The following is a 115,343-nucleotide window of genomic DNA, read 5'->3' on the forward strand; positions in this document are numbered from 1 at the left end:
ACAGGCTGCTCGCCAAGTCGGGTAAGACGGGGAGAAGCGCTGCTCACAACTGGCGTCACAAAAATTGGCTGACCTTTGCGGATCCGGCTTGCAGGCCGTTCAGAAACGGGCGTCATTTCATAGCCAAGCCAGCTAATGAAATTGCCTGTCGCGGCATGCAGCTGCGCGGCACTGCTTTTATCTTTTTCTGCAATGCGTTGCAGTTGCAGCGGCAGATCCAGCCGGTAGCTGGTAACGATCAGCACATCCGCAATCTGCTGTAATACCTCTGCGTCCAGGCCCAGACGGGCAGCCGCCGCGTCGTTGCGACTCCACTGACGAAGATGGTTAACCCACACGTTATGGGCCAGCCGCGCCTTGTCTTTGGTCTGCAACGCGCCTGGATTTTCCTGCGTCTCTTCCGCAAACAGATCGATAACATCGTTAAACAGGCCGTTGACCTGTTCCTCACGAGGCTGGTGAACGGTCAGCAGCGTCTCAAACGCGTTTAACGGCGGCAGAAGTCCCTCAAGCAGTTCACCATGACGAGCGGCACTGCCTTGCAGCGTTCGGACCATTTTTTCGGCCTGTGCCCGCCCTGCGCCTGGCTCCTGAGTGAGAGGCGCGACATATGGGCGAATCAGCGTCGACAGCGACTCTTGTAACAGCCTTTTCAGCGCGCGGAGACGCTTCTGGCGCTGTGCCGGCAGGGTAGCCTGCGACAGCCACTCAATCACCCGCTGCATGCTGTGGGTATCGAGCGCCTGGAGCGTGCCCCAGCGCAGACCCGGCTGGCCCAGCAATTGCTGCACCGCTTCGTCCAGATTCTGCTTTGTGGTAAACCGCGCATCATGAGGGGTAATGGCCCAGACCAGCCCCGGCAATGCGGATTCTTCAACCGGCTGCGTCTCTTTGACCCAGTTTTGCAGGAGCCTTGCCGTTTTCGCGGTCTGCTGGTGGTGCGCCGTCGCATTGCAGATAACCAGGACATCCGGCTGAATGTGCTGACGATAATGCTCCAGCAACCACAGGCATTTTGCCTGCATCATCAGCGGCGTGTTTTCCTCAGAAATGGCAGGGATATCAATGACGTCAACGTTATCCAGCACGCAGTTCTCAACGGGCAGCTCCACTTCGCGGGTCAGAGATGCCAGTACATCGACGGGCAGGCTAATGGCGTTAAGCAGCTCGCCGTTTTTTACCGGATGAAGCAGTGTTTCCTGTGCTTCCGGCAGGGTAAACGCCCCGTGCGTAAGGAAGCCTTCGCAGGGCAGACCAAAGCTGTCCACCAGCAGACTCAACGGCGCCGCAAGCGCGCTGGCATGGCTGGTTTGATGCAGCACCTGGGCGAATTTAAGCCACTGCTGGGTTAACTCCTGTTGCTCACCCCACAGCAGAGACCAGACGCTGGCGCGGGTGCTGAGATCAAGCGACGGAACCAGCTGGGCAAACTGGTGCCACAGGGCATCATCAATATGCTGCTTAGCGCCGGGTACTACGCTTTGCCAGAACCGGGCAATGGTCGCGACTTCCCGCGCCGTCATTCCCGGCACGCTCTGCGGTTGACGCAGTGCCCGCCACTTCTCAAGCCGGGCTTCAATCACCAATTTATCCACCGCGCGGATCTGCGGATCCAGCGTGGTGCGCGCGATAAACAGCTGCACCAGCTCGGCCTCCGTTACCAGGCGCAGGCGTAAGGGAAACGCGTCGTCTGCGACCTCGCGGGACGCTCTGCTGAAACGCACGGCCATGTTGGTCGGTGCATGCCCGGGGTTAATATGCGAGAAGTAATCAAACGTGCGTTGACCCGGCGTAACGTTCAGCCGTTCGTCCCCGCTGCCGCAAAGTGCAGCCAGCAGGTGCGCTTTCGCGGCCTGCGAGTGGCCGTATAAGCCGATACTGCCCTGGCTGACAAGGGCGCGACCGAGCGCCTCTTCACGCGCGCTTACTGCGTTAAGGCGGGCAAGCAGGGCGTCGGCTTCGTTATCCAGCATCGGGGCGTGCTGTCGCGTCTCGTTGATCCACCCGATTAAGGCCTGAGTGGTGGCAGTCGTCGCAGTCATTTGAGGTATACGCTCCCGCTGTCGATCCAGTAGTGGCTGCCGCTGTGTCGGCGATCGGCCAGAGTATTCAGTTTAAAGGTCAGGGCATCCGGCGGCACTGGCGTGCCGTCCTGTAGCCAGGCATCACTCAGCTCGAAAGATTCCGGGCCTTCCTGCTTAGTGCCGCCACGCAGCTTCAGGCGCACGTTCAGTACGCCGTCGCCCGCAATGGCTTTCGCCAGCTCGGCTGAGTTGATGCTCAGGGTATAGAGCGGCGTAGCGGGCCAGCGGGCATTGGCCAACTGCCGGAAGCCGAGCGTAACGTTGCCGCGCAGCGGGAAGTGCAGACGGGCGTCCAGTTTCGCGCCGGGTTTATCGAGGTCGATATCGTGATACCAGACGTTCTCGTCCCGCAGGGTATTGATCGCGTTATCCAGCACGCCCAGATAGCGCACCGTAGAATACGCGCCGATATCCGCTGCTTTAAAGTTAAAGCGCGGCAGACGAAGATCCAGCGCCAGGCTACAGAGCATCGCTCCCACCGCAGCGGTGGATTTCGGGTTGCCGATCCGTCCCTGCTGGCTGAACGGATACCATTCATGAACCTGGTATTTATCCAGCCAGACGATGCGGTTGACGGGCACCGGTTGCAGGTGGCGAATCAAGGCCTGAACGCCCGGCAGACAGCCCGGCCGTCCCGTGATAAGCAGGATATCGCAGCTGTAATGAGAGATCGCCTCACATACCGCATGAAGCGGGGCGGCAAGCGTGAACTGACCCGCCAGCATGGCGTCCCGCATCTCCCGGAAGCTGACGTGCAGCGGTACGCTGAACAGATCAAAGTGTTCTGAGCCGGCAGGCAACGCATGGTCGATCGCCTGCTGGAGATAATTCATCACGTTGCGCGTCGGTTTTTGCGCAAGCAGATCGCCAAAGGTGGCATGCAGCCCGGCCAGCGGATCGTCAACATCGCTCGATTCCCACGCCGCCAGGATCGCGTGACCGATCGGCATAAAGAGCTGAAGCGCCGTCTGCTGGCGCAGGATCGCCTGGGTATCGATCCGCCCGGAGTCACCGAACAGGGATGCCATCAGCTGGGAGGCATCGGCTATGCCGGATTTCTGAAGCTGGGTTTGCAGGGCGGGCAGAACGTAGCGCTGGATCACGTCCAGCAGCGTGTCGTCGCCAGCGACCTTGAACCCTTCGCGGAACAGCAGCTGCGGGGTGATTTTGACGTTATTCCCGGAACCATCATCTAACTGATAGTGCGTGATGGCCATATCCGTCGTGCCGCCGCCGATATCAATCGAGGCCACGCGCAGCGCACGCCCCGGCTGGACGCCAGGCTCAGGCGCGCGATCCGGACGGGCGAGGGAGGCGAAAAAGGCCTCGGTCTGGCCACCAAAATGGGAAATGGCTTCGTTATACAGCCACACCAGCTGGCCGCAGCTGGCCTCGTCCCATTCCATCTGGATCTCAGGGACCGGCACCACGCTTTTTTCCTGCTGCTTGCGGCTGGCAAAATCTTCATCCTGCGGGTGCCAGCCCATCGCTTTCCAGACGATGGCGATGGCTTCGAACATGCGGCGACGGAAAATCTCGCGCTCCTGTTTCGGCATTGCCGACGGCAGGGTGAGGATCAGCGTCCGCAGCTGGCGCGGAGAGGCCGGGAAGCCGAGCCGCAGGCGGGTGGCCACGCTGTTTATCTGGCCAAGCGCCTGAGCCAGCAGCTCGCAGAGCATGTGCGTCATCAGGGTGCTGCGGCTGTACTGCGGAGAGAACACCGGCAGGCGCTCATCCTGCGGCAGCGTAAAGAGCGGTTCCCCGTCGTCGTTCATCAGGTTCATCAGCGGAAACGCAGTTGCCAGCGGTTCGCGCTGGGTTTTGCTGTTCATCTGGCTAAAGCGCCAGTCCTGCACCACCGGCGTCTCGTCCCACAGATAGCGACGCGGGCTGGAGATGCCGCTGTTGCCTTCCGTGCCCAGACGCTGCATCGCCAGCTTACGCGCTTCATCACCCACGCGGACAATCGACGGCCAGACGAACGCATCCTCCCGGCCGCTTTCCACGGAGAAGTGCTGTTTGCCAAAACGCGCTTCAGAAAACTCAAGTCGGCTGGTAAACAGCGGCTCATTCAGGAACTGCGGCTCACTCAGAGATCGTACCTGAAGTTCAGCCGTCTGGCGCAGGCCGTCGTTGGCATCACCATGATCTTCAATAATCACGCCGCAGGTATGGGTGTTGCCTACGTCAAGGATCAAATCGACAGGAATAGCAGGGGTGCTCAGGGTGTGGGTGACAAACTTCACTTCCGGCACGGTGAGTTGTTCACCGAGCATGGAGAGCAGGTTGAGCCAGTGCGCCTGATATTCAAAGCTGCGCATGGCCTGATGCAGCTCGCGCTCGGAGCGTTTTTCAACCCCGTCGGCAAACTGCGTGAAGGCTTCGCGCAGCCAGCCGTCAATCCAGGTCTGGTCGAGGAAACTCTCAACCTCACTGTCGCGCCAGGCGAGCGCGAAACGCGTGCCGTTCAGGATATCGTTTTCAACCGGCGACAGGGCAGACGTCGCATGCTCTGCAATCTGGCTGTCGAGCGCGACGGTGACCCGGTGCGTATTGCCAGCTGCGTCGGGCGTGGAAAGCTTTCGTACCTGGACGCGCGCCCAGTTATCCGGGCCTTCAACAAACGTCCGCGGCGGGTTAAAGCGCAGGAAAGGGATCGGCAGCCAGACGCCGTCCAGCACGGTCAGGGAGTCATGCAGTGGAATGGTGCTTTCAGGCTTGACCACTTCCGGCTGCCCGCCATCGGTGGCAGGGAGCGTGTACCGGCCGTTAACCAGGTCAAAATCCAGACGCAGCAGCGGGCCATTTGCCGTTTTACGCACGAAACGCCCGTTGCTGGCGGTGTCCTGCGGAGTCAGGCCAAAATCGAGAAACTGCACGCCGCTGTTAGCAATCAGCGTCACGCTCTGTTTATAGTCGCAAAGATTAACCAGCATAGGATCAAACACCTGCTTTCTTGAACGTCAAAGGAACGACGGTGTTGGCATCGTAACGTGCGGTGCATTCCGCCACATCGCTGGCACCTGCCTTACAGGTCACTTCCGGCATCGGATAGCGTGAACCGTCGGTGCAACGCGCGTTTCCGCGCGTTTTGATCAACAGCTCGCCGTTGCTGTGTAATCCGGAAAAGACGTCTACCCGGCAGACAATGTTGTCGCCATGCACGACCCGGGCGAAACCTTTATTGTTCTGGATCTGGTAGCGCAGCGACGGCGGTTTGCCGGTGAGCGGATCCTGCACATCGAGAAACGCGCGCCAGGTGCCGTTCAGGAAGCGCGTTAACCCCGCTTTGACCTGGTTTGCCTCCATCACCATCGCATCTTTCGGTATCGCGGTAATGACCACCGGTTCGGCTGCCGGGGCAGGCGTTTTCACCTTCGGCTCTACCACTTCGGCCTGGTGCAGCGGGAGTTTCAGTTCAAGCGGCTCAACCGTCTTTATGGGGGCCGGAGCAATGGCGACGGGTACTGGCGCTGGTGTGGCAACAGGCGCTGCGATCGGGGCCTGTTTTGGCCAGAGCAGCGGGGTGGCGATGGCTGCAATAATGACGGCGGCAACCGGCAGCAACCACAGGGGGGAGCGACGTTTTTTCTGTATGGCCGCCGGTGCGGGCTCTGGCGGCGCGGCGTTCATGCGCACCGGCTCTGGCGTATACAGTTCATCGTCGGTGATACGGACTGTAGTCACAGGCGTGATAAGCGGCGCGTCGGCCTGCTCAAAGGTCACCACCGGGGCCGGTTCTGGCTCGTTAATCACCACTGGCTCAGGTTCAGGGACCAACGATTCGCGCAGGCAGTCCAGCACGTCGTCGCGCGCGTTTTCGTTAAGGTTGACGAAACCCCAGAAGCAGATCACCGGTTTGCCATCCACCAGGAAAACAAAGTTTTCACCGGGAAACTGAAAGGCTTTTGAGAGCAGAGAGCCAAACAGTTGCTGCGCCGTTTTCGGTGACTGAAGGCATTTTTTACTCAGCGACTCCACGCTGGCGAGCGTGTTTTCCAGATAGCGCAGGGCGCGATAACGATCATCTTCATCCGCCGCCTTCCAGCTGGAGACGGTTCCCTCAACCGGGGAGTACCAGTCAACGCGATCGCCGCCGTCGTTGACCTGGGGGATGGCCAGGCAATCAACGATAGCCTGTTGTTTGCGCAACCGAAGCGCTTCGCGGATTTGCAGCGCTGATTCAAAAACGGCCTGTCCGCCGCCGCCAACGGCCTGAAAATCATCCAGATTACCGCTGCGTAAAAGTGTTTTTGCCACGATTTGGTCCTGTAGACTTTTTCACGCCATTACTTTAGCGAATCAGGTAAGCAAGCAAACGGCTGAGGAGACGGCAAAAGGGACGATTTCTTGCGGCATTGATCGTAACGGTTGTGCTTGACGAATAATGGACCTTAAGGCAAATCGGTTTCTGCGGGCTGATGCTAAAACCAGCGAAATGTACGGCTTTAGAATAACCTGATAGTGATTCGTTATTTGTCAGGTCAAAACGTCTGTGCTGTTATTACTGTTCACTATAATAAAACCGAAAGGGTAATAACCATGTCTACAGGGAAAACTGTGCTGGCCCTCGCGCTGAGCGCGCTGCTACCGGCAAGCGCCGCATGGGCGGCAAACAAAGACACCATTATCTACTGCTCCGAGGCGTCGCCGGAGTCGTTTAACCCGCAGATCGCCAGCTCTGGGCCCTCGTTTGTCGCCAGCTCGCAAACGCTGTATAACCGTCTGATTAACTTCGACCCGGTAAAAAACACGCCGGTGCCTTCTCTGGCCGAGTCGTGGACCATTTCGCCAGACGGCAAAACATACACGTTTACCCTGCGTAAAGGGGTAAAGTTCAACAGCAATAAATACTTCAAACCGACCCGTGATTTTAACGCTGATGACGTTATTTTCTCCGTTATGCGTCAGAAAGACCCTAAGCATCCCTATCACAATGTTTCCCAGGGTAATTACGAATACTTTAATGACGTGGGCCTCGACAAGCTCATTCAGGATGTGAAAAAGATCGACGATTATCACGTTCAGTTCACGCTGAGTGAACCCAACGCGGCGTTCCTGGCCGACTGGGGAATGGACTTCGCCTCGATCCTCTCTGCCGAGTACGCGGACGCGATGCTGAAAAAGGGTACGCCTGAAAATGTGGATACCTGGCCAATCGGCACCGGCCCGTATGTGCTTCAGCAGCACAAGGTGGATTCGCTGATCCGCTACGTCGCCAATCCGAACTACTGGGAGGGAGAGGTGCCGACCAAACACCTGATCTTCTCCATCACGCCAAACGTTGAGACGCGTCTGGCTAAGCTGCAAACGAACGAGTGTCAGATCATTCCTGCGCCGTCGCCGGTGCAGTTTGAAGCGATCAAGAAAAACAAAGACCTGACCCTGCACTCGGTGGATGCGCTGAACGTGGGGTACCTGGCGTTCAACACGGAGAAAAAACCGTTTGATAACGTGCTGGTGCGCCAGGCTCTGAATTACGCAACGGACAAAAAGGCCATTGTTAACGCGGTCTTTATGGGGTCTGGTACGGTCGCTAAATCGCCGATCCCGCCGAACATGCTCGGCTTTAACAAAGACCTGAAGGATTACGGCTACGATCCGGAAAAAGCTAAAGCGCTGCTGAAGCAGGCGGGTCTGGATAAGGGCGCGGAAGTGACCCTCTGGTCCATGCCGGTTCAGCGTCCTTACAACCCGAACTCGCGACGCATTGCGGAGATGATCCAGGCTGACTGGGCGAAAGTGGGCGTGAAGGCGAAAATCGTCTCATACGAGTGGGGGGAATATCTCTCCGGCATGCGTAAAGGCGAGCATGATTCCGCGCTGTTCGGCTGGATGTCTGATAACGGCGATCCGGACAACTTCGCCGATGTGCTGCTGGGTTGTAACAGCATCAAAACCGGATCTAACGCCGCGCGCTGGTGTGATAAGGGGTATGATGAGCTGGTGCAAAAGGCCAAACTGACCAGCAACCCGGACGAACGTGCGAAGCTGTATGGCCAGGCACAGGAGATTTTCTACCAGCAGGCACCGTGGATTGCGTTAGCTAACGGCAAAACGTTCTACGCGACCCGCAGCAACGTGACCGGGTACAGCGTGAGTCTGATGGGCAGTGACTTCTCGAAAGCGAAGCTGAACTGATCGTATTCTTGCCGGGTGGCGGCTATGCCTTTCCCGGCCTACAGTTACCACCCGTAGGCCCGGTAAGCGTAGCGCCACCGGGCACGTGAAAAGGAGTGACAATGTCACATTTAAACGATGTTATCGCCCGCGTCGATGCCGCCATCGAAGAGAGCATAATTACCCACATGAACGAACTGCTGATCGAATTAAGCGACGATGCAGAGCTCAGCCGTGAAGATCGCTATACCCAGCAGCAGCGCCTGCGTACCGCGATTGCGCATCATGGTAAGCAGCATAAAGAAGAGGCGGAGGCGCGCCATGCCCACCTCACGCAGGGTGGGACTATTCTGTAAGGGTTAAAACTGGCGCCGTGCCACCAGCCAGGCGCCGACCACCAGCATCGCTGCGCCGCAGACCGGGCCAACCAGCGCGCGCAGGGGAACGCCGTTGCTCTTGAGGATGTCCATCACCAGGCCGCCAATCAGCTGGCTTGCCACCAGCACGGCAATGGTCGTTGCCGCGCCCACATTCTGATACCCGCTAATACTGGCAAAGACAAAAAATGACCCCAGCAGGCCGGGGATCAACGTCCACCAGCACACCGTCGACGCCAGTTCGCTAAACCCCGCCAGGCCATTTTTCACCAGCAAAATGCTGACAAACAGCACAATCCCCACCAGCGAGTTCAGCAGCATGGCGATAAGAATAGTGGAAGAGGATTGCGTAATGCGCACCATCAGGGTGTTTTGTACCACCAGCCCAATCCCGGCGGCCACCAGAAACGCTAACGTCAACGATTGATTCATGGCAGAGCATCCGGATCGCTGCGCTCATCGAGCTGGAGTTGCATAAAGGTTAAATCCAGCCAGCGACCGAATTTGGTTCCCACCTGCGGCATATTACCGGTGGTAACAAAGCCCAGGGTTTCGTGCAGATGAATCGACGCCTGGTTCTGCGCCTCGATACCGGCAACCATCACATGTTTACCAATCTGGCGGGCTTCCTTGATTAATTCCGTCATCAGCAGCCGACCGATGCCTTTGCCCTGATGATCGGGATGAACGTAAACCGAGTGCTCCACCGTATGGCGAAAACCGTCGAACGCTCGCCAGTCGCCAAATGAGGCGTATCCCGTCACAACACCTTCTTCTTCACTGACCAGCACCGGATAACCCAACTGCGTGCGCGCCTCAAACCATGCAATACGGTTATCGGTGTCGACAGTTGTATCGTTCCAGATGGCGGCGGTGTGCAGCACCGCATGGTTATAAATTTCACCGATAGCGGCACAATCTTCTTTGCAGGCATGACGAACGATCATGGTTAACCTCTGGCTGTGTTGTTTACTATAGTAGTACGATTCACTCACAATATTACACATTTCTTGTGTTGCATCGCTACGACAAAATCCCTATTTTTTTGTCACCAAACTGCCCCGAAAAACCATCCGTACACTATAGTATGACGTCATGAACACAATGACAGACAATATGAATCAACGCATTAGCGCCCGCATACGCCTTGAACGCGAGTCGCGGGGCTGGTCATTAAGCGAACTGGCCGAACGGGCAGGTATTTCACGCGCCATGATCCATAAGATTGAACGGGGGGACAGTAGCCCAACGGCGACGCTGCTTGCCCGGTTATCCGGTGCCTTCGGTATTAGCATGTCTACGCTCATTGCGCGCGCGGAAATGCAGGAGGGCAAACTGTTACGTCTGGCGAACCAGCCCGTCTGGCGCGATCCGCAAACCCACTATTTACGTCGTCATGTGTCGCCGCGCAGCGATATGCCTATTGACCTCGTCCAGGTGGAGCTGCCCGCGGGCAGCGATGTGCCGATGCCCGCCTCCTCTTATGCGCTGGCGCGACAGCTGATTTGGTTGCAGGCAGGTGAACTGGTCTTTCTGGAGGGGGACACCCGCCATGAAATGAAGGCCGGAGATTGTCTGGAACTCGGGCCGCCGAACGACTGCCGGTTTATTAACGAAACGGATGAATCGTGCCTTTATCTGGTCGTGCGGCTTAATCAGTCCGGCTCATAATGCAAAGGCGATCCGCAGGATAACGTGCCAGACTTGAATGACATTTTCAGCTGTAAGGAGCGATGAATGAGTCAATCAACTACGCAAAACCGACGCTGGGTACTGGCTTCCCGTCCACACGGCGCACCGGTTGCCGAAAATTTCCGCCTGGAAGAGCAGCCGATCCCCACGCCCGCAGAGGGGCAGGTGTTATTACGCACCGTATGGCTCTCGCTTGATCCGTACATGCGTGGCCGTATGAGCGATGCCCCATCCTATTCACCTCCTGTCGAGATTGGCGCGGTGATGGTGGGCGGCACGGTAAGCCGCGTCGAGACCTCCCGCCATCCGGATTATAAAGAGGGCGAGTGGGTTCTGGGCTACAGCGGCTGGCAGGAGTATGAACTTTCCGACGGGAAAGGGCTGGTCAGGCTGGGCGAAAACCCGTCGCACCCTTCATGGGCACTCGGCGTGCTGGGAATGCCGGGCTTCACCGCGTATATGGGGCTGCTTGATATCGGCCAGCCTCAGGCGGGGGAAACGCTTGTCGTGGCGGCAGCCACGGGGCCGGTCGGCGCAACGGTGGGGCAGATCGGTAAAATCAAGGGGTGCCGGGTTATCGGCGTGGCCGGCGGGGAGGAGAAATGCCGCCATGCGGTCGACGTGCTCGGTTTCGACGCCTGTCTGGATCACCATGCGGATGATTTTTCCGAACAGCTGGCGAAAGCCTGCCCGCAGGGCATTGACGTGTATTATGAAAACGTCGGCGGTAAAGTCTTTGACGCCGTACTGCCGCTCCTGAATACCTCCGCGCGCGTACCTGTTTGCGGACTGGTCAGCGGCTACAACGCGACCAACCTGCCGGATGGTCCGGATCGCTTGCCGCTGCTGATGGGGACCATCCTCAAAAAACGCATCCGCATGCAGGGCTTTATCATCGCTCAGGACTATGGTCATCGTATCGACGAGTTCCAGCAGGAAATGGGACGTTGGGTGAAGGAAGGCAAAATTCACTATCGCGAGCAGGTCACCGAAGGGCTGGACGCGGCGCCGGAGGCGCTGATTGGGCTGCTGGAAGGGAAAAACTTCGGCAAGGTCGTGATCCGCGTGGCGGCGGACTAAACAGAGCATCGGTTATGGCGGGCAAAGTCCGCCATAATTATTTGTGAAGATACGATATATTGTCTTTAATTAATCCATAAGCATTGCGCGCCATCGGCCCAGCTGAGCCAGAAGTGGTAAACGTAATATTAATTGAACAATTTTTATTTTAACGCGCGCCCTTCATACCAGGCATGACGATACAGGATATATCAAACCGGCGATGTTTTTTTAAACAGTCGCTGAAAATGGCATTTTGTTTTGGCTACGGGAATTAAACATGCTTGATTTGGAAAATCTGGAAAAAGCACAAAGAATCAGTCTGACGATGCAAGTTGAGAACAGTTTAAAGGGAGCGTTAATTACGGGCTCATTAAAACCTGGGGCTCGACTCATCACGAAAGAGATTGCGGATAAATTAGGCACCAGCATCACACCGGTGCGCGAAGCCCTGCTGCGCCTGGTGTCGGCAGGCGCATTACAGGCCACGCCTGCTCAGGCTTTTTTGGTGCCAGAGGTTACGCTGGAGCGTTATAACGAAATTAACGCCATTCGAAAACAGCTTGAGCCGATGGCCGTTGCGGCGGCGTGTCAGAATATGACCGAGACCAAACTGGATGCATTACGCGCGCTGTCAGATAACTTCAGCACCGCCATGCATCAGGGCGACGTGCAGAAGGCGATCCATGCCAACCGCGTGTTCCGGTTTACGCTTTATCAGTATGCCGAAATGCCGACCCTGAACTCGCTGATTGAGCAGCTCTGGGTACGGATTGGTCCGTGTATCAACTACCTGCACGAAGAGATGAAAGATATCCCTGCAACGACTTACCATTATGCCGATCTGCTTTCTGCGCTTGAGCAAAGTGACGTGACGGCCAGTCGGGAAGCGATCGACCGAGCCATTGATGAAGCTAATATCCTCCTGCAACGGCAATACTACAGTTAAGGATCGCACTGGCGCACTTATTTTTTTATTCGTTTTAAACTTCCCTGAGTATATTCCCGGCGCTTAAGGCTACCGGGAATGATGTTATTTTTTACCGGCAACGTGCGCTGCCGGAAAATGTTTTACTCAAAGCGATAAGAGACCGACAGGCCCACGCCATAGTTACGGCCAGGGGCGGGTTCGTAATAGCGATTGTAGCCGGCGTTTACAATCTCTGAACCGACGTACTCTTTATCAAACAGGTTATCGACGCGACCAAAGATGTCCATTCCCCATTTGCCGTAATTGAGTTTATACCCGGTATTCAGACCGACCACGGTATAAGAGGGCGCTTTGGCGGTATTGGTGTCGTTTGCCATCACGTCGCTCATGTAGCGGGCATCTGCCCCCGCGTACCAGCCTTCCTCAGGCTCCCAGCCAAACGACGCATACCCCATGTTACGGGCAATCCCCGGCATCCGGTTGCCGCTACAGTCTGCATTGCTACAGACGTTGGTACGGTAGGTCGCATCAAGATAGGTCCACGCCATTTTCAGCTTCCAGTTTTCGGCAAACTGCTGGTCGAGCGCAATTTCCACACCCTGACGGCGCGTTTTCCCCGCATTTTTGTAGGTAGTGCGACCATCTTTGTTTTCGTCCACCACGATCTCGTTGTCGGTATCCGTGCGGAACAGCGCCGCCGTCAGGATGCCATTGCCGATGCGGGTTTTGCTGCCAATCTCATAGGTGTTGTTGGTTGACGGTTGCAGATTAATATTGAGGCCGCCTTTGCCATCAGAACGGTAGGAGAGTTCGTTGATGGTCGGGGTCTCAAATCCACGTCCCGCCGCGGCATAAAGGTTCCAGGCGTCGGTCACGGCGTATTTCACCGCACCAGCCGGGAGCCATTTATGGTAGCTGGCGTCACCGCTGTCATCGCCGTTTTGCGGGGTAATGTAATGATCGTTTGAGTCAAACCAGACGGAGCTGTAACGCACGCCCGCCTCAACGGACAGCTTTTGCGTGAGCTGCCACTGGGTTTGCAGGTAGGGATCAAGGTTCCACATCAGGTTACGTTCGTCACGGCGTTTGTTACCCTTCACGCCAAAATCCGGCACGCCGTTGTTCATCACGAAGTTTTCATACCCGCGGCGATTTTCACTCATATTTTCGTAGTTAAGGCCGGTGGTAAACGTTAACGGCACCAGCAGCTCGCCGCGGTGGGTCCAGCGGGTATCAATACCCTGATAGTGGCGCTGCATATCAATTACGCCGCCCGAATGCGCTGGATTTTCAGTCTGCGTGGTATCCGGAATGGACTGGTACTGGGTCATTTCACGCTCACCGGCGTACATCATCACGCTGAGGTCGTCCTGTTCGCTCAGCTGACGGTCGTAGCGGATCCCAGCCTGGGTCTGCTTAATGGTTTTACGCGTATTGTACTGATCGCCACGGGGTGACTGGCGCGGGTTGTTCTGCCACTCCTGATAACTCAGTCCGCCCGGATCGTTGGCTTTCATGTCCACGCTGTTAAAAATCAGCGTTAGCTTGCTGACATCATCAATGCGCACGCCCAGTTTCGCGTTGGCGAGGTTTTTCCGTGCGCCGCTGTGGTCACGATAGCCATGTGTGGTGAAACGGGTGGTGGATACCGCATAGTCCACATCCCCCGCCTGGGTCCCGTCGCCTACCGCACCGGTGGCCTTCATGCCGTAACGCCAGGTGCCGTAGCTGCCGTAATAGCTGCTGGCTTCAATTGTGGCTGGCTGTTGTCCGGTCTGGGTGTTGATGTTGATCACGCCGCCGGAGGCATTGCCGTACAGGGCAGAGAAGGGGCCGCGCAGCACGTCGACGCTCTCAATGCTGTTGAGGTCAATGTTTGACGTCTGCCCCTGGCCGTCGGGCATGGTTGCCGGAATGCCGTCCACGTACATGCGGATACCGCGTACGCCGAAGGTCGAACGCGCGCCGAATCCGCGAACGGAAAGTTGCAGATCCTGAGCATAGTTCTGGCGGTTCTGGATTTGCAGGCCTGGTACGCTCCCAAGGGATTCAGAAAGGTTGATGCGCGGTGTGGCATGTCGCATATCCTCGCCGCTCACCACGCTGACTGCGGCCGGGGTGTCCAGTTCGGAGACGGTTTGCGGCGTGGCGCTGACGATCAGGGTCTGTTCATCCGCGGCCATCGCACTCAGCGGGCCAAAAATGACGGGAACGAAGAGCAGTGGTAGTGATGCCTTACGGGCAGTAATAATTTTCATGGAGTAAACCGGTTAAGAAAAATTCGAACCAAATCAACTGGAACCTGTGTATATATGTTAAATCCTTTGTAAATGTTATGAAAACTATAACCGCACATTTCGTGAATGTAAGGTTTTGAAGGAAAGAAATACTCCACATTCAACTCATTAATGATTACTATTCTCATTAAAATGACGGCAAAGCGATGACTTTGCCCACCGGAAGTGATGTCAGCGGTAAATCTCCTCATTTAAAAAGGAATTGTTATGTCTTTACGTCATCTGTGCTCGCCGCGCCTGCGTGGGTCTCTGCTGTTGGGCTCTTTACTGTTTGCCGGTACGTTCCAGGTTCATGCCGCTGAAGAGATGCTGCGCAAAGCGGTCGGCAAGGGCGCGTATGAAATGGCCGTCAGCCAGCAGGAAAACGCGCTGTGGGTTGCGACGTCACAAAGCCGCAAAACCGATAAGGGCGGCGTGGTCTATCGTCTGGATCCGGTCACGCTGGAAGTGACGCAGGCGATTCATAACGATCTCAAGCCGTTTGGCGCCACGATCGATAACGCCACCCAGACGCTGTGGTTCGGTAACACCGTCAACAGCACCGTGACGGCGATTGACGCCAAAACGAGCGAGGTGAAAGGGCGCCTGGTGCTGGACGATCGCAAGCGTAGCGACACGGTGAAGCCGCTTCAGCCGCGCCAGCTGGTGGCCGATGACACGACCAATACGGTGTACATTACCGGTATCGGCAAGGAGAGCGTGATCTGGGTTGTTGATGGCGCAACGCTGAAGCTGAAGGACACCATCACCAACACCGGCACGTTCAGCACCGGTCTGGCCCTGGATGCGAAGGCAAAACGCCTGTATACCACCAATGCGGACGGCGAGCTGGTGACCATTGATACGGCAACCAACAAAATCCTCAGTCGTAAAAAAGTGCAGGATGACGGAAAAGAGCACTTCTACCTGAACCTGAGCCTGGACACTGCCGGCCAGCGTGCGTTTGTGACGGATTCAAAACAGCCAGAAGTGCTGGTGGTGAATCTGAAAGATGGCAGCGTGATGCAGAAAATCGCCGCGCCAGCATCGCTGGCCGTACTGTTTAACCCGGCGCGTAACGAAGCCTATGTGACGCACCGCGAGGCGGGCAAGGTGAGCGTGATTGACGCCAAAACCTACAAAGTGACCAGGACCTACGATACCCCGGTTTACCCGAACAGCCTGGCGCTGTCTGCGGACGGTAAAACGCTGTACGTAACGGTGAAACAGAAATCAACCCGTCAGCAGGAAGCGACCCAGCCTGACGATGTGATTCGTATCGCGCTGTGATGGTGGAATTGCCCGGTGGCGCTGCGCTTACCGGGCCTACAAAACCATGAGATGTAGGCCGGGTAAGGCGAAGCCGCCACCCGGCTTTTTTATTAACGCGAGGTTTCTTCTACCAGCGGTGCGTCGTGCTTTTCATCGTCGTGATGAAGCGGCGCGGTGCTGTGGATCTCGTGAACGCGCTTACGCACGCCGAACCAGCCAGCAATCAGCAGAACCGCCAGCAGTGGGATCGTCGCGATGGTGTAAGTACCGTTCGGGTAGTCAAACGCCATCAGTACCAGCACGCTGAACAGGAACAGCAGGGTGAGCCAGGAGGTCACCGGTGCGCCCGGCATCTTGAAGCACACATCAGCCGCTTTGCCTTCTTTGATCGCTTTGCGCAGACGCATCTGGCAGACCACAATAAAGGCCCAGGAGGCGATAATCCCCAGTGCAGCCACGTTCAGAACGATCTCAAATACGCGGGACGGCACCAGATAGTTCAGGAACACGCCAAAGACGTAAACCACCAGCGTGGCCAGAATCCCCGCATAAGGAACCTGCTGCCTGCTCATCTTCGACATAAACTTCGGCGCAGAGCCTCCCATCGACATGGAGCGCAGGATACGGCCCGTCGAATAGAGCCCGGAGTTCAGGCTGGAGAGCGCGGCGGTCAGTACCACGATGTTCATGATGCTGCCCACGTACGGCACGCCCAGCTTAGAGAAGAAGGTTACAAACGGGCTTTGCCCCGCCTGGTATGCATTCCACGGCAGCAGCAGCACCAGCAGCACCACGGAACCCACATAGAACAGACCGATACGCCAGATCACGCTGTTGATGGCTTTTGGCACCATCGTCTGCGGATCTTTACATTCGCCTGCCGCCGTACCGACCAGTTCGATGGAAGCAAAGGCGAACACCACCCCCTGCACCAGCACCAGCGCAGGCAGCAGGCCGTGCGGGAAGAAACCACCGTTATCGGTAATCAGGTGGAAGCCGGTTGCGTTACCGTCCAGTGGTTTACCGGTACCGAGGAATACGGTTCCGACCACCAGGAAGATCACAATGGCCAGCACCTTCACCAGTGCGAACCAGAACTCCATCTCGGCGAACCATTTCACGCCGATCATGTTCATGGTCCCGACAATTGCCAGCGCCCCAAGGGCGAACACCCACTGCGGCACATCGCCAAACGCGCCCCAGTAGTGCATGTACAGCGCAACGGCGGTGATATCGACGATACCGGTCATCGCCCAGTTAACGAAGTACATCCAGCCCGCGACATACGCGGCTTTTTCACCAAGAAACTCGCGGGCGTAAGAGACAAAGCTGCCGCTGGAAGGGCGGTGGAGTACCAGTTCGCCGAGGGCGCGAAGGATGAAGAAAGAGAAGATCCCGCACACCAGATAGACTAGGGCGAGAGCGGGGCCAGCCATTTGCAGACGTGCGCCTGCACCTAAAAACAGACCTGTACCGATAGCGCCGCCGATGGCGATCATCTGCACCTGACGGTTGCCCATCGCCTTGTGATAGCCCTCTTCATGAGAGTTCAACCAGCGACGTTTCGCAGCATGATGATCGGCTGCGCTTTTATTGCTTGTTTTCATTGAGTTACCTGTTTGCCTGTCTGAACCATTAACGTGATAGTCCTGCCTGGCAGAAGCCGAAACAAACGATTGCTTCTGCGCAGACACATGCCGCCTTTCCAGTCATTCTGTGTATGGATAAGGCAAAACATGGCGAGGCATCCTACCCGCAATTGTTAAGTGACGCAAAATATAACCGTGTCGAAAGTGATGCTCGTCGAAGGAAATCGTGTGGTCAGAGCAGACGGCGATCACAACGCGCTGAATCGTGACGTTTTTTTAGGCAAAAAGGTCTGTGAATGCTGATTTAATCATCAGGTTTACTTAATAGTTACTTATAGGTAGAGCTTATGAATGCCGCAGGGCTGCAATAAGTAATGCAAACGCGGTAGTGTGCTGGCGGCGGCTCGGATAGTACAGATGGTATCCCGTAAAAGCCGGGCACCAGGCTTCAAGCACACGCACTAACCGGCTCTCAGCAAGGGCGTCCTGAACCGCATCTTCCGGGACGTACGCCAGCCCCAGACCGTTTTCGGCGGCATCGATGCGTTGCGGCAGGCTGTTGAGGATCAGCTGGCCGTCAACCCGCACGCGCAGCTCACGTCCGTCCCGTTCAAATTCCCAGGCATATAATCCGCCGCGTGTGGGCAGGCGCATATTAATGCAGCGGTGCTGATCAAGCTGCTCCGGCGTTTCCGGTACGCCGAAACGTTGCAAATACTCTGCCGACCCGACGACCGCCATGCGCATGTCCGGCGCAATACGAACGGCAATCATATCTTTCGCCACCTGCTCACCCAGACGCACCCCCGCGTCAAAGCGGCCATCGACAATATCAGTCAGCCCATTGTCCACCGTGACTTCAACGTTGATATCAGGATACTGCGCCATAAAGGGTTTAAGCACAGGCCACAGCACCGCAGACATGGCGTGCTCCCCGGCGGTAAGGCGAATATTCCCGGCAGGTCTGTCGCGGGTATCACGCAGCGCGGTGAGTTCCTGCTCGATCTCCAGCAGATGGGGGCTTAAGCGCATGAAGAGTTGCTCGCCGGCCTCGGTAGGGGCCACGCTACGGGTGGTGCGGGTTAACAGACGGACTTCCAGCCTCGTTTCCAGATTGCGCATTGCGTGGCTGAGCGCCGACTGAGATACCCCAAGCTGCGCCGCGGCGCGGGTAAAGCTGCGCTCCCGGGCGACGACCATAAAGGAAAGCAGATCGTTGAAGTTGTCTTTTAACATGGTGGTTTACTCGATTTATGAAATAAATTCATGGTTCCTTTCTGATTATGCACTCTAATGCTCCCCATGGCTTTACGCTACTGTTAACGCAACAGCAAACGAGGAGTTAATCATGAAAATTATCCGTAGCGGTTCGTTACCTTCCGTTCAGGGGCCAGAGGCCTGGTTTACCGGCTGCGTGCGCATTGACGCGCCTTTCCAGGCGACTGAACCGGCAAAAGTCGGCGGCGCGACCGTCACCTTTGAACCCGGCGCACGTACCGCCTGGCATACGCATCCTCTTGGACAAACGCTGATCGTGACGCAGGGGCGCGGCTGGTTACAGGAGTGGGGGAAAGAGGCGGAACCGCTGAATCAGGGTGATATCGCCTGGATCCCACCCGGCGTGAAGCACTGGCACGGCGCAAGCGCGCAGACGGCCATGACCCATATCGCCATCGCAGAAGCTGTCGACGGGAGCCCGGTGGCATGGCTGGAGAAGGTCACCGACGAGCAGTATCCGAACGAGTAGTCTGGCGTTTCGTAAACAAATTATTAACGTTATGATTCGATCCGTTTTCTTCAGCATGTGCAGGCGGAACGGTGAAAATCAATATCATAGGCACCAGCGGAAGTGGGAAAAGCACGTTTGGCAGGCGAATCGCGGAGGCGCTGGCTATCCCTTACATTGAGATGGACAGGCTTTACTGGCGAGCGAACTGGCAGGGAACACCGGATGATGAGTTTCTTGCAACCCTGGAAAAAGCGCTCGCCGCCTCGCCTGACTGGGTCCTGGACGGGAATTACAACCGCACACGCGACGTTAAGTGGCGCGACGTCGATCTGGTGGTGTGGATAGATCGTGGGTTTATCCGCACGCTCTGGCAGGCGGTGACGCGGGCCTCCAGACGCGCCTGGCACAAACAGGAGCTCTGGCCCGGCACGGGGAACCGCGAAAGCTTTCGTCGGTCGTTCCTTAGCAAGGACTCTATTATCATCTGGACGATCAAAACCTGGCGCAGCAACCGCAAACGATATGAGGCGGATATGCAAAACCCGCAGTACGCACACATTCGCTTTCTCCGCATTACCCGACGGCAGGATGCGGAAAGACTCATTACATCGCTCAAATCACGCCGATGACAGACTCTCTATTGCCGTTTTCCGGCAATCCAAATGTAAATTAATTGTTTCTCAGAGGTGAAATCCACCTTTAATAATGACGACATGTTAAGTCAAACGAGAACGCAACATGTCATGGCGAATCAGCATTCTGGATAAAAGCCCCGTCGCAGAACACGAAACAGCCGCCGATGCGCTGGCGCGAACCTTAGCACTGGCGCAACAGGCAGAAACGCTGGGTTATCACCGCTTCTGGATTGCCGAACACCACAATACCCCGCAGCTTGCCAGCCCCTCGCCGGAGCTGCTGATTGCCTGGATCCTCGGGCAAACAAAACGTATTCGCGTGGGCTCAGGCGGCGTCATGCTGCAACATTACAGCCCCTATAAAGTCGCCGAAAATTTTAACGTACTGGCCGCCATTGCGCCGGGCCGGGTTGATCTGGGCGTTGGCAAAGCGCCCGGCGGTCTGCCGCTCTCTACCCGCGCCTTGCAGCACGGCCTTAATCCGCAGGAAAAAGGCAGCTTTGCTGAACAACTGACGCAGCTCGATCGCTGGATCCGCCCTGAAAATCAGTCGGCGGAGGAGGACGTTCGCGCCACGCCGCTGCCGCCGGTGCCTGCCCGGGGGTTTCTGCTGGGCGCCAGCACAGAAAGCGCGCTGCTGGCGGCCTCCCTCGACTGGCATTTTGTCTTTGCCGCCCATCTGAACGGTGATCCTGAGCTGCTGCGCGAGGTCGTCACAGCCTGGCGTCAACACAGCGTCCGGGAGGTGATTGTGGCCGTGCAGGCCATTGTTGCCCCAACCCAGGCTGAGGCCGATGCGCTGGCGCAGAAGGTTGAAGTGTGGGGCGTGGAGCTGGCAAACGGACAGCGCGTCACCGTCGCCAGCGAAGAACAGGCCTACGCCTTTGCGCGGCAGGCGGGGAGTGAACCGGTGCGCATCGCGCGTCGGGCGCAGTCTCTGCTGGCCGGAACGGCGGCGTCGGTGCTTGAACAGCTCAACGCGTTGCATCAGCAGTGGGGGATTGACGAATTTATCATCGACACGCCGGTCGCTGATGGCGCAACGCGCGTACAGTCCCTGCGACTGCTGGCCGAGGCGCGTCTTAACAGGGAGGTTACCGTATGAGCTTTAGCGAACAACTGATTGCCTGGCGCCGTGAGCTGCACCAGAACCCTGAACTCTCTGGTCAGGAGGTCGAAACAACGGCGCGCCTGCGCGAGTGGCTGACGGCAGCCGGGATTGCCCCGCTGCCTTACGATCTCCAGACCGGGCTGGTTGCGGAGATCGGCACGGGCAACGCACTGGTTGCGCTGCGCGCCGATATCGACGCGTTACCCATCGACGAGCGCAGCGGGGTGCCGTTTAGCTCCCGGCGCGCCGGGGTGATGCATGCCTGCGGACACGACATTCACACCAGCGTGATCCTCGGCGCCGCGCTAAAGCTGAAAGAGCGGGAAGCCTCGCTCAACGGTCGCGTGCGGATCCTGTTCCAGCCAGCGGAAGAGAATTTCGGCGGAGCGAAAAGCATGGTGCGGGCCGGGGCGTTACGCGACGTACGCGCGATTTTCGGGATGCATAACGAGCCGTCACTGCCGGTCGGCGAGTTTGCCACGCGCGGCGGCCCGTTCTATGCCAACGTTGATCGCTTCGTTATTCACGTGACCGGCAAAGGCGCGCATGCCGCACGTCCCCATGAAGGCAACGACGCCATCGTGCTGGCAAGCCAGCTGGTAACCGCGCTGCAAAGCGTAGCCAGCCGTAACGTCAACACGCTGGATTCGGTTGTTCTGAGCGTGACGCGCATCGCCGGGGGGAATACCTGGAACGTGCTGCCGGAAAGCGTTGAGCTGGAGGGCACGCTGCGCACGCACCGCACGGAAGTGCAGCAGAACGTGAAAGCGCGCGTCGGTGAAATCGCCGCCGGATTTGCCAGCGCCTTTAGCGCGCAAATCAACATCACCTGGTACGCCGGGCCCACCGCGCTGGTGAACGATGAGCACTGGGCCGGGTTTGCCACCTCGGTCGCGCGCGAAGCGGGATATGAAACCCGGCATGCGGAACTGCACATGGGCGGGGAGGATTTCGCGGTCTATCTGCAAAACATACCCGGCGCGTTTGTCAGCATTGGCAGCAACAGTCCGTTTGGGTTACATCACCCGGCATTTAACCCGGACGAAGCATTAATCGAACCCGCTGCCCGCTATTTTGCTCAGCTCGCGGAAAAAGCCCTGCAACACGTTTAATTAATTTGAGGTGAATATGTCTGCACATCGTCAATTGCGGCTGGGGACCATTTTGCATGGTGCATCCGGAAATATGTCTGCCTGGCGCCACCCGGCGGCGGTCGCGGATGCCAGCATTAATTTTGATTTCGTTAAAGAAACGGCTTTAAAAGCAGAAGAGGGCAAGCTCGACTTTATATTTGTGGCCGACGGCCTTTATATTAACGAGAAATCCATTCCGCATTTTTTAAACCGCTTTGAGCCGCTGACGGTGTTGTCCGCGCTGGCGAGTATCACCTCGCGCCTGGGGCTGGTCGGCACGTTATCCACCTCCTACAGCGAGCCTTTCACCGTTGCACGGCAGTTCGCCAGCCTCGATCACCTGAGCAACGGACGCGCGGGCTGGAACGTGGTGACGTCACCGCTGGAAGGGTCAGCCAGGAACTTCTCCCGCGAAAAACACCCGGAGCATGCGCTGCGCTACCGCATTGCCGATGAGTATCTCGACGTGGTGAAGGGGCTGTGGGATTCCTGGGAAGGGGATGCCTTTATCCGCAATAAAGAGAGCGGACAGTTCTTTGATGCGTCGAAACTGCATACTCTTGATCACCACGGTGATTTCTTCCAGGTTTCCGGCCCGCTGAATATTGGCCGCACGCCGCAGGGACGTCCGATTGTCTTTCAGGCTGGCGCGTCCGACGACGGTAAAAAGCTGGCGGCAAAACACGCTGACGCCATCTTTACCCACCATGACACGCGGGAAGAAGCCCAGGCTTTTTACCGCGATGTTAAACAGCAGCTGGAAAGTCACGGCCGCCGCGCAGAGGATTTACATATATTCCAGGGCGTCAGCGTGATTGTTGGAAACGACGCCGATGACGTAGAAAACCAGTATCAAACTACGGCGGCACTGGTCTCCATTAATGATGCGCTGAATTACCTCGGACGTTATTTCGAGCATCACGACTTCAGCCAATATCCCCTCGACGCGCCGTTCCCGGATATTGGCGATTTGGGCAAAAACAGCTTCCGCAGCACCACCGATGAAATCAAGCGTAACGCCCGTGAGCGCAACTTAACTCTGCGTCAGGTCGCGCTGGAAGCCGCATCGCCGCGCCCGCGTTTTTCCGGCACACCGGAGCAGGTGGCCGATGGTTTACAGGCCTGGTTCGAAGAGAAGGCGGCGGATGGCTTCATCATTCAGGGCGGCACGCCGGACACCTTCCCGCGCTTTGTTGACCAGGTGGTGCCCGTTTTACAGGCGCGCGGCCTGTTCCGCACCGACTATCCCGGCACCACGCTGCGCGAAAGTCTGGGCTTAGACGAGCCCAAAAATCAGTTCACACAACAATAAAAGAGAAAAATGCTATGCAGAAATTATCGCTTATTCTGGCGCTTGCGCTGGCCTTTACCCCTGCCGTCTGGGCAGAGAACGTCAATATTAACGGCACCGGCGTGAGCATTGAGGCCAATAAAACGCCGATCAATACCGCCAAAAACAGCGATGCGATCGCGCAACTGCCGAAAGACTATCGTTTTGCCGTGCCGGGGAAATTTACCGTGGCGGTGGCGGGACTGAATCAACCGCCACTGACGGTCTTTTCCGACGACAACAAAACTCTGCTGGGAAGTGAGGTCGACATCGCGCGTCTGGTGGCGGACAGCCTCGGACTGGAGCTGAACGTGGTGCCCACCTCCTGGGAGGATTGGCCGCTGGGGGTTGCCTCCGGGAAATACGACGCGGCTATCAGCAACATCACCGTCACTAAAGCACGCAAAGAGAAGTTCGACTTCGCCACCTACCGCAAGGATTCACTTGGCTTCTACGTGAAATCCACCAGTCCGATTAACTCGCTTGTGAAGGCAGAGGATATCGCCGGGCTGCGCATCATCGTGGGTTCCGGCACCAACCAGGAGGCCATCCTTCTGGCATGGAACGAAGAGAACCTCAAAAAAGGGCTTAAACCCTTTACGCCGATCTACACCAAAGACGACGCGGCCCAAACGCTGGCGCTTCAGTCCGGACGCGCGGACGCCTACTTTGGCCCGAACGTGATCGGTGCCTGGAAAGCGGCGCTTAACGGTAAAACCAAACTGGTCGGCAGCGTCGACGGCGGCTGGCCGAAGGCGGCGCATATCGCGGTGACGCTGAAAAAAGGCAGCGGCCTGGTCGAGCCGGTTCAAACCGCGCTGAACGGCGCGATCAAGAACGGAGATTACGACAAAGTGCTGAACCGCTGGGGGGAAGGCGTGGAGCGTATCCCCAGTTCCGAAGTTAACCCGGCGGGTCTGGGCGATTAAGGAGACGCTATGCGCGAACAATTTCGTGACGTTTCGCCGGAAGATGCCGATCTTCAGCCCATTATCGAGGGGCTTTTCGGTGAGTACGCCGCTCGTTACGGCGACTACTTTTCAAAGGATGCGGAAGTCGAGCTGACAGAGTGGTACCTGGCGCCGCAGGGGCTGTTTATCGTCCTGGAGCGCGATGGCGAGATCATCGCCACCGGTGCGTACAAGCCCTTCGACGAACATACCGCAGAGATCAAACGCATCTGGACGAATAAAACGCTGCGCCAGCAGGGGCTGGCCGCGCGCGTGGTACAGGAGCTGGAGCGCCGGGCGGTGCTGGCGGGCTACAGCCGCATCTACCTGACCACGGGGTTTCGCCAGCCGGAGGCGGTGCGGCTCTATCTCAGTCAGGGGTATCAGCCGCAGTTCGATCTTAACCGCGATCCGGAAGAGTATAGCCAGCCGCCGTTCGACGGTCGGCTGCGTTTCACCAAGACGCTGATCCGCGAAGCGCTCAGCAAAACCGCATAAGGAGCGACGATGAGCAACGTTGAAACCATAAAAGTGGTCCCGGCACGTTATCCGCTGCGCGCTGCTGGCGCCGTGGTGGCGCTGTTTGTGCTGGCGGTCGTGATCCAGTCCGTGGCCTTTAATCCGCGCTGGGAATGGGCGGTATTTGCCCGCTGGTTCTTCGACCCGGTGATCCTCGAAGGCGTCGGCCAGACGCTGCTGCTGACGTTGATAAGCACCGTACTGAGCGTGGTGATTGGCGGCATGCTGGCGCTGGCGCGGCTCTCGTCATCATGGCTGTTGAGCAGCCTGGCGTGGGGGTACATCTGGCTGTTCCGTTCCCTGCCGCTGATCGTGGTGCTGATTATCCTCTATAACTTCTCCTATCTCTACGACACGCTCTCTCTCGGCGTGCCTTTTACCGGCATTACCTGGGGCAGCTTTGAAACCATCAATGTTCTCGGGCAGTTTTCTACCGCCATCGTGGGGCTGACGCTGGTGCAGAGCGCCTATACTGCGGAGATCATTCGCGGGGGTTTCCTTGGGGTCGACCACGGTCAGTATGAGGCGGCCGCTGCGCTGGGGCTGCCGGCGTGGCGTCGCACGGTGCGCATAATTCTCCCCCAGGCGCTGCGCACCATCCTGCCGTCCGGGTTTAACGAAATCATCAGCCTCGCCAAAGGGACGGCAATGGTGTACGTGCTGGCGATGCCGGAACTGTTCTACACGATCCAGATGATCTACAACCGCACCCAGGAGGTGATCCCGCTGTTGATGGTGGGGGCCGTCTGGTATCTGGTGATCACCACCGTACTGTCTGCCATCCAGCATGTTATTGAGCGTGGACTCGCCCGCAGCGAGCGCCGCTCCGCCGTAAACCAGAACCGGGCGGCCAGTCGCGCGCGCTCCGTCACCACTTCGCCAGCACAGGAGCCTGTTCATGCAAGCCTCTCCTGAAGGACATATTTCCATTACCGGCGTCAGTAAGTTTTTTGGCCGACATAAAGCGCTCGATAACGTCACGCTTGAGATCCCGCCGGGCTCCGTGACGGTGATCCTCGGCCCCTCTGGATCGGGAAAATCGACGCTGCTGCGCACCATTAACCATCTTGAGCGCGTAGACGAAGGCTTTATTCAGATTGACGGGGATTACATCGGCTATCGCCGTCAGGGTGACAAACTCTACGAGCTCAAAGAGAAAGAGATCCTTAAACAGCGCGTCAACGTTGGGTACGTGTTTCAGAACTTCAATCTTTTTCCGCATCTCACGGTGCTGGAAAACCTGATTGAAGCACCCATCGCGCATAAAAAGTTCAGTAAAAAAGAGGCTGTTGAAAACGCCTACAGCCTTCTGGATGTGGTAGGTCTGCGCGATAAAGCCGATGCCTGGTCGCGTCACCTCTCCGGCGGCCAACAGCAGCGTATCGCCATTGCCCGCGCGCTGGCGCTGCGCCCGCGCGTGATGCTGTTTGATGAACCCACCTCGGCGCTGGATCCGGAACTGGTTGGCGAAGTGCTGGACGTGATTAAAAAGCTCGCCCGTTCCGGCACTACGCTGGTGGTGGTCACCCATGAGATCGGCTTTGCCCGGGAAGTGGCGGACCAGGTGGTATTTATGGTCGACGGTAAAATTGTGGAGCAGGGCAGCAGCGACGACGTGTTAAACCGACCGTCGCATCCGCGAACGCGCCAGTTCCTCTCAAAAGTGCTGTAAGGAGCGCAGATGAAATATGGACTCCTGGCGGGGCTGGTCTTCACGACGGCGAGCTACGCCAGCATTGATTTAAAGGCCAACGAACAGCCGCTGCCGGTGACGGTTGATCAACAGGCAGTGGCGAAAATCCCGGCGAACTATAAATTTGTTGAGCCGGGTACCCTCACGGTGGCGATTTCAGCCCTGAATTCTCCGCCGCTGGCGCTGCTGGCCAGTGATAACCGCACCCGTATTGGCAGCGACCCGGATATCGCCCGGTTGCTGGCGGGCAGTCTGGGGCTGAAGCTGAAGCTGGTGCCAACGGCGTGGGAAGACTGGCCGCTGGGGATCACTTCCGGGCGTTATGACGTGGCGTTGGTGAATATCGCCGTCACCGAGCAACGTAAGGCGAAGTTCGATTTTGCGACCTATCGCGTCGATTCCCTCGCCTTCTCGGTGAAATCCACCAGCAACGTACAGTCGATCACCCGTGCGAAAGATCTGGCCGGTAAAAAGGTGATTGTCGGGTCAGGCACCAATCAGGAACGTATTCTGCTGGGCTGGAACGAAGAGAATAAAAAGGCCGGGCGCGAGCCTGCGTTGCCGGTTTATCTGACCGACGACGCCTCAGGCAATCTTTATATTCAGTCCGGCAGGGCGGATGTTTTCTTTGGACCGCAGTCCGTTTCGGCCTACAAAGCCGCGTTAACCGGCAAAACCCGCGTCGTGGGATTAGGGCCGAAGAAAGCCTATGTCGCCACCACAACCAAAAAAGGTAATGGGCTGGTGTATGCGTTGCAGGCTGCGCTGGACGGTGCGATTAAGCGCGGGGAGTATCAAAAGGTGCTGGCGCGCTGGGGGGAGGCGGGCGAAGCGGTGACGTCTTCTGACGTTAACCCGCCCGGGATAACCTACTAATGGTGCTCTACACTTAGGGTTTTCATCCCTGAGGGGGCAACATGATCAAACTCTATGGCGTACCCGGCTGGGGATCGGCAATCAGTGAAGTGATGCTGACTCTGGCAGACATCCCGTATCAGTTCGTCAACGTGGACGGGTTTGACCAGCCCGGCCCGCAGCGCGAATTGCTGTTGAAACTGAACCCGCTGTGCCAGGTGCCGACGCTGGAGCTGGAAAATGGGGCGATCGTGACGGAAACCGCAGCGATCGCCCTGATGGTGCTCGACAGACGTCCCGACCTCGCGCCGCCCGTAGGGCAGGCCGAGCGCCAGCAGTTTCAGCGCCTGCTCATCTGGTTTGTGGCGAACGTCTATCCCACCTTTACGTATGCAGATTACCCGGAACGCTGGGTGCCTGATGCCCCGGAACAGCTGAAGAAAAATTGCATTGAGTACCGAAAATCGCTCTATCTGTGGTTCGACAGCCAGCTCAGCGCCTCGCCGTTTGCGTTTGGCAAACAGCTGACGCTGCTTGACGTCTATATTGCCGTTGCGCGTACCTGGGGGCCACGTCATGAGTGGTTTGCCACTAACACGCCTAATATTACCGCCGTCGCGGATGCCGTCTGCGCGCTGCCGGAACTGCACAAGGTGCTAAAAGCTAACGATATAATCTGATAACGTGGAACGCTCACCTATAAAAGGAGCCCTGCCCATGCCACACGTTGATATCAAATGTTTTCCACGCGATCTGACTGACGAACAAAAAACGGCCCTGGCGGCGGATATCGCCGAAGCGATCGCCCGTCATCTGAACAGCAAAGATCGCTCAATCTCCGTGGCGCTTCAGGAGGTTCAGGAAGCTGACTGGAAGGCGCAGGTCTGGGATACCGAGATCGGCCCGAAACTGGATGAACTGATCAAGAAGCCCGGTTATTCGATGTAACTTGCCTGCCGGGTGGTGCAATATCACCCGGCGCTCCTCGCTTTTATTCCCTTTCGCAAAAATCGATAATAAAAACCATAACGATTCCGCTACAATTCATCCTTCCGAACAATATTCGTTAAAGCAGCAGGTAAGCACTGCAACTGCACCAGATTAAGTACAAATTAGTAAAAGGATAATTTTTCCATGACAAAATTACCTCAGTTTTCACTCGCCTTTATTCATCCTCGTTACTGGCTCAGCTGGGCAGGCATTGCCGCGCTCTGGTGCACGGTTCAGCTTCCGTACCCGCTGCTGTTGAAAACAGGTCACGGGCTTGGGCGTCTGGCTATGCGCCTGCTTCCACGCCGCGTGGAGATCGCCAGACGAAATCTTGAGCTTTGCTTCCCTGATATGAAAGAGGACGAGCGCGAGCGTTTACTTGAGCGTAATTTTGAATCGGTTGGAATGGGCGTCATCGAAACGGGGATAGCGTGGTTCTGGCCAGACTGGCGCGTACGGAAACACTTCAGCGTAACCGGCTATGAACATATGGAACAGGCGCGGGCGCAAGGAAGGGGCGTGGTGCTCATTGGCATGCATTTTCTCACGCTGGAATTAGGCGCACGCATCTTTGGCATGCTTAACGCGGGTATTGGTGTGTATCGTCCCAACAATAATGCGTTGCTCGACTGGCTGCAAACGCGCGGTCGTCTGCGTTCCAATAAAACCATGCTTGACCGCTATGACCTGAAGGGCATGATCCGCGCGCTGAAGCAAAACGAGATCCTGTGGTATGCCCCGGACCACGACTATGGCAAAACGAATAGCGTGTTTGTGCCGTTTTTTGCCGTCCCGGACGCCGCGACAACTGCCGGGAGCTACATGCTGGTGAAAAGTGCCAGACCGGCCGTGATCCCGTTTGTACCGCGCAGAAAAGCAGACGGCACAGGGTATGAGCTGATTATTCTGGAAGATATTAGCGATACCTTGCAGGGAGGCGACAAAGCGTCGGTGGCCACGCAAATGAACAGAGCGATTGAGCGCGCCGTGATGATGGCGCCTGAGCAATATATGTGGCTGCATCGCCGGTTCAAAACCCGCCCTGAAGGCCAGCCGGACCGGTATAAACGCAAAAAACAGATCCCATCTTCTGCAAGAACCTTATCTGCCAGCGATATTTCGGACCGGTCGAGTATCCAGCAGTAGCCCGGCAGGGCGGATGCCGGTGCGCTCCGCCCTTTATAAATCCTGCCGCGCTGGATAGAATTACCGCATCCATATTGACGGGATGCCCCACATGACCGGAAGAGTCGATTATCATCTAGAAAAATACCTCCTCACCGAAGCCGGCGAGCCGGAACGTCTGACGCGCCAGTGGGCCGAGGTGATGCGCGAATGTCATGACCAGAAATCCGGGGCAGAAGAGCGGCTGCGTCTCGCGCTGCTGAACGTGGATTATGTGACCAGCTTTGAGCTTCCCTTCCGGTTACTTCTTACCCGTGCACCGCAGCTGATTGATAGCATCAGAAATGAGTTTCAGCTCAGTCAAAAAAATGTCCTGTTCAACGGGAAGCGGTTTGGCTGCGTCTACAGCCTTAAACGGGATTTGAACGGCATTCCCGATGAATTTACCTACCACCTGAAGACCCGTATTCAGCGGATCGATGCGTCCGGCGGTTCGGAAGTGCCTTACCGGCAAATCGCTCAGCAGGTGAAAGCCCCCCGCGAGCGCCTCCAGCTGGCGCTGGAACAGGGGCTTGCGGTCACCGCGCTTGACGGGCTTTTCTGGTTTGGCCTCCAGCGCATAGCCGCCGAGGTGCAGCGGTTAAGGAAGACCGGGATGAGAATAGTGACGTCCGATACGGAGGTGTTCGACACCCTTACCGGAACAACACGGCGCATTCCGGTTTATCGTCTTGAGGACGCTGCCGCTACTTAGCCTGGAGCAGGATCGCCAGCAGCCCAGGAAAGCGGGCGTCCAGATCCTCTCTTCTCAGTGAGATCATATTCTCGCGCCCCTGCGGGCGCTGCCAGATCACGCCGCTGTCGCGCAGCACGCGCCAGTGGTGAGTCATAGTAGATTTCACCACCTCTTCCGGGCGCAGCGCGTTACAGCTCAGTTCGCTGCCGTCGGCCAGCCTGCGGATAATCGCTAATCGCAGCGGGTTGCCGAGGGCGAACAGCACATTTTCCAACACTATTTGTTCAGGTTCCGGGTGGTTTGGGATCATCGTTTTCCTGCGTCTCGCGTGAGATTGAGCTATATCAACAATAGGTCAACCGTTAAAAAATAGTTCGATAATACTCGTACAATAGGACTATTATAACAAACGAACGAACACGCGACCATCCCGGTCGTCACAAACCAGTCATGAAGACTTAAGGAAATAACATGCCCCGACCCATTCCACTCGAACGTTATCGCAACATCGGTATCTCCGCGCATATCGATGCCGGCAAAACAACCACCACTGAGCGGATCCTGTTTTACACCGGGATGAGCCACAAGCTGGGTGAAGTACACGATGGCGCGGCAACCACCGACTGGATGGCGCAGGAGCAGGAGCGCGGGATCACCATTACGTCGGCGGCGGTAAGCTGTTTCTGGCCCGGTATGGACAGAGGCTTTGAACCGCACCGCATCAATATTATCGACACCCCCGGGCACGTGGATTTCACCATTGAGGTGGAACGTTCCATGCGTGTGCTCGACGGTGCGGTGATGGTCTATGACTCCGTCGGTGGCGTGCAGCCGCAGTCGGAGACCGTCTGGCGTCAGGCGAATAAATATCACGTTCCGCGTCTGGCGTTCGTCAATAAAATGGACCGCCCGGGTGCGGATTTCTTCCGCGTGGTGCGGATGATGCAGGAGCGGCTGAAAGCCAATCCGGTCCCGATTGTGATCCCCGTGGGGGCAGAAGAACACTTCACCGGCGTGGTGGATCTCATCAGGATGCGCACTATTCTTTGGGATGATGCGACGCAGGGCATGGCGTTTAGCTATGCGCCAGTGCCTGACGATCTGCTGAGCACCGCCCAGGCGTGGCGAGAAAAAATGGTTTCGGCTGCGGCAGAAGCCAGCGATGAGCTTATGGATAAGTACCTTGAGACGGGCGAACTGGATGAAGCAGAAATCATCCAGGGGCTGCGCGTCCGGACCATCTCCGGTGAAATACAGCCCATGCTGTGCGGCAGCGCTTTCAAGAACAAGGGTGTGCAGCGCATGCTCGACGCGGTGATTGAATTGATGCCGTCTCCACTGGACGTGCCCGCTATTGATGGGGTAGACGAAGACGGACAGCACGCCGAGCGCCACCCAAGCGATGATGAACCGTTCTCGGCGCTGGCCTTCAAGCTGATGAGCGATCCGTACGTCGGCCAGCTGACCTTTATCCGCGTCTATTCTGGCATACTGCGCAAAGGCGACGCGGTGTACAACCCGGTGAAGGGCAAGAAAGAGCGTATCGGGCGCATCGTGCTGATGCATGCCAACGATCGCCATGAGGTGGACGAGCTGCGTGCAGGGGATATCGCAGCCTGTGTCGGGCTGAAAGACGTTACCACCGGTGACACGCTGACCGACCCGAATGCGGTGATCACCCTTGAACGGATGGAGTTCCCGGACCCGGTTATTTCGCTGGCGATTGAGCCGAAAACCAAGGCCGATCAGGAGAAAATGGGGATCGCCCTACAGCGCCTGGCGGCGGAGGATCCGTCGTTTCGCCTGCACACGGACGAAGAGTCCGGACAGACCATTATCTCTGGGATGGGCGAGCTGCATCTGGAGATCATCGTCGACCGCATGAAGCGCGAGTTTGGCGTTGAGGCGAACATTGGTCGTCCGCAGGTCACCTACCGTGAAACCCTGCGTAAAGCGGTGAAGGATATTGAAGGTAAATTTGTCCGACAGTCCGGCGGGAAAGGGCAGTACGGTCATGTGGTCCTGAGCCTTGAGCCTTTAGCCGCCGGGAGTGGTTTTGTCTTTGAAGATGCCACCAAAGGCGGGGTGGTGCCGCGGGAGTACATCCCGTCGGTGGAAAAAGGCTTGCGAGAAGCCATGAATACGGGAGTGCTGGCGGGCTATCCGGTGGTGGATGTGAAAGCGACCCTGACGTTTGGTTCCTACCATGACGTTGACTCCTCGGAGATGGCCTTCCGCATGGCGGCGATCCTCGGCTTCAAAGAGGGCGCACGGCGGGCGGATCCGGTTATTCTTGAGCCGGTCATGCACGTTGAGGTGGAAACGCCGGAAGAGTACGCCGGGAACATTATGGGCGATCTCTCCTCCCGTCGCGGCCTGGTGCAGGGGATGGCAGAGCAGTACGGCAGCCAGATTATTCGCGCTGACGTCCCGCTGGCTGAGATGTTTGGCTACGCCACCACGCTGCGGTCGATGTCCCAGGGGCGCGCGACGTATACGATGGAATTCCATCATTTTGCGGAAGCTCCGCGGAATGTGGCGGATGAGATTATTGCGAAGCGTGTGAAGAGTTAATTAATTGCACATGGTAGTCATTTGGCTACCATGTGCCTTTATTATTACGACAGGGAGTTTATGCCTGTTACTTAATTAGCGTCGCCGATCGCACTTTCCATTTTCCTTGCTCTTCAACGAGACAATCTGCAATAACATGATCTTGCTTCTTACCAAATGCGACATAGACGTTTGTGCAAACGGCGTCAAAATCAGAATGTAAGACGGTTATCTGATTCCAGTCATCATCCCAGTCCTGCGCTTTGATAAACATATCCGCATCGGGCATATCTTTGTCGTTACTGTCGCCAGAGTACATTTCTTTAATTGCTGCAATGGTCCCTGAGGCTACGTACTCGTTCATAATGTCTGGATTGAGTACGGGTGGTTTGTTCTGATCTAACTGCGCTATATACCATTGATTGAATTTAAGCGCCACTAGCCCCGGTGCATAGGTGGTTTCCGCGCCCGCTAAGGAAGACAGGATGAAAAGTAAAAAGAAGAGTGGCTTCGATGACATAATGTGCCCAATTACCGATGCTTTTTGCTTGAGCATTTTATTTGGAATATAAAATTTCGCCATATCTATCCAGGACATTAATATTTCCTTAACGGGGAATTGCTAACTCAGCAACTCAAGAAATATCCTCCGTTCTACAACGCAGTGGTAAACATAAAATGCCATAGAAATTTTATATAATTCAGATGGGTATAATTAAAAAATCATTCCAGCGCCTTCACCATTTTCCCGCTCGCGACGAACGTACCCGCACCCAGATGATGCAGCGTATTCAGCTTATCCCCGTCAAACTGCCAGCGTCCGGCGACAAATGCGCGTTCATCCGCCGCGGCGGAAACCACTTCGCCAAACAGAGTGTCATATTTCTCTGCCGCAGAGGTTACAGGTAATAACCGGCACTCCATCCACGCCAGACATTTCTCTTCTATAACCGGCAGGCCAAGCTCAGGGCCATAAATAACCGGGATCCCGTAGCAGTTGAATTTATCCTCGTCGCGCCCGCTTACGCTGCCGACCGCCCAGGTCCAGTTGGCTGCCGCCACGCCGGGGATCACAATGCCGAATTTCCCGCTGCGTTCGATCAACTCCCGTGACCATGCGCTTTTGTCTACCACAATCGCGATACGCGGGGGTTCAAATTCCACCGGCATAGACCATGCGGCGGCCATGACGTTGCGACGATCGATGGTCTCATCCCGGCTGGTGATGAGCACGGTTGGACCGTGATTCAGAAGACGGCTGGCATGGCGTAATTCAACAGGGCGAAAGTGGTTCATAGGATCTCCTCATGTACACGATGAGTATGACGAAAAAGCACTTTTGCGCATATGCATAAGGGAAAATAGTTTATAAACAGGTGATATCACATCCTGGAGCAAATCATGTCCCCATTTCTGAGTGCTTATTTCGCCCGCACGGGCTGGCAGCAGCCCGTACAGGTTGATATCGATACCCTGCGGGGGCTGCATTTACACCATAACTGCGCAATCCCTTTCGAAAATATTGACGTCGTTTTGCCGCGGGAAATCCATCTGGACGACGGGTGTCTGGTGGATAAACTGGTCACCGCGCGTCGGGGGGGGTATTGCTTCGAGCAAAACGGCCTGTTTGAGCGGGTGTTGCGCGAAGTCGGGTTTACGGTGCGCAGTGTGCTGGGGCGGGTTGTGCTGGCCAATCCGTCGCAGATGCCGCCGCGTACGCACCGGTTGCTGCTGGTTGAGCTGAACGGCGAGCGCTGGATCGCCGATGTGGGATTTGGCGGACAAACGCTGACGGCGCCGATTCGTTTGATCGCCAACGAGGAACAGGAAACCCCACACGGGCGTTATCGTTTGCTGAGCGAGGGTAACGACTGGGTACTGCAATTCCGCCATCACGAGCACTGGCAGTCGATGTACCATTTCGACATGGCGACCCAGTACTTCAACGATTACGTGATGGGAAACTTCTGGTCGGCGCACTGGCCGCAGTCCCATTTCCGTCATCACCTGCTGATGTGTCGCCACCTGCCGGACGGGGGCAAGCTAACGCTGATCAACTTTAATTTTACCCACTGGCAGAACGGGCATGTGGAGGAGCAGATCCATTTGCCGGATGCGGAGGCGCTGTATAAGCTGATGCAGGCGCGGTTTGGCCTGGGCGTTGATGACCCGAAGCACGGCTTTACCCTGGCCGAGCTGACGGCCGTGATGGCGGGGTTTGATACGCATCCACAGGCAGGTAAATAGCCCGGTGGCGGCTACGCCTTACCGGGCCTACGGGTGCCCGAACGTAGGTCGCCATTCGGCGGGTTAGTTTAAACATCATCGAAGGCATGCTGATATGGAAATCTTGTTGCGGAATAAATTCAGTTCAGTGGGAATGTTACTCGGGGTTATTGCACTACTTGTCTCATTAGTGCAGTTCACCTTTGGTCCTTTTTCAACAAAGTCGACAGCGCTTGAAATTGTTGTGGCTGAAAAGGTTTCGGCGGTGAAAAAAGGGATTATTGCTGGCATCAAAGGGGAACAACCGACCGTTGAGGCGAAAAAGAAAACGGTCGATATCGACAGTATTCTTATCAATAGCGGAGTAATTTTGTCTGTGGTGGCATTAGGGCTTGCCTTCACGGGTGGGATGCGCAAAGAGAACCGATGGGGGGTGAGTGGCGCACTGTTTTTTTCTGGGGCTACGCTCGCTTTTCATGCGGCGTTACTGGCTTTTGGTCTGATCGTCGCAGTGTTGCTGCTGCTGTTGGTTATTTCAGTCGTCAGCGGAAGTACACTGTTCTGACAGTGCGGCCCGGTGGCGGCTACGCCTTACCGGGCCTACAGCGGCTTGAAACGTAGGTCGGGTAAGGCGAAGCCGCCACCCGACAAAATCAACGGCGCGATCTCACTACCTGATAGCGACGGGTGAAGTACTCAAACGGCGCGCTCCACACGTGCACCAGACGGGTGAACGGGAAGATAAGGAAGATCGTCATCCCCAGCACCAGATGCACGCGGAAGATCGGCGCGACGCCGCTCAGCATTTCTGACGAGCCTCCCTTAAACGTCACGATCCCCTGCGCCCAGCCGACCAGCTTCATCATCTCGCTTCCGTCAGGATACTGGGCGGAGAAAGGAATGGTCGACAGCCCAAGGATGCACTGAAGCAGCAGGATACTCATGATGATAATATCCGGCGTGGTGGACGTGGCACGCACCCGCTGGTTGAACAAGCGGCGGTAAAGCAGCATCGACCCGCCAACCAGCGTCAATACGCCGCACACACCACCCGCCATCATCGCCAGCTGCTGTTTAACCGCGACGGGTAAAAACCAGGCGTACATCCAGTGCGGGGTTAACATGCCGAACAAATGCCCGAAGAAGATCCCCAAAATCCCGATATGAAACAGGTTAGAGCCCCAGTTCATACCGCGCTTGCTGAGCATCTGGCTCGACGAGGCGCGCCAGGTGTACTGCCCGTAGTCGTAGCGCAACCAGCTGCCAAGGAAAAACACGGTGGCGCAGATGTACGGATAAATGTCATAGAAAAACACGTTCAGGTAATGTGTCATTTTGGGCCTCCGGCGCTGACGTCCACGTACTGCGGCGCGACGTCCTGGCTAAAGCGTCGTTGATATTGCTGCATCGGCGAGCTGTCGCACGATGTGGCGTTGTCTTCGATAAACTTCACCTGTTCCTCTTCCCACACGGCGTCCAGCGCCTGACGGGTATCATCCCGTTTTTCACCAGACACCTGCTTCGCCACGCTGTCGCTGGAAAGCCGTGTACCGGCCATCGTCAGCAGGGCGTCAAACAGCTGGTAATGCGCCACCTCGCGCTGTTTCAGCCGGCCGCCAATCAGCGCCAGAATCGGCGCGACGTTTTGCAGTCCTTCACGCGCCTCGTCATCGCTGACGATACTGAGATATTCCAGATAGAGCGGCAGATAGTCCGGCAGCTCGCGGCAGTCCAGCTGGAGCCCGGCTTTCTCATACTGGCTCATCAGGTCGACCATCGCCTGACCGCGATCGCGGGACTCGGCGTGAACGTGTTCGAACAGCAGTAGCGAGGTTGCGCGCCCCCGTTCAAACACTTCGCACCATTCGGCCTGCTTATCCAGCAGCGGGGCGCTCAGGTGCTGCTGCGCAAACGGCAGCAGCATGGGCGCGTCCTGTTCCACCAGGGAAAGCGCTTCGTCACGGTTTTCCCACAGCAGCTCATCGGGATACTCAATGAGTAGCGCGATGATTTTGAGGATTTGCATTATTCTCCCTCCCCGTGTTCACGCACCTCGGTGATGTTGATCGCGTCAATGCGGCTGCTGTTGAAGAGGTTGAATTTGGTGTCGGAACCGTGGCAGCCGTCGCCAAAGGTGAAGCCGCAGCCGTTTTTCTCCGGGAAGGCGTCGCGCGCCATTTCGCGGTGGCTGGTCGGGATCACGAAGCGGTCTTCGTAGTTGGCAATCGCCAGGTAGCGATACATCTCTTCTACCTGTTCTTCCGTCAGGCCGACCTCTTCGATGGCGCGGGTGTCGGTCACGCCTTCCACGGTCTGGGAACGCTTGTAGTGGCGCATCGCCATCATGCGCTTCAGGGCGCGCAGCACCGGACCGGTATCGCCCGCGCTGAGCATGTTTGCCAGGTACTGCACCGGAATGCGCAGGCTTTCTACGGCAGGCAGCACGCCGTCGCTCTGCGGCAAACCACCCGCGTCCGCGTAGGACTGAATCGGTGACAGCGGCGGCACATACCAGACCATCGGCAGGGTGCGGTATTCCGGATGCAGCGGCAGGGCAAGCTTCCAGTCCATCGCCATTTTGTAAACCGGGGAACGCTGTGCCGCGTCGATGACGTTCTGCGGAATACCCTGTTTCAGCGCTTCCTCAATCACCGCCGGATCGTTCGGGTTAAGGAACACGTCGCACTGGCGCTCGTACAGATCGGTTTCATGCTCGGTGCTGGCCGCCTCTTCAATGCGGTCCGCGTCATACAGCAGCACGCCAAGGTAGCGGATGCGCCCGACGCAGGTTTCCGAGCAGACGGTCGGCTGACCGGACTCAATGCGCGGGTAGCAGAAGATGCATTTCTCTGACTTGCCGCTCTTCCAGTTGAAGTAGATTTTCTTGTACGGGCAGCCGCTGATGCACAGACGCCAGCCGCGGCATTTGTCCTGGTCAATCAGCACAATGCCGTCCTCTTCGCGCTTGTAAATCGCGCCGCTCGGGCAGGTGGCGACGCAACTGGGGTTCAGACAGTGCTCGCACAGGCGCGGCAGGTACATCATGAAGGTGTTTTCAAACTGGCCGTACATCTCCTTCTGGATCTTCTGGAAATTGCGGTCGCGGGCGCGTTTTTCGAACTCGCCGCCCAGCAGCTCTTCCCAGTTGGGCCCCCATTCGATTTTATCCATTCGCTTGCCGTCAATCAGCGAGCGCGGGCGGGCGGTAGGGAGGTGATCGCCCTCTGGCGCGCGGTGTAGATCCTGGTAATCGAAGGTGAAGGGTTCATAGTAATCGTCAATCTGCGGCAGGACGGGGTTAGCGAAAATCTTCGACAGCACGCCCATTTTGCCGCCGAGGCGCGGGGTCAGCTTGCCGTGAATACCGCGGATCCAGCCGCCTTGCCACTCATCCTGATCTTCCCAGTTTTTCGGATAGCCGATACCCGGTTTGGTTTCGACGTTATTGAACCACGCGTACTCCATCCCTTCGCGCCCGGTCCAGACGTTCTTACAGGTGACCGAGCAGGTGTGGCAGCCAATGCATTTATCGAGATTCAGAACCATGCCAACCTGTGAGCGTATTTTCATTTTTTCGCCTCCTGTACCTGATCCCGACCTTCGCCGTCCAGCCAGTTAATGTTTTTCATTTTACGGATCATGATGAACTCGTCGCGGTTCGAGCCGACGGTGCCGTAATAGTTGAAGCTGTACGCCAGCTGCGCGTAGCCGCCGATCATGTGGGTCGGTTTCGGGCAGACGCGGGTGACCGAGTTGTGGATCCCGCCGCGCCGTCCGGTTACTTCTGACCCCGGAATGTTCAGGATGCGCTCCTGAGCGTGGTACATCATGGTCATGCCCGGCGGCACGCGCTGGCTGACCACCGCGCGCGCGGTGAGGGCGCCGTTGGCGTTGAAGGCTTCGATCCAGTCGTTGTCCTCAATGCCCAGCTCGCGTGCGTCGGTTTCGCTGATCCAGACGATTGGCCCCCCGCGCGACAGGGTCTGCATCAGCAGGTTTTCGCTGTAGGTGGAATGAATGCCCCATTTCTGGTGCGGCGTCAGGAAGTTAAGCGCTTTTTCCGGGAATCCGTTCGGCGGGATTTCGCGCATATGGGTAACGCTGCGGGTGTCAATCGGTGGACGATAGGCCACCAGACTCTCCCCGAAGGCGCGCATCCAGGCATGATCCTGATACAGCTGCTGGCGGCCCGAAATCGTGCGCCACGGGATCAGCTCGTGAACGTTGGTATAGCCTGCGTTATAGGAGACGTGCTCGCTCTCAAGGCCGGACCACGTCGGGCTGGAGATGATTTTGCGCGGCTGCGCCTGAATATCGCGGAAGCGGATTTTCTCATCTTCTTTGTTCAGCGCCAGATGAGTGTGATCGCGTCCGGTCAGTTCGCCGAGGGCTTCCCAGGCTTTGACCGCGACCTGACCGTTAGTTTCCGGCGCAAGGGCGAGGATCACCTCTGAAGCGTCAATGGCGGTCTCGATGCGCGGACGACCTTTCGCCGGGCCGTCAGGCTTGACGTAGTTGAGCTTGCCGAGGAAATCGACCTCATTCTGGGTGTTCCACGATATGCCTTTTCCGCCGTTGCCGAGCTTGTCCAGCAGCGGCCCAAGGGCCGTAAAGCGCTCGTAGGTTTCCGGGTAGTTACGCTCGACCACGGCGATGTTCGGTGCCGTTTTGCCGGGGATCAGATCGCACTCGCCTTTGCGCCAGTCCAGAATATCAAAAGGCTGCGACAGCTCCCCCGGGGAGTCATGCTGAAGCGGCTGTAGCACCAGGTCAGTTTCGGTGCCGAGATGTCCGACGCACACTTCAGAGAAGACTTTGGCGATGCCCTTGTAAATCTCCCAGTCGCTGCGGGACTCCCACGCCGGGTCAACGGCTGCGGAGAGCGGGTGAATAAACGGATGCATGTCCGAGGTATTCATATCGTCCTTTTCATACCAGGTGGCGGTGGGCAGGACGATATCCGAGAACAGGCAGGTGCTGGACATACGGAAATCGAGCGTCACCAGCAGATCCAGCTTGCCCTCAATGGCGGCGGTTTGCCATTCCACCTCTTCAGGTTTCACGTCGTCCGTTGAGCCTAAATCCTCACCCTGAATACCGCTTTCGGTGCCAAGCAGGTATTTCAGCATGTACTCATGGCCTTTCCCGGACGAGCCGAGCAGGTTCGAGCGCCAGACGAACAGATTGCGCGGGTGGTTCTTGCCGTTGTCGGGCTGTTCACAGGCGAAGCGGATATCGCCCGATTTTAACGCCTGCACGGTATAGTCCTGCGGCGACATCCCGGCGGCGTCGGCGCGGGCTTTCACGTGCAGCGGATTAAGGTTGAGCTGAGGGGCCGACGGCAGCCAGCCCATGCGCTCGGCGCGGACATTGAAATCAATCAGGTGACCGGTAAACTTCGATGCGTCTGCAAGGGGAGAAAGCAGTTCCTGTGCGGTGAGCTTCTCATAGCGCCACTGGCTGGCGTGGTTGTAGAAGTACGATGTGCTGTTCATCTGGCGCGGCGGACGGTTCCAGTCCAGCGCGAAGGCCAGCGGCAGCCAGCCGGTTTGCGGACGCAGCTTTTCCTGGCCGACATAGTGCGACCAGCCGCCGCCGCTCTGCCCGACGCAGCCGCAGAAGACCAGCATGTTGATCATCCCGCGGTAGTTCATGTCCATGTGGTACCAGTGGTTCACACCGGCCCCGAGGATGATCATCGAACGACCGTGAGTTTTCTGCGCCGTGTCGGCAAATTCACGGGCGATTTTTTCTATCAGATAAGCAGGGACGCCGGTAATTTGTTCGCCCCAGGCCGGGGTGTAGGCTTTTATCTCGGCGTAGTTTGTCGCCGCGTTACTGTCTTCCAGACCGCGATCGAGGCCGTAGTTTGCGAGCACCAGATCGTACACGCTAACCACGCGTCTCTGGCTGCCGTCGGCCAGCGTCAGGGTTTTACTCGGTACTCGGCGCGTCAGCACCGGCTCCTGCTTCACGCTGCGGAAATGCGGATTCTCGTTGCCCCCGAAGTAAGGGAAGGCCACGTCTGCCACGCTGTCGTGGGTGATGAGCAGGGAAAGCGTCAGCTCGGTTTCCTGTCCCGCGGCCAGCGACTCCAGGTTCCATTTGCCTTTTTCACCCCAGCGGAAGCCGATGGAACCATTCGGCGCCACCAGATTTCCGGCCACGTCAAAGGCGATGGTTTTCCACTCCGGATTATTGGTTTCACCCAGCCCGTCGGCCAGATCCGACGCGCGCAGCATGCGGCCCGGCACCACGCGACCGTCAGCCTGTTCATCCAGCAGGACCAGCATCGGCATGTCGGTGTAGCGGCGGCAATAGTTGAGGAAGTACTCGCTCGGGTTATCGAGGTGGAACTCTTTAAGGATCACATGGCCCATCGCCATGGCAAGGGCGCTGTCGGTACCCTGTTTGGGGGCCAGCCACTGGTCGCTGAGCTTCGCCACCTCCGAGAAGTCCGGCGTAATGGCGACGGTCTTGGTGCCCTTATAACGCACTTCGGTAAAGAAGTGGGCGTCCGGGGTGCGCGTCTGCGGCACGTTCGAGCCCCAGGCAATGATATAGCTGGAGTTGTACCAGTCCGCCGATTCCGGCACGTCGGTCTGTTCGCCCCAGGTCATCGGCGACGCCGGAGGCAGATCGCAGTACCAGTCATAGAAGCTCAGGCAGGTGCCGCCGAGCAGGGAGAGATAGCGCGTACCGGCGGCATAAGAGACCATCGACATGGCCGGGATGGGGGAAAAACCGGCTACCCGATCCGGGCCGTAGTTTTTGATGGTCCAGACGTTGGCGGCAGCAATCAGCTGGTTAAGCTCTTTCCAGTTTGAGCGGATAAAACCGCCTTTTCCGCGCGCTTTTCTGTAGCTCTGCGCTTTCTGCGGATCGTTTTGAATGGCATCCCAGGCCAGCACCGGATCGGTATGCTGCGCCAGCGCCTCTCGCCAGAGTTCGATCAGCCTGCGGCGTACCAGCGGGTACTTGAGACGGTTGGCGCTGTAGAGATACCAGGAGTAGCTTGCGCCACGCGGGCAGCCGCGCGGTTCGTGGTTAGGCAGGTCAGGGCGGGTGCGCGGGTAGTCGGTCTGCTGGGTTTCCCAGGTCACCAGGCCATTTTTGACATAAATCTTCCAGCTACAGGAGCCGGTGCAGTTAACGCCGTGGGTGGATCGCACAATTTTATCGAACTGCCAGCGCTGACGGTAGCTGTCCTCCCAGTCGCGGTTGGTGTGGTACACCTGCCCGTGCCCATCGGCGAAACTGTCGCCTTTTGTTTTGAAGTAACGGAAGCGGTCCAACAGTTTGCTCATGACATTTCTCCTGCTTCGATAGCATGGCCGGAGGGTGAGACATCACGCTCCGGCGAAGAGGTAGTTATTATTTTTGTGAGGATTTGCGGCCGTACACCAGCCAGGTGACGAGCACGCAGACGATGTAAAACACGAGGAAGACTTTCATGGCGCCCACCGGGGAACCGGTCATCGCCAGGGATGTGCCAAAGGCTTTGGGAATAAAGAACCCGCCTACCGCACCGATGGCAGAGATAAAGCCCAGCGCGGCAGCCGTTTCGGTCACCGCTTCATGCTGTGCCTGTTCGTCGCTCCCGCCCTGTTTTTTCACGCGGTCGAGGGTGATTTGGCGAAAGATAATCGCGATCATCTGGAAGGTCGAGCCGCTGCCCAGGCCTGCGGTGAGGAACAGGCCCATAAAGACCAGATAGAAGGCGATAAAACTGCCTGAACCAGACCCGGGGAGCGTCAGGAAAATCAGGGCGCTAAAGATGGCCATAAAGACGAAGTTGGTCAGCGTCACCCGTACGCCGCCCAGCCTGTCTGAAATCATTCCGCCAGCCGAACGCGCCAGAGCGCCGATCAGCGGGCCAAAGAAGGCGAGGTGGAGGATATTTACGTCCGGAAACTGGGTTTTCGACAGCATAGCAAAGCCTGCCGAGAAACCGATAAACGAGCCGAAGGTTGCCAGATAAAGCAGGCTCAGCAGCCAGAGGTGAAAGCGCTTAAGCACCGGAAGCTGGCTGGCAATGGACGCTTTCGAGCTGGCGATGTCGTTCATGCCAAAAAACGCCGCAAGGGTAGCAAGAATCAGCAGCGGGGCCCAGATCCACGCCGCGTTCGCCAGCCACATCGTCGAGCCATCCTCCTGGGGGACGCCGTGAACGCCGAGAAAGGTAAACATCGGCAGGAAAATCACCAGCGGCGCAACCAGCTGCATCACGCTCACGCCCAGGTTACCCAGCCCGCCGTTAATGCCCAGCGCGCTGCCCTGTCTGGCTTTCGGGAAGAAGAAACTGATGTTTCCCATGCTGGAAGCGAAGTTGGCCCCGGCAAAACCGCACAGCAGTGCGATGATGATAAAGACCCAGTAAGGCGTAGCGGTATTCTGGATGGCGATCCCAAGCCAGACACAGGGTACGACCAGGATAATGGTACTTAACACGGTCCAGTAACGTCCGCCAAATATCGGCACCATAAAAGAGTAGGGGACACGCAATATCGCGCCGGAAAGAGAAGGTAATGCCGTTAGCATAAAAAGCTGATCGGTGCTGAAATTAAATCCGACCTTATTAAGATTTACCGCAATAGCGCTAAACAACATCCATACACAAAACGCGAGAAGCAAACACGCCACGGAAATCCACAGGTTTCTACGTGCGATATGTTTCCCTTTATTCTCCCAAAATTGCGCGTTTTCCGGTTTCCAGTTACTCAACAGATGCTGATTACTCTTCTCGCTTTGATGTGACATATCACCCTCTTGCTTACCCAAATGGAGAGAAAAAAGAAGTGAAAACAGAAAGATACCTTTCGGCAGTTTGTAGAAATTTTTGGATGTTATGGGATACATCTGAAAGGATAGATAAAAAAGCGAATCCCTGAGTTTGGAATGGGAATCAGGGTTCGCTTTATGTGTTACTAATTGTAACTATTTGCGGAAATTAATACCCCGATGGGAGTATTAAAACAATTCGAGGGAAATAAGCTTATCCAGATGCTTATTAAATGCCGCGTCGTCCATTTCAGGCATATTTAATACGTATATGCCATCCAGGCCACATACCAGACCAATTAAACGCCAGGCGATATTTTCCGGCTGGTCAGCAAGCGTAAAGGCGTTGGCCTCCGCCCCGGCGCGGATAATCGCGACCGTTTCCTGGTGCCACATCTCCATGGTCAAAACGTAGGCGCCTTTGATATCGCTATCCCGGCTGGCGAGAATTTGCGCCTCCCGCCACAGTCGAATGTAGGGCTCAAACCCGCCGTCATCGCTGCCGAGCATGGCATGCAGGCGCTCACGCCAGCCGGCGTTTTCGCCAACGATTTCAGCATCCAGCAAATCGCGGATCAGCCGGACAAACGCCAGCGACTTAAGCTCGCCCGCCGACGCAAAGTGATGATGCACCTGCCCGGTGGCGACGCCCGCTTCGGTGGCGATGCGGCGCACGGTCATCGCAGCGAATCCTTCGGTCAGCGCCACGTGCATCGCGGCCTGGAGGATCTCTTCCCGCCGCTCGTCCTTGCTCAGATAACGCATAATTTCTCACTCTCAATGGCAACGAAACGAGTGTAACAAAGAGCTGGACAAGTGTTCAACTTTACGTAGGATCGCATTCTGGACATGTGTCCAGTTTTTAACTGAAAAGGAAATTTATGTTTCGTCAGTGGTTAGCGTTAGTGATTATCGTGCTGGTGTATATCCCGGTGGCGATTGACGCGACGGTGCTGCACGTGGCGGCGCCAACATTGAGCATGACGCTGGGTGCCAGCGGCAACGAATTGCTGTGGATTATTGATATTTACTCGCTGGTGATGGCGGGAATGGTGCTGCCGATGGGCGCGCTGGGCGATCGCATAGGTTTTAAGCGCCTGCTGATGATCGGCAGCGTGCTGTTTGGCCTGTCATCGTTAGCGGCGGCTTTTGCGCCGTCCGCGGGCTGGCTGATTGCCGCCCGCGCGTCGCTGGCGATTGGCGCGGCGATGATCATTCCGGCTACGCTTGCAGGGATCCGCACCCTGTTTATTGACGTGCGGCACCGTAATATCGCCCTCGGCGTCTGGGCTGCCGTTGGGTCGGGCGGCGCGGCGTTTGGCCCGCTGATTGGCGGCATGCTGCTGGAGCACTTTTACTGGGGGTCGGTGTTCCTGATTAACGTGCCGATCGTGCTGATCGTGGTTTCGCTTGCTGCGCGCCTGGTGCCTGCTCAGCAGGGGCGGCCCGAACAGCCGCTCAATATCAGCCATGCCATTATGCTGATTGTGGCGATTTTACTGCTGGTCTATAGCGCCAAAACCGCCCTGAAAGGGGTGCTGTCGCCGTGGATGGTGGCCTGTACGCTGCTTACCGGAGCGGTAATGCTGTTTATCTTCGTCCGTATCCAGCTACGCGCGCGCGTGCCGATGATCGACATGCGCCTGTTTTGCCATCGCATTATTTTAAGCGGCGTGGTCATGGCGATGACCGCCATGATTGCGCTGGTGGGCTTTGAACTGCTGATGGCGCAGGAGTTGCAGTTCGTGCATGGTTTTACGCCGTTTGAAGCAGGGATATTTATGCTGCCGGTGATGGTGGCGAGCGGATTTAGCGGGCCGATCGCGGGTGTGCTGGTCGGGCGTCTGGGGCTGCGCATTGTCGCGGCCGGAGGCATGGGGCTTAGCGCGGTCAGTTTTATCGGCCTGTCGACGCTCGATTTCAGCACCCAACAGTGGCAGGCGTGGAGCCTGATGGTGCTGCTGGGCTTCAGTGCCGCCAGCGCACTGCTGGCATCGACGTCAGCGATCATGGCTGCCGCGCCGAAAGAGAAAGCGGCCGCCGCAGGCGCGATCGAAACCATGTCCTACGAGCTGGGTGCTGGTCTGGGGATCGCCATTTTCGGTCTGCTGTTAACCCGCAGCTTTTCGGCGTCTATTGTACTGCCGCAGGGGCTGAGCGCGTCGCTGACCGATAAAGCCTCGTCGTCCATCGGTGAAGCGATGAAGGTGGCGCAGGAGCTGACGCCGTCTCTGGCCGAGCCGGTGATGACGGCGGCGAAAACCGCGTTCATCACCTCGCACAGCGTGGCCCTGGGCAGTGCGGGTGGCATGCTGCTGATTCTGGCGGTCGGGATCTGGTTTAGTCTGGCGAAGGTCGGAGGGCAGCAGTAATAAAAAAGGCCAGCCGCGAGGGCTGGCCTTTTGAACTAACAGATCTTAGAACTGGTAGGTCAGACCTACAGCTACGATGTTGTCGGTAGCCACTTTGGCATCTTTGGTGAACTGGCTGTCATCCACGAGGTTGATTTTGTAATCAACATAGGTGGACATGTTTTTGTTGAAGTAGTAGCTCGCGCCAACGTCAACGTATTCAACCAGGTCCTGGTCGCCATAAGAACCGATGTCTTTACCTTTGGATTTCAGGTAAGCGATGGACGGACGCAGACCGAAGTCGAACTGGTACTGAGCCACAACTTCGAAGTTCTGCGCTTTGTTGGCAACGTGACCGTTACCGAACGCCGTCATGTTGCGGGTTTCAGAGTAGGTGGTTGCCAGGTAGATGTTGTTCGCATCGTACTTCAGGCCAGCAGCCCAGACTTCTGCGTTTTCGCCACCGGCGTTCAGGTCGCTTGCAGCACGAACCTGACGGTCGGTACGGTCAGATTTCGCGTAGGTCGCACCCACACCGAAGCCGTCGAATTCATAGGTAGAAGAGAGACCCCAGCCGTCACCGTTGGATTCGGTGATATCGTCACGGTCGTTTTTACCCTGGTACTGAGCAGCCACGTTCAGGCCGTCAACCAGACCAAAGAAGTCGGTGTTACGATAGGTTGCAACGCCAGTGGTACGGCCGGTCATAAAGCCGTCAGTCTGCGTCCAGGTATCGCCACCGAACTCTGGCAGAACGTCAGTCCACGCGCCGATGTCATAAGCCACACCGTAGTTACGACCGTAGTCGAAGGAACCGAATTCATCGAATTTCAGACCAGCGTACGCCAGACGGGTTTTGTTGCCGTCGGAACCTTGAGCTTCAGAGCGATTGCCCTTGAACTCATATTCCCACTGACCGTATCCGGTCAGCTGATCGTTGATCTGAGTTTCACCTTTGAAGCCCAGACGAACATACGTTTTGTCGCCGTCGCTACCAGCGTCATCAGAAAAATAGTGCAGACCAGTAACTTTGCCGTACAGATCCAGTTTGTTACCGTCTTTGTTAAAAACTTCAGCCGCGTTAACAACGCCAGCTGCCAACATGGAAGTCACAGCCACTGCAACTAATTTAAGTTTCATCTTAAATAATCCTTATAATTTTATTTAGGTATTTCCTAAGCCACCTGAGCGATTTTTAAACGAGGCTTATCGTCAATGGCAGACTATTTTTAAAATTCCGTAGACTGCTTTCAATAATAAGTTTCAAAATATTAAAGATAATTTCAATTAGTGTGATCCTGATCGGATAAATTGCCCTTAAATCGGCCAATCAGGTTAATATATAGACATAAAGTGATTATTAACCAATCAAGATAATATGGCAGTGAATAGTTGTCGGACGTTTTAGTTTTTTGGTGGGATTAAAAGGGTTTGGCAGGGAATGTCAAAGCATGTGTCAGGATAACCTTTTTTAAAACAGTTGATTATAAATTTCTCGGGAAACCAGAACCTGTTTTTTAAGAGAAATATTCAGAAATAAACTATTGCACTTTGTGCTATATAGCGCGGGAATATTGGCGCTGAATTAATTACCTGCGTTGTCAGTTTATGTCAATTTCCACAACAACTCTGGCTTTCTGACGGCACTCTATACAGAAATTTAATTACTCTCTAATGTTACGAATTATATTCGAGGGTGTGATCACATATTAAAATATTGTTAATATTTTGCCGGGCATATTCGGTACCCGGCAAAAATAAAAATGCTATTTGCGGGTGGCATACCAGCACAGTAACGATCCGGCGCACACCATCAATGCCCCTTGCCAGAATGAGAGTGAAAGCGGAGAACTCAGCAGAATAGCCGCCAGTGCGGCGGAAAGAACTGGCGTGAAATAAGAGACAGCCGCAAGCACCGTGACGTTACCGTGAAGAATACCGATATTCCAGGCGGCGTAGCCAAAGCCAAGCGCAACCCCGCACATCAATAGCTTCACCACAACCGGGACGCTGAACACCATTTCGGGCTGATCGCTGACGGCATATTTGACCCACAGGCTCAGGGCGGTCAGCAGGACGAAAAGGGTAATGCCATTTTGCCCTTTGGCATACTTGCTGGTGACGGTGCAGTAGGCGGCCCAGATAAAAGCGCCAGCAAACGCTAGCCCATAACTTAGCGGACTGGAAACGACGTTCTGCATGATGTCATTCAGTTGCAGACCGTTTTCGCCACCTAAAACCCAGCACACACCCAACAGCGAGATGAGAAGCCCAGGGATCACCCACAGGGTGGTTTTTTGCCCGTTGAACAAAATCGCGAACGCAATCGTCAGGCTTGGCCACAGATAATTGACCATACCGACTTCAATCGCCTGTGAGCGCGTCGCGGCATACCCCAGCGACAGGGCCAGGCACATCTCATAGCTGACAAACAGGATGCTGCCCGCAATGAGATAGCGCGTGGAAAAACGCCGAAGATCGGGAAAACCCACCGTCACCAGACACAACAGCCCGCTGACGGTGTAAATCATCGCCGCGCCGCCCACCGGGCCCAGTCCTTCACTGACGCTGCGGATGAGACCCACCATGGTGCTCCACAACAATATGGCCGCCAGGCCTGTCAGCGTTGCTCTTTTTCTGTCCATTACCCTGCCAGTCTTCTAAAAATCAAAGGGAAAACTTATAGCATCTATTTGCTACACCTGGCGAATTTTCAAAGAGCCTGTTAACCCGAAAGGATTAGCAAATCGTACCGGCAGTGACTATTAAGGGGGCGAAGTCTGACGACCTTGATTTGACGCAAAAAAAACAGGGGCTTTGCTGTTAGTTTGCGGCGCGAAGTCTTATCAGATAACGAGGACAGCAATGGACGTCAGCCGCAGACAATTTTTTAAAATCTGCGCGGGCGGTATGGCCGGAACAACAGCCGCAATGCTGGGATTCGCTCCCAAAATGGCGCTGGCTCAGGCACGCAACTATAAACTGCTGCGCGCGAAAGAGATCCGTAACACCTGCACATACTGCTCCGTGGGTTGTGGGCTATTAATGTATAGCCTGGGTGATGGCGCAAAGAACGCCAAAGAAGCGATTTATCATATTGAAGGGGACCCGGACCATCCGGTGAGCCGCGGGGCGCTTTGCCCGAAAGGGGCGGGGCTGCTGGACTACGTCCACAGTGAAAACCGTCTGCGCTACCCGGAGTATCGTGCGCCGGGCTCTGACAAATGGCAGCGTATCTCCTGGGACGAAGCCTTCTCCCGAATTGCAAAACTGATGAAAGCGGATCGCGACGCCAACTTTATTGAGAAGAACGAGCAGGGCATCACGGTAAACCGCTGGACCTCCACCGGGATGCTGTGTGCCTCTGCGGCAAGTAATGAGACCGGCATGCTGACGCAAAAATTTGTGCGCTCCCTCGGCATGCTGGCGGTTGATAACCAGGCGCGCGTCTGACACGGACCAACGGTAGCAAGTCTTGCTCCAACATTTGGTCGCGGTGCGATGACCAACCACTGGGTTGATATCAAAAACGCTAACGTCGTGGTGGTAATGGGCGGTAACGCCGCTGAAGCCCATCCGGTGGGATTCCGCTGGGCGATGGAAGCGAAAAACAACAACGATGCGACGCTGATTGTCGTCGATCCACGCTTTACGCGTACGGCATCGGTGGCTGATATCTATGCGCCGATCCGCTCCGGTACGGACATCACGTTCCTGTCCGGCGTGCTGTTGTACCTGATCGAAAATAACAAAATTAACGTGGAATACGTTAAGCATTACACCAATGCCGGCCTGCTGGTACGGGAAGATTTCGCCTTCGAAGATGGCCTCTTCAGCGGCTATGACGCCGGGAAACGTCAGTACGATAAATCGTCCTGGAACTATCAGTTCGACGAAAACGGCTACGCGAAACGCGATGAGACCCTGAGCGATCCACGCTGCGTGTGGAACTTGCTGAAACAGCACGTTTCCCGCTATACGCCGGACGTGGTGGAAAACATCTGCGGTACGCCGAAAGCGGACTTCCTGAAAGTATGTGAAGTGCTGGCTTCCACCAGTGCCGCCTACAGAACCACTACATTCCTGTACGCGCTGGGCTGGACGCAGCATACCGTGGGCGCGCAGAACATCCGTACCATGGCGATGATCCAGCTGCTGCTCGGCAACATGGGGATGGCCGGTGGCGGCGTGAACGCCCTGCGCGGGCACTCTAACATTCAGGGCTTAACCGACCTCGGCCTGCTGTCGACCAGCCTGCCGGGTTACCTGACCCTGCCGTCCGAGAAGCAGACCGACTGGCAAAGCTGGCTTGACGCCAACACGCCAAAAGCGACGCGTCCGGACCAGGTGAACTACTGGAGTAACTATCCGAAGTTTGCCGTCAGTCTGATGAAATCGTTCTACGGCGACGCGGCGCAGAAAGAGAATGACTGGGGCTTTGAGTGGTTGCCGAAATGGGACCAGGCTTACGATGTCATCAAGTATTTCAACATGATGGATAAGGGCGACGTCACGGGTTACATCTGCCAGGGCTTTAACCCGGTAGCGTCATTCCCGGATAAAAACAAAGTCGTTCGCAGCCTGAGCAAGCTGAAGTACATGGTGGTTATCGATCCGCTGGTCACCGAAACGTCTACGTTCTGGCAGAACCACGGTGAATCAAACGATGTCGATCCGGCAGCGATTCAGACCGAGGTGTTCCGCCTGCCGTCGACCTGCTTTGCGGAAGAGGACGGTTCAATTGCCAACTCTGGCCGCTGGCTACAGTGGCACTGGAAAGGTCAGGATGCGCCGGGCGAAGCGCGTAATGACGGCGAAATTCTGGCCGGGATTTACCATCGTCTGCGCGAGATGTACCGCGCAGAAGGCGGCAAAGGCGCTGAGCCGCTGCTGAAGATGAGCTGGAACTACAAGCAGCCGGATCATCCTGAGTCCGAAGAGGTGGCAAAAGAGAACAACGGCGTGGCGCTGGCCGACCTGTACGATGCCAACGGCAATCTGGTGGCGAAGAAAGGACAGCTGCTCAATAGCTTCGCGCTGTTGCGTGACGACGGTACCACGGCCTCTTCCTGCTGGATCTACACCGGCAGCTGGACGGAGCAGGGTAACCAGATGGCCAATCGCGATAACGCCGATCCGTCAGGCCTGGGCAATACCCTGGGCTGGGCATGGGCGTGGCCGTTGAACCGCCGCGTACTGTACAACCGTGCCTCCGCAGACGTGAACGGTAAGCCGTGGGATCCGAAACGCATGCTGATCGAGTGGAACGGCACGAAGTGGACGGGGAACGATATCCCGGACTTCAACACCGCCGCGCCGGGCAGCAACACCGGGCCGTTTATCATGCAGCCGGAAGGGCTGGGACGTCTGTTTGCTATCGACAAACTGGCGGAAGGGCCGTTCCCGGAACACTACGAGCCGATGGAAACGCCGCTCGGCACTAACCCGCTGCACCCGAATGTGGTCTCCAGTCCGGTGGTACGCATCTATGAAGACGACGTGCTGCGTTTAGGTAAAAAGGACAAGTTCCCTTATGTCGGCACCACCTACCGCCTGACCGAGCATTTCCATACCTGGACCAAGCACGCGCGGCTTAACGCCATCGCGCAGCCGGAACAGTTTGTGGAGATAAGCGAAACGCTGGCGAAGGCGAAAGGCATTGCCAACGGCGATCGCGTGAAGGTCAGCAGCAAGCGCGGCTTTATTCGCGCGGTGGCGGTGGTCACCCGTCGTCTGCAAACGCTGAACGTGCATGGCCAGCAGGTGGAAACCGTCGGTATACCACTGCACTGGGGCTTTGAAGGGGTAGCGCAGAAAGGCTACATCGCCAATACCCTGACGCCAAACGTCGGCGATTCCAACTCGCAAACGCCGGAGTATAAAGCGTTTCTGGTCAACATCGAGAAAGCGTAAGGAGCGATTAAATGGCGATGGAAACACAAGACATTATTAAACGCTCCGCGACCAACCCGATAACGCCCGCGCCTCGTGCGCGGGATTACAAGGCAGAAGTCGCCAAGTTGATCGATGTCTCCTCCTGCGTGGGCTGTAAGGCCTGCCAGGTGGCCTGCTCGGAGTGGAACGATATTCGCGACGAGGTGGGGCACTGCGTTGGTGTCTATGACAATCCTGCTGATCTGAGCGCCAAGTCCTGGACGGTGATGCGCTTTAGCGAAACCGACCAGAATGGCAAGCTGGAGTGGCTGATCCGTAAAGACGGCTGTATGCACTGTGAAGATCCGGGCTGCCTGAAGGCATGCCCGTCTGCCGGGGCAATCATTCAGTACGCCAACGGGATCGTCGACTTCCAGCAGGATAACTGCATCGGCTGCGGTTACTGTATTGCAGGTTGTCCGTTTAATATCCCGCGCCTCAATAAAGAGGATAACCGGGTCTATAAATGCACGCTGTGCGTCGATCGCGTCAGCGTCGGCCAGGAGCCTGCCTGCGTGAAGACCTGTCCTACCGGGGCGATCCACTTCGGTACCAAAAAAGAGATGCTGGACGTGGCACAGCAGCGGGTGGATAAGCTCAAAGCGCGCGGCTATGACAAGGCCGGGATTTATAACCCGCAGGGTGTCGGCGGTACGCACGTCATGTATGTTCTGCACCACAATGACCAGCCGGAGCTGTATCACAATCTGCCGAAAGATCCGGCGATCGATACCTCAATCAACCTGTGGAAAGGGGCGCTTAAGCCGCTCTCAGCAGCGGGCTTTATCGCCACCTTTGCCGGGCTGATTTATCACTACATCGGTATCGGGCCGAATAAAGAGGTGGATGACGACGAGGAGGAGCATCATGAGTAAGTCGAAAATGATAGTGCGCACAAAATTTGTCGATCGCGCCTGTCACTGGACGGTGGTCATCTGCTTCTTCCTGGTGGCGGTATCCGGCATATCGTTCTTCTTCCCGACGCTACAGTGGCTCACGGAAACCTTCGGGACACCGCAGATGGGGCGCATTCTGCACCCGTTCTTCGGCGTGCTGATTTTCGTGGTGCTGATGTTTATGTTCGTGCGTTTCGTTCATCACAACATCCCTGACAAGCAGGATATTCCCTGGATTAAAGGGATTGTTGAGGTTCTGAAAGGCAACGAGCATAAAGTCGCTAAGGTGGGCAAATACAACGCCGGGCAGAAGATGATGTTCTGGACCATCATGAGTATGATTTTCGTGCTGCTGGTGACCGGAGTGATTATCTGGCGTCCGTATTTTGCCCAATATTTCCCGATCCAGGTGGTGCGCTACGCACTGCTGATCCACGCGACCTCGGCCATTATTCTGATCCACGCCATCCTGATCCATATGTATATGGCCTTCTGGGTGAAAGGATCGATTAAAGGCATGATTGAAGGGAAGGTGAGCCGCCGCTGGGCGCAAAAACACCATCCGCGCTGGTATCGGGACGTCGAGCGTCTTGAAGCGCAAAAAGAGAGTTCGGAAGGGTTGAAGTAAACCTCGCGCCGTCGGCATTGTCCGGCGGCGCTGCACTTGCGCGGGCAGGGATAACTGCCTGGCAGGCTGGTGTCATGTGTTAGTCAATAAGCGATCAATTGCTGCTATAACATCCTGACGAGCGTTACGTAAATTACAAACAAAGTCTTTTGGATTAATTTTCTGGTTATTAATATTGGTTATCATTGGCGAATAAATCAGAAAGGTTTCAAATTCAATATTTATTCCTGGAGCCAGCTGGCTCTGCCATAGCGGTAGCCTGTTATTTCTCGCGAGGGGTACAATGACGCGAGTGGGGAGATCGTCATAATAATCATCCTGGATAAGCATATAATAAGGAAGCTGGTCCCGCGTTGCCGCAGACGTATTACGATAAACATTAAATTGTCTCAGCATTAAAGCACCCTGAAAAACTCATCATCAGTGATAGTTCCATGTTTCTCCACAAACTCATTCATTGCTCGTATAAATGCACGATCCGCTTCTGATAGCTGATGTGATGGTGTCGAGCCTGGCTTAGCATGGGTTGTAGGCTTTGTTGCTGCTTTAGGTCTGGAAGGGGTCGATTCTGCCGTGCGTTTCATCGGTTTCTCCTTTGTTGGTGCGGTCATTATCAACCGCAGCCAACAAAAAACAATACTGTTTCCCCTGGTAATCTACATTATGCGAGCCGTCTTCCAGTAATATCAAAATCGCTCTGCAATATACCGGAAGGGATATTTTGTAGGCTTCACTTTGCCGATCTTGCGTTTCGGTAAATCCACCTTGTCTACGTGAATTTCTTTATAGGGGATCTGGGAAAGCAGATGCGAAATAATATTCAGCCGCACCCTTTTTTTATCTTCTGAGCGCGCCACAAACCACGGCGCCCAGGCGGTGTCGGTCGCTTTAAACATCGCGTCGCGGGCGAGGGTATATTCATCCCACAGATTGAAAGATTTAATATCCATTGGAGACAGCTTCCAGATCTTGCGACCATCATTGATGCGATCGCGCAGGCGTCGCTCCTGCTCTTTTGGCGTTACTTCAAGCCAGTATTTCAACAAAATGATCCCGGCATCGACCATCGCTTTTTCCATTACCGGCGTTCCATCAAGAAATTTTTCGGCCTGCTCTTCGGTACAGAAACCCATGACTCTTTCCACGCCCGCGCGGTTGTACCAGCTGCGGTCAAAAATGACGATTTCACCGGCAGAGGGTAGATGGGGAACGTAACGCTGAAAATAGAGCTGACTTTTCTCTTTATCGGTGGGGGCCGGTAACGCAACAACGCGAAACACCCGGGGACTGACGCGTTCGGTGATGGCTTTGATAGCGCCGCCTTTACCGGCGCCGTCTCGCCCTTCAAAAACAATACAGACCTTTAACCCTTTGGCGACCACCCATTGCTGGAGCTTAACCAGTTCAACATGGAGGCGGCGAAGCTCTTGCTCGTACGCTTTGGTTTTGAGCGGCGCGTTTTTAACGACATCATCAACAACACGGGTTTTCTTCTTACTGACCATGGTGGGTCTCCCTTTGTATCCGGTCGCGGGATCGAGGCCGTACTAAGAGTGTAATCGGCCTGAATGAATGGATTAATGTGTCAGAAAGCTGATTTGAACTGGTTCACCATACAAGTTTAATCAATAATGCACGCTGCATATTTTTTAACAGTGGTCGCGGTATGAAAAAGACAATTTTTTCGTTAGCACTGGGTACCTTTGGCCTGGGGATGGCTGAGTTTGGCATTATGGGCGTGCTGACCGAGCTGGCTCATGATACGGGCATTTCGATTCCCTCCGCCGGAAATATGATTTCGTTTTACGCTTTTGGCGTGGTGATCGGCGCGCCGATTGTGGCGCTGTTCTCCAGCAAATTTTCGCTGAAAACAACGCTGCTGTTTCTGGTGGCGATGTGCGTCGTCGGTAACGCGCTCTTTACCTTCTCTGACTCCTACGTGGGGCTGGCGGCGGGGCGCTTAATCTCTGGTTTCCCGCATGGCGCGATTTTCGGAGTGGGGGCGATAATCCTGTCAAAAATCGCGCCGCCGGGTAAAGTGACGGTCGCTGTGGCCGGGATGATTGCCGGGATGACCGTTGCCAACCTGCTTGGCGTGCCGCTCGGGACGTGGCTGGGACATGAATTTAACTGGCGTTACACCTTCTTTTTGATTGCGGTCTTTGACGCGCTGGTGATCCTGTCTGTTCTGCTGTGGGTGCCTGACATTCACGACACGACAACCACCCGGCTGGCAGAACAATTCCACTTCCTGAAGAAACCGGAACCGTGGCTGATTTTTGCCGCTACGATGTTTGGCAATGCCGGGGTGTTTGCCTGGTTTAGCTTCGTGAAGCCGTTTATGGTCAACGTATCAGGCTTTTCTGAGGGCGTCATGACCGCGATCATGATGCTGATGGGGCTGGGCATGGTGCTGGGAAATGTCTTCAGCGGCAAGCTGTCGTCACGCTTTAGCCCGCTGCGCATTGCTGCCACCACCGACCTGGTGATTGTGGCTTCGCTGCTGGCGTTGTTTGCCTTTGGCGAGCTTAAAACAGCTTCACTGGTCATGGGATTCATCTGTTGCGCCGGGCTGTTTGCGCTCTCTGCGCCTCTGCAAATTCTGCTGCTGCAAAATGCGAAAGGCGGCGAGATGCTGGGGGCCGCAGGCGGGCAAATGGCGTTTAACCTCGGCAGCGCAATTGGCGCCTATTTCGGTGGATTGATGATTACGCTCGGCTTTAGCTGGAGCTATGTCACGCTGCCGGCCGCGATTTTATCCTTCTCTGCGATGACCTCTCTGCTGATGTATGGTTATTTATGTGCCAAAAAGCGTCAGGCCAACGCAGGTGCGCTGGCCTGATTGCACACTTTGCCCGCTGGTCGCGGGCGCAGGAGGGGACTAAACGAATTTCGCCAGCGGGTCAGCGGCGGCAAAAGCGACCGCTTTGTCTGCTGCTGGCGGGTAAATCAGTTCGTTGGTGATGGCGACTTTGATCTTTTTGCCTTCCTCGCGCACGGATTTAACGCGCTGTTCCCAGCCCTCGGTGTATACCGCGCCCCAGCCACCTAAATCCAGACAGGTGACGTAGTTCACCTGACGGTAAGGGTACGGCTCCAGATTTAACAGGCTGGCCGCCGCGTTGTGTCCGGCGAATTTCCCCAGCTGGATCGCGTGCTGGCAGGTCATCAGCGCCGTGTTGCCCGCATCGTCCGTTTTGGCGTGCGCCATATCACCCGTCGCGTAAACCTCCGGATGCGCAGGAACCTGCAACGTGTCGTTGACGATCAGCCGTCCCTGAGTATCGCGTTCCCCGTCAATTTGCAGGCTGAGGGGGTTAGCTTCTACCCCTGCCGTCCACACTACAGTGGCGCTGGCAATGCGCTCTCCGTTTTTCAGCGTTACGCCGCTGGCATCGATGGCTTCAATTTCACTGTTTAAACGCCATTCAACGCCCAGCGCGTTGCTTGCTTCTTCAATTGTGTTACGCAGCGCCTCGCTATAACGCCCGCCGATGGTTGCACCTCTTTCAACTACGATTACCTTAGTCTTTGTATCAGCGGCGAAGCGAGTACGGAGTCGGGCAGGGAGTTCCGTTGCCAGTTCGATGCCGGTAAAGCCGCCGCCACACACGACCACGGTATTACGCTCCGGGGTGGAGGGGCGCGAAACCAGCGAATCAAGATGCTGCTCGAACAACCTGGCGGAGTCGAGTTGGTCGATATCAAAGGCGTATTCAGCCAGACCGGCAACAGGAGGGCGTTTAGTCTGGCTACCGGTTGCGAGGATCAGACGTTCCCAGGCGACGTCAGCAATCGCGCCGTTTGAATCGCGATATAAAACGGTTTTAGACGAGGTATCAATACGTTGTACTTCGCCCGCAATAAAGGCGATGCCCAGCTCAGCAAACAGTTCGGTCAGCGGCGCGACCATCGTCGACACGTTCTCTTCATAAAAGCGTGGGCGAACGCGTAGCTCCGCAACAGGGGCCAGCACGGCAATGCTGAGGCTATTGTTACCCGCCAGAGCAGAAAGGCGCGCGGCGCTGACCGCAGCCCACATACCGGAAAACCCACTACCCACAATTAAAATCTGCTTTTTCATACTCGATCCTTTAGTGCGTCAGGCTGTATGTCTGACATAACTGCCACTATACTTGTCGGAGTTAACTGCGACAACTTCTTTCTGAGTTAAAAATCGTTATAATGCAGCGAACAATGACCCGGAGTGAGCCATGGCGTTTTACAGTTCTGGTGTGGAATATGGCATTCATAGCCTGATGTGTATGGTGGATGCAAAAGGCAATGAACGTGAGATGAGCGTCCGGGAGATGGCGGCCTTGCAGGGCGTGCCGTACGACTATCTTGGAAAAATCTTCACCCGTTTATCACGCGCGGGGCTGGTCATCAGCACCGAGGGTAAAGGGGGAGGCTTCCGGCTGGCGCGTCCGGCAGAGCTGATCAGCGTGCTGGACGTGGCGCACGCCATCGACGGCGAGAAGAATATGTTTGAGTGTCGGGAAGTGCGTCAGCGCCTGGCGGTGTTTGATGAAACGCCACCTGCCTGGGTCTGTGACGGCCCGTGTGGGGTGCGCTCGGTCATGGACAGCGCGCAGCAGCGGATGGAAGAGGAGTTAGGGCGCCATACCATCCTGGATCTGGCGCGGAAGATGTATCGAAAAGCGCCGGACACGTTCCAGATCGAGGTTCAGGAATGGATTTCCGATCGCCGTTCGTCCACGTGAAAAGCCGGGCAGGGCAGAGCCGCTACCCGGCCACCGCGGTTAAGAACGTAAATCAATCACCATACGGCCACGGATCTGGCCCTGTTCCATCTCTTTGAAGATGGCGTTGATATCTTCCAGTGGGCGCATTGTAACTTTCGGTTTCACCTTACCTTCAGCCGCAAACTGGAAGGCTTCGAGCAGATCCTGACGGGTACCCACCAGGGAACCCACTACCTGAATCCCATCCAGGACCAGACGTGGAATATCCAGGCTCATCGCTTCCGGCGGCAGGCCTACAGCCACCACGCGGCCTCCGGCGCGAACTGCGTCAACGGCAGAGTTGAAGGCCGCTTTCGCTACCGCCGTCACCACCGCCGCATGTGCACCGCCGGTTTTCTCCTGAATCACTTTTGCCGCATCTTCACTGCGGGAGTTCACGGTTAAGTCTGCGCCCATGCTGGCAGCGAGCTTCAACTGCTCGTCATTCACGTCAATGGCGATAACTTTCGCATTGAAGACATTTTTGGCGTATTGCAGCGCGAGGTTGCCCAGACCGCCCAGGCCATAGATCGCAATCCACTGGCCGGGTTTGATGTCAGAGACTTTTACCGCTTTGTAGGTGGTGACCCCGGCGCAGGTGATGCTGCTGGCCGCCGCAGAGTCCAGTCCGTCCGGAACTTTAACCGCGTAATCCGCGGTTACGATGCACTCTTCCGCCATGCCGCCGTCAACGGAGTAACCCGCGTTTTTCACGTCACGGCACAGCGTTTCGTTGCCGGTATTACAATATTCACAGTGGCCACAGCCTTCGAAGAACCACGCCACGCTTGCACGATCGCCTACTTTTAGCGACGTGACGCCAGGACCAATCTCTTTGACGATACCAATCCCTTCGTGGCCGAGGATCACCCCGGTTTTGTCGCCAAAATCGCCATTCTTAACATGGAGATCGGTATGGCAAACGCCACAGCACTCCATCTTCAGCAGCGCTTCACCATGTTTGAGCGCGCGTAAGGTTTTTTCTGTGACATTAACCTGATGATCCTGAGTGACAACAGCAGCCTTCATGTGTTTCTCCTTTCATGATGAGTATCTGCATAGCAGGTCTGATTACCCATTAAGGATTAATACTTTGGCGATGTAATGCAAGGTAACCGCAACATAATGTCATTATTTGATGCATTTTCGGATTAAGAAAAGGCTGTACCCCTCATAAATTGGGGTGAAAAACACTGGCCCGGCGACGCCACCGCCGGGCTCAGATTTACAGTTGCGCTTCTATTACCTCAATCTCTTTTCGCCATTGCGCCTGTAACTGCGGTTTTTGATGTTTTGGCTTGCGCGCCAAATCTTCTTCCAGCAGTGTTTCCAGGGCAACCAGGCGTTCGAGCAGATCGTCAGACGCTGAAGAGGGTGCCTTCAATGCGTTATTCGATGCCTCAGGTACAACCGGAGCGGTGTCCTCACGCAGGCGCTCAAACACCGCCTCCGCATCGTGCCATTCGCTCAGCCTGCCGTCCTCAATCAGCCAGAAGCGGTTACAGCTCTGGCTAATTAACTGACGATCGTGGCTCACCAGCAGCACTCCGCCTTCAAACTGTTGCAGCGTTTCCGCCAGCGCCTCTTTGCCTTCCATGTCCAGGTGGTTGGTCGGTTCATCCAGCATCAGCAGGCTATAACGGGCAAGCGTCAGGCCGACGAACAGCAGGCGCGAACGTTCCCCGCCGCTCAGCGTACTGACTTTTTGCCCGTGACGCGCCCACGGGAACCCGGCACTGATGAGCGCCATTTTACGGGTCTGCGGATCTGGCGCGAAAGGCTCCAGTGCATCAAGCAGCGCTGCATCATCTGGCAACTGGTGCAGCGTCTGGTCGTAGTAGCCGGGTGAGACGCGCGGATGACGCTTAAGCCGCTCGTCCGCGATCTCGTCGCGAAAATGTCGCCAGATAAGCTTCAGCAGCGACGATTTTCCGCAGCCGTTACGACCCACAATCGCCACGCGATCGCCGCTCTTTAGCCGCGCGCTGTTGAGAGTAAACAGGTCTGGCAGACCCGGCGCCGGGGGGACGCCGAGGTGAGTCATTTCCAACAGGCGGTCGGCGCGAAGCGCGTCCCCGCGCAGGGTTAAGGTCCACGGGCTTCCCGCCGTCAGTTCCGTCTGGGTCTCTTTCAGGCGTTCGACCTGTTTTTCCATCTGCTTAGCCTTACGGGAGAGATCTTCGTTGTCATAGACCTTGCCCCAGGTCGCGAGACGCCGTGCGCTGGCCGTGACGCGGTCGATCTCTTTTTGCTCTGCCTTATGGCGCAACGCATCGCTTTCGTCTTTTGCGTCGAGCGCCAGACGGGCGGCAGTGCAGGGAAGGGCAAAGGCGTGCAGCTTTTTATCGCGCAGGATCCAGCTGCCGTTGGTTACCGCGTCCAGCAGTTGCCTGTCGTGTGAGACCAGCACAAAGCTGCCGGACCAGTTTTGTAGAAACTGCTCCAGCCACAGCAGGGTCGGCAGGTCAAGGTGGTTGCTTGGTTCGTCCAGAAGCAGCAGATCCGGATCGCTTATCAACGCTCGTGCCAGCAGCAACCGCGTATGCTGGCCGCCGCTCAGCGTGGCGGAGGTTAACGCCGTTTCCTGCGTCGTGAAGCCCATTCCGGCCAGCAGCGTCTCGGCTTTCCAGCGCAAACTGTCGCGCTCACCGATCGGCAGCTGCGCCAGCACCGCATCCAGCATGGTCAGGGGATAAAGGGCCTCCGGCAGATGTTGTTCCACGCGCGCCAGCAGGCAATGCCCCGCCAGTGAAACGGTTCCGGCAGCAGGGGACTGCGTCCCGTCGAGGATTTTCAGCAGCGTACTTTTTCCGCAGCCGTTATCACCCAGCAGGCCGATGCGATCGCCTTTTTTCAACGTAAAGGAAAGAGAGTCGAAGAGCGTGCCGAACGCCGTATCAACGCGTAAAGAATGTGCAGTGAGTAAAGTGCTCATTGTTGCTTACCCAGGAGTTACAGGCATGTTTATGCCTCGTCAAACATCGCTGACGATAACTCAGTAAGCCCGAGAGAAGGGATTTCAGGGGTTGGTGTCTTCGCTCAAGCGGAAGTTATCGCAGCACGATACCGATAACGCTTGAGCTGGTGCGATCACCAAATGTATGTGAAACATTGAAAATTTCACAGTACAGCATAATTGGCCTCCTTATATATTCAGTAGGTTAATGGATGAAGGGAGTGTAGCGGGGGAAAATGGGTTTGGCTAGTGGGAGGTGCCGTATATTCCCCTCACCCAGCCCTCTCCCCTTTGGGGAGAGGGCTGGGTGAGGGGCAATGCTTAAATAGAAGTACGACGATAGCTACGGTATTCCGGCATCCAGAAGTTATCGTCAATCGCCTGCTGCAACGCATCGGCAGAGGTTTTCACCGCGACGCCTTGCTGCTGCGCCATTTTGCCTACCGCGAAGGCAATTGCGCGGGACACTTTATGAATGTCTTTCAGCTCCGGCAGTACCAGGCCTTCACCGTTATTCACCAGCGGTGAGTGACCTGCCAGCGTTTCGCTCGCGGACATCAGCATTTCGTCGGTGATGCGTGACGCACCGGAGGCGATAACCCCCAGACCAATACCCGGGAAGATATAGGAGTTATTGCACTGTGCGATGGGATAGAGTTTGTCCTTCCACAGCACCGGATCAAACGGGCTGCCGGTCGCGACCAGTGCCTTACCTTCTGTCCAGGCGATAATATCCTGCGGCGTTGCCTCCACGCGTGAAGTCGGGTTAGACAGCGGCATCACGATAGGGCGTTCGCAGTGCTTGTGCATCTCGCGAATAATCTCTTCCGTGAAGAGGCCGGTCTGCCCGGATACGCCGATCAGAATGTCCGGCTTCACGTTGCGCACCACGTCAAGAAGCGAGAGCACTTCGTTATCCGTATCCCAGTTTTTCAGGTTTTCACGCTTCTGCACCAGTTTGGTCTGGAACGGGAGCAGGTTTGGCATACCGTCGGTCAGCAGGCCAAAACGGTCCACCATAAAGACGCGGGAGCGAGCCAGCTCTTCGCTTAAGCCTTCGCGCTGGGTCTGGGCAATAATTTGCTCGGCGATGCCGCAGCCTGCGGAGCCTGCACCCAGGAAGACAATTTTCTGATAGCTGAGCTGGCTGCCTGCCGCACGGCTCGCGGCAATCAGCGTCCCCACGGTCACTGCCGCAGTGCCCTGAATGTCATCGTTGAACGAGCAGATCTCATCGCGGTAGCGGTTCAGCAGCGGCATGGCGTTTTTCTGTGCGAAGTCTTCGAACTGCAACAGCACGTCCGGCCAGCGGTGCTTCAAGGCCTGGATGAAATCATCAACAAACTGATAGTACTCGTCGTCGGTAATGCGCGGGTGACGCCAGCCCATGTACAGCGGATCGTTCAGCAGTTGCTGGTTGTTGGTCCCCACGTCCAGCACAACCGGCAGGGTGTAGGCTGGGCTGATCCCGCCGCAGGCGGTATACAGCGAGAGCTTACCGATGGGGATCCCCATCCCACCAATGCCCTGGTCGCCAAGGCCCAGAATACGTTCGCCATCGGTTACCACGATCACCTTGATGTTGTGATTAGGCACGTTTTGCAGAATGTCGTCCATGTTGTGACGGTTCTGATAGGAGATGAACACGCCGCGGGAACGACGGTAGATCTCTGAGAAGCGTTCACACGCCGCGCCGACGGTTGGGGTATAAATGACGGGCATCATCTCTTCGAGATGGTTCTGCACCAGGCGGTAGAAGAGGGTTTCGTTGGTGTCCTGGATATTACGCAGGTAGATGTGCTTATCGATTTCGGTTTTAAAGCCCTGATACTGGATCCAGGCGCGTTCCGCCTGTTCTTCAATGGTTTCAACCACTTCAGGCAGCAGACCCAGCAGGTTAAAGCTGCTGCGCTCTTCCATGCTAAAGGCGCTGCCTTTGTTCAGAAGGGGAAACTCCAGTAAAACCGGACCGGCGTAAGGAATATAAAGGGAACGATGTTTTTTCAGTTTGTTGTCCATGTCACTCACTCTTTTTAAGAAGATCCGTCCCTGACACTGCTGTTTGTCATCTTTCTGGCCTGTGCTACGGGGTGCGGTCGGGGGGTATTATAAAGGAGCTAAATATTAATTACCGCAACACATAAACAAAAACACCACCGGGGTAACCGATGGTGTTGTGGATTTCGTACTGGAACTTACTTGCCTGCCTGACGTTTCCTGCCGGTGGCGTGGGTCACTTGCGTTTCGCTCCCCTCTTCAATAACCACTTTGCGCTGGTTAGAGAGCTTGTAGTTCAGTCCCAGAATGTGGCGTGCCTGACGGTTCGATTTCATATTAACTCCTCAATCCCGTTGATAGTTTTAAGGACAAGTTTGCTCACGCAAACGAAATGTAACCCCTTAGGTTGCAGATCCAGCTTAGCAGGTTTTTACAAAGGTGCATTTTGCCCGCTGACCACATAGTTGATGGTTTGCTGGTAGATGTCACTGAGGATGTCATTGTCTGTGGCTTCCACCCACCTGGTCAGTTCCATCAAAATGTCATCTTCGGTAACAACACCGTGCTCCGCCTGAAGACCCTGCGCAATCGCGTTAACGAGTTCGGGTTGTGCTGCTGTGGTATGTGCCGGGTAATAAGTAAACATGTTGCCTCCGTGTCGTTGTCTGTTTAATGTTACGGCGTGCAAAATCGTAATTCGCATTCAGATTGGCAAATATTTTCGCCGTTGTGGTTCAGATTCGTCCTGGAAATAAAAATATCATCTCCCGTAGCACAGAAATAAAATTCAGGGTTTCCAGCGGCGTAAATTTGTCGTTTTTTCATAAGGCATGGGCGTTGGCCAGGAAATCAATTCTACAATGCTGCCCCAGGGGGTTTGCCCATAGCAGAAAGCATTACCTTCACCTTGCTCATCCGGAAACGTGAGCGGCTTTGGCGCGGTAAACATCTCCCCGCCAGCAGCGGTGAAAGCGGCTATCGCCTTATCAAAATCATCAACATAAACAGCAAAATGCTGGAGGCCAAAGTCGCTGGCGCGGGCGGGCATTCCCTGTTCAGGGCCATGCATTTCGAAAAGTTCTATGCCGGGTCCGTGGGGCATGACGAGCATGCGAATGGCGTGAATTTTTGTGCCGGGAAATAATTTTAAGGTGTGCTGCTGGGCGGGCTGATCAATATTATCGGTTTGCGCATCGACAGAATGATATAAAACCTGGGCGTCGAAAGCGCGTTCAAAAAATAGGGTGGCTTTTTCAATGTCGGGCACCGTAATACCGATATGGTCGATGCCCCTTACTGAAGATGGCATAGTTAACTCCTGCTATAAAAAATTTAAATATAGCAGGAGATAATCAGGCTATTACCACTTCATTTCGCCGGTATTCACTTTGGCACTCAGTTCCAGCGAACTGGCTTCCGCCAGATTCGGCCACTGTTTTTTCATTGTGTTGATGACGCCGGTTGACGCTTTATCTGCCGTGAGGGCCTGTTCAAACAGCTGTAGATAGCGACGGGTAAAGTCGATAGCGCCGGTACCTGCTGGCGGTGTCCCCAGGTAGTGGCCCGGAATAACGTGTTCGGGCTTAAGGGCTGCCATGCTATCCAGCGTCTGCTGCCACTGTTTGCGGCTTTCCGGCGTTTGGGTATCTGCCGTCCAGACGTGAATGCCCCATGAGACGCCCGTGCCGCCGAGGATGGTTTTTGCGGATGGGATCCAGACATACGCCGCATAGCTCTCAGGCTCTTCAATATTCACTCTCTCACCGTCAATCATAAAGGTGGTTGAGGCAAGCACTTGCGGCACGTAGAGCTGCGTCGGCGCGCCGTCTTTCATCTGTGGCCCCCAGAAGGCGAGCTTCGCGTCTTTTGTGGCCTTGATATGGTCCACCACCTGTTGCGTGGCGACAACTTTGGCATTAGGGAAGGCTTTCACCAGCGGTTGCAGGCCGAAATAGAAATCCGGATCGCCGGAAGTGATCACGATTTTGTTCAGCGTTTTACCGCTGTGGCGAATTTTTTCTACCAGCGCTTCGCCATCTTTCACGCTGAACTGGGCGTCAAACAGTACCGCCTCTTTCGGGCCAGACACCAGGGTGGAAGAAACGGCAAAAATGCCTTTTTCCTGCGGGTTGTACGTATCAACGGTCAACGGCGCGGCAAAGACGGCCGGAGTGAAAAGGGTTGTCAGCAAAGCAAGGCGGGCGATGGTCATGGTCATCTCTCTGTTCTTCAGGAAAGTCTCTATTGTACGGATCTCTTCATTTGCCAGAATTCCTGAAACAGGAGATGCTTAGTTTCATAAATCGAGCAAATGGAGGTCAAAATGGATCGCGTTATTGCTGCCCAGGTGTACAACCGCATCTGTGAGCTGGGGAGTTTAAGCGCGGCGGCGCGGGCGCTGGGGATCTCCCGTCCGATGGTGAGCCGTTATCTGGAGCAGATGGAGAAGTGGGCCGGGGCGCGGCTGGTGAACCGCTCCACCCGCAAGCTGACGCTGACGGCGGCGGGAGAGAAGGTCCTGCAAAAGACGCGTACGCTCTCGCAAATTTCTCAGGAAATTGAAGATCAGTCAGTGAAGGATTTACCCTCAGGCACGCTTCGCGTCGCCTGCGCGCATTTCACCGCGATGCAGATTATCGCTCCGGTGCTGCCCGATCTGTTGCAGCGTTACCCTCAGCTGCGCATTGAGCTGGATGTTAATAACCATCCGGTAAGCCTGGTGGGCGAGCGAATTGACGTGGCGATCCGCATCACCGATAACCCCGAACCGGGCATGATCGCCCGCCGACTGGGAGAGTGTCGGTCCGTACTTTGCGCTTCGCCGCACTACCTTGCCAGCCGGGGCGTTCCAGAGCAGCTGGAGGACTTAGCACGGCACAACTGCCTGCATTACAGCTTTTTTGCCGGTCAGTCGTGGCGTTTTTTGACGCCCGAAGGGGAGCCGATCACGACGGCGGTCAGCGGCAATCTCAGCGCCAGCATCTCGTCACTGCTGATGGAGGCGGCGATAAACCACTGTGGTATTGCCATGCTGCCCGAGCGCGAGGCCGACGCGGCACTAAGGCAGGGCAGCCTGGTGCCGGTGCTCAGCGCCTTTACGCCAAAACCAATCGGTATTTTTGGTATTTATCAGTCGCGAGACTATCAGCCTGCGGCGCAGCGTGTGTTCCTCGACGCGCTGGCAAACCACCTTGCCACGCGCTCGGACTAATCTGTCTTCCCTGCAAAATGGATTATGCGTCCTATACTTATCCCTTTGTAAGCCAAAAGGAGAGCAAGAATGACGATTCATAAGCACGGTTCAGCACACTGGTCTGGCGACATCAAACGCGGCAAAGGGACGGTCTCAACAGAAAGTGGCGTCCTAAACCAGCAACCTTACGGCTTTAACACCCGCTTCGAGGGCGAAAAAGGGACCAACCCGGAAGAGCTGATTGGCGCAGCGCACGCGGCCTGTTTTTCTATGGCCCTGTCGCTAATGTTGGGCGAAGCGGGTTATACCGCCGATTCCATCGATACCACGGCGGATGTCTCGCTGGATAAAACCGACAGTGGTTTTGCCATCAGCAAAGTGGCGCTGCAAAGCAAGGTGACGGTACCGGGTATCGATCCGCAGCAGTTTGACGGCATTATTCAGAAAGCGAAGGCGGGTTGTCCGGTGTCGCAGCTGTTGAAAGCCGAAATCACGCTGGATTACAAACTGAACTGATATCTGGCCGGGCAAATGCCCGGCTAACCTTTCACCGCCGCAGGGAAGACCTCGGCAAGCCACGCAATAAACACTCTCAGGCGATGTGTTAAATGCCGACTCTGTGGATAGACTACGTGAAAAGGATACGCCTTAGGACGCCAGTCGCTCAGGATCTCTACCAGCGCGCCCGTTTCCAGATGCGCTCTCGCAGCATAGCCAAACGTCTGAATAATCCCTAAACCCGCCAGCGCCGCAGCCAGGTGTGCGTTGCTTTCATTGACTCCAAGATGGTGCGGAACGCTGATCTCCAGCGGTTCACCCCGATCGAGGAACCGAAACGGGAATGCGCGTCCGGTAACGGGGGAAAGGTAGCTAATCAGCTTATGGCCGTTGCGCAGCTCCTGCGGATAGGCAGGGATGCCGTGAGTCTTAAGATAGCCCTGCGTCGCGCAGGCTATCATCCGGGCGTCACCGATATGCCGGGCGATAAGCGAAGAGTCATCCAGCGGGCCGCCGCGGATCACGCAGTCTACGTTTCCACTGATTAAGTCTACCGGACGGTCGGCTACCCCCAGGTTGATGCGCAGGTCCGGGTAGCGCTGAAAAAAATCCGGCAGCAGGGGGATCAACACGTCCCGGGCGGTTGAACCCCCCACGTCGATACGCAAATGGCCTTTAGGCGTGCAGCACGATGCGCGAAAGGCGGTATCAATGTCCTCTATATCAATTAATACCCGCAGCGCTTTCTCGTAGTATTCCATGCCTTCTGCCGTCGTGACCACCCGGCGCGTAGTACGATGCAGCAGCCGTGTTTCCAGGTGCGCTTCAAGTGATTTTACCAGCTTACTCAGCGTAGCTATCGGCATGTTCAGGGAGTCTGCCGCTCGGGTAAAGCTTCCGGATTCAACCACCCGCGTAAAGGCGCGCATTGCCATTAGCTGATCCACACAGATCTCCTCTGATTATTTCCTGCTGTGAAAATTCATTTTCATTTTTGCCCGTTTATCACGAATCCCGCAAGATCTAAAGTCTGCCTGACGCGGGCAAACGCTCCTCTTTTACATCACAACAGAAGGTTATGAGTATGAATACAACGCTTGCAGGAAAAATCGCTCTGGTGACCGGCGGCAGCACCGGTATTGGTCTCGCAACGGCACAGGAGCTGGCGGCGCAGGGAGCGAAGGTCTATATCACCGGACGTCGTCAGGCCGAACTGGATGCCGCGCGGGCAGACATTGGCGCCGCGTTGGTAGCTATCCGCGCGGACGTCTCCAGAATGGCCGATCTGGATGCGGTTTACGCGCAGATTGCTAAAGAAGAGGGACGACTCGATATTCTGTTCGCCAACGCCGGGGGCGGCGACATGCTGCCGCTGGGCGCCATCACCGAGGAGCAGTTTGACCGGATTTTTGCCACCAACGTGCGCGGCGTGCTGTTTACCGTCCAGAAAGCGCTGCCGCTGCTCTCCTCTGGTTCATCCATTATCCTCACCGGATCGACGGTTTCAATTAAGGGGACGGCGAATTTTAGCGTCTACAGCGCCAGTAAAGCCGCCGTGCGTAACTTTGCCCGCTCCTGGGCGCTGGACTTACAGGGCCGCGGGATACGCGTCAACGTCGTCAGCCCTGGCCCCGTGAAAACGCCCGGTCTTGGCGATCTGGTTCCCGAAGAACAGCGTCAGGGATTATACGATGCGCTGGCGGCCCAGGTGCCGCTGGGTCGCCTGGGCGCGCCGGGCGAAGTCGGAAAAGCCGTGGCGTTTCTGGCGTCCGATGCCGCCAGCTTTATAAACGCCACGGAGCTGTTTGTCGATGGCGGGATGGCGCAAATCTAGCGGTTACGCCAGCAGCGTACGCTTCGGTCTCCGGCTGCGGGCTGAAGCGGCTGCGGCCGTTCGCATCCTTCAGCTGCCAGCGGGCAGCGGTCGCGGAAGTAGCAGCCATCGGGCAGGCGGCGATTACCGGGGAGATCGGTTTTGCGTAATGCCAGATCTTCGTCCAGCGGTTCTCCGGTACGGGGAACGGAGTCAAGCAGCAGCTGCGTATACGGATGCCGTGGCTTGCCCAGCACCTGGTCCGCCGGACCCAGCTCCACGATCTGCCCCAGATACATTACCGCCACCCGGTCGCTCATGTGACGGACCACCGAGACGTTGTGCGAGATCAGCACGTAGGTCAGATTTCGCTGCTGTTGCAGGGCAACCAGCAAATTGAGGATCTGCGCCTGGACGGAAATATCCAGCGCGCTGGTGGGTTCATCCAGCACGATGATGTCCGGATCCGAAGAGAGCGCCCGGGCAATAGCGATGCGCTGGCGCTGTCCACCCGAAAACGCATGCGGCAGGCGGTCAAGATATTCCGCCCGAATGCCCACCTGCTGCGCCAGCGTCTCAGCCAGCTGACGACGCTCCCGTTCACTGCGGCGTTGCTGTATCCACACCGGCTCGGTAATGATGCGCCAGACGGGTAAACGCGGGTCGAGGGACGAGAGCGGGTCCTGAAATACCATCTGCATACCGCCTGCCGCATTCGCGCGCTGACAGGCACCGGTACTCGGTTTGAGCATGCCCATCAGCAGCTGCGCCAGCGTGCTCTTTCCACAGCCGGATTCCCCCACAACGCCCAGCGTTTCGCCGCGATGGATCCGGAGATCCATGCCGTTGAGGGCGTGTACCTGCTCCGTCACGCGCCCCAGCCAGTTTTTGCGCGCAGGAAAATTCACATGCACGCTATCCAGTTCCAGCAGTACCTCAGACATGGCGTCTCTCCTGTTGTGGGTACCAGCAGGCAGCCTGCTGGCCTTCTGCGCCCGTGGAAATTAAGCGCGGCGTTTCGCTGCATTTCGCCCCGGCAGCAAAACAGCGTTCGCGAAAGGCACATCCGCACGGGAGGTGGCTGAGGTTAGGCACCGTGCCTGGAATGGCCGGGAGGATCTCGCGCGGTTCACCCTTTTCCGGGGCACACCGCAGCAGGCCAATCGAATAGGGGTGCACAGGATGGTGGATCAAGGTCTGCGTGCTGCCGCTTTCGATCACGCTGCCCGCGTACATAACGTACATCCGGTCACAAAGCTGCGATACCACCGCCATATCGTGACTGATAAACAGCACCGACGTCCCGCTGGCGCGCGCTTTGTGTTTCAGCAGACGCAGCACCTGACGCTGAACGGTCACGTCCAGCGCGGTGGTCGGCTCATCGGCAATGATCAGCTCCGGCTCGCAGGAGAAGGCAAGGGCGATCATCACCCGCTGGCGCATACCGCCGGAAAGCTCAAACGGATAGCGATCCATCACCTGTGCCGCATCCGGGATTTGCATCTCGCCCAGCAGGGCGATCGCCTTCTGCTGCGCGTCGCGGCGGGAAAGCGACTGATGCTGGCGGATCACCTCCACCATTTGCCTGCCAATCCGGCGCGTGGGGTTGAGCGCCGTCATCGGCTCCTGAAAAATCATCGCCACCCTGGCGCCGCGCCACTGACGAAGCTGTTTTTCCGACGCGTTCAGGACATCTTCCCCGAGGAGCGTGACCCGTCCATGGTGAATATGGTAACTGCCTTCCGGCAGCAGGCGCATCGCCAGCATCGCGGTGACCGATTTTCCCGAGCCGGATTCGCCCACCACGCCGACAATTTCACCCCGGCCAATCTCCAGCGAAACGTGGTTGAGCGCGTGGACGTCACCGCGAAAAATGGGGAAGCTCAGGTGCAAATCTTCAATTGATAATACGGAATCACTCATGACTGCTTCCCTCCTGATTTGGGATCCAGCAGGTCGCGAAGACCATCGCCAAACAGATTAAACCCAACTGCCGTGATCAGAATTGCCGCCCCCGGAAACGCGCAGTACCACCACTGGTCAAGCACGTAGTTACGCCCCACGGCCACCATCGCGCCCCATTCGGCGGTGGGTTGCTGCGCGCCTAATCCAATAAAGCCCAGCGTGGCGGCCATCAGAATGGCGCTGCCGATATCCAGCGACGCCTGTACGATCAGCGGCGGCAGGGCGTTATGCAGGATATGCCAGCTGATCAGGTGCCAGCGCGATGCGCCAAAGGTGCGGGCGGCCTGCACGTAGGTGAACTGGCGCACCACCAGCGTTTGCCCGCGTGCCAGCCGCACGTAAAACGGAATGCGTACAATCGCAATCGCCAGCATCGCGTTAAACAGGCTTGGGCCGAGCGCGGCGGCCAGCGCCATCGTCAGCACCAGCGAGGGGATGGAGAGCATAATGTCCATGATACGCATAATGATGGCGTCGCCGCGTCCGCCGAGTACGCCGGACAAACAGCCGAGCAGAGAACCGATGCCGCCCGCAATCACCACCACCGCCAGCCCCGCCGTGATGGACTGCTGGCTGCCCACCAGCACGCGGCTGAACAGATCCCGGCCCACCTCATCGGTGCCAAACCAGTGCTGGGCTGAAGGCGCCTGCAATCGCGCGGTCAGATCCAGCGCGTTCGGATCGTGCGGGACTATCCACGGCGAGACCACCATCATCAGCAGCATCACGATCATAATCACCCCACCGATCAGCGTGAGCGGGCTTTTGCGTAACATCCAGAACAGCTTTGCCCAGTTGATGCGCTGTTTGGCGGTGCTGACGGGGACGGGCGTTTCCTGAGTTAACATCATTCGGCACCTCCGCGCCCGATTCGCGGGTCGATCCACAGATACAGCAGATCCACCACCAGATTGACGAAGACATAGGCCAGCGATACCACGACCGCGAAGCCCATGACGGCAGGGAAGTCCAGCGCCTGAATGGAGGTCACCACCCAGGCTCCCATTCCCGGCCAGGCAAACACGGTTTCGGTAAGGACTGCCCCATACAGCAGATCGCCCAGCGCCAGCCCGAGCACGGTAATGGAGGGGATCATGGCGTTGGGTAAGGCGTAGCGCAGCACGATGTACCAGCCCGGCAACCCGCTCGCGCGGGCGGTACGAATATAATCCTCGCTCAGCTGCTCCAGCATCGCGGAACGCACCTGACGCGCCACAATACCCAGATGCACAAAGGCCAGGGTCAGGGAGGGTAGAATCAGGTGCTGTAGGGCGTTGAAAAACACCTCGCCGTTGCCTTCCAGCAGGGCGTCCAGCAGATAAAAGCCGGTAACGTGGGCAGGCGGATCGAGCCAGTCGTCCAGCCTGCCGCCGCCGGGCAGAATTTGCAGTTGCCAGTAGAACAGAACGATTACCCCCAGTCCCAGCCAGAAGGCAGGCGTCGAGATGCCCGTCATCGCCATCAGTCGCACCAGGTGATCCAGCCAGCGGTTACGGTACACCGCCGATAAAATGCCCAGCGGCACGCCAATCACCAGCGCCAGCAGCAAAGAGCAGAAGGCCAGCTCCAGCGTGGCGGGGAAAAAGGCTTTCAAATCTTCCGCAACGGGGCGACCGGTACGAATGGAGGTGCCCAGATCGCCGTGCGCCAGCGCCTCTACATAGCGGCCAAACTGAATATAGAGCGGTTGATCCAGCCCCAGCTGCTGGCGGATGCCCTGCACGATTTCATCGCTGGCGCGGTCACCGGCCAGCAGGCGGGCCGGATCGCCGGGGATCAGGTGTGAAATAATAAAAGTAATAATACAGACACCGGCCACCACCAGGATTAACCCCCAGCAGCGCTGGCGCACGATGCTCCAGAACGTCATACACTTCCCCCCGGCGTGGGCCGTTACTTACTCATGGTGGCGATGTTAAAGACCTGCTCAAGCATCGGATTAAAGGTGAAGCCTTTGACCTCTTTGTTCATCGCCAGCTGGTAGTTCTTCTGGAACAGATAAACGTAAGCCGCCTCGTCAATCACCACTTTCTGCGCCTGCTGGTAATCTTTGGTGCGTTCCGCCTGATCGGTGGTTTTCAGTGCCGCCTGCAACAATGCATCGACCTCTTTGTTCTCATAGAATGAGCGGTTACCCGGCAGCCCTTTTTTGTCCGATTCGAACCAGTAGTTCATGAACATGTACGGGTCAGCGAAGTCCGGGCTCCAGTTACCAATCGCAATGTCATAATCACCTTTGCCGACGCGGTCGCGCATGGTGGCGTTCGCCAGTTTCTCGAGCTTGACGTTAATCCCCAGCTTGCCCAGGCTCGCCTGCGTGGAGAGGGCGATAGGCTCCCAGTTCGGGTCGTTATCGGAGTAGAGGAACGTCAGGCTGGCCGGTTTATCGTTGACTTTCTCCAGCGCCGCTTTGGCCTTAGCCTCGTCAAAGCTGTACTGCATGGCGTTCGCATCGAAGCCCCACATGCCCTCCGGGATCGGGCCGCGCATCTGCTTGCCGTTCCCGCTGAGAATGCCTTTCACCATCCCCTGATAATCGGTGGCCCAGGAGACCGCGCGGCGCAAATCCACCTGATTCATCGGAGGCTTACTGTTGTTCAGATAGAGGTAGGTCACCCGCAGGGACGGGTATTCCGCCACGGCCACTTTGCCTTCCTGCTTCAGAGCGGCAAGCTGATCCACCGGCAGGGCGTCGGCGATATCCAGATCGCCACGGGAAAGTTGCAGGCGACGCGAGGCGCTTTCACCGATAATCTTCACCGAGACGCGCTTGAAGTGCGGCTTTTCACCCGGCCAGTGTGGGTTGGGCACCATCACCAGCTGCTGACCTTTCCGCCAGCTTTTCAGCATAAACGGTCCGGAACCCGCGGTGTTTTGCGCCAGGAAACCGCGCGCGTCGTCGGCGGCATTCGCTTTCAGCACCGCCGGGTTGACGATCGACGCGCCGTCATTGGCCAGCGTGTAGAGGAACGGGGCGAACGGCTGGCTGAGGGTGAATTTCACCGTATGCTCATCCACCGCGTCCACTTTCAAATCTTTCGGGAACGCTTCGGAAGGTCCCTGATTAATTTTCAGCAGACGTTCAAACGACAGCTTGACCGCTTCGGCGGTCACCGGCGTGCCGTCAGAGAATTTTGCATTATCTGCCAGGGTGAACGTCCACTCTTTCTGGTCGTCAGACGCCTTCCAGCCCGTCGACAGATCGCCTTCCACCTCCGTGGTGCCAGGCTTGTATTTCACCAGACGCTGGTACGAGGGGTAGGTCACCGTCCAGTCGTTGTTATCGATAGTGACCGCCGGATCCAGCGTTTGCGGATCGGCAGCTTTCCCAATCACCAGCATATCTTTTGGCACCGCCGCCAGCGCGAGAGGGGCGCTCAGGGCGAGCGTAGCGGCAATCAGGGTTGTAAGCAGCGTAGTTTTCATGGCCGGGCTCCAGAATTAGAGTGAGTGTGTGGTCGGATAACAGGCGAACTGGTCATCTAACAGCGGGTAGCTGGCGGCGTTCGGCAGTTCGAAATGCCACCACTCGCTGCTGATGCCCACAAAACCGCCGCCGTACATCACGGCGTTCAGGAGCAGACGATTTCGCTGCGCCTCGGGCGGAACGGAAGGGTGCCAGGCATGAGAACGGTCGTGCATTTCGTCAAACCCGGCGCCCATATCCAGCACGTTGTCGTGTTCATCCATCAGCGTGACGTCAATGGCGGTGCCCCGGCTGTGGTTAGAGCCAATTGCGACATCCACCACGTATTCCGGATTGGGGCAGGCATCCCAGAGTTGCGACTGCGCCTGCTGGGGGCGGTAGGCGTCGTAAACCACCAGCTTCAGACCGGCCAGCGCGGCGATGCTGATCGCTTTCGCCAGCGCGGTGGCGGCATCCGTATGCAACAGGCACGCGGCGTGCTGGTAGATCGGGCGGCCAGTGATGTTATCGGCGGTCGCGTATTTCAGATCGATATGCAGCGTGGGAAAGGTTTTCGCCACATCAATCAGTTGACTCTCTTCAGGCATAGCTCCGCTCCTTTAGCGTTCAAATTGACCAAACTCTTGTTGTAGTTGTCGGTTGATTGCCAGACGTTCCGGCAGCGCATCGCCCAGCGCCTCCACAACGCCCGACAGCAGCAGGTTGAAGAGACAGCTCACCGGCGCCAGCGAATCCCAGAAATGGCCGGTATCGGTCTTCACCTGGAGTAAATCAATCGGATAATCCCGCGCCCACGGGCACCAGATATCGGTGATCAGCGCCATCGCCAGGCCTTTTTCGCTCGCCACGCGGCAGTACTGGCGGGCAATGGCGGAGTAGGCGCGGGTATCCGTCAGCACGATATACGGGTTCGCAAAGCCGGAGTTAAGCGACTCCACCCAGCTACCGGAGAGTCCTTCGGAATAGCTCACCCGCGGGCGCAGATACTCCAGATGGCTGAAGAACGCATTGGCGATCCCGCGCGTGGACTGGATCCCCAGCACGAAGACGGCGTCGGCATGGGTAAGTTGCTGGATCACCTGCCTGAACGTTTCGCTTTGCGCCAGCTGGTAAACATGGGCAATGGCGTCCACCTCCAGCGACAGGGAGTGCTGAAGGCGATCCGACAGCGGCTGTTGCTGCTTCCAGGAGTCGAGACGCTCGTTAATGCCCCAGGGCTGGTGGGGATCGCGCAGGCTTTTTTTGGCGTCGTCCAGGTTGCGATAGCCCAGCTTGCGCAGAAAGCGTCCGACGGTGATCCCGCTGGTGGCCGTGGCCAGCGCCACGCTCTCTGCCGTTTCAAAGGGGATCTGCCCGACGTGCGCCAGCATCCAGCTTGCCACCCGCTTTTCGCTCGGGGTGAGCTGGCTAAAGGTCGCTTCGATACGGCTCAACACCTCAGGTTTGGTCGTCATACCGCCTCGCTGTTAACTGGCTGTCAAAGGCCGGGATTCTGTTACCGGATTAACAATGCAGGACGCGTGCCATGTTCACATTGCGACGAAAACGCGCTGTGCAGCAAAGTTAATGCAATATTTGTTTAACAGGTGCTCAACATTTGTGCAGCGTAGTTCACTTTTGGTGCAGTGTCCGGCCTGAGCGGTATCTATTTGGTGAATACGTCAGCCTCTTCACATTTTTTGGTAAGATAAACGCTCTGTGGATAAGGGAGGGAGCCTCACATGGCGAATTTGCCCTGGCGGGTCAGCGTGCGCCTGATGGCTCTCGCAAAAAAAATAGCGATGGTCATCGGGATCATTGTGCTCGTGCTGCTGGCGGTGCGGGTTTATCTTTCGCAGCAGGGGCCGGCCCTGCATCACTGGCACACCTGGCGGGCTGACGAAATGTCCGTGCAGGAGATGGATAACGCGACCTTCGCAGCGTATGTCGCGCGGGAAAACGCCATCTTCACCGCTCTCGATGCTGAGGTGACGGCGAAAGTCACCCCCGCAGAGCGCACGCCGCTGAACCGTTATTACCGCCAGAGCCTGGTGTGGCCAGGACACTTTTCCCCGGATGCAAACCGGTCATTCGTGCTGATGCCTGCCGGAAAGCCGCGCGGGGCGGTGGTATTGCTGCACGGTCTGACGGACTCGCCCTACAGCGTCAGGCATCTGGCAGAGAATTATCAACAGCACGGCTTTGTGGCCGTAGTGCCTCGTTTGCCCGGACACGGCACGGCGCCGGGTGCCCTGACAGACGTTGACTGGGAGGCGTGGCTGGCCGCATCGCGCCTTGCGGTTCGTGAAGCGACGCGCCTGACGGGGAACGATCTTCCCCTGCATCTGGTGGGCTACTCCAACGGCGGGGCGCTGGCGATGAAATACGCCCTCGACGCTCTTGATGCGCCTGAACTGCGTAAACCTCAGCAGATCGTTTTGCTCTCACCGATGATTGGCGTCACGGCGTTTGCGCGCTTTGCCGGATTCGCCGGGCTACCGGCCATGTTACCGGCGTTTGCCAAAGCCGCGTGGCTCAACATTTCGCCGGAATATAATCCTTATAAATATAATTCGTTCCCGGTGAATGCAGCACGTCAGTCCTGGCTGCTTACCCAGGCGCTGCATGAGCAGATAAACCGCGATGTTCATGATCACAAACTGGCGCAGCTTCCGCCGGTACTGGCGTTTCAGTCGGTCATGGATTCAACGGTCAGTACCCGCGCCGTGGTTAGCGGGCTGTTTGACCAGCTTCCGGCAAACGGCAGCGAACTGGTAGTTTTTGATATCAACCAGGCCGGGAGTTTTCGTCCACTGTTCAGGCCATCATCCTGGACGGCGGTGGCTGACCTGCTGCCCGGGTCAAAAAGGCGTTACAGTGTCACAATTGTGACCAATGCCAGCCCCGACAGGTTTGATATGGTGGCAAAGACAACGCCAGCGGGTAGCACCCGGGAAACGGTGATGCCGCTGTCGGTCGCGTATCCGCAGGAGGTTTATTCCCTGTCGCATGTTGCTATTCCGTTCCCGCCTGATGACGATCTGTATGGCCGCCATCCTGAGGTGAAAAACCACTACGGTATCAGCCTGGGGACGATAGCCCTGTGGGGAGAAACATCGGTTCTGAGCGTCGGCAAAGATGCGCTGATGCGGGTGACGTCGAATCCGTTCTACGATTATATGCAGACGCGGATCGACAGCCGTATCGGGGAGAATTAAGCCCGACGTGGAATAGATTAGGTCACACCGGGGAACTGTGTTAAACAGTACCGTTCAGGCATATACCCCATACCGGACCCCGTTTCTGTGCTGACAACTCTTATTTATCGAAGCCAGCTGAGCTTAACCTGCACCTCCGCAGCGTTAAGCGCGCTGGTTGAACAGGCCAGGATCCGTAATACGGAGCAGGGCATCTCAGGCATTCTTCTCTCCCGTGGACGTGACGTTCTGCAAATTCTCGAAGGCACGGAACAGCGCGTCGTCGCGCTTTTTAACACCATCCGTGCGGATGACCGGCATACCGGCGTGGTGGAGCTGATGCGCGATTACGGCCCGCGCAGACGTTTCGAAGACGTGGGAATGCTGCTGTTTGACCTGGACGTTCAGACCCCGAAAGCGGTTCTGGCGTCGGTTCTGCATTACAGCAAGCTGGAAAGCTATCTGACTTCTGAGGATCGGGTCTTCAAATTTATTCAGACCTTTATCACCGGCAAAACCGCTATCCCACCCGCTTCGGACTATGAGCCTGATAAATGGACGCTTTCGCGAGAGCGCGCGCCGTTTGGTAAAGGGTTAGGTCTGCTGGCGGGACAGCCCTGCCAGTTTGCGCTGCAACCCATTGTCGAGCCGTCCGAAGGCAAAATCAGTTCTCTCGAAGCGCTTATACGCGGAAACGACGGCGGCAGCCCGGAGCATTTCTTCCGTAGTCTCGATCGTGAACAGATTTACGAAGTCGACCTGCAAACCAAAGCCTGGACCTTTGCCCTGGCGCAAAAGCTCGGCATCGGCAGCCACAAACTGGCGGTGAACCTGCTGCCAATGTCGCTGGTTAACGTGCCGGGCGCGGTAGAGTTCCTGGTAACGCAGATCAAAAAGTACAATCTACAGCCTGAGCAGGTGGTCATTGAAGTCACTGAGAGCGAGATGATTTCCGGCTTTAACCAGTTTAACAGCGCCATTAAACAGCTGCGCGCGGAAGGGGTTGGGCTGGCGATAGATGATTTTGGTTCCGGCTATGCTGGTCTTTCACTGCTCACCCGGTTTCAACCGGATAAGCTCAAAATCGACAGAGAGATCGTCAGCGATATCCACCTGAGCGGGCCCAAGCAGGCGATTGTGAAGTCGATAATCAGCTGCTGCACCGATCTGGAGATTACGCTGGTCGCAGAAGGCATTGAGAAGATAGAAGAGTGGTGCTGGCTTGAATCCGTCGGTATTCGCCGCTTCCAGGGCTTTTTGTTCGCCCGCCCGCAGCTCAATGGCGTAGGTGATATCCATTGGCCCCATCGGGTGGGTTAAGCAAATTTTCCGTCGCCATATTTCCCCGACACCCTGCCTGTGCTTAAATAGCTAAACCGGTTTAACATGATTTAGCTAAGAAGGTGATATGGAGACGATCTGGGTACTTGGCGATGCCGTGGTGGATCTGTTGCCCGACGGAGAGGGCAAACTGCTGCAATGTCCTGGCGGCGCACCGGCCAATGTCGCGGTAGGGGTTGCGCGTCTGGGCGGCAGAAGCGCCTTTATAGGCCGGGTGGGCGACGACCCCTTCGGGCGTTTTATGCAAAAAACGCTTGCGGATGAGCAGGTTAATACAGAATGGCTGCGCCTGGACCCGCAGCATCGCACCTCCACGGTGGTGGTGGATCTCGATAACGACGGTGAACGTTCCTTTACCTTTATGGTTCGCCCGAGCGCTGATTTATTCCTCGACTCTGCCGATCTCCCGCCATTCCGCGCCGGGGAGTGGCTGCACATCTGCTCTATCGCGCTCAGCGCCGAACCCAGCCGTTCCGCGACGTTTCAGGCGATGTCCGCTATCAGAATGGCGGGGGGATTTGTCAGCTTTGACCCCAATATCCGCGCCGATCTCTGGCACGATGAAGTCGAGCTGCGTCAGTGTCTTGAGCGGGCATTAGCCTGTGCAGATGTGGTGAAAATCTCGGTGGAAGAGCTGGCGTTCTTAACCGGAAATGCGCAGGTCCATGAGGGGCTGGCGGCGCTGATGCGCACCTGTCCGGCCAGGCTGGTGCTGGTGACGCAGGGAAAAGAGGGCGTAACCGCCTGGCAGAAAGGCGCGTTGACGCACTATCCTGCATCACCCGTGGAATGCATTGATACCACCGGCGCGGGGGATGCTTTCGTCGCCGGGCTGCTGTTCGGTCTGGCTCGTGATGGCCAGGCCCGTCTTTCAGAGGTCATCACGCTGGCGCAGCGCTGTGGGGCGCTGGCGACAACCGCAAAAGGGGCAATGACCGCGCTGCCTTATCATCACGAACTGTAATTCACCTCTCCAGGCCTCCGGTCGGCGGCCTGAATTGTCGTCTCGATCACACTTACTAAAACGGTTTAGCAAAAAACGTTGCCGATCCAAAATTCAACGGTTTAGTATCATCAGCCTAAACCGGTTTAGCAATTTAGCACTTTCACCGATAGTTATTAGGGATGCGACAAAATGTATAAAAAACGCAGACTTGCCGTGATGATAGGCATGCTGGCCGGGAGTACCTCTGTTTTTGCCCAGACGGATATGACACGTATCGAAGCGCGCCTGGCGGCGCTGGAGCAGCGTTTGCAGGAGGCGGAAACCCGCGCGCAGGTTGCTGAAAAGCGCGCCACGGCAGCGGAACAGAAAACACAGCAGCTGGTGGCTGCGCAGCAGGAAGCGCAAACCTCCACACAGGCGGTGGCGCAACGTACCACGGTGCTGGAAGAAAAAGCCGACCGGACAGGCGGTTTTGAATTTCACGGTTACGCCCGTTCCGGCCTGCTGATGAACGACGCGGCCTCCAGCAGCAAAAGCGGCCCTTATCTGACGCCCGCCGGGGAAACCGGCGGGGCCATCGGGCGTCTGGGGAACGAAGCGGATACCTACGTTGAGCTGAATGTTGAGCACAAACAGACGCTGGAGAATGGTGCGACGACGCGCTTTAAGACGATGCTGGCCGACGGTCAGAAAACCTATAACGACTGGTCGGCAGACAGCAGCGACCTGAACATTCGTCAGGCCTTTGCCGAGCTGGGCAATTTGCCAGACTTTACCGGTGCGCTGAAGGGCAGTACCTTCTGGGCGGGTAAGCGTTTTGACCGCGACAACTTCGACATTCACTGGCTGGATTCCGACGTGGTGTTTCTCGCCGGGACCGGCGGCGGCGTCTACGACGTGAAGTGGAACGATACGCTGCGCAGTAACTTCTCCCTTTATGGCCGTAACTTCGGCAGCGAAGAGGAGATCGACAACAACGTTCAGAACTACATCCTCAGCATGAATCACTTCGCCGGGCCGGTGCAGATGATGGTCAGCGGCTTACGGGCAAAAGATAATGACGACCGTAAGGACAGCAACGGCAATCCGATTAAAACCGACGCGGCCAATAACGGGGTACATGCGCTGGTTGGTCTGCATAACGAGAGCTTCTACGGCCTGCGGGAAGGTTCCGCCAAAACGGCTCTGCTTTACGGCCACGGTCTGGGCGCCGAGGTGAAAAGCATTGGTTCAGACGGCGCGCTACTGTCAGAAGCCGATACCTGGCGTTTTGCAAGTTACGGTGTCACGCCGCTGGGCGGTGGCTGGCACATTGCGCCCGCCGTGCTGGCGCAAAGCAGTAAGGACCGCTACGTGAAGGGCGACAGCTACGAGTGGGTCACGCTCAATACGCGTCTGATCAAAGAGGTGACCCAGAATTTCGCCCTCGCGTTCGAAGGCAGCTATCAGTACATGGATTTAAGCCCGGAAGGCTACAAGGATCGCAATGCGGTTAACGGTAGCTTCTACAAGCTGACCTTCGCCCCGACGTTAAAGGCGGGCAAAATTGGCGATTTCTTCAGCCGTCCGGAGCTGCGCCTGTTCGCCACCTGGATGGACTGGAGCAGCAAGCTGGATAACTACGCCAGCGATGACGCCTTTGGCAGCAGCGGCTTCAACGCGGGCGGGGAATGGAACTTTGGGGTGCAGATGGAAACCTGGTTTTAACCCTTCACGCTCCCGCATCGCGGGGGCGTTTCGAACACCATAAAAAGAGGTCAGGAAGAGGTATCTATGGATTTTAATCATATTGCGCGCGAGCTTATTCCGCTGCTCGGTGGCAAAGAGAACATTGCCAGCGCGGCACATTGCGCCACGCGCCTTCGTCTGGTGCTGGTCGATGATGCGCTTGCCGACCAGCAGGCTATCGGCAAGGTTGAAGGCGTGAAAGGCTGTTTTCGAAACGCCGGGCAGATGCAGGTGATCTTCGGCACCGGGGTGGTGAATAAGGTTTACGCCGCGTTTATTCAGGCGGCAGGGATTAGCGAGTCCAGTAAATCGGAAGCGGCGGATATTGCGGCCCGCAAGCTGAACCCGTTCCAGCGTATCGCGCGTCTGCTCTCCAACATCTTCGTGCCAATTATCCCGGCGATCGTGGCCTCGGGTCTGCTGATGGGCCTGCTGGGGATGGTTAAAACCTACGGCTGGGTTAATCCGGATAACGCGCTCTATATCATGCTGGATATGTGCAGCTCGGCGGCGTTTATTATTCTGCCGATCCTGATTGGCTTCACCGCCGCGCGGGAGTTTGGCGGCAACCCGTATCTGGGGGCAACGCTCGGCGGCATCCTGACTCATCCGGCGCTGACCAACGCCTGGGGCGTAGCGTCCGGCTTCCACACCATGAACTTCTTCGGTCTTGAAATCGCCATGATTGGCTATCAGGGAACCGTCTTCCCGGTGCTGCTGGCGGTGTGGTTTATGAGCATTGTGGAAAAACAGCTGCGCCGGGCGATCCCGGATGCGTTAGATCTGATCCTGACGCCGTTCCTGACCGTCATTATCTCCGGCTTCATTGCGCTGTTGATTATTGGCCCGGCGGGACGCGCGCTGGGCGACGGGATCTCCTTCATTCTTAGCACTCTGATTGCCCACGCGGGCTGGCTGGCCGGGCTGCTGTTTGGTGGGCTCTATTCGGTGATTGTCATTACCGGCATTCACCACAGCTTCCACGCCATTGAGGCCGGGCTGCTGGGTAATCCGTCGATTGGCGTTAACTTCCTGCTGCCGATCTGGGCGATGGCGAACGTGGCGCAGGGCGGGGCGTGTCTGGCGGTGTGGTTCAAAACCCGCGATGCCAAAATCAAAGCCATTACCTTACCGTCGGCGTTTTCCGCGATGCTGGGCATCACCGAAGCGGCAATTTTTGGCATCAACCTGCGTTTTGTGAAGCCGTTTATCGCGGCGCTGATCGGTGGTGCGGCGGGCGGTGCCTGGGTGGTGTCGGTGCATGTCTACATGACCGCCGTTGGCCTGACGGCGCTTCCCGGCATGGCGATTGTCCAGGCCAGCTCGCTGCTCAACTATATTATCGGCATGGTGATTGCCTTTGGTGTGGCGTTCACCGTCTCTCTGCTGCTGAAATATAAAACGGACTCTGAATAATGACCTTATCTTCCCGCTGGCCTGCCGTGTTGCAGGCCGTTATGCAAGGCCAGCCGCGTGCGCTGGCGGACAGCCACTATCCGCAGTGGCATCCCGCGCCGGTGACAGGGCTGATGAACGATCCGAACGGGTTTATCTGGTTTGCCGGGCGCTACCATCTGTTTTATCAGTGGAACCCGCTGGGCTGCGATCATCGCTACAAGTGTTGGGGGCACTGGAGCTCAGCAGATCTGGTGCACTGGCAGCACGAGCCAATGGCGCTGATGCCTGACGAAGAGTATGACCGCAATGGCTGTTACTCCGGCAGCGCCGTGGATAACAACGGCGTGCTGACCCTGTGCTATACCGGCAACGTTAAGTTTGACGATGGCGGCCGCACCGCCTGGCAGTGTCTGGCGGTGCAAAATGACGATGGCACGTTTGCCAAACTGGGACCGGTGTTGCCCCTGCCGGACGGGTACACCGGGCACGTCCGCGATCCGAAAGTATGGTGGCATGACGGGCTGTGGTACATGGTGCTCGGCGCGCAGGATCGACAGCAGCGCGGCAAGGTGCTGCTGTTTACGTCAGCCGATTTACACATCTGGGCGTCCTGCGGCGAAATCGCCGGTCACGGCGTCAACGGACTCACGGACGCGGGCTATATGTGGGAGTGCCCGGATCTGTTTGAGCTTGATGGCACACACGTCTTGATCTGCTGCCCGCAGGGGCTGGCGCGCGAACCGCATCGCTATCTCAATACCTATCCGGCCGTCTGGATGAGTGGGGCATTTGATTATCAAACGCCTGCATTTGCGCACGGCGAGCTGCATGAGCTTGACGCCGGTTTCGAATTTTACGCGCCGCAAACCACGGTGGCAGAAGATGGCCGCCGCATCCTCATCGGCTGGATGGGCGTGCCGGACGGCGAAGAGATGCTCCAGCCTACGCGGGCGCACGGCTGGATCCACCAGATGACCTGTCCTCGCGAACTGCGCTACCGCGACGGTAAGCTCTGGCAAACCCCGGTCCGTGAGCTGGAAACGCTGCGCGAGGATGAACATCTCTGGCAGGGACGCGCCAGCGATGCCCCGGTGCTGGCGGGAACGCGTCTTGAGTTCGAACTGAGCGCATCGAGCGTGAACGTGGATTTTGCCGGCGCGTTGCGGCTGATTGTGGATGATGAGGGGATCCGTCTGGAACGCGCCAGTCTGAAAACCGCAGACACGCTGACCCGCTACTGGCAGGGCAATGTTCATCATTTACGCGTGCTGTGCGACTGTTCCAGCGTCGAAATTTTCATCAATCACGGTGAAGGCGTCATGAGCAGCCGCTATTTTCCTGACCATCCGGCCCAGGTACGCTTCGAAGGTGCGTCCGATATCACATTACGCTACTGGTCGCTGCGCAGCTGCATGATAGAATAGAGGTTTTGGCAGCCGGATCTAAGTCGTTGTGAGAAAAACAAAACGCGTCACCATTAAAGATATCGCGGAGCTCGCGGGGGTATCAAAAGCCACCGCCAGCCTGGTTCTGAACGGCCGCAGCAAAGAGCTTCGGGTGGCGGAGGAGACACGCGAGCGTGTGCTTGCGATTGCCAAAGAACATCATTATCAGCCCAGCATTCACGCCCGTTCGCTGCGGGACAACCGCAGCCACACCATTGGTCTGGTGGTGCCGGAAATCACCAACTACGGGTTTGCCGTTTTTTCTCATGAGCTGGAGACCCTCTGCCGCGAGGCGGGTGTTCAGCTGCTGATCTCCTGTAGCGATGAAAATCCGGGCCAGGAGACGGTGGTGGTCAATAACATGGTGGCCCGCCAGGTGGACGGGCTGATTGTCGCCTCCAGCATGCTCAACGACGCGGACTATCAAAAGCTGAGCGAACAGTTGCCCGTTGTACTCTTTGACCGTCATATGAACGACAGTTCTCTGCCGCTGGTTCTCACCGATTCAATTACCCCAACCGCCACACTGGTGGCCGACATTGCGCGCCAGCATCCGGATGAGTTCTACTTCCTCGGCGGTCAGCCGCGGCTTTCCCCGACGCGTGACCGTCTTGAAGGGTTTAAGCAGGGGCTGCGTGACGCTGGCGTCGAGTTACGTCCGGAGTGGATCATTCATGGTAATTACCATCCGAGCTCCGGCTACGAAATGTTTGCCGAGCTTTGCGCACGCCTGGGCCGCCCGCCAAAAGCCCTTTTTACCGCCGCCTGCGGTCTGCTGGAAGGGGTGTTGCGCTATATGGGGCAACATAATCTGCTGCAAAGCGATATGCGTCTGGCCAGCTTTGACGATCACTATCTCTATGATTCTCTGACCATTCCTGTCGATACCGTTCGTCAGGATAACCGCCAGCTCGCCTGGCACTGCTTTGATCTGATTGGCAAACTGATTGAAGGGGAAACGCCGGAGCCGATCCAGCGTAAGCTGGATGCCACCCTGCAACGGCGATACAAGGCCGTAGAGTGACAGGGTAACGTCTGAGGGTGACATCAATAACTTTAATTAATTAAAGATTGGATTCAGCCGATAACCAAAGGGAAATTATATCCCTGAGGTGTGTTATGTCGTTGAAAAAATCATCCCTGATTATCCTGTTTTCCCTGCTTTTCTTCTTTGTGGCCAGCACTATCACCAGCGTTGGGCTCATCATTAAAAGTAATACTTCGCTGGATAATGTGAACAAAGAAATTCAGGTGGTTCTGTCCATTATTGATCCCATTAACCACAGCCGAACCCTGCGCGTCAGGGTTATGGAGTATGTGAAAATGGTGGAAGCGGGGGACGCTACCGACCCGTCTGCGAAACTGGCCTCGGTTAAAGAGGCGCTGACCAAAGCCGATAGTGCATTTTCGGCGTTTATGGCCTCGCCGCGTTTGCCGGACGAAGCCCCGCTGGTCACTGCCTACCAGGAGGCGTGGCAAAACTACCGTAACCAGGGACTGGCGCCTCTCATCGCCGCTGCCGCCGCTCACGATGTGTCGCGGTTCAACGCTCTTATTCCCGTGGTGTCTCGACTCGATCGCCAATATGAAATTGTGCTCGATCAGGTTCTCTCCGTTCACCAGAAGTACGCCAAAACGCTGAACGAGGATGCGAGCCATAATTTCGTGTCGGGTCTGGTTATTATCGCCTGCATTGCGGTGCTGTTCGTGGTGGTGATCTTCGCCGTCAGCCTGCTGATGAAACGCGTGGTCTTTGCGCCGGTGAACCTGGCGCGCGAGCACTGTCGCCAGATTGCGGCCGGGAAGCTGGACGTACCGGTACCGATCAAGCGTGATTCCGGGAATGAAATCGATCACCTGATGTCCTCGATGGAGCAGATGCGCCAGGCGCTGCTCTCCACCATTTCTCAGGTGCGCGATGCCAGCCACACTGTGACGCATGCGGCGCAGGAAATTGCCTCCGGCAATATCGACCTGGCCTCCCGTACCGAGCAACAGGCTTCGGCCCTGACCCAGACGGCCGCCAGCATGGAAGAGCTGAGCGCGACGGTGGCGAATAACACCGACAACGTTTTCCAGGCCGGTAAGCTGGTGCAGGATGCCGTGAAAAATGCCCATACCGGTGAAGCGGTAACCCGTGAAGTCATCGAAACGATGAATACTATCGCGTCCAATTCGAAGCGTATTGAAGACATCACCAGCGTCATCAACAGCATTGCTTTCCAGACTAATATTCTGGCGCTAAACGCGGCCGTTGAAGCGGCGCGTGCTGGCGTGCAGGGGCGAGGATTTGCCGTGGTAGCAAGTGAAGTGCGCACCCTGGCACAAAAAAGCGCGGTGGCGGCGAAAGATATCGAAAGCCTTATCGCCCAGTCTGTTTCCAGCGTGAAAAACGGTGCACAACTGGTGAATCGTTCGGGAGAGGTGATTGATTCTATTATCAGCTCTGTGAATAAAGTGCATACGCTGATGGAACAGATTTCGGTTGCCTCAGAAGAGCAGAGCCGCGGGATTGGTCAGGTTGGGCAGGCCGTAACGGAGATGGACGGTGTGACCCAGCAGAACGCGGCGCTGGTGCAGCAATCCGCCGCCGCCGCGGCCTCGCTGGAGGAGCAGGCGCAGCAGCTGTCCCAGAGTATCTCGAGCTTTAGTTTGCCTGCTACGGCGTGATGTTCAGAGAGGCTCCTGAGGGAGCCTTTTTAATGTCTGCATGTAGCCGCTGCACAATCTCCTTCAGCCATTACTGTTATCCGTACAAAGCCGCTATCACATAAATTTTATCTTTCCCCGGCAATATTTCTGTTCCTCATCCGTCTACCTCATCAGAGACCATAATCATTCAACATAAACGAGGTACACATGAGAAATTTTGATATGCACGGAAAAGGTCAAGGGCGTGGTTTGGGCCGCCATCGTATGGGTAAGGGCATCGTGATTGGCGCAGTCCTGTTCGTGGTGCTTGGCCTGCTGGTCATGTCCCTGTGGAACGCGTTGCTCCCGGCCATCCTGGGGGTTAAAGCCATTGGCTTCTGGCAGGCGCTGGGGATCCTGCTGCTGAGCCGCATTCTTTTCGGTGGGCTGGGTTTCCGTCCGGGCATGTTCGGTGCGCACCGCCGTATGCACGAACAATGGATGAATATGAGCCCCGAACAACGTGAGGCCTTCATTCAGCAGCGTCGGGCGGGATTTGGGCGCCACGGTCATTGCCGGTGGCACGATGGCCGGGATGAAAAGCGAGATGATAACGGTGCAAAAGCGCCGGAAGCCGAGTGAGCGATATGAAAGCCGGTGAGGCGGGGGAATCATTACTGATCTCGGCACTCAATGCCTGCCGCGCGCGGCTAAAAGCCTTCATTCGCGGACGGACTGCGGTTCGTGATGATGTCGATGATATTCTTCAGGAAGTGACCTGGCAGTTGATGAAAGTGGAACAACCGGTCGAGAACGTCGCCGCCTGGCTGTTTCGCGCCGCACGAAATGAGATGATCGACCGGGCGCGAAAAAAGCACGAGGTTTCACTGCCGGGGTACCTGACAGCAGATGACGAGGACTTTCCGGAGCAGGAGATTGCAGAAACGTTATTCGGCCTACCGCAAACGCCGGAGGAAGAGTATCTCAACATGCTGCTATGGGAAGAGTTGGGGCAAGCCCTGTCGGAACTGCCGCCACCTCAGCGCGAGGTGTTTGAAAAAACGGAATTTGAGGGCTACAGCATGAAGATGCTGGCAGAGGAAACAGGCGACAGTGTGCAGGCGTTATTATCCCGCAAACACAAAGCCGTGCGATTTTTGCGTAGTCGCCTCAAGGATATTTATGAAGCGTTGACAGGACAATAAACTTCGACCACTCTGAAAAACAATATTTTAAAGGGGTCGTTATGCTTCAACGGTTAGCAAAGAAAAAGGTGCTGTTACTCTCTGCTCTGATGGTTTCAGGGCTGGTCAGGGCAGAGGAGTCGCTTCCGGATGTGGTGAAGCACTTCAGTGAACAGCAGGACATCAAAATCATCAAGAAAATTGACGCCCCCGGCGGCGCGCCAGCGTGGCTGGGGAAATATCAGGACATGGGCGTGACGCTCTTTCTGACCCCTGACGGAAAGCACGTCGTGTCTGGTTATCTTTATGATGAGAAAGGAACCAACCTCAGCGAGGCCTTTTTCCAGAAAGAGATCTACGCCCCGATGGGCCGCGAGATGTGGAAAAAGCTCAATGCGGCGCATCCCCTGAAAGAGGGCGCGGAGAGTGCCCCGCGCAAAGTCTTCGTCTTTGCCGACCCGTTCTGCCCGTACTGCAAGCAGTTCTGGGCTGAAGCGCAGCCGTGGGTGAAGGCTGGCAAGGTTCAGCTCAATACGCTGCTGGTTGCATTTCTTAACCCAAACAGCGGGCGTAACGCCTCCGCGATCCTGAATGCGAAAGATCCGGTGTCGGCCTGGAAAACGTACGAGCTGTCCGGCGGGAAAAAGCTGCCGAAACCTGAAGCTGCGGCTTCCCGGGAAACCGTTGAGATCCTGCAAAATCACCAGACGCTAATGGACAGTCTCGGCGCGAATGCCACACCGGCTATTTATTACCTGAATGAGCAAAACGAACTGCAACAGGTCGTGGGTATGCCAGACGCAAAACAGCTTGAGGCGATGTTCGGGCCGAAGCCGTAAAAGAAAGGCAGAAACAGAACGTTTCTGCCTTTTTTCAGTCAATTACCCCAGCGTCCCCGGAGGTAATTTACCGCCTCCTGCGTCTGCGGCTGGTTAAGATAGTCTTCACGGAACAGGATGGTGCCCTTAACGTCTGGCAGTGAATCGTTGAGGTCGAGCTGTTTTTTCAGCTCCGGTACGCCGCCGTTCACCGTCCAGTCCGGTTCGTTTCTGGAAGGCGCGCCCACTTTGTAGAACGCGATCCCGATATACAGGCGGGTATGGGTCGGTTTCACCACGTCAGCCCACCATTTTGTCAGCACATCGTAACGTGCCGCGTCGCGGGCGAAGGGCCAGTAGATCTGCGGCGCAATGTAATCCAGTAAACCCTGCTGTACCCATTTGCGCGTGTCAGCGTAGGATTCATCATAGGCTGCGGCACCGCGCGTGTCCGAGCCTGCCGGGTCGAAGGAGCGATTGCGCCAGACCCCCGCCGGGCTAACGCCAAATTCGACCTCAGGTTTAGCCTGCTTGATCGCCCTTGAAACCTGCACAATCAACTGCTGCGTATTGTGTCGACGCCAGTCCGCTTTTGACGCAAAACCTTCGCCATAGCGCCTGAAGGTCCAGGCATCATTCAGGGTGGACCCCGGCGTCTCGGTGTAAAAATAGTCATCGAACTGAACGCCGTCGACAGGGTAGTGATTTACCACTTCCATCACCACCTGGGTTATCCAGTCCCGCACGTCGGGAATGCCCGGGTCGAGAACAAAACGATCCCCCGAGGTGCGGATCCACTCCGGATGCTGGACGTACACGCTGGAAGGATGAAGCGACGAGGTGCGGTTAAGCGCGGCGATGGTCGACGGCTTCGTGTTGGTGGAAACGCGGTACGGGTTAAACCAGGCATGAACCTTCATCCCGCGCTTGTGCGCTTCATCCAGCATAAACTGAAGCGGATCGTAACCGGGATCTTCCCCGATAGTCCCCGTCAGGGTATCTGACCAGGGCAGTATTTTAGAGGCCCACAGCGCCGTACTGTCCGGTTTTACCTGAAAGAAGACGGTGTTGATCCCAAGTTTTTTCAGCTTATCGAGCTTGTCCGTCAGCGCCCGCTGTTGCTGGGCGATACGCTGGTCCGCGCTACGGCCATTCACCGATGACACGGGAGGCCAGTCGAGACGGGAGACGGTCGCCAGCCAGATCCCGCGCATGGGTTCGTTAGTCTGCTGTAGAGGTTTCGCCTGCGGCAGCGGGGTAACGAGTGATTTGGGTGGTTTGGAAGTGCAACTTACCAGTAAAAGCGCGCAGCCAAGCAGCGCGCCAGTCCGTTTTACGTGTCGCATCATTTGCGTGTTAGCTCCTGGGTGTCCGGCTATCCGTCCAGGGATTAAACGCCGGTTCGTCCTGTTCCCCGTTACCGTCATCGTGAAGAGAGTCGAGGTAGAGGGCTTCAACTTCCGCCCGCGCCCATGGGGTGCGGCGCAGGAACTTCAGACTCGATTTAACACTCGGGTTCTTGCGAAAACAGTTGATTTTGATTCGGTTGCCCAGTTCATTCCAGCCATATCGCGCAACCAGCGCGTTAACCTGCATTTCGAGCGTTACGCCATGCAAAGGATCGTTGGAAATATGTGCTGTCATAGGCGTCCGGTAGTCTCAGTTTTTATGGGGATGTGATAAACGCTCAAAGGTTACAAGAAAGCAGGGGACGCGGCAATTTCAGCGTGAGGTTCTTCACCCGTGAAGGGTGAAGAAGATTTTCCGGTTAACGCTATTTTTTAAACAGTTCAGGCGCCCACGGCGTCGGGTCTACCTCCATAAAGGGCGCACGCTCAAAGCGGGACTTAAGCGCGCAGGGCACCGTACAGTCGAAAATCGTTTTGCAGGTGATCCCGTTGCCACGAATGGAGGGGCTGTAGTCCGGGGCCTGAGACGGATCGAGCTGGTGTCCGCGGATCCCCGGCAGATGGGTGATGCTGACATCGCCCTGCATACGGGTGGTCATCGCCCACAGGATGTCGTCGCTGTCGAAAATATCCACATCTTCGTCGACGAGAATAATGTTTTTAAGCTCGGAATAGGTGGCTAACGCGATGAGTGCCGCCTGACCCTGACGCCCTTCGTCAGAGGGCTGGCGTTTTTTCACCTGCAATACGCCAAGAAACTTGCCGCCGCCAGCGGTATGCGCATAGACGTTTTGCAGAAAACCGGGGATGGCTTCTTCCACCGCATTACGGATGCTGGCCTCCGTTGGCAAACCGGCCAGCGTGGTGTGCTCCTCGCCCGGTCCTACCAGGGTTTGCAGGATCGCCTGATGACGCATCGTGACGGCCTTCACTTTGATTACCGGTAAGGAGGGGTTAGCCTCCCCGCAGTAGCCGGGAAATTCCGGCATCGCGTGCCCGGTGTGGGTATGCTGATCTTCTTCTACACGCACGCCCGGCAGCAGTTCGCCTTCGATGATAATTTCCGCACGCGCTATCGCTTTTTCATTTACGGCCACACCCTGCACCAGCTCTACGGGGGTCTGACGTAACGCGCCGGCGACACCCAGCTCGTTGTAGCCGAAGGGCGTGGTAGGGGCTTCGAAACAGGCGCCAATATAGATAGCGGGATCGAGACCCATATTGATCGTGACCGGCAACGGTTTGCCCGCCTCCTCGGCTTTCTTACGGAACACTTCAATATGGCGGCCTGCGGCAAGGAACATGGAGAGCTCATCGCGCTCCTGCACGCAGAGACGGTGAATAGTGACATCGGTCAGTGAGGCATCTTCCGGATCGCTTGCCAGCACCAGCCCCAGACAGAAGAACGGACCGGCATCTATCGGCGTGTTGGTCGGTGCCGGAAGCAATTTACGCAGATCGAAGTCCGGATCGTCGGCATAAAACACCTGTTCCTGACACGGCGCCTGTGCCGCCGGAACCACAACGGGAGCAATCGGGTTTTTCACGGCCTGGCCGACATGTTTTGCCAGTTCAGAGGGCTCGCAGCCCAACAGGAGCGCCGCCCGCTCGCGGCTGGCGTGCATTCCGACCAGAATACGCGAGTCGGGATATCCCTTAATAGCGTTAAACATCATCGCCGGGCCAATGCGCGTCGGACGTTTTACCGTGCCGCCAGCACCAATATGCCGGTACACACCCGCCAGCTCTGCGTCAGGATCGACCGGATGGCTGGTTTCAAGGTATTGACCTTCATGGCGTTTGAGCAGTTCGATAGCACTTCTGAGATCGTTGATGTGGTTTTTCATATTTCCCTCCTCGGATGAAGGCTTCCATTCTTAACCGGACGAAGAGGGCTATCAATTGCATCGTTTATGCTATTTTAATATGAATTTTATTATCAATAATAAAGGCATGGTATGCAGTTTCGACTGATGCGCAATTTTATCGTGGTGGCGGAAGAGCTTCACATGCATCGGGCGGCGGAGCGCCTTAACATGGCGCAGCCAGCGCTGAGCCAGCAGATAAAAACGCTTGAAGATCGTCTTGGGGTCTTGCTCTTTAGCCGGGCGAATCGTCGCCTGACGCTGACGCCAGCCGGTGAGGCATTTCTCAGTAAAGCCAGAGTCGCGATTTTAATGACCGATCAGGCGATTCTGGATGCCAGACAGACGGCCAGAGGGGAACAGGGCGTGCTGAATCTCGGATGTGTTTCAAGTGCGATATTCGACAGTAAGCTACCCGCCGCGCTGCGGCTTTTACATGAGAAATGGCCCGCCATCAGCCTTTCTATGATGACGGGTAACGTGCAAACCCTTTATACCGGCGTGCAAAGCAACCAGCTGGATGTGGCCATTATTCGTGCCCCGTTACCGCTATTGCCTGACGATCTGCAAAGCCGTCCATTTACAACGGAAAAGGCCGTGCTGGCCTTACCTCGTCAACATGGCCTGGCGGGCTCCGCCGCGCTGACGCTTGCGTCGGTGAAAGAGGAGAAGTGGATCGCCCTGCGCGACCCGGAGGGGATGGGGCTGGAGCAATATTTCTATGATGCCTGCCACAGCGCGGGCATACAGCCTGACGTTGTGCAAAATGCCACCGATGTCCCCACGGTGATAAGTCTCGTCTCGGCAGGGTTTGGCATCGCCATGCTGCCGGCTTCAGCGAAGGCGATATGCGTACAAAACGTCGTCTTTGTGGATATTCTTGACCGACTCCGGGAGAGCGAGCTGACGCTGGTTTGCCACCGGATTATTCGCTCTGAGGTCCTGAAAAAATTGATGAGCATCCTCGATCATACCTGACGTCCGGCGGCCTGAAGAAGCTGTTCTCGCAGCCAGCGGTTAGCCGGATCCTGGCTGTTTTTCGGGTGCCAGTACATACCGATGACGATCGGAGGGAGATCCAGCGGCGGCGGAAAAATATCAAGCGTTTGCGTGAACCGTAGCAACATGCGTCTGGGTAGGGTGCAGAGCAAATCGGTACCGGCAACAATCGCAGGCGCCATCGCATAGCTTTGCGTCGACATCACCACGTTACGCTGGTGGCCAAGCCCCGCCAGATGCTGATCGACAAAGCCCGCGAACGGGTCGCCCTCGGATGAAACCACCAGGTGGGAAAGGCTGCAATAGCTTTCCAGATCCATCGGCCCCGTACCGCGCGGATGGCCTTTACGCTGGGCGGTGGCATATTCATCGTCAAACAGCTTGCGTCTGACCCATGCATCATGCGCCCCCGCGTTAACGCCGACATAAATATCCACATCGCCATTTTCCATCTGCGCTGGCAGCAGCGGGGTTTCCGGGAGCGCAAAACGCAGGCGGATGCCTGGTGCTGCGCTGCTAATCTGATTCTGCAACTCTGCCCCCAGCATCAGCGCCGGGTTCTCGTGCAGGGCAATCACAAAGGTGCGGTTGCTGTTCTGCGCGTTGAACGTGGTGGGTTCAAGCATCGCCGATATACCCTGTAAAACCGTCGTGACCTGCGGCCTTAACGCCTCGGCGCGCGGCGTAGGTAACACCCCACGTCCGTGTGGGGAAGGGATAAACAGCGGCTCATCGAACAGGACGCGCAGGCGCGCAAGGCGGGCAGACATCGCCGGCTGGCTGATGCCCAGCCGCGCGGCCGCATGGGTGATATTCTGATCCCTGAGTAACGCATCCAGCGTCAGGATCAGGTCCATATCCATATCGGAGGAGGGCATCTTATTGTGCGTCATAGCTTGCTGCCGTTGTTCAACAGGGAAGGTTAGCCATTGCCAGAAAAGCAGTCACTGCATTACCTGGCTCCTGCATGCGGCTGATCATGACCAGATTTGCGGTCAGCGCCTGAGCATTCAGGTTGCGGTAAATCAGTCCGGGTATTTGCACCTGTTGCAGGGGGGCGGGAACCAGCGCCAGACCGAGCCCGGCTGCGGCAAATGCCAGAACGCTTAGCGTACTGTTTGAACGATGTGCCACGCAAAAACCATCCCCGAGCTGCTGCGCCAGCAGCACAGTCAGATTTTCATTGGCGTCATGCGCGTCGTACAGGACCAGGGGATGACCGGCGAGCATTTCAACGGAGAGGTGCGGATGGATGGCTAAGGGATGATCATCACACATTGCGATTATCATCTCCCAGTTTCCGGTTTTCTGCACCCTGATCTGCGGATCGGCTGTCGTACTGTTATCCGGTGTATAACCGACATCAATATGCCCTGCGAGGATCGCAGCTACCTGTTTCTGGGGAGCGATTTCCTGAATGGTGACTTCTGCATCCGGATGGGTTTTACGGAAGCGACGTACATCGGTAATCATTTTGCCACTAAAAATGGCGTTACCGGCAAAACCGACCCGTACACGCCCTGTCTCTCCCCGTATCGCACGCTGGACTGCCAGACGCGTGTGTTCCATCTGTTCCAGCATCAGTCTGGCTTCGCTGAGAAGAAGCGATCCGGCCTCAGTAAGTTCCACACGACGGCTGGTGCGGATAAACAGCGGACCGCCTAACTCAGTTTCAAGGGCTTTAATCTGCATGCTGAGCGCAGGCTGAACAATATTGAGTCGCTCAGCCGCGCGTCCAAAATGCTCTTCTTCTGCAACAGCCAAAAAATAGCGTAAGTGCCGGAGTTCCATTGCCACCTTGATTCATCATTAAAAATGATTGTTTAGTAAAATATATATATTTGAGTATAAACCGCTTCACGGCCAAACTGAACGCATCAACTCAAACAGGAACCAAACAATGCAAACTCACCAACTGCAAGACCGTCAGGATCTTAACGACCTCATGAATGGCTGGATGCACCGCGACCTGGGCGAATGGGAGCAGCTGCGTAATCTTTTTCATCCGGACGGCACAATCGAAATTACGTGGTTCGAAGGGCTCGCGAGCGATTTTGTCGAGGGTTCCATGCGTATGGGCGCTTCAGATTTGCGCACAAAACATATGATTGGCTCGCCCGTCGTCACTTTTAACGACCGCGGCGACAAAGCGATTCTTGAAACCAATGCGATGATCATCGCTGAAAATATAAAACTTAATATTGGATGCGAATGCCACAATCGTTTCTACGATCTGGCAGAAAAGAGAGAGGGCGTATGGAAGCTGTTCCATCGTCAGAGCATCTACGACATGGGTATTTTCACCTTTCCTCTGGGCCCGGTTGAGATTGATTCAAAAATTGCTGCCAACTATCCGCGGGAATATGCCGCGCTAGCTTATCTGCTGGAACAAAGCGGTTTTCCCCTCGGCCGCGTATTTGCCACGCGTGACAGTGAACTAGAAGCAAATATGAAAGCGAACGCAAAAAAATGGCTGGCTGTCTGACAGGTTGAGCGCAGGGCCGAACAGATTTCGCCGGCTGGTTAATACCCGGCCGCGGGGCCCTGGGCGTGAGATAGCGGTCCCAGGCTGAAATATTTAGCCTGGGACGCAGAGACTCTCTTATTGGGCGTCCCGGTTGGTATAGGTCACCGGACCCCACGCGTAGCCTTCCCGCTCACCTTTCTTCACATACCCGATCCCGGGGAAAGGCAGATGTGGCGCCGCAATCAGATCTTTGTTTTTCACAAACTCAGCGAACGCTGCGTTGCGTACCCGGGCGGCTCCGTCCTGATCCTCATCGTAAGCAATCGTCACGTTGGGCTGTGGGAACTGAACCGCGGCAACGTGAATGATGTCGCCGACAAAGGTAATTTTTTCACCTTTGCTCTCCAGCGTGTAGAACGCGGACCCAGGGGTGTGGCCCGGGTGAACCGTACCGCTGATGCCCGGCAGAAGCTGTTCCGTCCCGGAGAAAGTCTTCACTTTCCCGGCATCCAGATAGGGCTTTAAGGTCTTGTGCGCGACGTCGAAGTAGTTCTGGTCATAGCCAGATTTTTTCTGGTTCTCGTCGTTAAAGAAGAAATCGATATCCGGTTTGCCGACATACACCTGTGCGCGGGTAAATACGCGCTGACCGTCTTTGACCAGGCCGCCTGCATGATCGGAGTGCGCGTGGGTGATCAGGATATCGGTGATGTCCTGCGGCCTGATACCCTGCGTCGCCAGGCTTTCAATCAGCCGCCCGCCTTTGCCAGGGCCAAAGAGCTGACCGGAACCGGTATCCACCAGAATTTTGTGGCCGGGCATAGCGATATAGAACGCGTTAATCGATGCTTCCACCGGATTGGCCTGGAAGTTTTTGGCCAGTAACGCATCGGTATTTTCCGCCGTCGTCCGGCGCAGTAAGGCGTGCAGGTCCTGCGGCACGCTGCCGTCCGTAAAGGCGGTGACAATCGTATCGCCAACCTGAACGCTGTAGCCGCCGGCCTGCTGTTTCAACACATGCTGCGGAACGCTGGCCACCGCGTGGATCGCGGGAAAGAATAAAACCGAACCGGTCAACAGGGTTGATAACGCAAGTTTTTTCACAGTAAACATGATGGGCTCCTCAATAGTAAGTTCATCATAGTTCAACTGAGATTTTTGAGAACAGCAGGGAAGTGAATGTGACCTATCCATGAAATGGATAGGTCTGAGAGGATGCTTTACAGCACGCCGGTACCGCCGTCAGAGCACCATACTTGTCCGGAGGCGTATGAGCAGGTATCTGAGGCAAAAAGCACATACAGCGGTGCGATTTCAACCGGCTGGCCCGGTCGGCCCAGGGGCGTATCTTCCCCGAATTTCTGAACTTTGGACTGCGGCTGACCGCCGCTGGACTGAAGAGGCGTCCAGTATGGACCTGGCGCGACGGCATTCACCCGAATGCCACGTGGCCCCAGCTGCTGAGCCAGAGACTTAGTAAAGGCCACGTTACAGGCTTTGGTCTGCGCATAGTCCACCAGGATCGCGCTCGGTTTAAACGCCTGAACGGAAGTGGTGTTGATGATCACGGCGCCTTCCTGCAAATGGCGCAGCGCAGCTTTAGTAATCCAGAAGGGGGCATAGACGTTGGTTTTAAACGTCGCGTCGAAATCTGCCGTGGTGAGATCGTCGATCGATTCGCAGTACTGCTGGCGTCCGGCGTTGTTCACCAGGATATCCAGGCCACCCAGTTCTGCGACGGCTTTTTCCACCAGCGTATCGCAGAACGACTCCACGCGAATGTCGCCGGGAATGGCGACCGCTTTACGGCCTTCGGCCCGAATCAGCGCAATGACCGATGCCGCATCGGACTCCTCTTCCGGGAGATAGCCAATAGCCACATCTGCACCTTCACGGGCATAGGCGATCGCTACTGCGCGACCAATTCCGGAATCACCGCCGGTAATCAGCGCTTTTTTTCCTGCCAGTTTGCCTGATCCGATATAACTTGTTTCACCGTGATCCGGTATTGGCTTCATTTCCGATGCCAGCCCGGGGGCCCTTTGCGGTTGTTCAGCAAACGGTGGACGAGGGTAATGCAGCGTGTGATTATTTCCTGTAGACATACCGGCCTCCTTAATAGTGAATTCCAAGATTAGTCGTTAATTAAACGTAAGCGGGCAAAATTGACAAATTCAGACAAATCTATCTTCCGGGAGCGGATATAAAATATTTTCTCAAGCCAGCATGTAATACCAAAAAAGGGCGACCTCATCTTTTTCCGGCAGGGCGTTGTAAAGGTAGCGATCGTAACCGCCGAGAATAAACCCATAGTGACGATAGAACTGACAGGCAGAAACATTAACGTTCTGCGTCTCCAGCCGTAACCCGGGCGCATTGAGGCTTCGCGCCCAGACGTGGGTGGCGGACATCAGCTTGTGCGCCGCGCCCGTACGGCGTTTTGAACGCTCCACGGCAATGTAATCCACCGAAATAAATTTATTCCAGTTGCAGGACGCGGTAATAAAACCGGCGATTTCACCGTCATCCGTTTCGGCGATAAGAAATATTGAATCCGGATTAACGCAATGATTTTCCAGCGTCTGGAGATCAAGTTCATAGGTTTTAAGATAAGGTTCGGTCAGCGCCTCGATATGCAAATCACCATTGAGAAATGGCTCTCTGGCAATCTCATCAACCTTGAAAGAAAAATCACAACATTCAAGGCGGGCGAGGTCTGTACTTAATCCTTTTCGAATATGCATAGTATTCCTTAAGTGGGAGTTATAAATAGATAATAGACGAAGCGGCATCTCCTGCTGGCATAACACTCTGTAGATCCTGGTCTAAGCTTGTATTTCGTTCCGCGTAAAAGGTGGTCATTCGAGGACAATGAATGGAATTCAGAACATGTCGCAGGCACTGGGGTGCTGAGTTTATTTCCGATGACGTTGTACGTTTTCGCGTCTGGGCAGAAGGGCAGAAAGATCTCACATTACGTTTAACCGATACCGACATTCCCATGGCGGCGGTGGGCGACGGCTGGTTTCAGATTGACGTGCCCGGCGTCAGGCACGGTACGACCTATCAGTTTGTTTTACAGGATGGAATGGCGGTGCCGGATCCGGCCTCACGCGCGCAGCAGGCTGGCGTCAACGGCCCGTCGGTGGTGATCGACCCGCGTCGCAGCCTGCCCACTCAGCGGGAATGGCAAGGACGATCGTGGGAAGAGACGGTGATCTACGAGCTGCATATCGGCACCTTCACCGGGGAAGGAACCTTCAGGGCGGCCATCGACAAACTGCCTTATCTGGCCGGGCTGGGTATTACGCAACTGGAAGTGATGCCCGTGTCCCAGTTCGGGGGCGCGCGCGGATGGGGGTATGACGGCGTACTGCTGTATGCCCCGCACTCGGCTTATGGCACACCGGATGATTTTCATGCCTTCATTGATGCCGCCCACGCGCTCGGGCTTTCCGTGGTGCTGGATATCGTACTCAACCACTTTGGCCCGGAAGGTAATTACCTGCCGTTGCTCTCGCCAGCGTTTTTCCATCGGGATCGTATGACCCCGTGGGGCAACGGTATTGCCTATGAGGTTGAGGCCGTCCGGCAATACATCGCCGAGGCGCCGTTATTCTGGCTCTCGGAGTATCATCTTGACGGTCTGCGCTTCGACGCCATCGACCAGATCCATGACGACGCTGAGACCCATATTCTTCCCGAGATAGCGCAACGGATCCGCGACGCATTTCCGGATCGGCATATCCATCTGACCACCGAAGACAGTCGCAACGTGATATTCCTGCATCCGCGCGATGAGCATGGTCAGACGCCGCTTTTCACCGCCGAATGGAATGATGATTTTCACAACGCCGCGCATGTCTTCGCGACCGGGGAATCACACGCCTATTATCAGGATTTTGCCTTTGAGCCGGAGAAAAAACTGGCGCGGGCGCTGGCAGAGGGCTTTGTCTACCAGGGGGAAATCTCGCTTCAGACCGGAAAATCGCGCGGGGTAGAGTGTCGCGAGCAACCTCCGCAGTTTTTTGTCGATTTTATTCAGAATCACGACCAGGTCGGCAACCGTGCCCAGGGGGAGAGGCTTATCTCTCTGGCAGGGGCGGATAAAACGCGTGTGCTGTTTGCGGCGCTGCTTATGTCGCCTCATATTCCGCTGCTGTTTATGGGCGAGGAGTATGGCGAAACGCATCCGTTCCTCTTTTTCACCGACTTTCACGGCGACCTGGCGAAAGCCGTGCGGGAAGGGCGCGCGAAAGAGTTTACCGGCCATGCCGGGCACGATGAAACCGTACCGGACCCCAATGACGTAAATACCTTTATGCGGTCGAAGCTTGACTGGAACAAGGCAGACACGCAGGAAGGCAGGGCGTGGCTGCACGCTACGCGCGAACTGATTGCGCTGCGTCAGCGCTTTATCGTCCCGCTACTGAAACAGCGGGGCGCCGTGGAGGGTAACGTCCTGCAAACGGCGCTCGGCATGGTTGCCGTGAGCTGGCGTTTCCCGTCCGGTACGCTGTCGCTGGCGCTGAATATCGGCAAAAAGCCGCTCGCCTTACCGAACCTGCCCGGAAAAACGATCTTTAGCTGGCCGGAGGCAGTCGATAACCTGCCGCCAAACAGCATTGTTGTTCGCTTAGCTGATGGAGAAGCAGCGCTATGATCCCTTCCTCTACTTACCGAATTCAGTTTCGCAACGGCATGACCTTCGATCGCGTGGTGGACCTGATTCCGTATATGAAAGACCTTGGAATTAGCCATCTTTACGCGTCGCCTGTTTTCACCGCAACCACGGATTCCACCCACGGCTATGACGTGACCGACCCCAACGAAATCGACCCGGCGATTGGCGGGCGGGAAGGGTTTGACCGCATGGCGGCGGCGCTGAAGCAGGCAGGGATGGGACTGATTCTGGATATCGTTCCTAACCATATGTCGACCTCGCTGGAAAACCGCTGGTGGCGCGATGTTATAGAACAAGGCAGGCAGAGCCGCTATGCGGCGTATTTTGATATCGACTGGTCCCGATCGCTGACGTTGCCGTTTCTTGGCGACACCTTTGAAGCCGAGCTGGAGCGGGGAGCTATCACCTTAAAACGTGACAGTGTCACCAATGACGCAGCGCTGGTTTACTATGATACCGCCTATCCGCTTAATCCCGGCACGTATGCCGAAGGCAAGAGCATCGCTGAGATCCACGAGGCGCAAAGCTGGCGGCTGATGTCCTGGCGGGAAGCGCCGAAACAGCTTTCATGGCGGCGCTTTTTTGAAATCACCGGGCTGGTCGGCGTGCGGGTAGAGGATGAGGCGGTCTTCGCAGACACGCACCGCCTGATCCTTGAGCTTGTTCACGCCGGGGTTGTCGACGGCCTGCGCATTGACCATGTGGACGGGCTTGCCGATCCGCTGGGCTATTTGCAGCGCCTGCGTGCGGCGACCGGGCCGGATTGCTACATCACGGTAGAGAAGATCCTCGCCAAAGGGGAACAGCTTCCTCCGGAGTGGCCGGTCTCGGGTACTACGGGCTATGAGTTTATTGCCTCGCTGGCGGAAGTGCTGGTGGATGATACCAACCTCTCGCGACTGGAGACGCTCTACGACGAGACGCTGGGTACGACCGTGGACAGGCAGGCGGAACTTCGCAAAGCCAAAGGGCTGATGACCGATCGTAATTTTGAAGGTGAATTTACCACGCTGCTCAAAATTGCCAGCGAGCTGGCCGGGCATAACGGCGCCGAAGTGGAGCATGAGGATATCCGCCATGCCCTGCGCGAGCTGCTTATCGCGTTTCCGGTGTATCGCACCTACGGCACCGGAGAAGGGCTGACGTCACCGGATGTGGCGCTGCTCAGTCGCGTGGTCGCCAGCGTCAACGCCTCTGAACCCGCTCTCAGCCTGATCGTGCGTATTCTTACCGGCGATCTGCCTGAGGATGACCACGCGCTGGCCTCGCTTTTCCGCACCCGTTTTCAGCAACTGACCGGGCCGCTGATGGCGAAATCGGTAGAGGATACGCTGTTCTTCCGCCATAACCTGGAGCTGGCCCTGAACGAAGTCGGCGCTGACCCGACGCCGCGCGCATTTTCACTTTCCCGTTTTCATCAGGAGATGCGCATTCGTCTTGCCCGCCAGCCCGATGCGCTGCTGGGAACCTCCACCCACGACACCAAACGCGGCGAGGATGCGCGAGCGCGACTATACACGCTGACGGAAGCGCCAGATCTGTGGGGGGAAAACCTGGCGCGCTGGCGGCAGATGAACCAGACGCAGGTCCGATTCCTCAACGACGGCACCGCGCCGAACGCCGCCGACACCTGGATGATCTTCCAGGCGCTGGCGGGCGTCTGGCCAGCCACGCTGTCGCCTGACGATCGAGATGGCCTTAAGTCACTGGAAGAGCGTTTTCTCGGCTTTATTGAGAAAGCCCTGCGCGAGGCCAAGCAGCGTACCGACTGGATCGACAGCAACGAAGGGTACGAGAGCGTGGTGCTGGACTACGTGCGCCATCTGCTCTCCCCGGATAACACCCTGTTCCTGCGTGATTTCAGTGCCGCACTCCAGCCGTTTATTCGGGCTGGGTTAATGAACAGCCTGAGCCAGACGGTGATCAAGCTGACTGCGCCAGGCGTACCGGACATCTACCAGGGCAGCGAAGGGCTTAACTTCAGCCTGGTCGACCCGGATAACCGCCGCGAACCGGATTTCACCGCGCTGGCGGAAAACCTCAGCGTAGCGGATGGAACCATTTTTAACGATGCGCAACGCTGGCGAGACGGCAGCGTGAAGCAGTACGTCACCGCCACGCTGTTACGGCTGCGGCCGCATTACCCCGCGCTTTTCCGCTACGGCGACTGGCTGCCGCTGAAGGTGACCGGCGAGCGGGAAGAGAATCTGATCGTTTATGCCCGCATAAAAGATGACGAGGCGCTGATCGTCGCCGTGCCGCGTCTGGTGTTTGACGTCACCGACAATGCGATGCTGTGGGCCAATACTATGGTGGCCATACCCCAGGAGCTGGCCGGGAAGCACTACCGGGATCTGTTTACCGGTGAGCGCCGCCTTCTGCCAGAGACGCTGGATTTAACGTCTGAAAAGGGATGTTTGTTGGTTCTGCTTACCTGCGACTAATCGAGGAGAACAAAAATGCCAAAGGATACAACGTTTGAAATTCGGGCCGGTCATGGCCAACAGTTGGGCGCAAATTATGACGGGAAAGGAGTGAATTTCGCCCTGTTTTCCGCCCATGCGGAGCGGGTGGAGCTGTGTCTGTTTGACCCATCGGGAAAAACAGAAATCACCCGCCTGGAACTGCCGGAATATACCCATGAGGTCTGGCACGGCTATGTGCCGGATCTGAAACCGGGGGCGCTGTATGGCTACCGTGTATATGGCCCTTACGATCCAGAGAACGGTCACCGGTTCAACCCCAATAAGCTGCTTATTGACCCCTATGCCCGTGAACTGGTGGGTGACATTGAGTGGAACGATGCCCACTTCGGCTATGAGCTGGGACACGACGAGCTGGATCTCAGCTATGATACGCGAGACAGCGCGCCGTTTACGCCCAAATGTAAGGTCATCGACCCCAATGCCGTCGACTGGCAAGACTCCCGCCGACCCGATATCCCGTGGCCGCATACCGTGGTTTATGAGAGCCACGTAAAAGGCTTTACCCAGCTTAACCCGGCTATTCCGCCTGAACTGCGCGGTACGTTTGAGGGGATGGGGCATAAAGCGTCGGTGGAGTACATCAAAAGCCTCGGGATTACCTCGGTCGAGCTGCTGCCGGTTCATTGGTTCCCTGACGATCAGCACCTGCTCGATCGCGGTCTGAAAAACTTCTGGGGCTATAACTCGCTCGGTTTCTTTGCGCCAGCGTCACGCTATTACGGCCCGGCGGGGATCCAGGGTTTCCGCGACATGGTGCGTGCCTATCATGACGCGGGCATCGAGGTGATCCTCGACGTGGTCTATAACCACACGGCGGAGGGCAACGAGCTGGGGCCAACCCTGTCGTTTAAGGGAATTGATAACTTCTGTTATTACCGCACCATGCCGGATCAGCACCGGTATTACATCAACGACACCGGCACCGGGAACACCGTTAATACTTCCCACCCGCGCGTATTGCAGATGGTCATGGACTCCCTGCGTTACTGGGCAGAATCGATGCAGATTGACGGTTTCCGCTTTGACCTCGGGACCATTCTCGGACGTGAGCCGGAGGGGTTCGATCCGCGCGGCGGCTTCTTCGATGCCGTGACCCAGGATCCGGTGCTGTCGAAGCTGAAGCTCATCGGTGAGCCGTGGGATATCGGCCCCGGCGGGTATCAGGTGGGAGGCTTCCCGCCTGGCTGGGGTGAGTGGAACGACAAATACCGCGATACGGTACGTGAATACTGGAAGGGGGATAACGTCTCTAACGATTTTGCCGCCCGTCTGTTAGGGTCCGGTGATTTGTACGATCTGCGCGGGCGTCGTCCGTGGGCCAGCGTCAATTTTATTACCGCGCATGACGGCTTCACGCTGAACGACCTGGTGTCGTACAACGAGAAACATAACGCCGATAACGGGGAAGATAATAACGACGGACATAATGATAACCGGTCGTATAACTACGGCGAAGAAGGGCCGACGGAGAACCCGGATATCATCGCCACCCGCGAGCGGCAAAAGCGCAACTTCCTCACCACGCTCTTCTTCTCGCACGGTACGCCGATGCTGCTGGCAGGGGATGAGTTTGGCCGGACGCAAAAGGGCAATAATAACGGCTACTGTCAGGACAGCGAGATCTCCTGGGTAAACTGGAAAGGGCTCTCTGAAAACGACGAGAAGCTGCGCGACTTTACCCGTCGGTTGATTGCCCTGCGCGCGACGCAGCCGCTGCTGCGACGTGAGAACTGGCGCGACGGGCTGGAGATCCGCTGGTTTAACGCCGGCGGCGGACCGCAGCAGTCGGAACAATGGGACGAGGGCTCCACCCTTGGTCTTGCCATCAGCCGCCCGGATCTTAAGCAGGAAGAGGGCGTCTGGCACGACGTGCTGATGCTGTTTAACCCGTTTGAAGGTACGGTGCCATTCCAGATCCCGCAGTTTGGTGAAGGGGGTTGGGTGCTGGAGCTTTCGACGGCGGATGAGGCCCCCACAGGGGAAATCATCACGGAATCCGTCGATTATGAACTGGCCGGGCGGAGTATGACGCTTTTCCGCCGTCCTTAAAGCGAGGCCGCCGCGCGTGCGGCGGTATCATACAGGGAGGAGATCGCGCGGAGTAACTGCGCGGTCTCGCCAATCGACGCGCCCGGAATGCCGCTTTCCGCATGAATGTTGATCAGGCAGGCCTCCCGCACCTCCCGGTACTTCATGCACAGCGCTTTTCCCTCCTCCGTGGTGGAGAAAAAAAGCTCTTTTCCGGCTTTCTCGCTGGTGACATATCCCGCCTTGACCAGCTTTTTCAGCGCATACGTCACCACGTGGGTATCTTCCACGTTCAGCACAAAGCAGATGTCGGCCAGCTTTTTCTTGCGGTTGCGGTGATTCACATGGTGTAGAAGCGAAACGTCAAAGGCCCCCATATCCGGTTCACCCGCAGCGGTCATGCAGCGCACCATCCATTTGTTAAACGCATTGCTGGTCATGATCAGCGCATATTCCAGCTCTGATAATTCAGCACACCGCTCTGAGACGAGATGACGGGAGGAGACGATTCGCCCGTCCGCAATATCGTCGTGGTTTAACGCTGTCGTCTTTTTCTTAACTGTCATAACGATCCTTCCCCCGAAATGTAAACCCGTCGATAAAATAAGAACATTTTATTGATAAATTGTTTACATGTTTTTGACGTTCAGATATAGCTTTTTAGTGCAGGTTCTGTGGAGCCTGACGCAAAACACAACATCGCGCGCCGTAATGCACCGGCTTCGCTCTGCTGCGAAGTATAAAAAATAGCCGTCGGCGCGCAACGCTCACTTTGGATAGGGTAACGTTTATGGACAGTTCTACACTGTTGCCACTTATCGGGATTCCGGTAGTGGTTATTGGTTTTGCACTGCGTTTCAACCCGCTGCTGGTTGTCGTGGTGGCGGGGCTGGCGACGGGCCTGCTGGTTGGCATGGATTTCGGTATGCTGCTGGAAACCTTTGGCGAAAAGTTCGTGAATAGCCGATCGCTTGCCACCTTCATTCTGATCCTGCCTGTGATTGGCCTGCTGGAGTATTACGGGCTGAAAGAGCGCGCCCAGGCCTGGGTCGCGAAGATCGCCAGCGCCACCTCGGCGCGTATCCTGATGCTCTACTTTGTCGCCCGCGAAGGGACGGCTGCGCTGGGCCTGATGTCCCTTGGCGGCCACGCGCAAACGGTGCGTCCGCTGCTGGCGCCGATGGCGGAAGGGGCGGCCCTGAATGAATACGGCGAACTGCCGCAGACTATCCGCGACAAAATCAAAGCCCATGCCGCCGCGTGTGACAATATCGCGGTTTTCTTTGGGGAAGATATCTTTATCGCCTTTGGCGCGGTACTGCTGATTGATGCGTTCCTGAAAGAGAACGGGATCGAGGGGATCGAACCGCTGCATATCGGCCTGTGGGCCATTCCGACCGCTATTGCGGCACTGATCATCCATATGACGCGTCTGCTGCGCCTCGACGCCAGCATTCGTCGCGACGTGATGGCCTGGAAAGCAGAGCAGGGTACGCAGGAGATCGCACCATGATGACCCTCATCACCATTAACCGCGTGTATTACCTGATCGGCTTCGTCGTGATGCTGCTGGTTGTGATGACCCTTCGCGACCGCGCTAACCCGAAACGCTATACCACGGCGCTGTTCTGGTTTCTGTTCGGCGGGATCTTCCTGTTTGGCGATCTGATGGTGCAGGAGCTGGGTAAGTCGCTGGCGTATCGCATTATTGGCGGCGCCGTTATCGTGATTGCGCTGCTGGCCGGTTTCGGGCTGGTCGGGAAGGGGCACTATAAAATGTCCACCGAGGAGGAGCGTGTTGCCTCGTCGAACCGGCTGAAAAACTGGCTGTTTTTACCGGCACTGATGATCCCCGTGGTAACGGTCATCGGGACGCTGTTTCTGAAAGGCGTGTCGATTGGCGGCGTTTATCTGCTCGACCAGAAACAGCTTACGCTGGCGGCGCTGTGCGTGGCCTGCGTGGCGGCTATCCTTACCGGCTGGTGGCTGACAAAAGGTACGCCGCTGCATGCGGTGCGTCAGTCGCGTCGGCTGGTCGATACCATTGGCTGGGCGGTGATCCTGCCGCAGATGCTGGCCATGCTCGGCGGGGTGTTTGTGGTGGCGAATACCGGCGAATCGGTACAAAAGGTGGTCAGCCTGTTTGTGAACCCGGACAGCCGCTTCATGCTGGTGGTCATTTACTGCGTGGGGATGGCGCTGTTTACCATGATCATGGGTAATGCCTTCGCAGCCTTCCCGGTGTTAAGCGCCGGTATCGCTCTGCCATTCCTGATTAACGTCCATCACGGTAACCCGGCGCCGCTGCTGGCTATCGGTATGTACGCAGGCTATTGCGGCACGCTGATGACGCCGATGGCCGCCAACTTCAACATTGTGCCCGCCGCGCTGCTGGAGCTAAAAGACAAATATCAGGTTATCAAGATCCAGATCCCGACCGCGTTAACCCTGCTGGTGGTGAACGTGTTCTTAATGTATTTCCTCGTGTTTCGCTAAGGAGCTGCAATGGAATTAACGCAACATCAGGCTGACGCCTTCGCCAGAATGCCGTTGAACTATTTACGTCAGGAATACCCGAACCACATTATGCATCTGCTCAACGATGACGGCGACGTTCTGCCGCCTCGCGAGCTGCACCCGATCTTTTACGGCTGTTTTGACTGGCACTCTGCGGTGCACGGCTACTGGCTGCTGCTGCGCTGCCTGCGTCTCTGGCCCGAACTGCCGTGTCGGGAAGAGATCATCACTCTGTTCGAAGAACACCTGACCGACGAGAAGGTGGCGAAGGAGCTGGCCTATTTTACCGCGCCGTTCCGCGCGTCGTTTGAGCGGCCTTATGGCTACGGCTGGCTGCTGGCGCTGGCGCAGGAGCTGAAACAGTCGTCACTGCCACAGGCGGAGCGCTGGTACCAGACGCTGCAACCGTTAACGCGGGATATTCGTCAGCGGCTGGTGGATTACCTCAGCAAGCTCACCTATCCCATCCGCGTCGGAACACATTACAACACGGCGTTTGCGCTCGCGCTGGGGCTGGATTATGCCCGGGCGGTGACGGATGACGGGCTTGAACAGGCGATCCTGGACGCGGCGACGCGCTTTTATCATACGGACACGCAATATCCGGCGCATTATGAGCCGGGCGGCGACGAGTATATCTCCGGGGCGCTGACCGAGGCCCTGCTGATGAGTAAGGTGGTGGAGAATTTCCCGGCCTGGTTCGATGCGTTTCTGCCGGAAGTGGGTGCCGTTTCTGCGCTGATGAACCCGGCTGAGGTAAGCGACCGCACCGACCCGAAAATCGCACATCTGGACGGGCTTAACCTCAGCCGCGCGTGGTGTATGAAGCACATTGCCCGTGCTCTGCCGCAAAACCACCCGGCGCAGCAGGCGTTACAGGATGCCGTTGCGCGCCATCTTTCGGCAAGCGTGGAACATGTTGTCGGCAGTCACTACAGCGGCGGCCACTGGCTGGCGAGTTTTGCGCTGCTGGCGCTGGAGTAGCGCTTAGTTATATTTTCGTGCTCATCCTGTTTCCGCAGGATGAGTGATTTTACGCAACCGGCTCGCGCTGACGACGACCGCTACCGCAGAAGCTGCGGCGGCGACCCACAGCGCAACATGAATTGACCTTTCATCTGCGGCCAGCAGAACGGCCACGGCGGCGGCGCCCAGACACTGCCCGAACGTGCGCATAATGGATAAAACACCGGATGCATAGCTCGCATGCTCACGAATAACGTTGGAGAGCATTTCCCGGTTATTGGGACTCTGAAAGCAGCCAAACCCCACTCCGCACACCAGACTCCGCAGGCAGATATCCCACACTGAAGGGCGGGCGGGTAATGTTGCCAGCAGGATCAAACCGACGACAAAAATCATCAGCCCCAGGGTGGATATCGCCGGGGCTGAAATCGTGTCTGCCCACCGGCCTGCATGCGGCGCAATCAGTACGATCCCTAGCGGCCACGGCGTAAACAGCAGGGCAGACAACACCGGGCTGTAGCCGTATTCGCTCTGAAACAGGAAGGGCAGCGCAATAAAGGTGATCCCCTGGCTGACAAAAGCAAGCATTGACGTGAAGGCCGCGAGGGTAAAACGTTCATTTTTAAACATCATCGGCGGCAGTAAGGGGTTATCCGCGCGGCGGATCTGCCAGATAAACGCCATGCCGCTCAGCGCAGCGAGCATTGTCCAGCAAAGACTGCCAAGGTGATAAGTCGCGTCATGGAGGCTGTTCGCCGCCATGATCGTCGACCCCAACAGCAGCGCCGACAATATGGCGCCCGGGGTGTCGAAAGGCGCTTGCTTTCGAACCGCATCCCGCGGCAGCGCTTTGACCGCCAGCAGTAAGGCGAGGGTGCCGGGAACAACGTTTATCGCAAACAGCCATTGCCAGCTCAGGGTGTGAAGGATCGTCCCGCCCAATACCGGGCCGATAGCGGAGCTGGAGGCGATGAGCAGGGCGTGCAACCCCAGAATGCGGCCAAGCAATCGCCCGGGAAATACGGACCGCAGGATTGCGGGGGCAATACTCAGCGTCGCCGCGCCGCCGATCCCCTGAAGCACGCGCATACCGATAAGCACTTCGGGTGTATTCGCCAGCGCGCAACCCAGTGATGTCAGGGTAAAGGTCGTCAGACCTGCCAGAAATACGGGGCGATAACCCAGGCGGGCCGCAAGCGCCGCGAATATCGCCAGCGTCATCGCAGCCGCCAGCAGATACCCGTTGGCGAACCAGACGGCAATACTGGCAGGTACCTGCATCTCCTGAGCCATGGAGGGCAGGGCAATGTTGATCATGGTGCCATCAAACACGCCCATTAAGGTGGTGGTCATAATTGCGGCCATCACCCGTGCGCGCGCCGGGCCAGGCAGTCCTTCGTCGCCGGGTTGACTGGAAAAGAGCGTCATTATGTTGTCCTCTGAGAAGAGTGTATGGATGACAAAACTATAAAGATGGCTTTTACAGGGCGGAAGGCGCACCATTTACACTTTATCGTTGCACGAAACGCCTTATCTGAATGAACAGGAATGAGCGCTATGACCGATCCTGATTTTAATTTACTGATTGCACTCGACATATTGCTGAGCGAAGCGAGTGTCGCAGGTGCAGCACGTCGTCTGAACCTCAGCACCTCGGCCATGAGCCGGACATTAAGCAGGTTACGCGACGTTACAGGCGACCCGATCCTGGTGCGCGCCGGGCGTAGCATGGTACTGACCCCGTGGGCCGAAGCGACCCGGGATCGCGCCAGACGTGCAGTGCACGAGGCGAGGGCGGTATTGCAGCCCTCTACTGAAACGTTCAGTGCGCAAAGTCTGGCGCGCCTTTTTACCATCAGGGCAAAAGATGGTTTTGTGGTGGCGTTTGGGCCTGCGCTTATAGCGGCTGCGGCCGACGCCGCGCCGGACGTCTGTATACGCTTTGCGCCTAAGCCGGAAAAAACGTCGCGCTATCTTCGGGAAGGGCTGGTTGATCTGGAGATTGGCGTCCAGAGCAATATGGGGCCTGAAATACGGCTGCAACGGTTGTTTGAGGATCGGTTTGTGGGCGTCGTGCGTAAGGGACACCCGCTGGCTAAGCAGGCAGAAATAGGCGTGAAGGATTATGTCGCCTGGGGCCATGTGGTAGCGTCACCCGAGGGCGCGTTGCACGGTTCCGTTGACGATGCGCTGGCCGAGCTGGGGACAAAACGTAAAATCGCGAGCGTCGTACCGGGATTTCCGACGGCGCTGTCCGTGGCGCTGGAATCGGATCTTATCACCATGATACCCGCGCTCTATTTACTCAATCAGCAGGTAACGGACCAGGTACACGTTTTCGAGCTGCCGTTCAAAAGCCGTCGTATTACGGTATCGCAGATGTGGCACCCAAGAATGGAACGCGACCCTGGTCACCGTTGGCTGAGAGAGCAAATTCTTGCGATATGCGGTGTGCAGAGGTCAGACATGATAAAGGGCGCTGTATAGCGATTGCTATACACAGCGCTTATGCTATGCTTGTAAAGCAATTGCTATACAAGAGGTATACTCATGAAATCAGATGTTCAACTCAATCTCAGAGCCAAAGAATCCCAGCGGGCGCTTATTGATGCCGCCGCAGAGATCCTCCATAAATCACGTACAGACTTCATTCTGGAGATGGCCTGTCAGGCAGCCGAGAATGTGATCCTCGATCGGCGTGTATTCAATTTTAACGATGAACAGTATGCTGAGTTCATTGACATGCTAGATGCCCCGGTCGCGGACGATCCGGCCATAGAAAAACTGCTGGCAAGGAAACCGCAGTGGGACGTGTAACAGCACCAGAGCCGTTATCCAGCGTTCATCAACTGGCGGAGTTCGTCAGTGGAGAGGCCGTGCTTGACGAATGGCTAAAACAAAGAGGTCTGAAAAACCAGGCGCTCGGCGCAGCCCGAACATTTGTCGTTTGTAAAACGGGCACGAAGCAGGTCGCGGGATTTTACTCGCTGGCTACCGGCAGTGTTAACCATACGCTAGCGACGGGGAATCTGCGGCGTAACATGCCGGATCCCATTCCCGTGATTATACTTGCCCGTCTGGCTGTGGATGTCTCGTTACGCGGAAACGGGTTGGGAGCCGATTTACTCCACGATGCGGTTTTACGCTGTTATCGGGTAGCTGAGAATATCGGGGTGCGAGCGATCATGGTTCATGCACTCACTGAGGAAGCCAAAGCGTTCTATATCCACCATGGTTTTAAAGCATCGCAGACTCAGGAACGGACACTGTTTCTCCGGCTTCCCCAGTAGCGATAGTCGGATCGCCGCACGTAGCGGCGGGATTTTAATGGAATGAATGTTTAGCGCGTCTGGCTGATAAGCTTGCGCCAGACTCTGTTATGCAAAGTAAATAGCAGCATCTTATAGAAAGCGGTAGAGAGGATACAGATACCGCTAAGCCCAAGCATGACAATACTTACCAGCGCCGCGGTCAGACTGACGCCCGGAGAAGAACTACCGCTCAGCGCGGCCAGCAGATAGGCTGCCGTTAATACCAGGCTTAGCATCGCCAGCGTAAGATGTAACCGCACGGCACGCATGCTACCTTTGCCAATCATAAACATCGTCACTCCGTTGATGCCAGCGAAGAGCAGGGCGATCAGCACGACCCACACGAATACGCGCTCTGCTGGCTGGCCGAGTGCGGCGAGTACGCCATACCCCAGCCACAGTTGCGGAATGGCGAAACTGACAATCACCCCGAGCGTACTGACCGCCGCCGGAATACCCATGGTATGTAGTCCCACAGGCTTAACCATATCTTCAGCCAACTGCGTCTTAAGCAGCTGCAACTGTGTCGGGGCGGCATTTTTTATGCTGGCGGACACCTCGTTACAATATTGCAGGCGACGGGTTAAAACTTTAAACATTTATATACTCAGCGTTTAGTTAGGTAAAAATGACTGCAGCACACCAACTACATAACGCCCTGACTGGACGGTATTTTGTGGGTTGCGGATAGTCCCTGTGAGTGAACTCCCCACAAAGGCCGATGCGTTGTTGACCGCACTCATTAACTCGCGCTGCAGTGATTTTTGTAACGATTCGCTGGGGAAACGTTTCGGATAAACACCTGCACGGATCGCGGCCTTTACGCCAGCACTGGAGATGCCTGGATTCTGCGCTTTAATAATCTCTTCCGTGATGCGCTTACGCTCGGCACGGCTCATGCTCTGGAACCAGGCGGTAACTTTACCTGAAGATGCCGCTTTCATCAGCTTGTACGTTTCTAAAGTACCTCGTAGCGCGGTTCCTGCCGCAGTCAGCGAAATGACATCCAGAACCGTTGTGGTGGCAACGTACCAGTCCTGGCTGTCGAGCCAGGCAACATCGGAACCATGGTCGTTATGGATAGCCAGCAGACGGCCCGCGCCAATCATGCATTGTGCTCCCGTAGCCAACGTGCCGGACAGGCTAATCGCCGCAATCACGCCGGATCCGCCAGCGGTAAAAGGCACAGCCGCACCGGCACCAAACGCCATGACAAGCGTAACAATCATCGCGCCACAGGCGAAACCGGTTGAAGTGATTTCAGTCGCAAGTGACGGCGTGGTTAACGTCGCCACCACGGCTTTTTCCGCACTGGTTTCCTTAGCATCCGGAATTTTACTGATGACCACATGGCTGACGGTGCTCTGATTCACATCAGCAATGCGTCGTGACGGACGAACCAGCCAGCGTTGCTTGCCATCATCGAAAATGATGCCGACATTGTAAAAGTTACGTGTACAGTCGAGCTGCGCGGCTAGCTTTTTAAAGTCGATATCAGTACCGGCCTGTAGGCCAAGGCTTCGAGAGAGATTATAAGAGGGAAGGGTGCTGTCAGGCGACTGCTGACCGGGTAGATTCATCAGAGAGCTCCTTCATCCCGTGAGGACTGTGAATTAGCAGGGTAATTTATTGAAAAATTTATGATTCCAACCTTAAGACTTAGATAATAGCAGTGTCAACTCAGCGATCAAATCACAAACTCATTATCACCACAGGTCATTTAACATAATATACATTATACGTACTAAGGTTGTAACAGCAAAATTGTAATGTCCGTTCTGGGATAAGGATAACATCACATAGATTCACCATCGAGGGATTCTGATCGAGGGATTCTGATGACGGCACACGCAGCGGAGTTTTTCACTATGGACAAAGTTAACCGACTCAAAATCATTCAGGACGTTGTCGTCCAGCCTCTGACCACACTGATGGCCGCGCAGCGCCTTGATATTTCAGACAGTCACAGCCAACGCCTTCTGTTGCGTTACAATGAATCTGGCCCACTGGGTATGGCTGGCCGTTGTCGCGGGAAACCCGGCAATAATCAACTACCGGATGGTCTTGCCCGGTACGCATTCAATATTATCCGCGAACGCTATACTGACTTTGGGCCTACGCTGCCAGCGAGGAACACGAAGAACTGCACGATGTTCACCTGTCAAAATATTGGGAAGTACATTGAGGTCTGGCATTACCCGGATGGCCGGAAAGAACTCAGGCTAAACGGAGTCATCCTTCCCTACTCCACTTATAATCGTATTCAGGAAATTGATTAGGCTGCTATCGTGGACAACAAGCGCCTCGGGCAGATTCTTAGTTTATTAAGCTGGTTCAGGACAAACGTTAGAAGATTATTTATACTCTGAATTCTTTTTCCGGTAGTGAGTGACCTGTATGGAAGAATGATTAATGCCCGACATGAGCGAAGAACGGAAGTTCTGAATGCTACTAACATTGAGATGCCTTGAGTCATAACAAGCAAGTCAACATAGTTGGCTTAAGGATAATGATCAATTTCAGCTGATAACTAATAAATGGAAATGTTTTACTATAATAAAATGTGGTTTTGAGGGGTTAGGGATTGAACTTATATGAAATTTTATAGCATAGATTATCTACAAATGCAGTCTAATATCAATGACTATTTAAAATACATAGTTATATTTAGTACTTTATTTATCTTGATCGTTGTTTTTAGCCTGTATATGCGTCATCGACTGCAAACCAAATATCGTGACTTAACAATCATAGTTTTCTTGTTTTTGCTCTTCATTTCTGGTGTTCAGTATGCTGATTATACTGATAGTCAAAATATACATTCCCAATCCTCGCAGATGGTTAATTTTGTTAGGCTCCTATCACAAAAAAAAGATGTGAATGTAAATGCTATATTTTCCAGTTCCGTACAACTCTCTGATGGCATTATCGTTAAAATTAGTGATGTTTTTTATCGCGTCAATTTGAGCCCGGATCAAAAAACATACAATTTAGTAGAGGTTTCGTTAGTAAACCCAGAAATAGAAATCATAACAAACTGAGGTGTGGAAATGATAATTTATTTACCTATCATTATAAAGTTGGGCCTGGGGATACTGTGTTTAATTGTTCAAATAAATCTTATGGGAAAAGGAAATCTGGCCCCCTCATCTGCAATGGACCAGGTTCAAAACTATGTGCTGGGGGGAATTATAGGAGGCGTAATTTACAACGAATCTATATCGGTTCTTCAATTTATTCTGGTACTAATCATATGGACTCTTTTGGTCTTCGCTCTTAAATTCCTGAAGGAAAACAATCGATTAATTAAAAGGATAATTGATGGGAAACCGATTACCTTAGTACACAATGGCAGTGTTAATGTTAAGGAGTGTTTACGGAATGGTGTTTCTGCAAATGATCTAATGTTCAAATTAAGAGCAAATGGAATTTATGAGATAGAACAACTAAAACGCGTCGTTCTCGAACAAAATGGGCAATTAACCATCATACAAAGTGGCGATGAAAATATACGCTATCCAATTATAGTGGACGGTTTGGCCAACCATGACCTGCTAGAAATCCTTAATAAAGACAGTGAATGGTTAGAAACTGAAGTTACAAAGAAAGGCTTCAGTAAAATTAGTGAAGTATATTTAGGTGAGTACTTGTCAGGTAGGATTAATTTATACGGATATGAAAAATAACATCCAAACAATAACACCATTTTATCAGGAGGCAGCCATTTCTGGTGTGCCTCCGCCTGAGAATATTGACATTAACGTCCGCTCCTGG

The 115,343-nt window shown here is 56.2% G+C and carries 104 protein-coding genes and 3 pseudogenes (1 of these 107 cut by a window edge); 57 read left to right on the plus strand and 50 right to left on the minus strand.

All coding sequences use genetic code 11. The features are described 5' to 3' along the window. The 3 genes in view from H2Z33_RS19185 to H2Z33_RS19195 are tightly spaced (at most 4 nt apart) and all read right to left on the minus strand, a layout consistent with a single transcriptional unit that may run on beyond the window. Positions 1-2,042 carry the 5' portion of a virulence factor SrfC family protein gene (locus tag H2Z33_RS19185; protein WP_063134624.1) on the minus strand. Its footprint begins 133 nt before the window's first position, so only the first 2,042 of its 2,175 coding nucleotides appear in the window; its start codon is at positions 2,040-2,042; its stop codon lies off the left edge, out of view. Then, positions 2,039-5,020 (minus strand): virulence factor SrfB, encoded by a 2,982-nt coding sequence (locus H2Z33_RS19190; protein ID WP_063134623.1) that lies wholly within the window; start codon positions 5,018-5,020, stop codon positions 2,039-2,041. Before H2Z33_RS19190 ends, H2Z33_RS19185 begins: the two co-directional genes overlap by 4 nt. Before the next feature lie 4 nt (positions 5,021-5,024). Then, a complete protein-coding gene (locus H2Z33_RS19195; RefSeq protein WP_063134622.1) occupies positions 5,025-6,344 on the minus strand; it encodes an SrfA family protein in 1,320 nt (439 codons plus the stop codon). A 282-nt stretch (positions 6,345-6,626) separates the two neighbouring features. Here H2Z33_RS19195 and H2Z33_RS19200 point away from each other — a divergent pair, with 282 nt between their 5' ends. Further along, positions 6,627-8,225, plus strand: coding sequence for an ABC transporter substrate-binding protein (locus H2Z33_RS19200; protein WP_063134621.1), 1,599 nt, complete (start codon positions 6,627-6,629; stop codon positions 8,223-8,225). Positions 8,226-8,326: 101 nt separating this feature from the next. After that, entirely contained in the window at positions 8,327-8,560 is a 234-nt protein-coding gene (locus H2Z33_RS19205) for a YdcY family protein (protein ID WP_017382275.1), read from the plus strand. A gap of 3 nt (positions 8,561-8,563) precedes the next feature. On the opposite strand, the gene H2Z33_RS19210 is transcribed toward H2Z33_RS19205, so the two are convergent. Both H2Z33_RS19210 and H2Z33_RS19215 read right to left on the minus strand, forming a co-directional pair. Further along, a complete protein-coding gene (locus H2Z33_RS19210; RefSeq protein WP_063134620.1) occupies positions 8,564-9,013 on the minus strand; it encodes a DMT family transporter in 450 nt (149 codons plus the stop codon). Then, complete coding sequence (locus H2Z33_RS19215) at positions 9,010-9,528, minus strand: GNAT family N-acetyltransferase (RefSeq protein ID WP_063134619.1); 519 nt, start codon at positions 9,526-9,528, stop codon at positions 9,010-9,012. Before H2Z33_RS19215 ends, H2Z33_RS19210 begins: the two co-directional genes overlap by 4 nt. Before the next feature lie 148 nt (positions 9,529-9,676). On the opposite strand from H2Z33_RS19215, the gene H2Z33_RS19220 reads away from it, so the two are divergent. The 3 genes from H2Z33_RS19220 to H2Z33_RS19230 all read left to right on the plus strand — a co-directional run bounded on the left by H2Z33_RS19220 (position 9,677) and on the right by H2Z33_RS19230 (position 12,281). Beyond that, positions 9,677-10,252, plus strand: coding sequence for a helix-turn-helix domain-containing protein (locus H2Z33_RS19220; RefSeq protein ID WP_017382277.1), 576 nt, complete (start codon positions 9,677-9,679; stop codon positions 10,250-10,252). Positions 10,253-10,318: 66 nt separating this feature from the next. Further along, on the plus strand, positions 10,319-11,353 hold the full coding sequence (locus H2Z33_RS19225) for an NADP-dependent oxidoreductase (protein ID WP_032103593.1): 1,035 nt from the start codon (positions 10,319-10,321) through the stop codon (positions 11,351-11,353). A 259-nt stretch (positions 11,354-11,612) separates the two neighbouring features. Beyond that, positions 11,613-12,281 (plus strand): GntR family transcriptional regulator, encoded by a 669-nt coding sequence (locus tag H2Z33_RS19230; protein ID WP_063134618.1) that lies wholly within the window; start codon positions 11,613-11,615, stop codon positions 12,279-12,281. A gap of 122 nt (positions 12,282-12,403) precedes the next feature. Here H2Z33_RS19230 and pqqU read toward each other — a convergent pair whose 3' ends face one another. Then, positions 12,404-14,521, minus strand: coding sequence for a TonB-dependent receptor PqqU (pqqU, locus tag H2Z33_RS19235; protein WP_063134617.1), 2,118 nt, complete (start codon positions 14,519-14,521; stop codon positions 12,404-12,406). A 246-nt stretch (positions 14,522-14,767) separates the two neighbouring features. On the opposite strand from pqqU, the gene H2Z33_RS19240 reads away from it, so the two are divergent. Next, a complete protein-coding gene (locus H2Z33_RS19240) occupies positions 14,768-15,829 on the plus strand; it encodes a YncE family protein (protein ID WP_023303790.1) in 1,062 nt (353 codons plus the stop codon). A gap of 92 nt (positions 15,830-15,921) precedes the next feature. Here H2Z33_RS19240 and ansP read toward each other — a convergent pair whose 3' ends face one another. After that, positions 15,922-17,418 (minus strand): L-asparagine permease, encoded by a 1,497-nt coding sequence (gene ansP, locus H2Z33_RS19245; protein ID WP_015570454.1) that lies wholly within the window; start codon positions 17,416-17,418, stop codon positions 15,922-15,924. Between the two features lie 327 nt (positions 17,419-17,745). After that, positions 17,746-18,636, minus strand: a complete 891-nt coding sequence (locus H2Z33_RS19250; protein ID WP_015570455.1) for a LysR family transcriptional regulator — start codon at positions 18,634-18,636, stop codon at positions 17,746-17,748. Between the two features lie 112 nt (positions 18,637-18,748). Between H2Z33_RS19250 and H2Z33_RS19255 the strand changes: the two genes are divergently transcribed. From H2Z33_RS19255 to H2Z33_RS19320, 13 genes and pseudogenes are all read left to right on the plus strand, one after another. Continuing rightward, positions 18,749-19,147 carry a cupin domain-containing protein gene (locus H2Z33_RS19255; RefSeq protein ID WP_015570456.1) on the plus strand — a complete coding sequence of 133 codons (399 nt, stop codon included), beginning with the start codon at positions 18,749-18,751 and terminating at the stop codon, positions 19,145-19,147. Positions 19,148-19,218: 71 nt separating this feature from the next. Next, positions 19,219-19,758 (plus strand): shikimate kinase, encoded by a 540-nt coding sequence (locus tag H2Z33_RS19260; protein ID WP_017693371.1) that lies wholly within the window; start codon positions 19,219-19,221, stop codon positions 19,756-19,758. Between the two features lie 109 nt (positions 19,759-19,867). Next, entirely contained in the window at positions 19,868-20,869 is a 1,002-nt protein-coding gene (locus H2Z33_RS19265) for an LLM class flavin-dependent oxidoreductase (protein WP_032653686.1), read from the plus strand. Next, positions 20,866-21,987 carry an amidohydrolase gene (locus H2Z33_RS19270; protein WP_017382285.1) on the plus strand — a complete coding sequence of 374 codons (1,122 nt, stop codon included), beginning with the start codon at positions 20,866-20,868 and terminating at the stop codon, positions 21,985-21,987. The genes H2Z33_RS19265 and H2Z33_RS19270 overlap by 4 nt, the downstream gene beginning before the upstream one ends. A gap of 16 nt (positions 21,988-22,003) precedes the next feature. Further along, a pseudogene (locus H2Z33_RS23450) lies at positions 22,004-24,267 on the plus strand (NtaA/DmoA family FMN-dependent monooxygenase). 9 nt (positions 24,268-24,276) lie between these two features. Then, positions 24,277-24,786, plus strand: coding sequence for a GNAT family N-acetyltransferase (locus H2Z33_RS19285; RefSeq protein WP_015570459.1), 510 nt, complete (start codon positions 24,277-24,279; stop codon positions 24,784-24,786). Positions 24,787-24,795: 9 nt separating this feature from the next. Continuing rightward, entirely contained in the window at positions 24,796-25,722 is a 927-nt protein-coding gene (locus H2Z33_RS19290) for an amino acid ABC transporter permease (protein WP_017693374.1), read from the plus strand. Next, complete coding sequence (locus H2Z33_RS19295; protein WP_017693375.1) at positions 25,706-26,479, plus strand: amino acid ABC transporter ATP-binding protein; 774 nt, start codon at positions 25,706-25,708, stop codon at positions 26,477-26,479. The genes H2Z33_RS19290 and H2Z33_RS19295 overlap by 17 nt, the downstream gene beginning before the upstream one ends. Positions 26,480-26,488: 9 nt before the next feature. Next, positions 26,489-27,376, plus strand: a complete 888-nt coding sequence (locus H2Z33_RS19300) for a transporter substrate-binding domain-containing protein (RefSeq protein WP_017382289.1) — start codon at positions 26,489-26,491, stop codon at positions 27,374-27,376. A 41-nt stretch (positions 27,377-27,417) separates the two neighbouring features. After that, the gene (locus H2Z33_RS19305; RefSeq protein ID WP_006810732.1) at positions 27,418-28,035 is read left to right on the plus strand and encodes a glutathione S-transferase family protein; all 618 of its coding nucleotides are present in this window, start codon (positions 27,418-27,420) and stop codon (positions 28,033-28,035) included. A 37-nt stretch (positions 28,036-28,072) separates the two neighbouring features. Beyond that, a complete protein-coding gene (gene pptA / locus H2Z33_RS19310) occupies positions 28,073-28,303 on the plus strand; it encodes a tautomerase PptA (RefSeq protein ID WP_003857012.1) in 231 nt (76 codons plus the stop codon). A 186-nt stretch (positions 28,304-28,489) separates the two neighbouring features. After that, positions 28,490-29,491 carry a Kdo(2)-lipid IV(A) acyltransferase gene (locus H2Z33_RS19315; RefSeq protein WP_015570461.1) on the plus strand — a complete coding sequence of 334 codons (1,002 nt, stop codon included), beginning with the start codon at positions 28,490-28,492 and terminating at the stop codon, positions 29,489-29,491. Positions 29,492-29,582: 91 nt separating this feature from the next. Beyond that, positions 29,583-30,224 (plus strand): DNA-binding protein, encoded by a 642-nt coding sequence (locus tag H2Z33_RS19320; protein ID WP_032648396.1) that lies wholly within the window; start codon positions 29,583-29,585, stop codon positions 30,222-30,224. Here H2Z33_RS19320 and H2Z33_RS19325 read toward each other — a convergent pair. Next, positions 30,217-30,516, minus strand: coding sequence for an ArsR/SmtB family transcription factor (locus tag H2Z33_RS19325; RefSeq protein ID WP_000612740.1), 300 nt, complete (start codon positions 30,514-30,516; stop codon positions 30,217-30,219). The two genes, H2Z33_RS19320 and H2Z33_RS19325, sit on opposite strands and share 8 nt — an antisense overlap. A gap of 161 nt (positions 30,517-30,677) precedes the next feature. Between H2Z33_RS19325 and fusA the strand changes: the two genes are divergently transcribed. Then, entirely contained in the window at positions 30,678-32,780 is a 2,103-nt protein-coding gene (gene fusA, locus H2Z33_RS19330; protein WP_047741255.1) for an elongation factor G, read from the plus strand. A gap of 67 nt (positions 32,781-32,847) precedes the next feature. Here fusA and H2Z33_RS19335 read toward each other — a convergent pair whose 3' ends face one another. Beyond that, positions 32,848-33,279, minus strand: a complete 432-nt coding sequence (locus H2Z33_RS19335; RefSeq protein WP_032620331.1) for a DUF3828 domain-containing protein — start codon at positions 33,277-33,279, stop codon at positions 32,848-32,850. Positions 33,280-33,482: 203 nt separating this feature from the next. Continuing rightward, the gene (locus H2Z33_RS19340) at positions 33,483-34,055 is read right to left on the minus strand and encodes a flavin reductase family protein (RefSeq protein ID WP_039270701.1); all 573 of its coding nucleotides are present in this window, start codon (positions 34,053-34,055) and stop codon (positions 33,483-33,485) included. Between the two features lie 105 nt (positions 34,056-34,160). Here H2Z33_RS19340 and nhoA point away from each other — a divergent pair, with 105 nt between their 5' ends. Further along, entirely contained in the window at positions 34,161-35,006 is an 846-nt protein-coding gene (nhoA, locus tag H2Z33_RS19345; protein ID WP_063134615.1) for an N-hydroxyarylamine O-acetyltransferase, read from the plus strand. 94 nt (positions 35,007-35,100) lie between these two features. Next, positions 35,101-35,550, plus strand: a complete 450-nt coding sequence (locus H2Z33_RS19350) for a hypothetical protein (RefSeq protein ID WP_047365085.1) — start codon at positions 35,101-35,103, stop codon at positions 35,548-35,550. Between the two features lie 88 nt (positions 35,551-35,638). Here the strand turns inward: H2Z33_RS19350 and narI are convergent, their stop codons facing one another. The 6 genes from narI to H2Z33_RS19380 form a co-directional block, all read right to left on the minus strand. Further along, entirely contained in the window at positions 35,639-36,319 is a 681-nt protein-coding gene (gene narI / locus H2Z33_RS19355; RefSeq protein ID WP_023303778.1) for a respiratory nitrate reductase subunit gamma, read from the minus strand. Continuing rightward, positions 36,316-37,011: a nitrate reductase molybdenum cofactor assembly chaperone gene (narW, locus tag H2Z33_RS19360; protein ID WP_032102973.1), complete on the minus strand. Its 696-nt coding sequence runs from the start codon at positions 37,009-37,011 to the stop codon at positions 36,316-36,318. Before narW ends, narI begins: the two co-directional genes overlap by 4 nt. After that, positions 37,011-38,555, minus strand: a complete 1,545-nt coding sequence (gene narH, locus H2Z33_RS19365) for a nitrate reductase subunit beta (RefSeq protein WP_015570469.1) — start codon at positions 38,553-38,555, stop codon at positions 37,011-37,013. The genes narW and narH overlap by 1 nt, the downstream gene beginning before the upstream one ends. Beyond that, entirely contained in the window at positions 38,552-42,292 is a 3,741-nt protein-coding gene (locus H2Z33_RS19370; protein WP_063134613.1) for a nitrate reductase subunit alpha, read from the minus strand. Before H2Z33_RS19370 ends, narH begins: the two co-directional genes overlap by 4 nt. 67 nt (positions 42,293-42,359) lie before the next feature. Beyond that, on the minus strand, positions 42,360-43,745 hold the full coding sequence (locus H2Z33_RS19375) for a NarK family nitrate/nitrite MFS transporter (protein ID WP_063134731.1): 1,386 nt from the start codon (positions 43,743-43,745) through the stop codon (positions 42,360-42,362). 210 nt (positions 43,746-43,955) lie between these two features. Continuing rightward, positions 43,956-44,531: a TetR family transcriptional regulator gene (locus H2Z33_RS19380; RefSeq protein ID WP_063134612.1), complete on the minus strand. Its 576-nt coding sequence runs from the start codon at positions 44,529-44,531 to the stop codon at positions 43,956-43,958. A gap of 116 nt (positions 44,532-44,647) precedes the next feature. Between H2Z33_RS19380 and H2Z33_RS19385 the strand changes: the two genes are divergently transcribed. Then, positions 44,648-46,138, plus strand: coding sequence for an MFS transporter (locus H2Z33_RS19385; protein ID WP_032648391.1), 1,491 nt, complete (start codon positions 44,648-44,650; stop codon positions 46,136-46,138). Between the two features lie 45 nt (positions 46,139-46,183). Here the strand turns inward: H2Z33_RS19385 and ompC are convergent, their stop codons facing one another. Together ompC and yddG are read right to left on the minus strand one after the other, a co-directional pair. Further along, positions 46,184-47,257, minus strand: coding sequence for a porin OmpC (ompC, locus tag H2Z33_RS19390; RefSeq protein WP_033487801.1), 1,074 nt, complete (start codon positions 47,255-47,257; stop codon positions 46,184-46,186). Positions 47,258-47,883: 626 nt separating this feature from the next. After that, positions 47,884-48,762: an aromatic amino acid DMT transporter YddG gene (yddG, locus tag H2Z33_RS19395; RefSeq protein ID WP_032102980.1), complete on the minus strand. Its 879-nt coding sequence runs from the start codon at positions 48,760-48,762 to the stop codon at positions 47,884-47,886. Positions 48,763-48,982: 220 nt separating this feature from the next. Between yddG and fdnG the strand changes: the two genes are divergently transcribed. The 3 genes from fdnG to fdnI are packed head-to-tail and all read left to right on the plus strand — an operon-like array spanning position 48,983 to position 53,575. Then, complete coding sequence (gene fdnG / locus H2Z33_RS19400) at positions 48,983-52,030, plus strand: formate dehydrogenase-N subunit alpha (protein WP_139153671.1); 3,048 nt, start codon at positions 48,983-48,985, stop codon at positions 52,028-52,030. An 11-nt stretch (positions 52,031-52,041) separates the two neighbouring features. Continuing rightward, positions 52,042-52,926 (plus strand): formate dehydrogenase subunit beta, encoded by an 885-nt coding sequence (gene fdxH / locus H2Z33_RS19405; RefSeq protein WP_015570476.1) that lies wholly within the window; start codon positions 52,042-52,044, stop codon positions 52,924-52,926. Beyond that, positions 52,919-53,575, plus strand: a complete 657-nt coding sequence (gene fdnI, locus H2Z33_RS19410) for a formate dehydrogenase-N subunit gamma (RefSeq protein ID WP_015570477.1) — start codon at positions 52,919-52,921, stop codon at positions 53,573-53,575. The genes fdxH and fdnI overlap by 8 nt, the downstream gene beginning before the upstream one ends. 72 nt (positions 53,576-53,647) lie before the next feature. Here fdnI and H2Z33_RS19415 read toward each other — a convergent pair whose 3' ends face one another. The 3 genes from H2Z33_RS19415 to ppk2 form a co-directional block, all read right to left on the minus strand. Then, positions 53,648-53,971 (minus strand): CcdB family protein, encoded by a 324-nt coding sequence (locus H2Z33_RS19415; protein ID WP_045142160.1) that lies wholly within the window; start codon positions 53,969-53,971, stop codon positions 53,648-53,650. After that, positions 53,971-54,159, minus strand: a complete 189-nt coding sequence (locus tag H2Z33_RS19420) for a hypothetical protein (protein WP_049017617.1) — start codon at positions 54,157-54,159, stop codon at positions 53,971-53,973. The genes H2Z33_RS19415 and H2Z33_RS19420 overlap by 1 nt, the downstream gene beginning before the upstream one ends. Before the next feature lie 102 nt (positions 54,160-54,261). Then, positions 54,262-55,080 carry a polyphosphate kinase 2 gene (gene ppk2 / locus H2Z33_RS19425; protein WP_032671172.1) on the minus strand — a complete coding sequence of 273 codons (819 nt, stop codon included), beginning with the start codon at positions 55,078-55,080 and terminating at the stop codon, positions 54,262-54,264. 161 nt (positions 55,081-55,241) lie between these two features. On the opposite strand from ppk2, the gene araJ reads away from it, so the two are divergent. After that, the gene (gene araJ / locus H2Z33_RS19430) at positions 55,242-56,417 is read left to right on the plus strand and encodes an MFS transporter AraJ (protein WP_032619633.1); all 1,176 of its coding nucleotides are present in this window, start codon (positions 55,242-55,244) and stop codon (positions 56,415-56,417) included. Between the two features lie 39 nt (positions 56,418-56,456). Here araJ and H2Z33_RS19435 read toward each other — a convergent pair whose 3' ends face one another. Beyond that, positions 56,457-57,659, minus strand: coding sequence for an NAD(P)/FAD-dependent oxidoreductase (locus tag H2Z33_RS19435; protein ID WP_047728473.1), 1,203 nt, complete (start codon positions 57,657-57,659; stop codon positions 56,457-56,459). Between the two features lie 130 nt (positions 57,660-57,789). Here H2Z33_RS19435 and H2Z33_RS19440 point away from each other — a divergent pair, with 130 nt between their 5' ends. Next, a complete protein-coding gene (locus tag H2Z33_RS19440; protein ID WP_015570482.1) occupies positions 57,790-58,299 on the plus strand; it encodes an RrF2 family transcriptional regulator in 510 nt (169 codons plus the stop codon). A gap of 39 nt (positions 58,300-58,338) precedes the next feature. Here the strand turns inward: H2Z33_RS19440 and adhP are convergent, their stop codons facing one another. From adhP to H2Z33_RS19475, 7 genes are all read right to left on the minus strand, one after another. Further along, entirely contained in the window at positions 58,339-59,349 is a 1,011-nt protein-coding gene (gene adhP / locus H2Z33_RS19445) for an alcohol dehydrogenase AdhP (RefSeq protein ID WP_006810706.1), read from the minus strand. A 196-nt stretch (positions 59,350-59,545) separates the two neighbouring features. Beyond that, complete coding sequence (locus H2Z33_RS19450; RefSeq protein WP_033487795.1) at positions 59,546-61,255, minus strand: ABC-F family ATP-binding cassette domain-containing protein; 1,710 nt, start codon at positions 61,253-61,255, stop codon at positions 59,546-59,548. 342 nt (positions 61,256-61,597) lie between these two features. Continuing rightward, positions 61,598-63,295, minus strand: a complete 1,698-nt coding sequence (locus H2Z33_RS19455) for an NAD-dependent malic enzyme (RefSeq protein ID WP_063134610.1) — start codon at positions 63,293-63,295, stop codon at positions 61,598-61,600. Between the two features lie 176 nt (positions 63,296-63,471). Then, on the minus strand, positions 63,472-63,609 hold the full coding sequence (gene sra / locus H2Z33_RS19460) for a stationary-phase-induced ribosome-associated protein (protein ID WP_000841561.1): 138 nt from the start codon (positions 63,607-63,609) through the stop codon (positions 63,472-63,474). A 95-nt stretch (positions 63,610-63,704) separates the two neighbouring features. Then, the gene (bdm, locus tag H2Z33_RS19465) at positions 63,705-63,920 is read right to left on the minus strand and encodes a biofilm-dependent modulation protein (protein WP_015570485.1); all 216 of its coding nucleotides are present in this window, start codon (positions 63,918-63,920) and stop codon (positions 63,705-63,707) included. A 141-nt stretch (positions 63,921-64,061) separates the two neighbouring features. Continuing rightward, positions 64,062-64,583 (minus strand): VOC family protein, encoded by a 522-nt coding sequence (locus tag H2Z33_RS19470; protein WP_017693390.1) that lies wholly within the window; start codon positions 64,581-64,583, stop codon positions 64,062-64,064. A 51-nt stretch (positions 64,584-64,634) separates the two neighbouring features. Beyond that, the gene (locus H2Z33_RS19475; protein WP_032671525.1) at positions 64,635-65,486 is read right to left on the minus strand and encodes a Vmh family MBL fold metallo-hydrolase; all 852 of its coding nucleotides are present in this window, start codon (positions 65,484-65,486) and stop codon (positions 64,635-64,637) included. A 111-nt stretch (positions 65,487-65,597) separates the two neighbouring features. Here H2Z33_RS19475 and H2Z33_RS19480 point away from each other — a divergent pair, with 111 nt between their 5' ends. Both H2Z33_RS19480 and H2Z33_RS19485 read left to right on the plus strand, forming a co-directional pair. After that, positions 65,598-66,485 (plus strand): LysR family transcriptional regulator, encoded by an 888-nt coding sequence (locus H2Z33_RS19480; RefSeq protein WP_023303768.1) that lies wholly within the window; start codon positions 65,598-65,600, stop codon positions 66,483-66,485. 69 nt (positions 66,486-66,554) lie between these two features. Continuing rightward, complete coding sequence (locus tag H2Z33_RS19485; RefSeq protein ID WP_003857069.1) at positions 66,555-66,983, plus strand: OsmC family protein; 429 nt, start codon at positions 66,555-66,557, stop codon at positions 66,981-66,983. Between the two features lie 23 nt (positions 66,984-67,006). Here H2Z33_RS19485 and H2Z33_RS19490 read toward each other — a convergent pair whose 3' ends face one another. Next, positions 67,007-67,912 carry a LysR family transcriptional regulator gene (locus tag H2Z33_RS19490; protein ID WP_062937786.1) on the minus strand — a complete coding sequence of 302 codons (906 nt, stop codon included), beginning with the start codon at positions 67,910-67,912 and terminating at the stop codon, positions 67,007-67,009. A gap of 137 nt (positions 67,913-68,049) precedes the next feature. Between H2Z33_RS19490 and H2Z33_RS19495 the strand changes: the two genes are divergently transcribed. Beyond that, positions 68,050-68,799, plus strand: a complete 750-nt coding sequence (locus H2Z33_RS19495) for an SDR family oxidoreductase (protein WP_062937785.1) — start codon at positions 68,050-68,052, stop codon at positions 68,797-68,799. Here the strand turns inward: H2Z33_RS19495 and H2Z33_RS19500 are convergent. Genes H2Z33_RS19500 through H2Z33_RS19530 form a run of 7 tightly spaced genes read right to left on the minus strand, consistent with a single transcriptional unit; the run spans position 68,796 to position 75,624 of the window. Continuing rightward, complete coding sequence (locus H2Z33_RS19500; RefSeq protein ID WP_015570491.1) at positions 68,796-69,722, minus strand: ABC transporter ATP-binding protein; 927 nt, start codon at positions 69,720-69,722, stop codon at positions 68,796-68,798. The two genes, H2Z33_RS19495 and H2Z33_RS19500, sit on opposite strands and share 4 nt — an antisense overlap. After that, positions 69,715-70,701: an ABC transporter ATP-binding protein gene (locus H2Z33_RS19505; protein ID WP_045339832.1), complete on the minus strand. Its 987-nt coding sequence runs from the start codon at positions 70,699-70,701 to the stop codon at positions 69,715-69,717. Before H2Z33_RS19505 ends, H2Z33_RS19500 begins: the two co-directional genes overlap by 8 nt. Next, positions 70,698-71,594 (minus strand): D,D-dipeptide ABC transporter permease, encoded by an 897-nt coding sequence (gene ddpC / locus H2Z33_RS19510; RefSeq protein ID WP_063134609.1) that lies wholly within the window; start codon positions 71,592-71,594, stop codon positions 70,698-70,700. Before ddpC ends, H2Z33_RS19505 begins: the two co-directional genes overlap by 4 nt. Then, the gene (locus H2Z33_RS19515) at positions 71,591-72,613 is read right to left on the minus strand and encodes an ABC transporter permease (RefSeq protein WP_063134608.1); all 1,023 of its coding nucleotides are present in this window, start codon (positions 72,611-72,613) and stop codon (positions 71,591-71,593) included. Before H2Z33_RS19515 ends, ddpC begins: the two co-directional genes overlap by 4 nt. 23 nt (positions 72,614-72,636) lie before the next feature. Continuing rightward, positions 72,637-74,169 carry an ABC transporter substrate-binding protein gene (locus H2Z33_RS19520; protein ID WP_003857078.1) on the minus strand — a complete coding sequence of 511 codons (1,533 nt, stop codon included), beginning with the start codon at positions 74,167-74,169 and terminating at the stop codon, positions 72,637-72,639. Positions 74,170-74,184: 15 nt separating this feature from the next. Beyond that, entirely contained in the window at positions 74,185-74,757 is a 573-nt protein-coding gene (gene ddpX, locus H2Z33_RS19525) for a D-alanyl-D-alanine dipeptidase (protein ID WP_017382319.1), read from the minus strand. A 12-nt stretch (positions 74,758-74,769) separates the two neighbouring features. Next, positions 74,770-75,624, minus strand: coding sequence for a MurR/RpiR family transcriptional regulator (locus tag H2Z33_RS19530; RefSeq protein ID WP_063134607.1), 855 nt, complete (start codon positions 75,622-75,624; stop codon positions 74,770-74,772). 267 nt (positions 75,625-75,891) lie between these two features. Between H2Z33_RS19530 and H2Z33_RS19535 the strand changes: the two genes are divergently transcribed. The 11 genes from H2Z33_RS19535 to dsbG all read left to right on the plus strand — a co-directional run bounded on the left by H2Z33_RS19535 (position 75,892) and on the right by dsbG (position 88,858). Next, positions 75,892-77,367, plus strand: coding sequence for an alpha/beta hydrolase (locus H2Z33_RS19535; protein ID WP_063866943.1), 1,476 nt, complete (start codon positions 75,892-75,894; stop codon positions 77,365-77,367). An 87-nt stretch (positions 77,368-77,454) separates the two neighbouring features. Further along, positions 77,455-78,666, plus strand: a complete 1,212-nt coding sequence (locus H2Z33_RS19540; protein WP_032671162.1) for a diguanylate phosphodiesterase — start codon at positions 77,455-77,457, stop codon at positions 78,664-78,666. An 88-nt stretch (positions 78,667-78,754) separates the two neighbouring features. Further along, entirely contained in the window at positions 78,755-79,651 is an 897-nt protein-coding gene (locus tag H2Z33_RS19545; RefSeq protein ID WP_063134604.1) for an aminoimidazole riboside kinase, read from the plus strand. A gap of 171 nt (positions 79,652-79,822) precedes the next feature. Further along, positions 79,823-81,340 carry a carbohydrate porin gene (locus tag H2Z33_RS19550; RefSeq protein ID WP_063134603.1) on the plus strand — a complete coding sequence of 506 codons (1,518 nt, stop codon included), beginning with the start codon at positions 79,823-79,825 and terminating at the stop codon, positions 81,338-81,340. Positions 81,341-81,406: 66 nt separating this feature from the next. Next, entirely contained in the window at positions 81,407-82,777 is a 1,371-nt protein-coding gene (locus tag H2Z33_RS19555) for a sucrose-specific PTS transporter subunit IIBC (protein ID WP_003857085.1), read from the plus strand. Further along, positions 82,777-84,183, plus strand: a complete 1,407-nt coding sequence (locus H2Z33_RS19560; RefSeq protein WP_063134602.1) for a sucrose-6-phosphate hydrolase — start codon at positions 82,777-82,779, stop codon at positions 84,181-84,183. Before H2Z33_RS19555 ends, H2Z33_RS19560 begins: the two co-directional genes overlap by 1 nt. Positions 84,184-84,211: 28 nt before the next feature. Further along, positions 84,212-85,228, plus strand: a complete 1,017-nt coding sequence (locus tag H2Z33_RS19565; protein WP_017693400.1) for a LacI family DNA-binding transcriptional regulator — start codon at positions 84,212-84,214, stop codon at positions 85,226-85,228. 95 nt (positions 85,229-85,323) lie between these two features. After that, on the plus strand, positions 85,324-86,874 hold the full coding sequence (locus tag H2Z33_RS19570; RefSeq protein ID WP_063134601.1) for a methyl-accepting chemotaxis protein: 1,551 nt from the start codon (positions 85,324-85,326) through the stop codon (positions 86,872-86,874). A gap of 189 nt (positions 86,875-87,063) precedes the next feature. Next, on the plus strand, positions 87,064-87,477 hold the full coding sequence (locus H2Z33_RS19575) for a hypothetical protein (protein WP_063134600.1): 414 nt from the start codon (positions 87,064-87,066) through the stop codon (positions 87,475-87,477). Between the two features lie 5 nt (positions 87,478-87,482). Continuing rightward, on the plus strand, positions 87,483-88,040 hold the full coding sequence (locus H2Z33_RS19580; protein ID WP_177799024.1) for an RNA polymerase sigma factor: 558 nt from the start codon (positions 87,483-87,485) through the stop codon (positions 88,038-88,040). Positions 88,041-88,081: 41 nt separating this feature from the next. Then, entirely contained in the window at positions 88,082-88,858 is a 777-nt protein-coding gene (gene dsbG / locus H2Z33_RS19585; RefSeq protein WP_015570501.1) for a thiol:disulfide interchange protein DsbG, read from the plus strand. Positions 88,859-88,896: 38 nt separating this feature from the next. On the opposite strand, the gene H2Z33_RS19590 is transcribed toward dsbG, so the two are convergent. The 3 genes from H2Z33_RS19590 to H2Z33_RS19600 form a co-directional block, all read right to left on the minus strand. Further along, on the minus strand, positions 88,897-90,186 hold the full coding sequence (locus tag H2Z33_RS19590) for a glycoside hydrolase family 10 protein (RefSeq protein ID WP_045340994.1): 1,290 nt from the start codon (positions 90,184-90,186) through the stop codon (positions 88,897-88,899). 7 nt (positions 90,187-90,193) lie between these two features. After that, positions 90,194-90,481 (minus strand): VF530 family DNA-binding protein, encoded by a 288-nt coding sequence (locus H2Z33_RS19595; protein ID WP_063134599.1) that lies wholly within the window; start codon positions 90,479-90,481, stop codon positions 90,194-90,196. A gap of 130 nt (positions 90,482-90,611) precedes the next feature. Then, a complete protein-coding gene (locus H2Z33_RS19600; RefSeq protein ID WP_063134598.1) occupies positions 90,612-92,093 on the minus strand; it encodes a UbiD family decarboxylase in 1,482 nt (493 codons plus the stop codon). A gap of 111 nt (positions 92,094-92,204) precedes the next feature. Between H2Z33_RS19600 and H2Z33_RS19605 the strand changes: the two genes are divergently transcribed. Then, the gene (locus tag H2Z33_RS19605; RefSeq protein ID WP_063134597.1) at positions 92,205-93,089 is read left to right on the plus strand and encodes a LysR substrate-binding domain-containing protein; all 885 of its coding nucleotides are present in this window, start codon (positions 92,205-92,207) and stop codon (positions 93,087-93,089) included. On the opposite strand, the gene H2Z33_RS19610 is transcribed toward H2Z33_RS19605, so the two are convergent. Further along, the gene (locus H2Z33_RS19610) at positions 93,080-94,003 is read right to left on the minus strand and encodes a LysR family transcriptional regulator (protein ID WP_063134596.1); all 924 of its coding nucleotides are present in this window, start codon (positions 94,001-94,003) and stop codon (positions 93,080-93,082) included. The genes H2Z33_RS19605 and H2Z33_RS19610 overlap by 10 nt on opposite strands. A 16-nt stretch (positions 94,004-94,019) precedes the next feature. After that, a complete protein-coding gene (locus H2Z33_RS19615) occupies positions 94,020-94,901 on the minus strand; it encodes a LysR substrate-binding domain-containing protein (RefSeq protein WP_017693407.1) in 882 nt (293 codons plus the stop codon). A gap of 109 nt (positions 94,902-95,010) precedes the next feature. Between H2Z33_RS19615 and H2Z33_RS19620 the strand changes: the two genes are divergently transcribed. Beyond that, positions 95,011-95,595, plus strand: a complete 585-nt coding sequence (locus tag H2Z33_RS19620) for a nuclear transport factor 2 family protein (protein ID WP_015570507.1) — start codon at positions 95,011-95,013, stop codon at positions 95,593-95,595. A 117-nt stretch (positions 95,596-95,712) separates the two neighbouring features. Here the strand turns inward: H2Z33_RS19620 and H2Z33_RS19625 are convergent, their stop codons facing one another. The 3 genes from H2Z33_RS19625 to H2Z33_RS19635 form a co-directional block, all read right to left on the minus strand. Next, positions 95,713-96,690 (minus strand): MBL fold metallo-hydrolase, encoded by a 978-nt coding sequence (locus tag H2Z33_RS19625; protein ID WP_063134594.1) that lies wholly within the window; start codon positions 96,688-96,690, stop codon positions 95,713-95,715. Between the two features lie 107 nt (positions 96,691-96,797). Beyond that, complete coding sequence (locus H2Z33_RS19630; RefSeq protein ID WP_017382335.1) at positions 96,798-97,682, minus strand: SDR family oxidoreductase; 885 nt, start codon at positions 97,680-97,682, stop codon at positions 96,798-96,800. Between the two features lie 111 nt (positions 97,683-97,793). Next, complete coding sequence (locus tag H2Z33_RS19635) at positions 97,794-98,321, minus strand: GNAT family N-acetyltransferase (protein ID WP_032653615.1); 528 nt, start codon at positions 98,319-98,321, stop codon at positions 97,794-97,796. A 131-nt stretch (positions 98,322-98,452) separates the two neighbouring features. Between H2Z33_RS19635 and treZ the strand changes: the two genes are divergently transcribed. From treZ to glgX, 3 genes are read left to right on the plus strand one after another with little or no spacing between them, the layout of a single operon-like run. Next, positions 98,453-100,240 carry a malto-oligosyltrehalose trehalohydrolase gene (gene treZ / locus H2Z33_RS19640; RefSeq protein WP_063134593.1) on the plus strand — a complete coding sequence of 596 codons (1,788 nt, stop codon included), beginning with the start codon at positions 98,453-98,455 and terminating at the stop codon, positions 100,238-100,240. Beyond that, the gene (gene treY / locus H2Z33_RS19645) at positions 100,237-102,705 is read left to right on the plus strand and encodes a malto-oligosyltrehalose synthase (protein ID WP_047062833.1); all 2,469 of its coding nucleotides are present in this window, start codon (positions 100,237-100,239) and stop codon (positions 102,703-102,705) included. Before treZ ends, treY begins: the two co-directional genes overlap by 4 nt. A gap of 15 nt (positions 102,706-102,720) precedes the next feature. Then, positions 102,721-104,796, plus strand: coding sequence for a glycogen debranching protein GlgX (glgX, locus tag H2Z33_RS19650; RefSeq protein WP_047728493.1), 2,076 nt, complete (start codon positions 102,721-102,723; stop codon positions 104,794-104,796). Here glgX and H2Z33_RS19655 read toward each other — a convergent pair. Continuing rightward, positions 104,793-105,341 (minus strand): winged helix DNA-binding protein, encoded by a 549-nt coding sequence (locus tag H2Z33_RS19655; RefSeq protein ID WP_003857118.1) that lies wholly within the window; start codon positions 105,339-105,341, stop codon positions 104,793-104,795. The genes glgX and H2Z33_RS19655 overlap by 4 nt on opposite strands. 224 nt (positions 105,342-105,565) lie before the next feature. Here H2Z33_RS19655 and H2Z33_RS19660 point away from each other — a divergent pair, with 224 nt between their 5' ends. Genes H2Z33_RS19660 through H2Z33_RS19670 form a run of 3 tightly spaced genes read left to right on the plus strand, consistent with a single transcriptional unit; the run spans position 105,566 to position 108,276 of the window. Beyond that, complete coding sequence (locus H2Z33_RS19660) at positions 105,566-106,288, plus strand: DUF969 domain-containing protein (RefSeq protein WP_003857121.1); 723 nt, start codon at positions 105,566-105,568, stop codon at positions 106,286-106,288. Further along, the gene (locus H2Z33_RS19665) at positions 106,285-107,271 is read left to right on the plus strand and encodes a DUF979 domain-containing protein (RefSeq protein WP_017382341.1); all 987 of its coding nucleotides are present in this window, start codon (positions 106,285-106,287) and stop codon (positions 107,269-107,271) included. The genes H2Z33_RS19660 and H2Z33_RS19665 overlap by 4 nt, the downstream gene beginning before the upstream one ends. Positions 107,272-107,280: 9 nt before the next feature. Continuing rightward, positions 107,281-108,276 carry a DUF2891 domain-containing protein gene (locus tag H2Z33_RS19670; RefSeq protein WP_048973857.1) on the plus strand — a complete coding sequence of 332 codons (996 nt, stop codon included), beginning with the start codon at positions 107,281-107,283 and terminating at the stop codon, positions 108,274-108,276. Between the two features lie 21 nt (positions 108,277-108,297). On the opposite strand, the gene H2Z33_RS19675 is transcribed toward H2Z33_RS19670, so the two are convergent. Further along, entirely contained in the window at positions 108,298-109,686 is a 1,389-nt protein-coding gene (locus H2Z33_RS19675) for an MFS transporter (protein WP_048973858.1), read from the minus strand. A 129-nt stretch (positions 109,687-109,815) separates the two neighbouring features. On the opposite strand from H2Z33_RS19675, the gene H2Z33_RS19680 reads away from it, so the two are divergent. The 3 genes from H2Z33_RS19680 (at position 109,816) to H2Z33_RS19690 (ending at position 111,548) form a co-directional block, all read left to right on the plus strand. Next, a complete protein-coding gene (locus H2Z33_RS19680) occupies positions 109,816-110,745 on the plus strand; it encodes a LysR family transcriptional regulator (RefSeq protein WP_198091808.1) in 930 nt (309 codons plus the stop codon). A gap of 63 nt (positions 110,746-110,808) precedes the next feature. Further along, entirely contained in the window at positions 110,809-111,075 is a 267-nt protein-coding gene (locus H2Z33_RS19685) for a DUF1778 domain-containing protein (protein ID WP_003857131.1), read from the plus strand. Further along, positions 111,063-111,548 carry a GNAT family N-acetyltransferase gene (locus H2Z33_RS19690; protein WP_058689392.1) on the plus strand — a complete coding sequence of 162 codons (486 nt, stop codon included), beginning with the start codon at positions 111,063-111,065 and terminating at the stop codon, positions 111,546-111,548. Before H2Z33_RS19685 ends, H2Z33_RS19690 begins: the two co-directional genes overlap by 13 nt. 50 nt (positions 111,549-111,598) lie before the next feature. Here H2Z33_RS19690 and H2Z33_RS19695 read toward each other — a convergent pair whose 3' ends face one another. Next, on the minus strand, positions 111,599-112,168 hold the full coding sequence (locus H2Z33_RS19695) for a hypothetical protein (protein WP_063134591.1): 570 nt from the start codon (positions 112,166-112,168) through the stop codon (positions 111,599-111,601). A gap of 15 nt (positions 112,169-112,183) precedes the next feature. Next, positions 112,184-113,149 carry a hypothetical protein gene (locus tag H2Z33_RS19700; protein WP_063134590.1) on the minus strand — a complete coding sequence of 322 codons (966 nt, stop codon included), beginning with the start codon at positions 113,147-113,149 and terminating at the stop codon, positions 112,184-112,186. 258 nt (positions 113,150-113,407) lie between these two features. On the opposite strand from H2Z33_RS19700, the pseudogene H2Z33_RS19705 reads away from it, so the two are divergent. The 4 genes and pseudogenes from H2Z33_RS19705 to H2Z33_RS19715 all read left to right on the plus strand — a co-directional run. Further along, positions 113,408-113,736: pseudogene (locus H2Z33_RS19705) on the plus strand (ISNCY family transposase); the annotation flags it as partial. Position 113,737: 1 nt separating this feature from the next. Continuing rightward, positions 113,738-113,916 (plus strand): annotated as a pseudogene (locus tag H2Z33_RS23615) (ISNCY family transposase); the annotation flags it as partial. 247 nt (positions 113,917-114,163) lie between these two features. Then, positions 114,164-114,610 carry a DUF3290 domain-containing protein gene (locus H2Z33_RS19710; protein ID WP_014069654.1) on the plus strand — a complete coding sequence of 149 codons (447 nt, stop codon included), beginning with the start codon at positions 114,164-114,166 and terminating at the stop codon, positions 114,608-114,610. Between the two features lie 9 nt (positions 114,611-114,619). Continuing rightward, a complete protein-coding gene (locus tag H2Z33_RS19715) occupies positions 114,620-115,255 on the plus strand; it encodes a DUF421 domain-containing protein (RefSeq protein WP_015570517.1) in 636 nt (211 codons plus the stop codon). The last annotated feature ends 88 nt before the right edge of the window (positions 115,256-115,343 follow it).

The sequence above is a fragment of the Enterobacter sp. YSU genome (assembly GCF_016082135.1).
GTDB classification, from domain to species: Bacteria; Pseudomonadota; Gammaproteobacteria; order Enterobacterales; family Enterobacteriaceae; genus Enterobacter; species Enterobacter hormaechei_C.

Excerpts from the sequence above, each read along its gene's own strand:
- ddpC (WP_063134609.1), bottom strand. The coding sequence starts at position 71,594 with ATGATGTTAACTCAGGAAACGCCCGTCCCCGTCAGCACCGCCAAACAG.
- treY (WP_047062833.1), top strand. The coding sequence starts at position 100,237 with ATGATCCCTTCCTCTACTTACCGAATTCAGTTTCGCAACGGCATGACC.
- H2Z33_RS19580 (WP_177799024.1), top strand. The coding sequence starts at position 87,483 with ATGAAAGCCGGTGAGGCGGGGGAATCATTACTGATCTCGGCACTCAAT.
- H2Z33_RS19680 (WP_198091808.1), top strand. The coding sequence starts at position 109,816 with ATGACCGATCCTGATTTTAATTTACTGATTGCACTCGACATATTGCTG.
- H2Z33_RS19305 (WP_006810732.1), top strand. The coding sequence starts at position 27,418 with ATGATCAAACTCTATGGCGTACCCGGCTGGGGATCGGCAATCAGTGAA.
- ompC (WP_033487801.1), bottom strand. The coding sequence starts at position 47,257 with ATGAAACTTAAATTAGTTGCAGTGGCTGTGACTTCCATGTTGGCAGCT.
- narW (WP_032102973.1), bottom strand. The coding sequence starts at position 37,011 with ATGCAAATCCTCAAAATCATCGCGCTACTCATTGAGTATCCCGATGAG.
- H2Z33_RS19200 (WP_063134621.1), top strand. The coding sequence starts at position 6,627 with ATGTCTACAGGGAAAACTGTGCTGGCCCTCGCGCTGAGCGCGCTGCTA.
- H2Z33_RS19320 (WP_032648396.1), top strand. The coding sequence starts at position 29,583 with ATGACCGGAAGAGTCGATTATCATCTAGAAAAATACCTCCTCACCGAA.
- H2Z33_RS19215 (WP_063134619.1), bottom strand. The coding sequence starts at position 9,528 with ATGATCGTTCGTCATGCCTGCAAAGAAGATTGTGCCGCTATCGGTGAA.
- pqqU (WP_063134617.1), bottom strand. The coding sequence starts at position 14,521 with ATGAAAATTATTACTGCCCGTAAGGCATCACTACCACTGCTCTTCGTT.
- H2Z33_RS19560 (WP_063134602.1), top strand. The coding sequence starts at position 82,777 with ATGACCTTATCTTCCCGCTGGCCTGCCGTGTTGCAGGCCGTTATGCAA.
- H2Z33_RS19515 (WP_063134608.1), bottom strand. The coding sequence starts at position 72,613 with ATGACGTTCTGGAGCATCGTGCGCCAGCGCTGCTGGGGGTTAATCCTG.
- H2Z33_RS19315 (WP_015570461.1), top strand. The coding sequence starts at position 28,490 with ATGACAAAATTACCTCAGTTTTCACTCGCCTTTATTCATCCTCGTTAC.
- H2Z33_RS19610 (WP_063134596.1), bottom strand. The coding sequence starts at position 94,003 with ATGACGCACAATAAGATGCCCTCCTCCGATATGGATATGGACCTGATC.
- treZ (WP_063134593.1), top strand. The coding sequence starts at position 98,453 with ATGGAATTCAGAACATGTCGCAGGCACTGGGGTGCTGAGTTTATTTCC.
- H2Z33_RS19350 (WP_047365085.1), top strand. The coding sequence starts at position 35,101 with ATGGAAATCTTGTTGCGGAATAAATTCAGTTCAGTGGGAATGTTACTC.
- H2Z33_RS19375 (WP_063134731.1), bottom strand. The coding sequence starts at position 43,745 with ATGTCACATCAAAGCGAGAAGAGTAATCAGCATCTGTTGAGTAACTGG.
- ddpX (WP_017382319.1), bottom strand. The coding sequence starts at position 74,757 with ATGCCTGAAGAGAGTCAACTGATTGATGTGGCGAAAACCTTTCCCACG.
- H2Z33_RS19475 (WP_032671525.1), bottom strand. The coding sequence starts at position 65,486 with ATGACCATCGCCCGCCTTGCTTTGCTGACAACCCTTTTCACTCCGGCC.
- H2Z33_RS19550 (WP_063134603.1), top strand. The coding sequence starts at position 79,823 with ATGTATAAAAAACGCAGACTTGCCGTGATGATAGGCATGCTGGCCGGG.
- H2Z33_RS19555 (WP_003857085.1), top strand. The coding sequence starts at position 81,407 with ATGGATTTTAATCATATTGCGCGCGAGCTTATTCCGCTGCTCGGTGGC.
- H2Z33_RS19295 (WP_017693375.1), top strand. The coding sequence starts at position 25,706 with ATGCAAGCCTCTCCTGAAGGACATATTTCCATTACCGGCGTCAGTAAG.
- H2Z33_RS19300 (WP_017382289.1), top strand. The coding sequence starts at position 26,489 with ATGAAATATGGACTCCTGGCGGGGCTGGTCTTCACGACGGCGAGCTAC.
- H2Z33_RS19190 (WP_063134623.1), bottom strand. The coding sequence starts at position 5,020 with ATGCTGGTTAATCTTTGCGACTATAAACAGAGCGTGACGCTGATTGCT.
- narI (WP_023303778.1), bottom strand. The coding sequence starts at position 36,319 with ATGACACATTACCTGAACGTGTTTTTCTATGACATTTATCCGTACATC.
- fdnI (WP_015570477.1), top strand. The coding sequence starts at position 52,919 with ATGAGTAAGTCGAAAATGATAGTGCGCACAAAATTTGTCGATCGCGCC.
- H2Z33_RS19675 (WP_048973858.1), bottom strand. The coding sequence starts at position 109,686 with ATGACGCTCTTTTCCAGTCAACCCGGCGACGAAGGACTGCCTGGCCCG.
- H2Z33_RS19485 (WP_003857069.1), top strand. The coding sequence starts at position 66,555 with ATGACGATTCATAAGCACGGTTCAGCACACTGGTCTGGCGACATCAAA.
- H2Z33_RS19225 (WP_032103593.1), top strand. The coding sequence starts at position 10,319 with ATGAGTCAATCAACTACGCAAAACCGACGCTGGGTACTGGCTTCCCGT.
- H2Z33_RS19415 (WP_045142160.1), bottom strand. The coding sequence starts at position 53,971 with ATGCTGAGACAATTTAATGTTTATCGTAATACGTCTGCGGCAACGCGG.
- H2Z33_RS19230 (WP_063134618.1), top strand. The coding sequence starts at position 11,613 with ATGCTTGATTTGGAAAATCTGGAAAAAGCACAAAGAATCAGTCTGACG.
- H2Z33_RS19575 (WP_063134600.1), top strand. The coding sequence starts at position 87,064 with ATGAGAAATTTTGATATGCACGGAAAAGGTCAAGGGCGTGGTTTGGGC.
- narH (WP_015570469.1), bottom strand. The coding sequence starts at position 38,555 with ATGAAAATACGCTCACAGGTTGGCATGGTTCTGAATCTCGATAAATGC.
- H2Z33_RS19380 (WP_063134612.1), bottom strand. The coding sequence starts at position 44,531 with ATGCGTTATCTGAGCAAGGACGAGCGGCGGGAAGAGATCCTCCAGGCC.
- H2Z33_RS19205 (WP_017382275.1), top strand. The coding sequence starts at position 8,327 with ATGTCACATTTAAACGATGTTATCGCCCGCGTCGATGCCGCCATCGAA.
- H2Z33_RS19545 (WP_063134604.1), top strand. The coding sequence starts at position 78,755 with ATGGAGACGATCTGGGTACTTGGCGATGCCGTGGTGGATCTGTTGCCC.
- H2Z33_RS19470 (WP_017693390.1), bottom strand. The coding sequence starts at position 64,583 with ATGCCATCTTCAGTAAGGGGCATCGACCATATCGGTATTACGGTGCCC.
- H2Z33_RS19715 (WP_015570517.1), top strand. The coding sequence starts at position 114,620 with ATGATAATTTATTTACCTATCATTATAAAGTTGGGCCTGGGGATACTG.
- H2Z33_RS19620 (WP_015570507.1), top strand. The coding sequence starts at position 95,011 with ATGCAAACTCACCAACTGCAAGACCGTCAGGATCTTAACGACCTCATG.
- H2Z33_RS19220 (WP_017382277.1), top strand. The coding sequence starts at position 9,677 with ATGAACACAATGACAGACAATATGAATCAACGCATTAGCGCCCGCATA.
- H2Z33_RS19290 (WP_017693374.1), top strand. The coding sequence starts at position 24,796 with ATGAGCAACGTTGAAACCATAAAAGTGGTCCCGGCACGTTATCCGCTG.
- H2Z33_RS19625 (WP_063134594.1), bottom strand. The coding sequence starts at position 96,690 with ATGTTTACTGTGAAAAAACTTGCGTTATCAACCCTGTTGACCGGTTCG.
- dsbG (WP_015570501.1), top strand. The coding sequence starts at position 88,082 with ATGCTTCAACGGTTAGCAAAGAAAAAGGTGCTGTTACTCTCTGCTCTG.
- H2Z33_RS19595 (WP_063134599.1), bottom strand. The coding sequence starts at position 90,481 with ATGACAGCACATATTTCCAACGATCCTTTGCATGGCGTAACGCTCGAA.
- pptA (WP_003857012.1), top strand. The coding sequence starts at position 28,073 with ATGCCACACGTTGATATCAAATGTTTTCCACGCGATCTGACTGACGAA.
- H2Z33_RS19480 (WP_023303768.1), top strand. The coding sequence starts at position 65,598 with ATGGATCGCGTTATTGCTGCCCAGGTGTACAACCGCATCTGTGAGCTG.
- yddG (WP_032102980.1), bottom strand. The coding sequence starts at position 48,762 with ATGGACAGAAAAAGAGCAACGCTGACAGGCCTGGCGGCCATATTGTTG.
- H2Z33_RS19605 (WP_063134597.1), top strand. The coding sequence starts at position 92,205 with ATGCAGTTTCGACTGATGCGCAATTTTATCGTGGTGGCGGAAGAGCTT.
- H2Z33_RS19665 (WP_017382341.1), top strand. The coding sequence starts at position 106,285 with ATGATGACCCTCATCACCATTAACCGCGTGTATTACCTGATCGGCTTC.
- H2Z33_RS19535 (WP_063866943.1), top strand. The coding sequence starts at position 75,892 with ATGGCGAATTTGCCCTGGCGGGTCAGCGTGCGCCTGATGGCTCTCGCA.
- H2Z33_RS19240 (WP_023303790.1), top strand. The coding sequence starts at position 14,768 with ATGTCTTTACGTCATCTGTGCTCGCCGCGCCTGCGTGGGTCTCTGCTG.
- H2Z33_RS19335 (WP_032620331.1), bottom strand. The coding sequence starts at position 33,279 with ATGTCATCGAAGCCACTCTTCTTTTTACTTTTCATCCTGTCTTCCTTA.
- fdxH (WP_015570476.1), top strand. The coding sequence starts at position 52,042 with ATGGCGATGGAAACACAAGACATTATTAAACGCTCCGCGACCAACCCG.
- H2Z33_RS19655 (WP_003857118.1), bottom strand. The coding sequence starts at position 105,341 with ATGACAGTTAAGAAAAAGACGACAGCGTTAAACCACGACGATATTGCG.
- nhoA (WP_063134615.1), top strand. The coding sequence starts at position 34,161 with ATGTCCCCATTTCTGAGTGCTTATTTCGCCCGCACGGGCTGGCAGCAG.
- H2Z33_RS19420 (WP_049017617.1), bottom strand. The coding sequence starts at position 54,159 with ATGAAACGCACGGCAGAATCGACCCCTTCCAGACCTAAAGCAGCAACA.
- H2Z33_RS19325 (WP_000612740.1), bottom strand. The coding sequence starts at position 30,516 with ATGATCCCAAACCACCCGGAACCTGAACAAATAGTGTTGGAAAATGTG.
- H2Z33_RS19440 (WP_015570482.1), top strand. The coding sequence starts at position 57,790 with ATGGCGTTTTACAGTTCTGGTGTGGAATATGGCATTCATAGCCTGATG.
- fusA (WP_047741255.1), top strand. The coding sequence starts at position 30,678 with ATGCCCCGACCCATTCCACTCGAACGTTATCGCAACATCGGTATCTCC.
- H2Z33_RS19455 (WP_063134610.1), bottom strand. The coding sequence starts at position 63,295 with ATGGACAACAAACTGAAAAAACATCGTTCCCTTTATATTCCTTACGCC.
- H2Z33_RS19255 (WP_015570456.1), top strand. The coding sequence starts at position 18,749 with ATGAAAATTATCCGTAGCGGTTCGTTACCTTCCGTTCAGGGGCCAGAG.
- H2Z33_RS19500 (WP_015570491.1), bottom strand. The coding sequence starts at position 69,722 with ATGTCTGAGGTACTGCTGGAACTGGATAGCGTGCATGTGAATTTTCCT.
- H2Z33_RS19660 (WP_003857121.1), top strand. The coding sequence starts at position 105,566 with ATGGACAGTTCTACACTGTTGCCACTTATCGGGATTCCGGTAGTGGTT.
- H2Z33_RS19495 (WP_062937785.1), top strand. The coding sequence starts at position 68,050 with ATGAATACAACGCTTGCAGGAAAAATCGCTCTGGTGACCGGCGGCAGC.
- H2Z33_RS19520 (WP_003857078.1), bottom strand. The coding sequence starts at position 74,169 with ATGAAAACTACGCTGCTTACAACCCTGATTGCCGCTACGCTCGCCCTG.
- H2Z33_RS19615 (WP_017693407.1), bottom strand. The coding sequence starts at position 94,901 with ATGGAACTCCGGCACTTACGCTATTTTTTGGCTGTTGCAGAAGAAGAG.
- H2Z33_RS19370 (WP_063134613.1), bottom strand. The coding sequence starts at position 42,292 with ATGAGCAAACTGTTGGACCGCTTCCGTTACTTCAAAACAAAAGGCGAC.
- glgX (WP_047728493.1), top strand. The coding sequence starts at position 102,721 with ATGCCAAAGGATACAACGTTTGAAATTCGGGCCGGTCATGGCCAACAG.
- ansP (WP_015570454.1), bottom strand. The coding sequence starts at position 17,418 with ATGAAAACAAGCAATAAAAGCGCAGCCGATCATCATGCTGCGAAACGT.
- H2Z33_RS19570 (WP_063134601.1), top strand. The coding sequence starts at position 85,324 with ATGTCGTTGAAAAAATCATCCCTGATTATCCTGTTTTCCCTGCTTTTC.
- H2Z33_RS19670 (WP_048973857.1), top strand. The coding sequence starts at position 107,281 with ATGGAATTAACGCAACATCAGGCTGACGCCTTCGCCAGAATGCCGTTG.
- H2Z33_RS19505 (WP_045339832.1), bottom strand. The coding sequence starts at position 70,701 with ATGAGTGATTCCGTATTATCAATTGAAGATTTGCACCTGAGCTTCCCC.
- H2Z33_RS19685 (WP_003857131.1), top strand. The coding sequence starts at position 110,809 with ATGAAATCAGATGTTCAACTCAATCTCAGAGCCAAAGAATCCCAGCGG.
- H2Z33_RS19695 (WP_063134591.1), bottom strand. The coding sequence starts at position 112,168 with ATGTTTAAAGTTTTAACCCGTCGCCTGCAATATTGTAACGAGGTGTCC.
- H2Z33_RS19435 (WP_047728473.1), bottom strand. The coding sequence starts at position 57,659 with ATGAAAAAGCAGATTTTAATTGTGGGTAGTGGGTTTTCCGGTATGTGG.
- ppk2 (WP_032671172.1), bottom strand. The coding sequence starts at position 55,080 with ATGGTCAGTAAGAAGAAAACCCGTGTTGTTGATGATGTCGTTAAAAAC.
- H2Z33_RS19270 (WP_017382285.1), top strand. The coding sequence starts at position 20,866 with ATGAGCTTTAGCGAACAACTGATTGCCTGGCGCCGTGAGCTGCACCAG.
- H2Z33_RS19340 (WP_039270701.1), bottom strand. The coding sequence starts at position 34,055 with ATGAACCACTTTCGCCCTGTTGAATTACGCCATGCCAGCCGTCTTCTG.
- H2Z33_RS19265 (WP_032653686.1), top strand. The coding sequence starts at position 19,868 with ATGTCATGGCGAATCAGCATTCTGGATAAAAGCCCCGTCGCAGAACAC.
- H2Z33_RS19285 (WP_015570459.1), top strand. The coding sequence starts at position 24,277 with ATGCGCGAACAATTTCGTGACGTTTCGCCGGAAGATGCCGATCTTCAG.
- H2Z33_RS19700 (WP_063134590.1), bottom strand. The coding sequence starts at position 113,149 with ATGAATCTACCCGGTCAGCAGTCGCCTGACAGCACCCTTCCCTCTTAT.
- H2Z33_RS19210 (WP_063134620.1), bottom strand. The coding sequence starts at position 9,013 with ATGAATCAATCGTTGACGTTAGCGTTTCTGGTGGCCGCCGGGATTGGG.
- araJ (WP_032619633.1), top strand. The coding sequence starts at position 55,242 with ATGAAAAAGACAATTTTTTCGTTAGCACTGGGTACCTTTGGCCTGGGG.
- H2Z33_RS19600 (WP_063134598.1), bottom strand. The coding sequence starts at position 92,093 with ATGAAAAACCACATCAACGATCTCAGAAGTGCTATCGAACTGCTCAAA.
- sra (WP_000841561.1), bottom strand. The coding sequence starts at position 63,609 with ATGAAATCGAACCGTCAGGCACGCCACATTCTGGGACTGAACTACAAG.
- H2Z33_RS19635 (WP_032653615.1), bottom strand. The coding sequence starts at position 98,321 with ATGCATATTCGAAAAGGATTAAGTACAGACCTCGCCCGCCTTGAATGT.
- H2Z33_RS19590 (WP_045340994.1), bottom strand. The coding sequence starts at position 90,186 with ATGATGCGACACGTAAAACGGACTGGCGCGCTGCTTGGCTGCGCGCTT.
- bdm (WP_015570485.1), bottom strand. The coding sequence starts at position 63,920 with ATGTTTACTTATTACCCGGCACATACCACAGCAGCACAACCCGAACTC.
- H2Z33_RS19450 (WP_033487795.1), bottom strand. The coding sequence starts at position 61,255 with ATGAGCACTTTACTCACTGCACATTCTTTACGCGTTGATACGGCGTTC.
- H2Z33_RS19530 (WP_063134607.1), bottom strand. The coding sequence starts at position 75,624 with ATGACGACCAAACCTGAGGTGTTGAGCCGTATCGAAGCGACCTTTAGC.
- H2Z33_RS19710 (WP_014069654.1), top strand. The coding sequence starts at position 114,164 with ATGAAATTTTATAGCATAGATTATCTACAAATGCAGTCTAATATCAAT.
- H2Z33_RS19630 (WP_017382335.1), bottom strand. The coding sequence starts at position 97,682 with ATGTCTACAGGAAATAATCACACGCTGCATTACCCTCGTCCACCGTTT.
- H2Z33_RS19250 (WP_015570455.1), bottom strand. The coding sequence starts at position 18,636 with ATGTTAAAAGACAACTTCAACGATCTGCTTTCCTTTATGGTCGTCGCC.
- H2Z33_RS19385 (WP_032648391.1), top strand. The coding sequence starts at position 44,648 with ATGTTTCGTCAGTGGTTAGCGTTAGTGATTATCGTGCTGGTGTATATC.
- adhP (WP_006810706.1), bottom strand. The coding sequence starts at position 59,349 with ATGAAGGCTGCTGTTGTCACTCAGGATCATCAGGTTAATGTCACAGAA.